Genomic DNA, 115,343 nt, shown 5'->3' with positions numbered 1-115,343 from the left:
AGCAAATCAAATTGCTATTGATTTCAAATTCAACATTAGGGGAAGAACAAGCGATCGCGCAATACTAAGGATTAAATTGAATTTCAAATCAGCCCCTCACAGTAAAATCCACAACCAAATATCAAAATCTCTCTCCCCTAGCCCCTAGCCTCTAGCCCCTAGCCCCTATTTTCAAGGTAGAAAACTCCCCATGAAAATTAATATTGTCAAAACTGTCAAAATTAACAAAATTTGAGTAGTGCGGTTACTTTTAGCCACAATTTCTGAGTAAGATAGTTCATGATTTTGAATCAGTACAAAAGAATGAGGATGAAATACAAAAGGTAACAACTTACTCAAAACTAAACGCAAAAATAAATTCAGACTCCATAAACGTTTTTGTAAAGGGTCTTGATTATATTGCCAAGGATAACTAATTTGTACTAACCGAATTAAAGCTTGCACATCCGGTTGGCGTATTTTTTGATATTGAGGAAGGGCTTGAGATAAATTATCTTGAGTATCAGCTAATATTTCCTGAAAAACATAAATATCTTCCAAAGCAGAATTTACTCCTTGTCCAATATCAGGGGGAAAACAATGAACCGCATCACCAAATAAAATTACGGCTGTGCCTTCATTGTTATCAGGGTTACCCAAAATTTTATACAATCCCTCACAATATTGCGGTATCGGAAACTTACCACCTTCACTAGATGTAAATCTATCTATTTCTTCAGGAGAAATAATTTTTTCTATAGGTATTTGAGGAAATGCTTGTTTAAAAAAATCTGCAACTTCTTCCTTAGTTTTTAACTGCCATATTTGATGATCTGGATAAGCAATAATATTTGCAGTTCTGGGAAAATCCTGATTTTTTAAGGGTAATAAACCAAGAGAAATTGCTTTTTTCAGCCCTTGAAAATTAGACCTAATGGCATAAGCCATTGTAGATTGCGATATATCTCCTGGTTGTTCTGATAAAGGAAATTGCGGCGGTAAACTGAGAACTTTGTATTTTAAACCAGCGCTAGGAGAAGGAAATTTCTGCATATCAAATAAATGCGATCGCTCTGACATTTGATGCAGAGTTTCACGCACAATAGAGTTTAATCCATCACAACCTAGTAACAGATTAGGAACAAAGATTAGTTGCTCCTGATTTTTACTTTGTGTAATAATCTCTAACCGATCTAAATTCTGTTTAATTTCTATACATTCAATATTAAATAAAACCTGAATTGCATCTTGCCAATGTTGTTGAATTTCTTGATAAAGTACTTGAACAAAAGACGCTCTTGGCAACCAATAAGCCATTTTACGTTTAGAATCGACAATAGGTAATTTTGTTGTTTTGCGTTTGCCGTCTTTTTGAATCAGAGTCAAGTAAAAGTCATTACTAGGCACGCTCAAATCGGCAATTTTGGTAGTTATGTCTAATAAATCGGTTAATTTCTGCCCTCTTCCATCAATTTGATAACTAAAAGATTTATCTGGTTCGTAGTAATCTGCTGATGGTCTTTTTTCAATAACTGTAATATCTTTCCAGCCTCTTTTGGCTAGCATTAAAGCGGCCCCTAATCCCGCAGGGCCTCCGCCAATAATGACAACATTTTTTCTGTAGGAGTGATTCATTGTTATAGCAATTAATTTTCACTCAAAGTTTAATTGTAGCTAGTTTTCATACCAAATTGAAAAAAGAATGCGACAGATGGTAGGGGCATGGCAATGCCATGCCCTCTATGATTGATCTGCTGCAAACACTACTTACAGCTATTTTCAGGTAAATAGACCACGCTGTAGGGGCACGGCATTAGTAAAATTATTGTATGTACCAACAGATTGTCGGTACCGTGCCCCTACGATAGATGTGGTTCAAATAGGTGAAAACTGCTGTAAATTGGTATCAGCACAAGCGATGTCTAACGACACGCTAACAACGCTTTGCGTCTACGCTAATCATCAATCTCAAACGAAAAAGCCTGCAGATTGAACACCTGCAGGCTTGACAAAAATTAAGCTGATGCGCATCTAAATTACATAACTATTTATATGGGCTGTTAACTGTTAACTGTTAACTGTCAACAGCCCTCACGATGGATTGTGCAACTTAAACGCAGAATAGCTTGTTTAAGCAACTTTTTTCCTCGCCGCCCAGAGATCCACAGGAATCTTGCGGATACCGGGACAATAAATAAATATTGCCCCATAACTAACAACCAGTAAGCCTACAGCCGCAATTGGCGGTAAGAAAACCCCTGCAAACATACAAATTGTCGATACTAAGGTGATCCAAAAAGAATCCCAATAATTAGGAGAACCGAACAACCTCACAATTGAGGTATGAAGCAAGTAAAAAGTAGGTAAAGCCAGAATTTCTGACAAACCGTATCCCCATAAACCCATCCAAGGTAGGAAAATTATAGTTGCTAACCAAAGAATACCTACATACCAGGCATTGCGTTGAGCAATTTCGTAGTTACGTCCCACAGCATACAAGCTAGATGTATGCAATTCAAAAATTGCTCCTACTAATACTCCGACAGCAATAAAAGGAAAGATTTGGGCACTGATTAACCATTCTTTGGAGAACATCAACGGAATTAACCAAGCAGAAGTACAAGAAAAAGCAGCACAAATTGGGCCAATTAAAAGTGCTTGGTATGTCATACCTTTACTAATAGCATTGCGTGTTTGCTCTGGCTTATCTACTAATTTTGCCATCACACTAATTGACATCCGACGTACCACCAACCGCAGGATTGCCAACTGTTCTGCCAATCGCATCGCAATACTGATATAACCAACGACTTCTGTACCTCCTAAACGACTTACCAGCAAAGGTAGCCTTAATCTGCGGAGATTTAAAATCGCATCCGAGCCAGAATAGGTAAGTCCATAATTTACAGCAGGTTTCACTACCTTCCATTGCCAGCGCCAGCGCCAAGGCACAGGATAGTAATAATATGCCATTATCAGCTGTACTAAATAACCTAAAACAGTGCCAATAATTGGGCCCCAATAACCCCAGCCGATTAATACTAAAGGTATTGCCGAAACATACAACACAACTTTAGAAACTGCCTCTAGCAATCCCACTTTGTCAAAACTCAGTTCTCGCTCCAACATACTAGTTGGCACCCGACTGACCATATCCATCCAGAGTGCAGGTAAGATGGCTTGTAATGCATAAGTTACTTCTTGCTCCTTCGTCCACCAACCAATAAGCGGAGCAATACAAAACAACGCCGCACAAATAACTATGCCAAGAAAGTTATAAAATGCTTGGATTTGTATCGGCTCTTCATCTGTAAGATTTGGCTGGCGTACCAAATAAACCTGCAATCCAAAGCGACAGACTTGGTTTAAGAAATAAAAAATACTTAAAACAATAGTGACAACACCGTATAATCCTGGGCCTAACATTCGGGCAATTACTAGCACATTCACCATTGAAAGTGCTGCGACTAGTAATTGCCTAAGTGTCATGGAGACACCACCCCGAATAATTTTTCCTTTAATATCTTTTGATTGGGACATTTATGATCGAAAATTTTGTTTACTTACAGAAGGAACATAGTGCTAATGGTTACAAATATAAAGCTAAAAACTGATAAATTTTTTGAAGATTTAACCTAATCTTCTGCGTGGTAATTGACGGCGAAATGAATTTTTTTGAGCAGTCAAATCTTTTGGCTTTGGATGATTGAATTTTGACTGGTTTTGTGCAGCAGAACTGGCATCATCTTCCACATTTACAGGTTTATCCCAATCCCAGCCAGCAACTGCTAATAAAGTCCACCAATAGAAGAACATAGTAGTGTGACTCCAAACATTTCCAGCTATCATCCCTACTAGCATGGATATGAAAAACGCTAGCATGGCAAAGCAGAGATTGCGTTTAGCAGAACCAGAAGGAACGGAGTAAGCTAGTTGAATTAGACGGAAAAATACTGCAAAAATAAAAATCAAAAATAGGCTAAATCCTAAAATTCCTTCTTCAGCTAAAAAGCGAATGTAGTCATTATGAGAATAGCTAGCCAGAGGAGTTAAAAACCGAGATGTGTCTAATCCATATCCTAAAAGTGGTGCATCTCGCCATCTGTTGATTAAAAACGTCCACTGAGCAACACGCCAATTAAAACTATTACCGTCAGTCCATTGTAATAATATTGCTCTAGATGTATCAATATTTGGATTTAAGAGTGGTGTACCATATAAGGATTGCAGCCGCTCTTGCCCCATTTCCGAGCCAGCAAATAAGTAAAAAACTATACCAAATAGCACAACAGCACTAATAATATTGGCTATATTTAGTTTAGGTGCCAAAAATGCTGGGATGAAAGCAACCAGCATTGTTAACCCAGTCAATGATTTACTACTAACTAAGAAAAAAGCCAGCGCTGTCACTAAAATCATCCAAGGTATACGTTGCTTGACCTCTCCCATTTTCCATAGCCCCAGGCCTAGAAAAAACAAGGTAAATGTCGCAAATGCATTTGGATGTCCGAGAGTTCCATTCATCCGCGATCCGGCTTCAATAGCATATCCGCTTTGAAATACTAAGAAAGAGGGTAACTTGGATGGGGGAACAGTAATTTGTAAGGTTGCTGCTGTTAATGGCGCTACTAAGCTCCAAAATAAGCTAGAAACTACCTTGATGGGAGGTACTTTTTCCTTCATCTGCATAACTAGGAGATAAACCATTAATCCAGAAAACATTCGCACCCATTCCCGTAATGCTCCTGGAAAGTATGAGGGCCCAAGACCTAGCCCGCCTAGTTTCTGTAAAACCACCCATACGGCTTGCAATGCAATCCATCCAGCAAGAAACCACCAGAATCCATCGGTTTGCACCTTTTTTCTGGCTATTAAGCAATTTCCTACATAAAGCAATGCCAAAATATTTAGACCTAGACCAAATACCGCAGGTACTTGTTGGTCAGAAAATGCATCTAAAGCACTACGAAGAATTAATAAACCTAAAAGGGTTTGCTCAAAATTTTTAAAGAAGTTAATAGTAACCGAAACGGCAACAATCAATACAACTAATAAAGCTATATATAAAGGTTGGAGATTTGCGACTACACCAAAAATAATACTTAACAAAATTCCTACAATACTCAGCAAAATTGTAGGAAAAGAAATCAGATTATTGCCTCGATCTATTGCCATCTTCTGTTAGTTTGATGTTTTTCTTAAAAGAAAAAGTAAATGCACCTTTGGCGATCTGGCGATCTCAGATAATGAAATTGAAAAAATTCACCATTAACTAGCGAAGACTGTTGCTAGTGTTTTTGACTATGGAACCAGAAAAGAAACTTTCAGCTGGTGGTAACTGCTGATGTTGATCAACTGGTGTGAGTACAGCTAGTTCTTTTTCAACTGGTAATACAGTTTCGTTGATCACTACACCCAGAATAGTTGAACCACTCTTTTGTAAATCAGAGATAGCTCTGAGGGCTGCATTTTTGGAGGTGGAGTTGGGTTTAACAACTAAAATCACTCCATCTGCCGACTGGCTTAAGGTTGCGGCATCAGCATTACTACTTATAGGTGAAGCATCAACAATTACATAATCAAAATGTTGCGCGGCTTCTTCTAAAATTCTATCCATCGACATTTTTTCAATAATTGTCGATGGACGGCTAGGAATTCTCCCTGAAGGTAGCACTGATAAATTAGGAATTGAGGTTGATTTAACTAAATCTAACAACGGTAAATTATCAGTCACAACCTCTGTTAATCCTGGGTAAGCAGGTACATCCAAAAGATTATGATATATGGGATGCTGCAGGTCTGCACTGACGATTAATGTACGTCTTGACAAAATGCCAGCAACAGCCGCTAAATGCAACGCTACTGAAGATTTTCCTTCACCAAAACCAACGCTACTGACAACGATGATTTTTGATTGCTCTTTACCTAAAGATTCTAAGGTTTTGAGCAACATGCGGTATGGCTCTACATACTCAGCATTATCTAATAAAGAGTCTAATGCTGCCAAATTGAAGGTTTTGGGATTCAGTTTGGGTAATACTCCAAGTACAGGAGTCTCTAGCCAAGCTTCTACCTCATCTGCATCGCGCAGCTTGGATTGCAATAGTTCTAGGAGTAAGACTAAAAGGGCAGAAGCAATGATCCCAACTACAGTACTGAGAATAACAATCACCAAAGGTTTTGGTGAAACGTGATCTGTAGGAATTTCTGCTTCGCCAACAATCCGGATATTGCTGAGAATTTGTCCTTCTGCAATCCGCGCTTCTTCTAGTTTGTCATCGAGTGTTTTCAAGGCTTTTTCAGCTTGTTCTCGTTCGCGAGTCAGTGCCACTAGTGACTGTTGCGATACGGGTATTTTAGCAACACGCGATCGCAAAGCTTCTACATCTCGCTGCACTACCTGGAGTTTATCTTCTAAGCCTTTACGTTCGCTTTCAACTAAGATATAGCGAGATATTAAATCTTGGCTTAACTGGTTAGCAGCTACTTCGTTAGAATTAACAGTTTGATTTGCGGGAACTATTTGTGATATTTGTTGATTATAAAGAGCGCGCAGTTCGTCTCGCTTTTGGATGAGTGTTAAGACTTCTGGATGTTCATCTGTCCAGCGAGTACGGGCGCTAGTAATTGCCACTTCGGTAGCAGTAATTTGTTTATTTAATTCTTTAAGCTGTTCATCCTGTCCAATTCTATTAACTATGTATGCCCCTGTGGGGTTGTTTGCACCCACGACTTGTTGCAATGATGCCTCTTGTTGTCTCGATTGCTGCAATTGAGCGCGGAGTTGTCTTTCTTGATTTTCTAAGGATGATAAGCTTTCAATTAAACTTTCAGTTTGAGTGTTAGAAGCAACAAAGCTATAGGCTTCCCGATATCTTCTTTCAGCTTGTTCTGCTTTTTGTAGTCTTTTCTGTTGTTCGGGAATTTGCCCTTCTAAAAAGTTGCGCAGGCTGGTAGCTTCTGCTCTAATTAATTTTGTATTTTCAGCAATAACTAATTTAGCAATTTGATTGAGGATAACTGCAGTAACTTTTGGGTCGGAATTAGTATAACTAATTTCTAAAATGCTAGTTGCAGGTACAATTTCTACCTTAATGCCTGCTTTTAATTCTTCTAATGTGGGTAGCTTTTCAATGGGGATTTTACCTTCACTTAAAGCTCTTTTTAAAGCACCACGAAGAATTTGCTGGGATTTAACTAGTTCAGCTTGAGTTGCTACTGGATCGGCTGCTTTACTAGGCGATTGGTTATTGATATTTGTTAGTTCTTGCCCTAAAGCTGAGATCCCTACTTCTTTTTGACCAACCATCAGTCTAGCTGAGGTTTCATACAATCGAGGTGAAATAGCTAAACTAATTGCTGTTACACCTATTAATACAGATACAAACGTTGATGAAGCTAACCAAGCATGTCGCTTCAGTGCGGTTATATAAGATAACGGAAGAACAGCTTTACCCATTAATTTACCTGCCAATGTTTTATATTCACCAACTTAACTAGATTATCTCTTTTCAATATTACAGATATATGACTATTAACTACCAATTATTTATAGTAGACTGGATGTCCGATGGCGTTTTGGTAATTATTTTTATTAATCCTCTTCACAATCTTCAGATGAGATCCAGTTAGACTAGTTATGACTCATCTTTGGCAAGGTCTGCAAATTGTATTTATTGTTTAGATTTCACCCTGATAACCAATCAGCCTTGCCACAAGAAGGTTGTATCTGGCTAACCTGACAGTTTGCCAAACTGAGTATTGAAGACCAGTTGAGGACAAGTAACTATCTTACTTAAGGAAAGTGTATAACATTTGAGTTGCCTTTTTAAACAAAATCTTGTAAAGACATATTGTGGATTTAAATAATGCTGATTTGCACTCTGAGCAATATTTATTCGACGATGAATAATGTAGTTTAGTTTCTCAAAGATGCTGAACTGCAGTTATTAGTAAGCTCCATCGCGATTTAATACTACTTGCAGCGTTTTGAGAATTAACAACAGGTCGTAAACTACAGACCATTTAGACTGATAAGCTAGATCTAGCTTGACTATATCTTCAAAGTCTTCTATTTTAGAACGCCCATTGACTTGCCATTCACCTGTGATTCCTGGTTTTACCAACAACCGCCGGAAGTGATGCGGCTCGTAATTTTCTACTTCATCTATTGTGGGCGGACGGGTACCAACCAGACTCATATCACCTTGCAAAACATTCCAAAATTGCGGTAACTCGTCCAAGCTGGTACGTCTGAGAAACGAGCCAACACGGGTAATGCGCGGATCTTGGTCATTCTTAAAAATGTTACCTTTAGCCTGATTTTGGACTAAATGCTTCATTTGGTCGGCATTCACTTTCATAGTGCGAAACTTCCAAATGCGGAAGGTTTTGCCGTTTAAGCCACAGCGAGTTTGACTGTAAAAAACCGGGCCGGGATTATCAAGTTTAATGGCGATCGCAATTGGGATAGCAATAACAGCTGTAATCGCTAAACCAATGAAAGCACCAACAATATCAATTAATCGCTTGAGTGAAGAGTTAGCTGAAGGATGTACCCGTTGTTGAAAATGAGGAAGATCTGTAAAGTTAATCTGCATTGATTTTTCCGGCAAGACAGTAACTAAGGGTTTGTTAGATATGAGCGCAATGGCTGAAGTTCTCCTAGAGGTAAAAAAACTTTGTCAACTCCTGACTTATAAGTTTGCACCCTGATGTGGCGTTTTTTTGCAGATATCAGCCTAGATGAACTATTGAAACTGAATAAGCTACCACGATGTCAAAAAGGCTGAGATTAGCTCTAGATTTATGCGTAAGCGTTTAACAACTCACCCTGTCCATCTTTCCAGTTTTCCAGCAACTCTGTATAAATACCATTAACAACATGACGGGCATCATAGGGTTTGACAACGCGCACACATGCTTCTGAAGGATAATTGCTGGGATTGATTAATACTTGTTTCCAGGCAGAGGCGATCGCTTCTGGGGTTTGTTCGTCCACCACAATGCCGCTATCAGCACTCAAAAAGTTGGGTGTTTCTCCAGCGCGAGTGGTGACTACAGGGGTGCCACAAGCCAATGCTTCAATGCTGGCGCGACATAAACCTTCATAGGCACTGGTTAACACAAACATCTGAGAAACTCGATATAAGTTCGCTAACTCTGTTTGTGCTAGTGGTGGGAAGATGGTTACGCGATCGGTTAAACCTAACCGAGCAATTTCCGCACGTACATCTTCTTCTAATTCGCCTTGTCCGACAATCAATAAGTGAGTATTTGGCTCATTCAGTTCTGCGAATGTGCGGACTAAGAGTAAGGGCTGCTTTTGTGGATGCAGACGACCAGCAAACAGGATGAAACGAGTATCTGTTGACAGTCCTAAGTCTTGTGTTAGCTTGATTCTGCCTAGTTCTTGTTCTTCGGCAGAGACAGAATAGAAGATATCGCTATCTACTGTATTCACCAAGTAAGATACTTTATCTGCAACATAGGGATAGCGTTCTTTATATTGCTTGGCAGCTTTGGTGTTGCAGGAAAAAATGCGATCAAACTTTCTGACTAATCTGCGTTCTAGTGCAAAATAAGCCCAAGGAATATGCCGCCAGAGAATACCGCCACCTTGGTTGGTGCCCTTCATTTCCTGGTCGATGTCATTGTGAATGTAGAATATCCGCTTACCAGACCAGCTAGAGCTAGCTAATGATGCTTCTATGCGATGGAATTGCAAAAAGTCAGAAGAAAAATCACGCCCCAAAAGTGCCATTGTATATTTAACAGTTGTGGGCACTAAACCACGAAAGTTGTCATTCTTCAGTTCAATCAAAGGCATGAACAAAAATTTTCTGCCAAATAATTCTGCTTCATGCCATTCACCTATAGGCATTTTTGGATCGCCATTACCAGTACCTACGAGGCGAATATTGATATCCTTAGGCGCATACTTGAGAATGTAGCGAATGCAAGTCTGAATACCGCCAATGGTGGGGTTCCAGGGATTAAATTGATAGAAAATCGTGAGAGTTGGCTGATGCATGATTCAATTCCTTGACTATAGTGGGTGATTTTAAGAAAGCTTCGTCGTCACGAGTTTGCCACCTGCGCGTTGACCGGGAGAACTTAATAAGTTCTCGTAAAGGCTCAGATTGTCAGCTGTAATTTTTTCCCAGCTATAGTTAACTTGCACGTTTCGTTGAGCATTCTCAGCCATCTGTTTCATTTCTTGGGGATGCTGAATTGCCCAATCCATTTGTTGTACTAAAGAGTCAATATTACCGGCGCGGAACATTACCCCTCTATTAGTACTGACCAATTGTTGATGTGGAGGAATATCGCTAGCAAGAACTGGGATTGCTTGTGACATAGCCTCTAACATCGCTAAAGGTAGACCTTCTAGGTCGGATGGTAAGGCAAATAAACCAGATCCACGGACGATTTCCCACAGACGCGCGCCTCTTAATTCACCAGCAAAGATGATATCGGGGTCATCTGCTACTTGCTGCAACATTTGGGCGGTAAATTCTTTGGTATCGCTGACTCCTCCAGCTAATACCAGTTTCCAGCCTGCAGGCTTGAGTTTTTTGAATGCTTCAATTAGTAAGTCGGGGCATTTTTCTGGAACTAGTCTGCCCAAGAATAAAACATAGCGCCCTGCGGTTAAGCCTAAAGACTTGCCATAAGCAAAGGTAGGATCGGATGCGCCGTAAGTTGCTGCGGCGTTGGGAATATATACAGATTGCTTACCGTAGGTTTGGCGGAAGTAAGAACGTAATTCTTCGGAAACGACAATCAGTCCATCAGCAAAACGGACAGCAGCTTTCTCTCCTTGCAGAATTAAGTTGCTAGATAACTTGCCCCATTTATTGCGTTGCCAATCTAATCCCTGACAGGTAACGACAACTTTAGTAGATAAGGAAAGCTTTGGTATCCAAGTAAATAAAGATGGGCCTAACGCATGAAAATGTACGATGTCATAGCGGTTGCCAACAGACATCATGGCTCCCAACATGGAACTAAAGAAAGCATCTAACCCTTTACCGCTTGGACAAGGTAATGAAATTACGCGCACGCCCTCATAGTCGTATTCTGAGAAGGGAGATGAATCTGTAGTTGAGGAACGAGCAAACAAATCAACAGAATGACCCTTGGCAACTATGCGTGGATATACTTCTGCGCAGTAATGTTCAATACCACCTTGTTTGGGAGGAAGACCTTTTGCACCTATGACAGCTATTTTCATGGTTTTTACTGAATTGAATGATGGATTGTTAAGCAAGAATAATGAAGCGGGTCATCTGGCAAATGCAGAGATTTGTTAGCATTTTTACCAGTTGGCGATCGCGCTTTTGGATCTTTTTTACAAATTGGGATGCTGGGCGTCTGAACTTGCCTGAATCATGCCACTTACTTATTTAAGTTGCAGAGGAATCATCTTCGGATCACAAGAAGCACCTATATCCTCAATTGATGACTTAATCCTGGATTGACAAACTTGGTAAATGCACTCAGATAAACCCACTTCGCCTCCTGAAATTGCCGACACTTTATTAATAGGGGTTACAAGACTGTGTTGTTGCCAATGGTAAGAGTAATGCTGAATACAAAAAATACGGGAACCAACATAAATCTCACCAGATGTTTTAGCATTAAGTTAAATAAAGGTTAACGAATGCTGGCTATTAGGTTAAATCTTGCTTAACCTCAGTATATCGGATCTACGGATAATTATTTGAAGTAAATGTTAAATGAACACTGTATGATTGCAAAATTTCCGTGAAGCCCAGTAATAGAAAAAAAATGGACAGTATAAACCCTAATTTGGCAATAGGTTATATTAATTTTCTGTAAAGAATTACGCTTAATTACAAGAGCGGACTTTATCTCTACTTCATCAAGAACGCGGTCAACATCAAATTTTGGACAGATGAAGATTCTAAGTTACCAGAAATTCTCCTTTATCGGTTTGTTATCCATAAAATCTCTAGATCGGTTTTTGTCATGTTTTGACAACTTGCTGCTAATTTTCATCAACTAGGGTAAATAAGGATATAGGCAGTGAAAGTAGCTGATGAGTAATTGCCAAAATTATATTGATATGCTATTAGTGCAGTGTAGGAGAATTTACTGAGCAAACAAAAACGCATCAAAAAAGTTGTTTAATTTCAAAGTATTTTGGAATTTCAATTCTGGGCTTTCACTGGATCTCAAAGGATAGGAGTAAATCGATTTCATCTATCTAGAGTGTGAAAGCAGTAGAAAAGAAACCGATAAAATTAACGACATAGTAATTTTGCGTAGTTAGCCAGTAACTTACCGAAATCAGCACATATACAGATATAGCGATCGCTCATTGAATTTTTTGTTTTTGGGTGCGCAAACAAGTAAGAACAATGGTTATACATAATTTTTCTGTAAAAACTTTTCAAAGATTCTTGATTTAGAGTTGAGAATAGGCGGCAATTCAAGTAAAACTGCTAACAGAGTCCTCATTGCAGTCTATTTACGGTGACTTGCACGGGTAAGCAATAACACATATACAAAACAGAGTAAATTCAGGGGAATTTAATAAGGAGCAGATGAAATAATGGCAGCACTTCAGATTGTTCAAAAGCTTAACTACTACCTAGATCAAAACAATATTCGCTACTGTCATTGGAAAAGTAACGAGCATGTTGATGCAGCTGTAGAAGGTAAAACAGATTTAGATGTTTTAGTAGATGAAAACGAGAAAGACAATTTACAGAGAGTATTAAATGAAGTTGGTTTCAAGTATTTTGAGGCAATTCCTTGCCGGAGATATAGAGATATTGATGATTATTTAGCGCTGGATGAAGAGACAGGAATCTTGGTACACCTGCATCTTCACTATCGTTTAGAGTTGGGAGAGAAATATCTTAAAGGTTACCGTCTGCCTTGGGAAGAATTATTATTATCCACAAGAATTTATAGCGAAGAATATCAGATTTATATTGCCGAGCCGAATATTGAAACAATTTTATTGGTGGTACGAGCAGCGCTGAAGGTGAGAACTCGCGATCGCCTCAACAATCTCCTGGGTAAAGACTATTTTAAAGGCGATTTTATCCGGGAATTTCGCTGGCTCAAAGAAAGACTCGATCGCCAAAAGGTACAAGAACTAAGCGAGCAGCTTTTAGGTAGCAAGGCGACTAAGTTAGTTTTAGATGTCATTGATAGCGAATCCAACCTCAAGCAATTATTAAAATCCGGGAATGCGATTCAAGTCGCTTTAAAGCAAAATCGGCGCTATCACCCATTAGTTTCTAAGGTTTTGCGCTGGAAACTAGAAATTCAGTATCTCTTCTTCAAGAGTTTGAGAAAGTTTTTCCAAGCTCCAGTCGCAGCCCACAGAACACCCACCACTGGTGGTTTAATGATTGCGGTTTTAGGTGCAGATGGCTCTGGTAAATCTACTGTCACCAAAGAAATTAGAAAATGTTTCTCTCATAAACTTGATGTCCAGCCAGTTTATCTAGGAAGTGGCGATGGCCCTGCCTCTTGGTACCGACTACCATTAGTGTTAGCCAGTAGAGCCGCTAAAATTTTACGTCCGGTGCGATCGCCAAATCAATCCCGTCAAAGACAAAGTTCTTCTGACTTGGTGGGAACTTCCCAGCCGAAATCTCCCTTAAAAAGAATTGCTAAAGCATTATGGGCGATTACTCTGGTTTATGAAAAACACCAAAAGCTGCAGCATTGTTCCGTAGCTAGACAACGGGGAATGATTGTCGTTTCCGATCGCTATCCCCAAACTCAAATTCTCGGCTTTAATGATGGCCCCCTACTCACAAATGGTAATGGTAAGTCATCCTCATACCCCGGCTTTCTCCAAGAATGGGAGTTACAAAATTACGAACAAATGGTGAATACTTTACTCCCAGATTTAGTAATTAAGTTGAACGTTACCCCAGAGATTGCTTTAGCGCGTAAATCAGATACGCCTACGGATATTGTCAAACAAAAAGTGGATGCGGTGAAGTCCTTGAAGTTTCCACCGCAAACCACAGTAGTCAACATCGATGCTACACAACCGCTTGAGCAAGTTTTATTACAGGCAAAACAGTCCGTATGGCAACATCTTTAAGTAATTTCAGTAAAACTCATCTACCACAGAGCGCAGTTAAGACTCCCATAGTCTTAGAGTTTATCGGACTGCCCGGCGCAGGTAAAACTACTGTGTTTCATCAAGTAGTTGCACAATTGAAACAGCAAGGCGTATCTGTAGCTGCTGGAGACGAAATTCTCCGCAATTGGAAGCGACAACCAATTTGGCAAAGGTTGTGGAAACTCATTCCCCAAAACCAAAATCAATGGCAGATTTTGCGCAAATCTCTGTCACTAGCGACGCAAGTCAAACCAACTAACTGGCTAAGTTTTTCTAAAGCGATCAAAACTTATGCAAATTTGAAACGCATTGATGCGATCGCGCAAACTCACAACGAGCAACTGCTCCTACTCGATCAGGGATTGTTACAAGAAATTTGGTCAATTGGTATTACAGGTACTACTCCGGCTCTAGCAGATATCAAAGAGGAATTAACACTAATTTTCTCCCAAAGATCAATTGCGATCGTTGATTTCCAAATCAATATCGAAACCGCAATTCACAGAATTAAAAATCGTCCCACCGAAGAAAGCCGATTTGACCTCATGTCCCAAGAAGCAGCACAGCTATTGCTTTCTCAATATGCTCCCTATCTTCAGGACATTATCAACTGCGCTCAAACATTTGATATTCCCGTTTTGGAAATTGATAGTACGCTGTCAGTAGATGAAAAAACACAACAGATTGTGTCTTGGATCGATAACAGCTTAATCAAGCATCCTGAACCGGCGAGGTTGTGATTTCTGATAACTTAAGCAAAAATAGCCTCTATCTTAGCTTTGTCGCCCGCCTTGGAATTAATTCCAAGACTAAGGCATCAAGTAAAAATAAGTAGTGCGAGCATCTTGCTCGCGCGGGCAAGATGCCCGCACTACAAATATTAAATTGTTCAACTTATTTTTACTCGACTCCTAATAGCCCAATTAGGGGCGAATTAAGCGAGATATTCGTGAATTATTGGAGCATATCTGTGAACCCGCCCCTACTGAAGTAGACTCAAGATTGTGAGGACATTTAGTCATCTTGAGATGACTTTGGCTATTAGCAAGGAACTGAAGTTCCTTGCGGTAGTTGACACCAATGGGCACTGCCATGCCCTCCATAATATATTGATGTACCGCAAACACTATTTAAAAGCTATAAGTACAGCAGATTGGCCGTTGCTGAGGTAAAGATTATCGTTGATTGTAGGGGCACTGGCACTGCCATGCCCCAAAGGGCGTATCTCATTTACCTGAAATATGCTGTACATTATTAATAATTACAAATTAAGATTACTATTTTTAAATTATTTACTTAGGGGAAACATTTTGATATATATTACTTTCTTAAAAGTAAATAACATTAAATAGAAATTCAGATTTAATTTTGGGCATAATTTCATAGTTTGGGCAATAAAATCTAGGCTGATCACAGATTGCTGTCACTCTAGTAACTAGGTAAGCCTTGAAATAATATTCCCTTAATTACAGTTGTGGCAAAAATTAAATAGGAATTTTTTATTTACACAAGTTGATAAATTTGTAGATTTGGTTGTCTCAAGTATGAGTCAGCCAAAAATCTAGATTACAAGCATTTTGTCAGCAAAATACCCATCTTTGTTTTCATTAATCTTAGTCAAGCAGAATTTTTTCTTCTTGGCTACCTAACTCATTAAGGCATCAAGTAAAAATAAGTAGTGCGAGCATCTTGCTCGCGCGGGCAAGATGCTCGCACTACAAATATTAAATTGTTCAACTTATTTTTACACGACTCCTAAGTGCAGGAATTATCAGAAATTTCTGTACTAATTATGCTTTTTGTATATGCATATAAAGTAACTAATTTTATAAATTTATGATGAAATATCCATAAATTTTCTTCTTAGTTAATGTAGTGTTCCATACAGTCGGTCTAATATTTGTACTGGTTATATCGGCAAACAAGAGTTTTGGCTCGATATATAACCATAAATCCCACTGAGCTTAAAAAAATAGATCGAAATCGCCAAAATTAGGAAATAAGATATATGGCAACTCAAACTAGTCCATCGGTTTTAAAACTGGTAAAAGTAACCGAAACTTCTAAATTTTCACCAGCTAGTCCAGACCCTTCAGGTCTTGCTTATCTTCAGCATTTGGATGCACTGGTGGTTGGTGATGGTGAAATCGAGGAGAACGATAGATTATATAAAGGCAAAAACCTGTTTCAAGTAAGTCTTACAGGTTCCTTACAGAATACTTTCACCACCGAAGACTTTTCTGATGAACCGACAGGGATAGCCTATAACCCAGCCAATCGGTTTCTTTATATCTCTGATGATGACAAGCGGAAAATTTTCCAACTCAATCCTGGAGGGGATGGACGATACAACACAAAAGATGATGTAGTTACCTCATTTAATACTACCGCCTTTGGTAGCGGCGATCCGGAGGATGTCACCTATTCACCCATAACAGGTAATTTATTTATTGTTGATGGGGTGAAGGCGCAAGTCTATGAAGTAACGACGAAAGGCGCTTTAGTTAGTCAATTTGATACTGAGAGATTGGGACTGAAAGATCCAGAAGGTATTTTTATCGATCCTGGTACCGGTCACTTGTTTATGGTTGGGTTCCCAGCTAACCGGGTGTTTGAACTAACAACTAAGGGTGAACTAGTTCGGACTTACGATATTTCAGCAGCCAAAGCCATCAAGCCTGCTGGGATCACGATCGCACCTACTAGTAACGATCGCACTAAGCAAAGTCTCTACATTGTCGATCGCGGTATTGATAACGATGGAAATTCTCGACAAAATGACGGTCGCATCTACGAATTTGCTCTAGGGACATCCGGTGGTGGTGGTGGTGGTAGTCCTACCAATCAAGCACCATCTGTAAATGCAGGTGAAGATTTAGTGATTTTTAAGCAGGCTAGTTTGGATGGTACTGTCATTGATGATGGCTTACCTAATCCACCTGGTTCCTTAACTACTACTTGGAGTAAAGTTAGCGGCCCTGGTAATGTGTCTTTTGCTAATGCAGGTAAAGAAGATACCACTGCTACCTTCTCGGCTCCTGGCTCTTATGTACTACAGCTACAAGCCAGCGATAGTAAATTAACCAGTAGCGATCGCGTATCTGTATTAGTATTAAATCCACAAACAACCTCATTTTTCAGCTTGAGTGGTAGCGGTACGGTTGGCGGAGTGGCTTACAGTGATGAAGACATTTTGGCCTATGATCGGTCTAATCGTAGTTGGTCAATGTATTTTGATGGCTCTGATGTGGGTTTATCCAGTCGCAATATCCGCGATTTCCACATCAATCAAGATGGCTCGATTTTGTTTAGTTTGAACAGTTCTCTCACCCTTGATGGTGTAGGTAGAGTTGAGAAACAAGATATTGTCAAGTTCACTCCCACTTCTACAGGAAATAACACAGCCGGTAGCTTCTCCTTATACTTTGATGGCTCAGATGTTGGCTTAACTAAGAGTGATGAGGCGATTGATGGCATTGCCTTTACAAAAGATGGCAAGTTAGTTATCAGTACCACGGGTAAATATGATGTTCCTAGTGCTTCAGGTAATATCACAGGTAATGATAAAGACCTGCTTGCCTTTAATGCCACTAGCTTAGGAGTAAATACAGCAGGGACATGGACTTTATTTTTCCAAGGTTCTGATGTTGGGTTAACAGAAAGTAGCGAAGATATAAATGGTGTTTGGATTGACAGCAATAACAAGCTGTATTTAACTACTAAGGGCGCATTCCAAGTACCTGGTGTTACAGGTAATGGTGCGGATATTGTGACTTTCACGCCTACTAGTCTCGGTGCGACTACAGCCGGGAACTATGCTTCATATTTGGATGGATCTGATATTGGGCTGGCTGGTGTTGTCGTAGATGGTTTTACTCAAGTAGCTTAAAATCACACACAAGCCCAGAATATAAGTCTGTTGACTGTTGACTGTTGACTGGGGTTGTAGTTGATTTTCTGCGGAGATACTTTTGGTTATTCAAGGGTTTTATCAGAAATTCCTAGCAAAAAGCGTTAATTTCACTCTGAGCGAGAAAATATTACCCTTGACTGACCAATAGTCTTTATTGATACAATTTAATTCCCACATTCACCAGAGCGATCGCTTGTTTGTCTAATCAAAAGTCTCTCAAGCTCCTCTGAACATCTATATATAGTACTCCTAAATGATTTGTGAAAAATTGTCAGTAGTCTAGGATGGGCAATGCCCACCGAAACCCGGATATGTTAGGCATTGCCCACCCTACAAGATGAAATTATGTGCAGTTGCGTAAGTCCTATATGTGAAGAATTCATAATTTTTTTATCACTGCATTATGAATTTTTAGATTGCATAATTAGATTGAATAAATATTTCATATCTCTAGAAGTTTACGAAAAAGCGTTGCATAAATCTTCTATACACATCATTAAAAATGAAGGCAGATTTCTGACTATAGGTTGATTGAGAATTAAGATATTTATTGTAAACTAACTAGGCTAAATAAAATAGAATAAATTTACTAATAACAATTAATTTTTCTCAAAATAGTCTATTTCATGTTAATGAACTACAAGCAGAGAATTTCCTCAAGTAATGACGCTCATGTGTAGTCTGTACAAGCAATTAAGTCATTCTAAAAAATAGACTATAGAGCCAAATTATGCTGTAATTTGCCAATATATGGCATCCGCATTTTGATAACGAATTTAAATATTAATTTAAAGATAATTGTCAACCTTAGCAGACAAGTTTGAACAGAGAGATCCGTAAAATTACTAACTTGTCATCAATTTTATATATTCATTATTTTTCATGACTTTGGTTTATGAAATTACGATGAATTATCTATGAAATTCCTGAATCAGGATTTATCAGGTTTTACAATTCAGTTAGTGTACTTAATTGTTTTACCGGACACTAACACTTTTTGCGTAAAACATAGCCGCAAAAACACCTAGTTTCAACGATTCAACTACTAAAGAATAATGACAACTTCTCAGCTTTCGCTCATCCGGATTGTTAAAACCTCTGAATTTGGGCCACCTAGTCCCGATCCCTCAGGGATTGTTTACATTAGCCATTTGGGTTCATTGTTGATGGTGGATGGTGAAGTAGATGAAATGCCTACCTACTTCACCGGTAGGAACATCTTTCAATCCAGCCTAACGGGTACTTATCAGCAGAGCTTCTCAACTATCACTTATTCCAACGAGCCAACAGGGATCGCCTACAATCCAGCAAATCGCTTCCTCTATATTACAGATGATAATAAGCGTCTAGTTTATCAAATAGATCCTGGCGCAGATGGTAACTATAACACTGCAGATGATAGAGTTACCTCTTTTAGTACTGCATCTTGGGGTACTGCAACAGATAATAGTGACGACCACGATCCAGAAGATATAGCATATTCAGCGAAGACAAATACTTTGTTTGTCGTTGATGGATTTGGTTCCCAAGTTTATGAAGTCACTACCAATGGGACTTTACTCAATACTTTCGATACTGAAAGAATTGGACTTCACGATCCAGAAGGGATTGCGATCGATCCTAGTAGTGGTAACTTATTCATGGTGGGATACCTATCCAAAACTTCGCCAGCTACCCCTGCATTATTTGAATTGACTACTAAAGGTGAATTTATTCGCCAATATGATATTTCTGCTGCTTTCCCAGATAAGCCAGCAGGTATTACCATTGCGCCGAGCAGTACAGATCCAACGAAACTCAGTCTATATATTGTCGATCGCGGCGTTGATAATGATGTCGATCCCAACGAAAATGACGGACGATTCTACGAATTTGCTTTAGGTAGAGATGTTCCTAACCAAGCACCAGCAGTAGATGCAGGACAAAATCAAGTAGTTTTGTACGGCACAAACCTCAGAGGTTCTGTGGTTGATGACAGTTTACCGTTGGGAAGAACTGTAACTAGTCAATGGAATGTAATTAGCGGATCTGGCAGTGTTAATTTTACCAATGTCTCTAACACAGAGACTGCTGTAACCTTTACGGCTCCGGGAGCGTACACCCTAGAGTTAACTGCGAGTGATAGCCAATTAACTGGAAGTAGTCGCACAAATATCCAAGTCTTAAATCCCCAATCCACCCTCTTTCTCAAGCTTGCTGGTAGCGGTACTGTTGGTGGTGTAGCTTTTAATCGGCAGGACATCTTGGCATACGATACCTCTAACAATAAGTGGTATATGTATTTTGATGGCTCTGATGTTTTAGGTGCTGGCAATACAAACATCAACTTACGCGATTTTCACATCAATAAAGATGGCTCGATTTTATTTACTGTGAATAACCCGACTGTCTTACCTGGTGAGATTGCAGTAGATGATTCGGATGTAATTAAGTTTACGCCTACTACCACAGGTGACTTTACCAGTGGGAAATTTGAAATGTATTTTGATGGTTCTGATGTTGGATTTGAAACTGACTCTCATGAGTTGGACGCGATCGCCCTTGATAAAAATGGTAATTTGATCGTTAGTATGAGAGGTTCTGCTAAGATCGCCGGAATTACCGAAACAGTAGCCGATGAAGACCTAATTAGATTCAATGCTACGAGTTTAGGAGCTACTACCACTGGTACTTGGGAAATGGTCTTTGATGGATCTGATGTAAATTTAACTGAATCTACAGAAGATGTGAATGGTGTTTGGTTCGACGCTAATAACAATATTTTCTTGACTATTGAAGGAGCTTATAGCGTTCCTGGCCTGAATGGTACTACTATTAGCGGCACTGGTAATAGCATCGTTCAATTTACCCCCACATCTCTTGGTGCTAATACGGTTGGTACTTTCACATCATTCTGGGATGGATTAGTTAATGGACTACCTGCGGGGGTTAATGTTGAGGGTATTAGTATTGCTCCACCTTCAGTTTAGTAACTCAATCAAAAAAATATTTTATTTGCATCTACCCAGCCTTAAAAGAATTCAAAATGTAGAATTCCTTATCTAATTAGTTTAGTTTTGTGCTTTAACTGTTGGATAAGTAAGAAAAAATATCGAGACTGCAATTGAGGCTAAAATCTAGTAATTTACCAGCCAAATTTCTGCTATCATAAATTAATCAAGCATTAAGTAACTGAATACCCAATACTGCAAATAGATATAGTTTGAAGTGATAATTATGGAAAAAATAGAGCTTCTATCACTATTGATTTTATTTAAATTTATTGGTTTTGAATAAACTGTGAAAATGGCAAGTTTCGCTTTTCTCAATATTTAAAATATACAGTTATATTAAATTTGCGTTGAATATTTTTCAAATACAAATATTTTTTTAATTTAAGATATGTTTACCTCATATCTTAGGGAAATTTTTTCCAATATTTAAAATATATACTTTTTTAATTTTTTTGAGAGCAACATATATTTGAATATTTGTTTAATGTAAAAAACACACGTTTCTCTGCAAAAACCGTAATTTTCAGATACTGGTGTCGCAATTTCCTGACTGTGAAAGCTTTGTTTTATTTAAAATAAATTCTTTGAAAACAGTATAGATATATACTATTCAATCATCTTTAAGAAAATTTTTTATTTATCTCAATAGTTTATTAAAATTACATGTTTTTTCTAAAAGTACGGTGTTAAAGTTTGGAAGGTATGAACATCTATACATTAGGTAAAATATGCTACAGATAAAAAGTAGTCTCAAGCAGTCTGTCAAAAGCCTGGTGCTTTCTTACGAGCAATTTACAAATTCTAGATTTTATAAATTACGAGAAGAAACAAATGGCATGTTACTGCCTATTGTTTATCGAAAAATGTACGATCTTTGTTCCCAGTTACCCGACCTTGATATTATCGAAGTTGGCGGAGCCACAGGTACAGGAAGCGTTGCACTCGCTTGGGCATTGAAAGATCGGCAAAAACAATCTAAATTAATTGTAGTGGAAAAATGCGAAGGCGGTACCCGTGTAGATGTGGGCGGATACGCTGAAAATTTGCAACTAATTAACAGTCATTTTAGCAAATTTGGCGTGAGCGAGCAAATACGTTTGTTTCCCAAAGAACTCACATTTGACAATGGTAATGAAGCCATTTCTTTGATTCAAACTCCTCAATTAGCAGCCTTTGTTCACGATGCAGATGGACGCATTGATCGAGACTTTTTCTTATTTTGGCCTCTGCTGTGCGAAGGTGGGTTAATTATTATCGATGACTATGCTAACGAAGCCAATTATCAACCTATTAGCGAGCGTCATCCTCTAGGCGGTGCAAAATTAATTCTTACCTATCGCTTACTGAATCAAATAATTGAATGGGGACTGTTTAAACCTACACATAAAATTGGCAAGACAATTTTTGGTATTAAGCCAAGTAATGCAGATTTTAGTCGCTTCAATTTAGCTACTTGCGCCAAGATTGTTGATGAAATTGAAGCTGAACGCAAAGCATATTTAGCAAGTCAAAAAATACCTGTAAGTGCAATTTAATTTTTGGCAGTGCTAATAAATTAGCAGACAGAAAACATCAAGCACAGTTACCAGCCAATTTGTCTAAATTCATAGCATTAAGTGCCAAGTTTTCCTGATTTAATTAGTTATTCATAGGTCAATGTATACCAGGATTCGGTAGATAAACAGGGCGCATCCCACCGGATAAACACAAAAGACATAAAGGTAAGAGAATTGAAACGGGTTTTTGCATCAGTCTTACCTATTTCTGCAAAATTACGATTCTCACCATATACAGAACTTAGTACAACATTTCATAAATTCGTAGCTCATTCTTTGCGTACCTCTGCGCTTACCTTCCCAAACCTTTGCGTTTAAATTTCAACCCTCATCACCAGCCAACAAATCTGATAACTATATTTCTTTTAATGTTAGATGCATTTAATGGTAGATGCACCTGTGGAATTGATGAAATGTTAGTTAGTAAGATGCTTAAATCAGCTTGACAGTAACGCTGTTCAATTGAATTAAGCTAGGAGATCCTTCAACTTTTTGTAAAATACCTCGGTGTTCTACAGTTCCTCCTTGAACTGTGATTTTGCCACTTTCTTGAGATTGGAATACATCGGTTGTAGGATTAGTTGATTTAAATGTGCAACGGTTAAGTTTAGCATCAGCTTTTTCTGTGACGTAAACTTGAGCTTGACAACTTCTACCACCACGACAACGAGGTTCTATACCTACACAATCTTGCACATTTGCTGTTGACCAAAATCTGTAGTTACGCTTGTTGTCTGCTGCTTGTGTGCGCACTAACACAGAGTTGCTGGCTTTAATATCATAACCTGCATCAGTATGGCCAGAAGCACTAGTATCTTCAAAGTAAATATCTGAGACATGTTCTTCAGCAACAAAGCCATCTCCATTCCAGTAATCACTGGGTTTACGAGTTTGATGACAGTTATTCATGGTGGTTTTGATTAGCTTAACGTGATGCACATCGCCTTGCAGGTGGACACCCATACAGAAGTTATCACCATCTTGGCGTTGAGAATCTGCAAAGACTTCTTGAATGAGAATGTCATGAGCATCAGGTGAGTTGTTGGCTTTTTCATCTGGTTTACCGAAACGGATAGCACCTTTAGAAAAGCCTTGAATTTCAGAATTTCTAATCACAACGTTGGCTACTTCCCAAGCACTGGATGCACTGGTTGATTCTGGCTTATGTTCAACAAATCTTTGCACGTTAGTAGCTTTGGTTTTTTCGATAGTTACGTTACCTTTGCTACCAGCAAATACAAAGCAACCATTACCGATATTCATGCAATGAATGTTACGGAAAGTCAGGTAACTAGCGCCGGGAAGCAGTTTAAACAGGTTGTCTCCGCTTTTTCCTATTGAAGGTGGTTGATAAGGACTGGTGCGACTACCCATAATTACAGGCATAGTTGTTTCTTGTCCCGATGCATCTGTACCTCTGATGGTTACAGGTTTTCCGGGTGCGCCGCCGCTAGCAATTGTCATGCTTTTGGGCTGGTTGTAGGTGCCATTGAGCAGTCTGATTTCACCGCCTGGCCCTACTTTGGTGATAAATGTCGGTAAATCTTTGAGTAATCCTGCATTGCTGGCGCTGCTACCATTACGGCTACCAGCACCTGTGGGTGAAATATACATAATCTGCGTTGGCGCAGTGGATTGTGCTTCGGCTGCACTATGACAGCTTCCCAAAAAGCAACCACCAGAAAATTTCAAGAGGAATTGAGTCAAAAGTAACGCCAACAAGAAACCGACAATAGAGAACACAAACATCAGTCCAGCTGTACCAAACTGTCGTCGCAAATTGCGCGAGAAAGTACTGATGGGACTCATCAGTGCAAAATATTTTTTCATGAAATCGCACTCAACTAAATTGACTAGCCGAAAATAAGGAAAATACTTGTACCACTACTCCAAAAAATGGCTACAGGTCGATTTTATTGCTTCCCTGTGTGATTTGTAGCCATATCGAAGGCACCCAGTATTACTACGTAATGGCGTTTGGTATTTGAAGTTATTGATAACATTAAATTCATCAATTAGTCAAATTTTTTGCAAAATCAACACACACTTTGCGATCTAAAACCGCTATAATTCGTCACCCAATCTCTTGGTAGGAGGAGGCGATTGCTAATTCTGCATGTTGTGTGAGTGTCTCTTGATCGAGAGTGCGCACAATGTATTGCGGAGTTACAGCCAACAGCTTTTCGATCCGCTGTTGCGCTGCTGCGACAACTGAGTCATTTAAGCTACCGTTAGCTAAAGAATCACCAAAATCTTGGGCGATATGATAGGTGCGTTCTAAGGAAGATGAATTTATGTTACGAGAAATAATGAACAAATCGCAACCAGCATTAATTGCTTGTGCTATGGTACCTTTTGTGGTAAATCGGTCAGCAATGGCTTTCATATCTAAGTCATCGGAGACAATTACCCCAGAAAAACCTAATTCTTCCCGGAGAATGTTGGTGAGAATAGTTCGGGAAAGAGTAGCGGGAACATCAGGATCGATTTTGGGAAACAGAATATGAGCAGTCATAATCAAGGGAATCTGTTCAGCGATCAGAGCGTTGAAAGGTATTAATTCGCGATCGCGCAGATCTTCCTTGGTAAGATCCAGTATGGGAAGTTCTAAATGGGAGTCTTGACTAGTATCACCATGACCGGGAAAATGTTTTGCACAGGCGAGAATTCCTGACTCTTGCAGCCCTAAATAATATTCTCGCGCCCATTTAGCAGCCGTTTCTGCTGTTGTGCCAAAAGCGCGAGAACCAATCACGGGATTTTCGGGATGAGAATAAATATCTGCAACCGGTGCCCAAGAGAGATTTATCCCTAAAGATTGTAGTTCTACAGCTGTGGCTTGAGCTACTTGACGCGATCGCGATTGCAATGACAATGCATAAGGAAAGCGCGTAATTGGTACAGGTGTACGCACAACTCGACCACCTTCATGATCTAAGCTAAAAAACATCGAATCGCGTTCAGCGTATTCGCGAATCTGATCGATCAATTCCCTAAAAGTTTGCAACCAAATTTCATAGGTAGCATCATCTAAGAAATTTTTAGCAAAAAATATTACGCCAACAGGTTGCAATTCACTGAGTGCGCGTTTGTCTTCGTCGCTTAATTGAGTTCCAGAAATGCCGAGAATTAAATGATTTCCAAATTTTTGGAGATGCTGCGCTACTGACATAATGTTTTACCTGTGGTTGTGAAATTAACAACATTACAGCAGAATTCATCAGTTAAACAGGCGATACAGTTTTTCTTGGTTCTAAATGCAGAAATTCGGACAGAATCTAGGTTTTTAGCTGTGAATCTGTTGCCGAATTTGACATGGGTATTTGGTATTTGACTTAGGTTTGCAACTTAAATTGCGTAGTTGATCAACTGCAAATCTGCTGTATGTTCTTATATCAAATGTATGGTAATTGCTAGTAGCTATTTATGCAATCAGTCATCAGTTATGAGGATTGTTCAAAAGGCAGTCTTGACGAAGAAATTTGCATTGCCATGTATGAAAGGGAAGGAGACAAGGGAAGGGAGACAAGGGAGAAAAAATTTTCTCAGTCAACAGTCAACAGTCAACAGTCAACAGTCAACAGTCAACAGTCAACAGTCAACAGTCAACAGTCAACAGTCAACAGTCAACCGTCAACCGTCAACAATCAACAGTTGGCTCAAAACTCTGGAATAAAAGCCAGTTGTTTGACAGGCTTGGGTTTCATGCTGTTGAAGGTGGTTAAGGTGGAAGGTTTTAAAGTAATTTTCGGTTCGCTGTTTTGCAAAATTACAGCTTTATATGGTACTACTCCAGCCATTTCACTACCGAGACAACGGGCAGCAGCTTGTGATAAATCTAGGCTTCTGGGTGGGATATAGGGGCCGCGATCGTTGACGCGCACAATTACTGATTGGTTATTTTGTAAATTTGTTACCTGCAAATAAGTATTAAAAGGCAGGGATTTGTGAGCTACAGTCAATTCATTTTTGTTATATATCTCGCCATTGGCTGTTAAACGTCCATGAAAATAGCCGCCATACCAAGAAGCCAAACCAGATAGTTTGGTGGAAGTTGGCGTGACACCATACATTTGTTTTTGTCCCTCCACCAGTGTCAGTGTAGAGGCTTTGAAAGCAGAACGCAGATTGTTAATCCATTCAATTGCTAATAAATCTGCATTCTGTTGGAATTGACGAGCAATTGAGTTTTCAATCCGCCATAAAAAGCGATTACCTGCCATTAAAGCAGGTAATCCATCAACTAAAGCAGGTCTGAGTTGATTAGCATCAAAATTTGTTGATTTAGCTAGCTTTGTCAATCGTTTTTGCAGAGATTTAGCTGCGGGTTCCGTGGGTAAAGTCGCCACGAGATGCTGATTTAGCCAAACTTCATAGTTATTTGGCTGTCGCTGCACAATCAAGACTGGTAGGGATGCAGACATGAAATTCTGTTCTACAGGATGTGCAAAGCGAAAGAAATCTTGGAGCGATCGCAAAAATTTATGGGGGAATAAATCTCGCTGTTCTGGATTCGCGTTAATGATGCTTCCCGAAAGAGAAAGACTAGCAGCACCAATACCAGATTGTTTAGCTACCAAATCTTCCCCAAAAGTGCAAAATTGGTTTTGGCTATTTTTAACCGCTCTTGCTTGTGAATTAAGCGGTTTATTCAAATTCCTTTTGGGTTTATTATTGCCCCAATCTATTTTTAAGAATCTTGATGGTAGTAATGTTGTACTCCACACTTTCATCGGTTGTTTAGGTCGCACAAACAATGGCCGATGTTTATTAACTAATTTCCCTATCTGTGTAGAAACTTTTGCAGGCCATACAGGCAATACATTTGCTGCCTTACTTGGTAGTAAGTTTTCGCTAGATGATAAAAAAGAACCAATCCAAGAGGTAATGCAAAGAAATTCAAACAATATCATGTCAGTTTAATGTCCAAGTCACTGCACAACTCATCTAGTGCAACCCTGGTTTTGGTAAACAACATTTTTGGCAATTAAATGCCAATTTTATTCTTGGAATGTAGAAAATTCCTCGCACTAAATTGACTGCAGGGTGAGCGATCCCCAGCAGGGATCATCATATCTTGTTGTCAGGAAATACACAAATAAAACTTTTAGATACTGTTTGCAAATATTCCCAGCTTTTAAATTTAAATTTTTTATAATTCCCATTCTTTGTATCTACAAAGGCAGATATAAAGAAAGCATATTTATTTAATTAGCAAGGATAAAATTACTGATTTTTGAATTACCCACGTATTAATTATTACAAAACATATTTATTTATCAAGGTAAAATCTGCCATCAGGTTTGTAATCATATCAATTCTCTATAAACTTGTTAGCCTAGAGAATTGCGATCGCTTTGTCAGTTTCTCCCTCATCTGCCATCAAAAGTATATGGGCACGGATAATGCTTCTGGCTTGACTTTTGTTGGCAATAAAAAAGAGGGGTAATTTACCCCCCTATTGATGTTAGTTACTTAACAGCAGTTAATGATGTCTAACTTTTAGATCAACAAGATATGAGAATCGACGGAGAAGTCAACAGGTTTGTTGTCAATCGTCGCAAATTGAGTCCCTTGGTAAAATAAGCCACCTGTGGTGTCGTTATAACTGAAATCATTGAGGCTTGCAGTTCCAAGTAAGATAGCGATGCTATCACCCTCTGTCACATTGAAGTCTTGAATGGTGTCAATGCCTTCAGATAAAGAGTTGAAGACAAAGAAATCTGCACCTAAACCACCAACGAGTAGGTCATTGCCATTCCCACCAACGAGTGTGTCATTGCCATCTTGACCAAATAAGCTATTATCACCACTATTACCGATGATAATGTTATCAGCACTATTACCTATACCGTTAATAGCAGTAGTACCAGTCAGAGTGAGATTTTCAACATTTTCTGTCAAGGTGTAGTCTACACTTGCTTCAACGCTATCTGTACCTTCACTAACATTTTCATTGACGAGATCACCAACGTTATTAACGTAATAAAAGTCATCACCAGACCCGCCAAACAAAGTGTCTGCACCATCCCCACCATTGAGTGTATCATCGCCATCCCCGCCATTGAGAATGTCATTGCCAGCTTCACCATTGAGGATATTGTCTGCAAAATTACCTGTAATGAAGTTATTGACACTGTTACCAGTACCGCTAATAGCAGAACCAGAAAGAGTCAGATTTTCAACGTTATCTGTCAAAGTGTAGTCAATGGTAGAGTAAACGCTGTCTATTCCTTCATTAACATTTTCGCTGACGACATCGCCGGGCTGATCGACATAGTAAATGTCATTCCCAGCATTACCAGACAGAGTATCTGCACCCAAACCACCATCTAGGATGTCATTTCCGCCACCACCACTGAGGTTATTATTGGCGCTATTACCTGTGATCAAGTTATTCAAATTATTACCAGTACCATTGAGACCAGTACCAATGATGGTGAGGTTTTCAACATTAGCTGTCAAAGTGTAGTTACTAGAAGAAGAATAGACAATGTCTGTTCCTTCAGCAAAATTTTCGCTGACAACATCACCTGCGTTATCAACGTAGTAACTGTCGTTACCAGCACCACCAAGCATGGTATCATTGCCTGCACCACCATTGAGAATGTTGTTACCGATATTACCCGTGATGATGTTATCAACACTGTTACCTGTACCAGTGATAGCCGTGCCAGTAAGGATGAGATTTTCTATGTTGTCTGTCAAAGTGTAATTGATATTAGCAAACACTGTATCTGATCCAGCATCCGCATTTTCATTGATCGCATCACTTGTATTATCAACATAGTAAATATCATCACCAGTTCCACCAGACATGGTATCTGCACCTAGACCACCATTAAGGGTGTCATTACCATCCTCACCATTGAGGATGTTATTGCCGCTAGTACCTGTGATGGAGTTATCAACGCTGTTGCCAGTACCACTGATAGCCGTGCCTGTGAGAATGAGATTTTCTACGTTAGCTGTCAAGATATAGCTGATGCTGGAAGTAACTGTATCTGTTCCTTCATTGAGATTTTCCTTGATGGTATCACCCGCATCATCGACTGTGTAACTATCATCACCAGCGCCACCATTGAGGTTATCATTGCCAGCGCCACCATTAAGGGTGTCATTGCCAGCGCCACCATTGAGGGTGTCATTGCCATCTCCACCATTGAGGATGTTATTGCCGCTGTTCCCTGTGATAGTGTTATCGCTGACGTTACCTGTACCGTTGATCGCAGCAGTACCAGTCAGGGTGAGGTTTTCAACATTGGCTGTCAAGGTGTAGTTGATGGTTGAAGAAACTGTATCTGTACCTTCATTGGCATTTTCGCTGACAACATCGCCTACATTATCAACATAGAAAAGATCATTACCAGTACCACCAGACATTGTATCTGCACCTGTACCACCGTTGAGGATGTCATTGCCATCCCCACCATTGAGGATGTTATTGCTGCTATTGCCTGTGATAGTATTATTCAAATTGTTGCCAGTACCAGTGATAGCAGTACCAGTCAAAGTGAGATTTTCAACATTAGCCGTCAGAATATAGTCGATGCTAGCAGAAACTGTATCTGTTCCTGAAAAAACATTTTCGTTGACAACATCACCTGCATTATCAACAGTGTAACTGTCGTTACCAGCACCACCAGACATCGTGTCTGCACCTGCACCACCATTGATAGCGTTATTGCCGCTATTACCAATGATGATGTTATCGCCACTGTTACCAGTAGCGTTTGTACTACCAGAACCAGTGAGGGTGAGATTTTCTAAGTTGGCTGCTAAGGTATAGTTGGTACTGGCAGCGACTGTATCTGTACCAGCGTTAGCAGCTTCGGTGACTACATCACCCGTGCTATCAACGATATAAGTATCATTACCAGCACCACCAACCATTGTGTCATTGCCAGCGCCACCATCGATAATATTGTCACCAGCATTACCAGTGATGCTGTTATTGAGGGTATTACCAGTGCCTGCGATCGCAGTGCCAGTGAGAATGAGATTTTCAACGTTGTCTGTCAGGCTGTAGCTAATGCTGGCAGATACAGTATCTGTTGTACCTTCACTAGCATTTTCTGTGACCACATCACCGATATGATCGACAATGTAAGTATCATTACCAGCACCACCAGACATGGTATCTGCCCCTTCTTTCCCGTCTAGGGTGTTGTTAGCAGCATTGCCTGTGAGATTGTTAGCGAGACTATTACCAGTGCCGTTGAGCGCAGTACCAGTGAGGATGAGATTTTCGACGTTATCTGTCAGGGTGTAGGTAATGGCGGCAGATACTGTATCTGTACCTTCATTGGCATTTTCTGTGACTACATCGCCTGCAATCTCAACATAGTACAAGTCATTGCCTGCACCACCAGACATGGTATCATTACCCGTACCGCCATTGAGAATATTGTCCGCACTATTACCGATAATACTGTTATTGAGAGTATTACCAGTGCCGGCGATCGCAGTGCCAGTAAGGATGAGATTTTCTAAGTTGGTTCCTAGTGTATAGTTGATACTGGCAGCGACTGTATCTGTACCAGCGTTAGCAGCTTCGGTGACTACATCACCCGTGCTATCAACGATATAAGTATCATTACCAGCACCACCAACCATTGTGTCATTGCCAACGCCACCATCGATAATATTGTCACCAGCATTACCAGTGATGCTGTTATTGAGGGTATTACCAGTGCCTGCGATCGCAGTGCCTGTTAAAGTTAGATTCTCAACATTAGCGCTGAGGGTGTAGCTAATAGCCGCAGATACTGTATCTGTACCTTCATTGGCATTTTCACTGATGACATCGCCGATATTATCGACAATGTAAGTATCGTTACCAGCGCCACCAGACATGGTATCTGCCCCTTCTTTACCGTCGAGGGTGTTGTTAGCAGCATTGCCTGTGAGACTGTTATCGAGACTGTTACCAGTACCGTTGATCGCCGCCGTACCAGTGAGGATCAGATTTTCGACGTTATCTGTCAGGGTGTAGGTAATGGCGGCAGATACTGTATCTGTACCTTCATTGGCATTTTCTGTGACCACATCACCTGCAATCTCAACATAGTACAAGTCATTGCCTGCACCACCTAACATCGTGTCTGCACCCGTACCACCATTGATAATATTGTCTGCACTATTACCGATAATGCTGTTATTGAGAGTATTACCAGTGCCGGCGATTGCAGTGCCAGTGAGGGTGAGATTTTCTAAAGTGGTTCCTAAGGTATAGTTGATACTAGCAGCGACTGTATCTGTACCAGCGTTAGCAGCTTCGGTGACTACATCACCCGTGCTATCAACGATATAAGTATCATTACCAGCACCACCAACCATTGTGTCATTGCCAGCGCCACCATCGATAATATTGTCGCCAGCATTACCAGTGATGCTGTTCTTGAGGGTATTACCAGTGCCTGCGATCGCACTACCTGTCAAAGTCAGATTCTCAACATTAGCGCTGAGGACGTAGCTACTGGCGGCTAATACTGTATCTGTACCTTCATTGGCATTTTCTGTGACCACATCACCGATGTTATCGACTGTGTAGCTATCATTGCCTACGCTACCTAACATGGTGTCTGCACCCACACCACCATTAAGGGTGTCGTTACCGGCACCACCATTCAGGTAATCATCACCACTACCACCAACTAAACTGTCATTACTTAGACCTGCCTTGATATAGTCATTACCTGTACCGCCAGTAAATTGGGTAATACCTGCAAAACTACTAAAGTCAAATTTCTCAAACGCTGATAATTTGGTTCCAGCGATGTTCTGAACTTGATTAGCATTATTCAAATTGATGTTGATTGTGTTTGATGAAATTCCACCTTGAAGAATCAGGGTATCAATGCCCAAACCTACATCGATTTGGTCGTTTTGCTGTAGTTGTTCAAAAGTAGCGTTGATAGTGTCGTTGCCGCTACCAATATTAATAGTATCTGTTGCTGTGGTAGTGCTTAAGCTTTGGTTAACGGCATTTACCTGAACTGCAATGGTCTTGGTATCAGTTAAAGCGCCACCACCTGTATTACCTTGGTCATTGACAGTGAGGGTAATGGTGTCTGCGCCACTATAGTTGAGGTTACTGCGATATACCAGGTTATTCAGGGCGTTAGTGATATCAGTGAGTGACCCGGTAAAGGTCATTGTGTTGCTGTTATTGCTACCACTGGTAAATGTGAGTCCGGTGGTGTTAGCAAAGGTGAGTTTACCGTTGTTAGTACTCAGGGTGACTTGTACGGGACTGCTAAGAGCATCGACATCGGCAATGCTGATCCCCGTAAGGGTGAAGTTGGTGTCTTCGTTGACATTAAAGTTGAGATTACCTTGACTGCTATTTAGCAAAATCGAAGCGCTGTTATTTAGGTTCGCTGTAGCCAAGTCTAACTTGCCGTCACTGTTAAAGTCTCCCACAGCAATTGAAGAAGAACTAGATCCAACACTAAAGTTAGTAGGTGTAGCAAAGCTGCCTGTACCATTGCCCAATAGTACAGAGACTGAGTTATTGGATGCGTTAGCGACGGCTAAATCTAGCTTGCCATCATTATTGAAGTCTCCCAGCTTTATAGATCGGGGATAAAGCGCAGCAAAGTTAGTGGGTGTGTCAAAACCTCCCGTACCATTTCCCAATAGAATTGAGATATTTGAGCTTAAATAGTTTGCTACAGCTAAGTCCAACTTACCGTCACTGTTAAAGTCCCCTACAACAACGGAAGATGGATTATCTCCTACAGCAAAGTTAGTGGGTGTACCAAAACCTCCCGTACCATTTCCCAATAGTACTGAGATATTGTCGGTTAATTCGTTTGCCACAACTACGTCTAGCTTGTTGTCACTGTTAAAATCGCCTACAGCTACCGCACGCGGGTAACTATTTAAAGTCAAGCTGACGTTAATTGCATTAGCAAAACCGCCTGCACCATTTCCTAATAGCAATGAAAGACTATTACCATTTATTTGGTTTGCAGTAATTAAGTCTAATTTGCCATCGTTGTTGAAGTCCCCCAAGGCAATGGAATAGGGACGACCAGCTACTGTATAGTAAGTAGGCGCAGAAAAGCCGCCTGCACCATTGCCTAATAATACTGAGACGGTATCGCTATTGGAAGCAGCAATAGCTAAATCCTGTTTGCCATCTCCATTGAAATCGGAAATAGCAAAATCTAGAGGAATACCGAAGGCGTTAAAGTAAATAGGAGCAGCAAAGTTGCTTCCACCTGTATTTAACAGTACTGAGAAACTACCCTGGTTGGTGTAAGATGTACCCACAACTAAGTCCGGCCGACTGTCGTTATTAAAATCCCCTACAGCAACAGACTGAGGGAGATCCGTTACAGGATAGTTGGTGGCAGTAAAAGTGCTAGTCATGGATGTCCCAGCAACTGAGATGACTGGGGCATCGTTAACTGCGCTTAAGGCAAAGCTGCGAGTTTGTCCGCTTAAAGTACTACCATTACCATCTGTGACTGAATAGGTGAAGGTGACATTACCGTTGTAATTGGCATTCGGTGTGAAGGTATATGTACCGTTGTTGTTATTGACTACAGTCCCATTGCTGGCTGTTAATCCTGTGACACTGAGAGTATTATTGCCATCTGCATCAGCAAAGCCTTGTAACAGAGAAGCGCCAGTAATTGTATATGCTGTGTCTTCTGTTCCGGCAACTAGGGTGGCGGTAGGACTGCCTGTGACTGGATCGTTAACAGCAGCTAGGGTAAAGCTGCGAGTTTGTCCGCTTAAAGTACTACCATTACCATCTGTGACTGAATAGGTGAAGGTGACAGTACCGTTGTAATTGGCATTCGGTGTGAAGGTATATGTACCGTTGTTGTTATTGACTACAGTCCCATTGCTAGCTGTTAATCCTGCAACACTTAATGTTTGACCATTGGTGGCTATATCAACATCAGCAAAGCCTTGTAACAAAGAAGTTGCCGTAATTGTATATGCTGTGTCTTCTGTTCCGGCAACTAGGGTGGCGGTAGGACTGCCTGTGACTGGATCGTTAACAGCAGCTAGGGTAAAGCTGCGAGTTTGTCCGCTTAAAGTACTACCATTACCATCTGTGACTGAATAGGTGAAGGTGACAGTACCGTTGTAATTGGCATTCGGTGTGAAGGTATATGTACCGTTGTTGTTATTGGCTACAGTCCCATTGCTGGCTGTTAATCCTGTGACACTTAATATTTGACCATTGGTGGCTATATCAACATCAGCAAAGCCTTGTAACAAAGAAGTTGCCGTAATTATATATGCTGTGTCTTCTGTTCCGGCAACTAGGGTGGCGGTAGGACTGCCTGTGACTGGATCGTTAACGGGTACACCTGTAATAGTTTTAGTCCCTGTAATGGCTGGGGCTTCACCATCAGAAATACTAGTAGCAATAGTGAAGTTGCTGTTGAAGTTGGCGGCGGGGGTGAAGGTTAATCCGGCTAGGAGGGCGTTGACATTTGCTGTTGCACCACTAGCTGTCCATACTCCTGTAGCAGCGTTATAGGTGGATGTGACTGTACCAGAAGTGGCAATATTGAAACTACCTGCGGCTGGGTTCGATAATTTCAGGGTAGCTGTGATGTTGGGACTGTCTACATCTGTGACAACAATATCCGTGAAATTAAGGGGTGTATCTTCGGTGTAGGTTTCGGCTGTACTTAAGTTGGTGGCTGTGGGAGCATCGTTGACATTAATGACAGTGATGTTAAAGTCATCCGTTGCGGTTGCTTGCCCATCACTGGCTGTGACTCTAACGCTGATTGTGGCAACATCGCTATTAGTAGGAGTGCCACTGAAGGTGCGAGTAGTAGAATTAAAAGTTAGCCAACTAGGTAAGGCAGAACCATTGCTCTGTGTGGCACTGTAGGTGAGGGAGTTGCCGTCAGCATCGGTGAAGGCATTGCTTGTAACTGTGAAACTGAAGGGAGTATCTTCTGTGGCAGCTGTATCTGGAATCGGGTTGGCTAGACTGGGGGGTGTGTTACTCGGGGGTGTATACGAAGAAACAGGCACGCCTGTTGAGCCTAAGAAAACTAAATTAGCCTCTGAAGTTGAAGTTTGGGTAACCTGAATGCTTTGTAAGGTTTTTGTCGAATCGGAAGTGAAGCGCAAACCAAATACAGCAGCACTATCAGTGTTTTCAAATGATGGGCTGCCACTGTAAAAATTAGCACGGTCTAATCCATCAATCAGATAGTATAAGTCTGGTGTTTGATTAATATTATCAAACCAGTCAGGAACGTTGGTGTTAACTTGGGTAGATGTGCCATCGCTATAATTAAGTTTGACATTGATGGAATTTGAATTGTTATATTCATTTGTGCTAAAAGCAAATAGGTGGACTTCGGAGTATTTAGTCTGCGGTACTGAGATTGTGAAACTCGGATTGGTCGAGTTGATAAGCCTGACATTATTACCGTCATTATTGTTGTTATAGTTAAGTTGTATATCTGGATGGTAAGCATTAGCAGCGAAAAAGCCATTATCAGGTAGACCATAGCCATTACTACCCCCTGCTGAAGTAGCATAGGATTGGGTGATCAGTGCAGTTGAGCCATCTAAAGCATCCTGGGAGGAGTCTGTGACACCGTTATTACGGTTGACAATTTTCCATCAGCGTTGAACAACGAGGAGACATTAAACTGAACAGGCTGAGGCTGGGCAGTTGTAATATCTAGACTCCACCCACTGCTAATGCTACCAATATCGCCGCTGGCGTCATCAACAACAAAAAGTTTCCAAGTTCCATTGGCAGTTATATTGTTGAAGGCAGAAAGGGAAGTCCCATAGGGGCCTGATGGTGCTGAGGCGGGAAAAGAATCAGTATCAGGTTGATAATCAGTTGGTTTATATGTACCAGACAATATTTGTGTGCTATCTGGTAAACTACTAATAGCAGAATCGGTAAAAGTCAAATTGATACCGTTAACATCATAGCCATAACCTGCATCTGACATCAACAAAACTTTTTCACCATTTGGACCAACCAGTAGGATATCAATATCGCCTGGGTACGTATGATTTAAACCGTTAATTGTTACCTGTATCCCAGTTATCAAACCTGTAGTACCTGAGACACTAATAGCAGCTGGGTAAGGTGAAGCTGCTGTAAGGTCGTTTATGGTGATGAGGCTTGTGTTACTGAAAGTGTAGTTTGCCATAGTTGAAGTACAATTGGGTTAAGTAAATTACGGTAATAGCCACAACAAAATGAGTCCCTACAGTGAAAATGAGTAGGGAGGCAAAATGGTACTGCTCAAATCCAGGAGCAATAACATTGATGAAAATGCTGATACAAATCAATACCTACGTCTTGAATGACATGTTTGTTAAGCCCAAGTCTTGTGTTGCCTTGTTCCCAGGCTAGAGACTGGAAACGCATTGCAAGAGGCTCTACCTGTAGTCAAGCCCTTGGAGGCAAAGCATCCTTTTCAGGGGTTATTAGTCTGGAGGCTGTGAACTATTGTGGACAAGGATTATGTCTTAACTTACTGCCATTAGCATATATCCCTAAGGTTACACTGCAACCCTTGCTTGCCATATGTATCAAAGTGCAAGCAAAAGGATAAATATGATATCTGCTGACAGATGATCGTTAGGTCTACAGGGATCAGAGGCGCAGAAGAGAGAGTTACTAGATTTCTGGACAAATCCAAGAATAATCACTGAGGTAACTGATAAGATACTAGCATGAATAAATACTGGTATTTTAGTCTACACTAGAATTAATTGTCTACATTGCTTCAATCCGTCGTTGAGCTTTGGTGAGTACAAGCGAGTTGGGTTTGCGTTGTGCCATCAACTTTTCCTGTTAACATTTTGATATTCAGAAATCTGAGACTGTCGCATTCTTGAATTTTTCTCTAGTTATATAATATGCCAACACTCTTAGATTCCTACAGTAAAAACACTTAATTTTGAGTGTCCTGATATACAATAGTTATAGACAAAACCTATATTGCTGAAGTTAGTTGAGAAAAACAGTTTGAAGCAATCGGATATTTTTTTATTTGGAAGTTCTTAACTCCGCAAATAATTTTTGTGAGATATATCCTTGGTCTCCAAAGAGTTTACCAATGACGTTCAAGATACTGAACCAAAAATTATTGATCTTAAGAAATTTTTAAGCATTAGCTAGTACAGCATGGAGTAAATAAACCACCCATTCTAAATCAACAAATGCCTACCTTGTATTCATTTTTAATTTCCCCTTGCAGTACCAATACCTGATTTGTTGTTAGTATTTAATGTTACTCCGATTCTACTCCTGTGCGCTAGTCGGAAAGTCGGATCTTAAGGTCGGATCAGTCGGATTCTGTGTAAAAAATTTAAAAAAAACTGCCAATGGTGTATAATCCACAGGATAAGGATAAAAAAGAATTGACCCTTCGACTGCGCTCAAGGTCAACTGTTCGGCTATGTTCAGCGTTAAATATTTACCGTGAGGTACAGGCAAAATTGCGATCGGGGAGTATTCCTGAAGTGGGGCGTATCGGCAGGTGTGTTTCGGATAAGAAGTGAAGCTGTAAGACCGAAGTGACCATTGTGCTTCAAAGGTAGAATTCAGTCCAAGAAACCTTTTACCTAGAGGTGCTAGGAGTTGTCAATCTCCTTCATGCAAAAGTTTGTAGGGGCAGGATTTCCGCCATAGGTGTCAACTTAAGCTAAAGTTCTTTCTCTGTCTTGTTTCGAGCCTCCGGCTGGAAATGCGTATTGGTTGGCTGCTGCCTCGTCCTATGATAAATTGAGGGGCAGCCCACTAGATCTAAGCTCCCATGCTCTGCATGGGAGCCAGGTAAGATGATGTTAGTCCTGGCTTCTAGCGATGCAAAAATTGGTAGGGGCAGGATTTCCCCCATTGGTGTCAACTTACGCTCAAAACCTTTCTCTATCTCGTTTCCAGCCGGAGGCTGGAAATGCGTATTGCGAGGCTCCGCCTCGAAAGCTGATGAATTGAGGCGGAGCCTCAGGATCATCGCTCCCACGCAGAGCATGGGAGCCAGTTAGGATGAGGGTTTCACGTTAAGTTGACACCAATGGATTTCCCCGCCCCTGTCAATGTATGTGTTAGATGATGTTTTTAAATTGGTATTATAGTGCTTGCAAATATATTTCTTTCATTTTATGTGCATAGTGGCTGAGAGAATGATTATTCTTAATTCCTTGAATTGAGCGATTGGATTTAGCAATTACAACTTCTCGATTGGCAAAGATTTCATGGACTACACGTTCAAGTCCCGATTTAATTGCAGAACTAATTTCTAATCTCTCTTCTTTCGTTGTGTATATAGCCTCGCCTAAATAATTTGTGGGAACTTCAATTATCCATCCTCTATCGTTGTCGTTTACTTCTGGTAAGGCTCTAATATTAGTTGTAATTACCGGACAGCCAGCCGCTTGAAATTCTAAAACAGAAAAACCATAGGTATCTGCATAGGTTGGTAACAATCCCACATGACATTGTTTGGTTAATTCTAAAACTTCTTTATTAGGAAGCTGCTCATAATATTTAATCCAATCCAGATTTTGTTGAATTAATATTTTCGCTTTTTGAATATCTGCTTCTGTTTCTTTCGTGGCATAATCATCTAAGCGTAGTGAAGAGATAAGAATTAATTCCAAATCATAGTTATATTCTCTCTTCAATTTGCTGAAAGTCTCGACTACTTCCATACCTCCTTTGCGGAAAAAGGAAGCGCCTACAAGAATAAATTTTATCTTGCCATCTAAATTAATATTTTTATCAGCGTAGGATGAAACGAGTAATTGCTGTGGCGGATGCAGAGTGGTAATTTTTGGTTCAATAGCTTGTTGATATTGGGGAAAATCTTTTAACAAAATTCTCTGCATATTGGCATTACAATCAGACATAGCAATTAGACGTTTGCAAGAGTCGCTAGCCATTGCTGCTAAAGCTTTTTTGACAGCTTTATAGTGAGTCAGTACAGAAAAATCAGGTCTAGCACCTTGATGGCAAGAAAGAGTGCAATCTAATCGCGGTAAAATTGTTTCAAATGTGGTTATCCAAGGTGTTTTACCGTAGCTGATGGTGTTGAAAAAATGAAGGATATCAACTTTATTGAGATTTAAATCTGTGAATTGATAAATTGAATCGTTAAATGGTATGACAGTTTTTTTGGCGATTTTGTTGATATATTTAACGCCAGGGTAAGTTAGGGCAAATAAATTATTTACTTTTTGATATTCTACGTCTTTGACAATATTAATGATATTGCGTTTGTAGAGATAATTTTCTGCAAGATAACCGACTTTCATTAAATACCTACCTTAAATTATTTAGAGATATAAACCGCAGAGACGCAGCGAAAAGTCTGATTGGAGGTTTCCTCCGCTCAGAAATTTTCAAAACAGAGGAGTTAGAAAGAGGACATTTATATTAAAAAATATGGCTAAATATGTGATAGCTTGGCTTCTTTATCTGCATCTTGATAGAGATGTTTGACAATTTGTTGGGGGTTACCAATTACTACAACACCAGGAGGAACTGATTTGCGAATTATACTTCCTAATCCGATAACACTATCTTGACCGATACGAACACCTTTCATAATGGTTGCTCTGGCTCCAACCCAAACGTTACGTTCAATGACTATAGGCGCTGATACTTTCGGGCCGGGTGGAGCAAACCGCAAATTTGGATCTATATTGTGATAGTCTGAATCTTGGAGGAAACAATCAGAAATTAAACATTCATCACCAATTTTAATTGATTTTACGCTACCAATCCAACAACCATTGAGTAGGGTATTTCTGCCAATTGTTACGTCCCCAGAACCGTAGATTTTAACGTGCATACAGATGCGAGTTCCCGCACCAATTTTAACTTTGACATCACCAGAGACAGTTAATTTCCCTTTAATTAAAACTCCTGGTTCTAAGGTTAAGTTACGATATCGCCATTGGTAATAAAGCTGTTTAATTGCAAAATAATATTTTGCCAATTTGATTAATAAAGGATGTTTATTTTGATGCATATAAGTACGTCGTAGTTGAGAATAATAATTAATGACTAATGACAGCTATCTTTAATTGCAATGCTTACTTATATAAGTTGATGCCATTGAGAAATGCGCGGACGTTTTAATTGATTTTCAAATAAAATTACTCCTAACCAAATAAAATAAAACCAAAAATAAATGCACATCCAACTTAAGGGCAACCCTTCAATTAATAGACATAATGCTAAGAAACTGGCAAAGGCTCCCTGAGCTAATTTATTTCCAGCTATGGCGATGTTCCAAAAGTTCCAAAGAGTTGTACTTAGGGCGGTAATTAAGCAGATAAAACCTAAAATTCCATGCAAATATAAAACACCTGCATAGGTAGAAAAGGAGCCAAGTACAACTTTATAGATGTACCAAGTAACTTCTCCTTGGGCGATTCCCCACCCAAGCCAGGGGCGTTGTTGCCATGCTTTGAGGGTTTCGCCAACTACAAGGCTACGATCTGCAGAGGATGCAGCCCGCGCACCTGTAAATACATCTAAAGACTGATGTATTACGTCTACTAATGTGACGCCGATGAATGCACAACTAAGAAATACAGCAGAGGTTATCCACAGAGAACTGTGACGGGCGGTACGATTGCGGAAGCTGAGGGAAATCCAAACGACAACGGGAAAGCATAGCCAAGCTACACGGCTTTGACTGACTAATAAAGCTAGTAGGCTACCTGCGATCGCTAAATAGCGCAAACGCCGATTTGATTCTCCAGAGCAAATAAAGAAGCATAGTAAGCCACATACCCCCGGAATTGGCGGATCGGCCATGTAAAGTGAAGTTCTAGGCAGAGGAATACCAAAAAAGGTTTGAATAATCGCTGGTTTTACCAGCAAGCTTAATTTATCACCCGGAATCAATCTCGCGAGGGGCGGATAAAAAGGCTGATCCCATATCCCAACAAACAGCAGGATAAATTGTAAGATAACTGTAATACCGTAACCTACAGCCATCCAAGCGATCGCTCTTGTTAAAACTTTAGAGCGAATGGGATTCCAAAACGGGAGAATCAGACAACTCAAAATGAGAAAGTAACCTTTAAAAAAGGTAACTAAAGTTGAGATCAGGCGAAAGGGTTCAAAATTAACATCTACCAAGCCTAGCGCCGCAGTCCACAGCATAGCAATCGCCATCGCCAACCAAGCCCAAATACAAGTTGGTAAGGCAATATTCAGCAATTTATCGAGACGAAAGGAACAGACTAACAGCCAAACTGCGATCGCAGGATACAACAAAGTTTGTATCCCCAACAACCACCAAACTGGAGTTAATACAATTGTCCAATACAAGACACGCTCGACAAAAGACAATTGTCCTAACTCATCTTCTTTGGTAAATTCCAGCGCCTTACTAATTGCTGTTAACATTCCCCTGGCATTTCTAAATAGTACTTAGTGGTTGCTCTAGATTTTGCTTTTCGCCTAACAATCCTTTTAACCAGCGTCGGGTATTTCTGGGAACTAACCAAAATCCCAAGCACAATAAAAAGTCAATTGGTTTTGGACTTCCATAGCGGATTGCTTCCCAAAGTAGTGGTAAAAATTCTTGCCATTTCCCTTGGGCAGAAGCTTGTGCGCCCACCTCTACCATAATGAAGGAAGCGTAGGCGCGACGAGTTACTAAGCTACGATTTTCTTTAATCCAATTTAGAGAATACTGCCAATCGTGGGTATTACTCACACTTTTTTGTGTTTTTGAATGATACCAAATTGCTAAGGGTTCAGTAACAAATTGCACTTCCACCCCTTCGAGATTAGCAACTCGCAGTAACCAATCCCAATCTTGATGCTTGCGTAAATCATCCCGGAATGGCACATTTCTTAATAATTCTCGTGATGTAAAAATTCCCGAAGTTTGAATTAAACCCTCACCAAATCCCGGAGAATTGCGAACGAGAATATATTCACTCAAAGGTTCTTTAACTTCGGGAAACCGTCGCGGATGGATAAATTCTCCGTGGGGTGTGTGGGCGATCACAGAACAAGCAATAATCGGAAATTTAGCTTGAGAACGATTAGCCGCATCTATCTGTAGTTGGATTTTTTGCGGTAACCACTCATCATCATCATCTAAAAATGCAATCCACTCACCCTCAGCCATTGCTACCCCAGCATTCCGCGCAGCAGCACCACCAATAGAATTAGGCAGTACAAGCACGCGCAACCGAGGATCGTCTATTTGCTGTAATGCTTTTGCAGTTGCCGGATCGGGGCCATCTACTACTACTACCACCTCCAGCCGCCAAAATGTTTGTTGTAAAACACTTTTAACAGCGCGGGTAACTACAGATGGGCGATTTTTCGTAGGAATGACAGCACTTACTAGCGGTTGAATTGGATGGTTCATTTTCACCTCATAATTAATTAAGTCATTGGTCATTGGTCATTTGTCATTGGCAAAAAGTTTATGCTTAATATCAATTATCTGTAAACTTGCACTTAATAATTTCTTCTTTTCTCTTGGCGTCTTGGCGTTCTTGGCGGTTCATTAATAACGCTGATCTAATTATTTAAGTGAGCTAACCACAAAAAACTCTCTTTTCTAGCTCCTATTTCCTAATATTTAACGGAAACTAAATTGCTTAACTTTACGCCCTAGTTTTTTAATTAAAGATAAATATGTGAAAAATTGATTTGGTACTAGCAGCCTTACCAACAATAAATATAAAACAATATATATGATTGGTGAAATAAATTTTGATGTAGGAATAATAAAATTTATGCCAAGAGCGAATAATGACATAAATAAAGCTTGAAAACAAGGAGTCAAATATTTAAAAAGCGACCAACCAAAAGTTCTACAAGCTGACCACCACCAAAAAATAGTCCAAGTAAAACCTAAGATTAAAACAACTGCGATCGCTACTCCTAAAATTCCCCCTTTCCAAGCTCCAATTAAAAAGCCAATAACAGCTAAAGGCGCTATCTGCAAATTAACTTTAGCATTAATATCCGGTCTACCTTTCGCAGCCATCATACTGGAAAGGGACGTATTAATTAACCGGAAATAAGCAAAAATTAATAACCAAGGAATGACGCTAGCAGAAGGGATAAATTTCTCGCCAAATACATAGATAATAAATGTTTTATCGACTATCAGGTAAATGACAGCAAATAATAAAGCCGCAAAATAAGACATCTGCTCAACAACTTTGACTAAAGCATCTTCTTGCTGGCGTTCGTCTTTCATTTGGGCAAAAACTGATATCCCAAGTTGGTTCATAACTTGAGACATAATTAAACTAAAAGCTGTAGTTACTTGATAAGCAAAGTTGTAATAGCCTAAGTTGGTAGTTCCTAATAATCTGCCGATGACAAAGTTATCAGAATTAGAATTAATATAAAATCCCAAACTAGAACCGACAGAAGCGATACAGTAAGATAAAGCCTCCGAGCGAATTTTGGGATCGATTTTTAAATAAAAATTAAAATTAGCCTGATAAGCGGTAATCCAAAATATGCTTAACCAAAAAATTGTATCGCCAATCGCAAAAGACCAGTAACTTAATCCTGCTAACGCACATCCGGCTGTAGTAAAGATGCGAATCATTGAAGAAATTAAAGCCGCATTTGCTAATTCTTGATACTGCATTCTTCTGCGCATAATCCCAGCATAAACAGCTTGGACAGAAGAAAGAAAGAAATTAAAAGCAAAAAATGCCAACAATCCAATTAAATCTGGGATATCAAAAAAATTAGCAGCAATTGGTGATAAAGCGATCATTGTTGCTGCTCCCACCATCCCAATACAAATACTTAAAGAGTAAGTAGTATCTATATAACGTCGGTCTTCCAGTCCTTTATAAACTAAAAAATCGCCAGTAGTACCTTGTACAAAAAGATTAATAAAAGACCAGAAAATATAAGCGACGCTGATAACTCCAAAATCTGATGGTAATAACAGCCGAGCTAATAATAAATTACTTAATAATGCAAATAAGCGGTTGACAATTGCTCCATAAGTTGTCCAAAAACCATTTTTAATAATAGAATTACTATTCATGATTGGTTAGCACACCTGAGAATTTATCAGAATAAGGCAGAGGGCAGAAGGGAAGAAATAAGTATAATTTTTTTGCTAATATTAGAGAATTCATGAATGATAAGTATTAGCTATTAATTCTTGATTTGGTGAATTATGTCGATCGATTAAATCAAAAATATCTGGGTCTAATGCTAAATCAAATTTTCTGGCAAAGTGAGCTTGACTTTTTGCTAGAGATTCATAATCTTTTTGAGTGAGAAAATTAGGGCTACCATTTTGGGAATTGGTAAAATCAAAGTAGCGTTTACAATCATTACAAAGGTTGAATAATTGGCTATTAATTAAGATGGTTTGCATGAAAAATTCAACAGATATGCTAGTACGGCGACAATATTCGATAAAATTGGGATTGTTATTTGCATAATTGTCAATATACTCGGCGCATTGTCGCGAAAGGGTGGTAAAAAATGAGCCGCCGTAACATTTAAATGCTGCATTAAAAGGAGTTTTGCCTTGAAAACCAATCCTGATATCGTAGGAACAATTAAAGCGAATCCAAGGTTGAATATAGTTGAGAATTTTTAAAGGCTTGAGGATTTTTTGCAGGCGATCGCTTACCGTGGGTGAGAGTTGTTGATATTGATAAAAGTAGCGACTATGCCCTTCATGTATACTCCATTGGCTGGCGGAGGACAAGACATCAAAATATTCTAAGAAACCATCATAATTAGTCGTTGCTAAAAAAGCTTCGATTTCTGGAATTGGTTTAATTGGGTAATCTTGTCCGCTAATATTAATCAACCAATCAAAATCAATTTGATTTTTCAACAGCCAATGCAATGCGTCCAGGTAACTCTGAACCATACTAAAATCGGCTCGTCCACCTTTAGCGAAAAATAAATGAATATTGTGATTTTTTGGGAAGATTGATAAGTCTAACTCGCAGAAAGTTGGATCGTGACTAATGACAATTTGGCATTCTGGGCTAGATGTTTGAATTAAGTTGATTAATCGATAAATTTGTTGGGGATTTTTATGGGTTTGAATTAAATAACAAACTCTCATCGCATTTTTCCGGGGAATTACCAAAAATTAGGGAGACGCGGCGAGTTTTCCGCGTCAGATCGTCTTTTACTAGGCTTTAATCAACCGAACCTAGTGCTTGTTGAAGTATGCGCTTTGTTAAGGGAGACAAGCGCACAGACACAAGTGTGACTAGCGATCGCATATCGCGCCAAAAAATTGAGCGATCGCTTTCCCAAGCTTGATGAATAAAATCTTCTGCTGGCGCTAAATCACCGGCTGTCAAAGCAATCCGCGCTAAGTAGCGATACATATAAGCATAGGCTGTAGGTAACATTGGTTCGACTAGTTCAGGCGATCGCCTATAAGCTGACTGAATTACTTGTTCATGCGATCGCTGCATTTGCGCCACATTGAAAGATAACCCCGATGGGCGTACTCGGTAGTAACACAAAATACGCGGTTCCCGATCAAACTCCCAGTTCTCCGTAGCCGCAATTCTTAACCAAAAATCAATATCTTCTGAACTACGGAGGGTTTCATCAAAGTCTCCAACTTCATCTATTAGACAACGACGAAAAACAGCGTTCGATCCATGTCCAATAAAGTTTTTATATAACAATGCTGACAATACATTTTTAACAACAGGTTTACCACTTAAAATCATGAATGTCTGTTGCCCATCATCCCGGATGGCGCGAGATGCGCTATATGCAACTCCCACCTTGGGAGAGTTGTCTAGTTTGGCGATATGAACCGCTAACTTATCCGGATGGTAAATATCATCTCCATCCAGCAACGCAATATATTCACCCTTCGCGTAGCGAATCCCGTGATTGCGAGCCGAAGAAAGTCCCCCGTTGGATTTTTGTAGCAGTTTAAACCGAGGATCTCGGCGACTAAATGTTAATGCTACCGCAGCCGTTTGATCTGTAGAACCGTCATCAACAATTAAAACTTCATAGTCGCTAAAAGATTGACATTCTACAGAAGATAATGCGGCTTCTAGATAAGCACTCACATTATATGCAGGCACTACAACACTAACTCTCGGAGTAGACACCATTTAATAACTCCTTAGCCATACTGTTACTTTGATTGCTGAGGACGATATTTTTGAGGATGAAATTAATAGTTTCTTGTTTAATCCATCCTTTATTGATCAAAATGTCACTCAAAGGAATACCAGTTTTTCTCTGTTCTGATAAAGCAATGTCAATATCGTTGTTACTCAATAAACCTGCTTCTACTAAGGAATCACTTAACTTCTTCGTTGGTGTTGTGTTTCCTTGCGCCAGCACCTTAACAAATCCATTAGACTTCCAGCTGTAGTAATTGCTGGATTCTACCTGGGTGACTCCCTCGCGTAATTGATAGAGTTTCGCTAACGCAATATGGCAAGCAAAAGCCGGATTACCCAGTAAATAACGCGCTCCTAATCGTTTGGGTTCGCGAATCAGCCGATACAGCCATTCCAAATTGTTCTTAGCTAGAAAATCAGGACAATCCGAAACAACTCCCGCCAAGCGATCGATAACTGCTCCGCCTAACAAAATGGCATTCACATCTAATCTATCTCTATATCTAGCTACCCAATTTTCTTGCAGTGGCATTCCCATACCCATCAGCAAAATATTTGGTTTTAGCTGATTAATACTGTTAATTATTGAATCATTGATTTCCGGATCGTCAATGGAAAAATAGCCATCATGGCCAGCTACTTTAATATTGGGATATTTCTCAGCTAGATTATTAATTGCGCTATCTAAATATTGAGGTTTTGAACCTAATAAGAATATTGAAAGTTCTTGTTGATGACAAAATTTCAATAACTCCGGCATCAGTTTTGTATAAGAAACTCGATATTCTAGGGGCAAGTCAAGTCCCATATAACTTAAGGCTTTGAGAATCCCAGAACCATCACAATGTACGATTTCTGAACTTTGGATAAATTCATAAAACCACGGTAACTGCATCGATAAATTGAATGCATGAACGTTGTAATTAGCTACCGTAATTTTTTGCTTTAACTGGCAAGCACTGTGAATTGCATCAATAATTCCCGTAACAGTTATAGGAGTTATTTTTCTTCCCAATAAATAGACAACTAAGCTGGGTAAATCTAATTTTAGATCAGTATTGTTGATTGTTTTCATATCTGTCACCAAGTGAAGAGGTAGATGAACGCAGGATGAACGTAGACAAAAATATAGGATTCTTAACTTGATTTTTGACAACCACGTAGGATGGCTATGGCTTACTAGAACATGGTGATAGTAAGCAATATCTGCCCACAAGAGAGTTTTTCAAACTACCCTCTTTTCCTACAAAAAATAGGGAACACCTGATATTTGAGGATGTGTCGGGATATGAACCAGCTATCAAAAAGCTACTTCAATACGCTAGTACAATGCGGTGTCAATAAATTAACAATTCTGTTGACTGTTGACTTCCGCAGTACTAGTTACCCTACATTTATGAAATTTTTTGATGAATCAAGACAGATTCCTATATTAGGAAGTGGTAAGCACAGAATTCCTGGTTGTATAGGATGACTCTGTAGGTGTCATCTCCATACCGTTGAGAATAATTCCCATTGGTCTAACTTTTTGTTGATTTAGTTGAGTCAGCGCCTTTTGGAATAAATATCTTTGACTTACTCCCGGACGAACAACAAACAACACGCTAGAGACGATAGAAGCCATCAAAGAAGTTTCAGTAGCTGAACAAATAGAGGCGCTATCTATCAAGATGTAGTCGTAATTGCCCTTTTCTTGTAAGCTTTGCAGAGAATGTTCAAATTCTCTGCTGACAATAAAATCAACTAATTGTCTCTCAGGGTGATATACCGTCATCAGATCGATATTCGGACGAATAGAAACCGGTTGCTCTGATGGGTGGGATAAAGGAAACTCTGAGTTTTCTAATGTGGCGCTGAGTCCCGATCGCTCTCGATCGGTATCAACAATTAAGATGCGTAAACCTAAACTAGCCAGTGCGATCGCTAAACCTAAGACAACAGTAGTTTTACCCTCTCCAGATGCGGGACTGCTCACCATAAACCGCCGATTTTCTAGGTTCATGGCGTTAATAGCTAAAGCCATTCTCTGGAATTCTAAATTTGTTTCTGTTTCTACAGCAGCGCGATTTTGTAAAACCTTGAACTGAGGAACAGCACCCAAAATGGGAATTTCTGTGAGGTGTAAATCTTCTGCGCTTAATAAAGGATTGCGACTTTCGAGGAATAACGCTAAAGCCGCACTACCAAAAATTCCCGCTAAAATTACACCAATAGCGATTTTTAGCTGACTGTTGCTAGAAGGTTGGACTTCAACTGTAGGTTGATCTAATACTTGAATACTCGGAAAAGCACTAAAAGAATTTAGTTTTGCTTCTTGTACTTTACCAACTAAACCGTTATATACCCCTTCAGCAATCTTATATTGATGTTGTAGTTCTAATAATTTTGCTTGAGCCGGCGGAAAAGTTTGCAGTTTTTGATTTAACTCATCAATTTGTTTTTGGAGTTGAATTTCTTGATTTTTTAAGGCGCTGGTATTTGCTTCTGCTAATACCAAATTCTGAATTAATTCTCCGTAGTTTTCACCAATCGAGGAATTCACACCCTCTGTATTCGCTGCTGCTTGCGAGATATATTCTGTTAACTGTTTCGATAATTGTTGGCGCTGATTGAGCAAATTTTGTACCGTCGGGTGATTGCGGGTAAATTTTGCTTCAGCTTCTAAAAGTGGTACCTCTAGCTCTACTAATTTCTGGCGGATAAATTGAAAATCGCGATTTTCTGCTAGGCTTAGGGAACGAACAGCGCGATCGGAGCTTAAGCCAATGCGCTGGGAAAGCTCTTTAACATGAGCTTGAGATGACTTATACTGAGCAATGACTTGGGAACGAGTCGTAGTTAATTGAGCAACAGCTGCAACAGTTTCGCGAATTTGATTGTCACTACTGACTAATCCAGAATTTTGTTGAAATTCTGTGAGTCTTGTTTGGGTTTGGCGTAAATTTCTCAAGGCTTGATTGACTTCTGCACGCATAAACTCAGAACGCTGCATAGCGTCATTTTGCCGCAGTTGGTTCATCCGTTGTTGAAATACATTCAACAATCTTCTCGCCCTTCCTTGAGCCATCTCTTCATCGGAACCATGTACGGTAATTGAGATAATGGTTGATTCACTTTGAGGCGCAACAGTAAAAAGTTGTCGATAACTACTGAGATTCGCAAACTGAGCTTTTTCTGGATCGGAATTCCAAAGTTGGCTCAAAGTTTGATCGCTCAAAAGGATTGATGAAAAGATATTCAGGGGATTAACCTGTTGAGAAAAAACTACGCCACCACTGTTGAGACTGCCGAGAGTCCCTAAATCTGCGGTTAAGCCGCTACTTGTAACTGGTAGAATCAGCTGAGTCTTGGCAATCCAAACCTGAGGGACTCTCAAGATCAGGACAGAGGCGATCGCAAATAAAACTGTATTAAAACTTGCGAGAAAGATCCAATGTCTCAACAAGATTGCAATAACTCTATTCATAACCATAACATTTTGAGGTAGCTTCTCCCTTTAGACCACAGCCGCGATCAACAGTGGTTTATCTCACTAATCGGGATTAAAACACATCTATAAGTAACTATGGTAGATGACTTTACGATATCTTTAACTTTTCTCTGTGATTCTACCATAAAGCGTTTTCTACCACAGTTAAACCGCTTGTCTGGTATAGCTTTCAACAGTCTCAGGGCTTTATGACCAATAAAAAATGTATCCGAGTTATCTTGCCATAACCTCATCTTAACTTTAAAGACACCTTTTCTTAATCGCCGACATAGTTAAAGTAAGGGTTTTTGATTCCAGATTTTTAGCGCCGGGAAATTTGTTTATTAAGTTTAAGTAAAAAAAATCCCTGGGTCTTGCTTAATCTAGGGCACTTCGTGTTTTCTAATACTTGTAGATGTATTTCTATGTGTTCTCGCTCGAAAAAAATTTCAGGTGTCAGTAGCCCCAAATCATGCTAATTTCTGCGACTAGCGGTTACATACATGGGTTAAACGAGCCAACCACTGGTATCAAAAAAGACTCATTACCTGTATAATTGCACATCAAAGCCTAAATTGAGGTTGTTGATAATTGCGATCGCCAAGATATTCTTGGTTATAAAAAGTGTGATGTAAATAATACAACACATCTATCAGTAGCAGCACCATTTGATACTTACTATCAAAGCAAACCACCAAATACCAGCATCATTAGCTCAATTACAAATTGGGTTAATGGAAATCAGCGCGAGTAAAAATACTCCTCTGGGAGGATGTCAAATTTTTGCCAGTTCTCCTGAATCGTACTACAAAAATATACAAGCATTCCCATATTTAAAGCTGTGAAACTCACATTTGTATTCATTACTACGCCGTAGTACAAGTCAAAATATCGGGTGTTTACTAGGTAAGTTAATAACTATTCAGAATATGGAATTATATCATTTCTTCCCACAATCTTTTAAGTTTTTTTTAAAGAAACTAATTCACTCCACATATTTGCAGAATCAGGATTCGCTACGACGGGAGATTGTCTTTGTTGATTCTGGCGTAGAAAGCTATGAAAGCCTGATCAATGGAGTGCGTTCTAACATCACAGATGTGTTTCGTCTCGATTCTACTCAGGATGGAGTATGGCAAATCAGTGAAAAGTTAAGCCAGCTAAATTCTGTAGCCGCAATTCACATTGTCTCTCATGGACAGCCAGGAAAGTTACTACTTGGCGCAACTGAACTAAGTTTAAACAGTCTCCAACGCGATCGCGATCGCCTGCAAGTTTGGTCTAAAGCATTACTACCCCAAGCCGACATTCTCCTGTATGGCTGTAACTTAGCTGCCACACCATCCGGATTGCAGTTGGTAGAACAAATTAGCAAAATTACAGGTGCTAATGTCGCTGCTGCTACAACAAATGTAGGTAATAGCGCTCTCGGTGGTAAGTGGGAATTAGATGCAGTCATTGGCAAAATAAAATCTGCATTAGCATTCCCAGAAGAGGTAATGGCGGCTTATGGCGGTGTATTGGAAGCCTCAGCATATTTAAAAGTCGATCAGTCTGGTAATGGGATTAACTCTAGTACCTTCAGCAGTGGTAGTTTCCAACTCACAAACAACTCCACCACCGGACAAAAAATCCGCCGCATCTTCATTGATACCAGCGCTGGCTTTCTCCCAGATATCATTTTTGACCCCAATGGCACAGGTGGTGATACCATCGCCAAAGCATTGACGCTTGATAGCAATCCAGGTGTTGGTAATGTGACAACCAATTACCTGTTAGCTAAAGATGGTGGTTTTCAGGGTCTAGAAATACTGTTTACAGACTTTGGCGCAGGTAAGACCTTAACCTTCTCCATTGACATGGACCCAACCAGCACCAAGGGAACTGCTGCACCAGGGCCGCAAGAGTCTGCCAGTGTTTCTGGTTTAGAAATGATTGGTTCAATCGTCACTGTAGAGTTTGACGACAACACCAGCATTACTGGAGAACTCTACCGCATTCCCGACAGTGTTGATGGTTCGCAAGTTTTCCTCAAGCTCAATCAACCCACTACACCAACTATTGAAATTTTAGGGGTTTCTGGATCTCAGGCGATCGTTGAATCTGCCAATCAAACAGTCCGGATTACAGGTACACCTGGCGCTCAAGTATCCTTGCTGAGTGTTGGGGGAGCCATGTTTACCAAAACCGATGGCACAGCCTTTGATATTGACCCCTTTGAAGCCAATAGTGTCACTGGGGTAAACGAGGTTACAGTCACAATAGGTGCCTCTGGAACAGTTGATGTTCCCATCACCCTATCCACACTCAGCACTCAGAACGGCTACAAAGGTTTCAACTACATCATGGCGGCCCAAAAATTAGCCGATGGCACTACCGGGCCAGTGTCAAATGTCAAAACCTTACAACTAAATCTTCCCTCCACACCCACAGAAGTCAAAATAGAAGCTGAAGCTTTTGTTTTAAACACCTTCAGAAAAGAAACCCTAACCGCAGCAGGGGCTTCAGGCGGGCAAGGAATCAGTTTTGTTGGTAGTGCAGGATCAGAAACTGGCACAGCCTACTTTGACTTTACAGGTGCTGCTGCCTTATATGACATTTACCTTTCCTACTGGGATGAAAATGATGGCGTTGGTAGCGTTAACCTCTCAGTCAACGGCACTCAATTAGGTACAGTTAACTTTAACCAAAGTACAAGTTCAGGTAGTCCGACTACTGGTAATAAGCGGGAAGCCAAAGTAGCTCAGGCTGTATCTTTACAGCAAGGTAGCCGCATCCAATTACAAGGCTTTGAAGAATCAAACGAAGCAACCCGCATCGACTTCATCCGCTTAGTTCCTGTTTCTGGTACGCCAACCAATACCGCACCTACCAGCACCGGGATTGCTAATGTCTCTGTTGTGCAAAATGCTCAGAATACAGTCATCAAATTATTTGATGTATTCGCAGATGCGCAAGATGCAGATACTGCCCTCACCTATAGCATCGTTAGCAATACCAATCCCAATCTATTTGAGGCAGCTCCTAGCATTAATTCCAGCACTGGGGAGTTGACCCTCAACTACTCACCTACAGCCACAGGTGGCGCTCAAATTACAGTTAGAGCTACGGACACAGCAGGTCTTTTTACTGATACTAGCTTCAATGTTAATGTCACTGAACCTGCTCCTGTAGGTGAAATTAAGATTGAAGCAGAAAATATGGTTCTCACAGGCTTCAAGAAAGAGAACCTTAGTGGCGGTGGAGCCTCCAACGGTCAAGGTATCAGCTTTGTAGGTGGCGCAAGTAATGAAACAGGAACCGCTTCTATAGGTTTTGCCGGGGCGACTGGAACCTATGACATCTATGTCTCTTTCTGGGATGAGAGTGATGGTAATTCCCGCCTAGAACTCTTGGCTGGTGGAACCTTATTAAATACCCTCACATTTAACCAAAGCCCAGGTGGTACCACAGCCACCACCACCAACAAGCGGGAAGTGATGCTCGCTCAAGCAGTATCTCTCCAACCCGGTACTCTGATTGAGCTACGGGGTTATGAAGATGCATCGGAACATGCCCGTACTGACTTTATTAGATTTGTTCCATCTTCTGGTACTCCCGCCAATACTGCTCCCACCAGCACAGGTATTGCTGATATCTCTGTAGTCAAAAATGCTGCAAATACAGTCATCAAATTGTTTGATGTCTTCAGCGATTTGCAAGATTCAGATACCACACTGAAATATAGCATTGTTAACAATACCAATGGCGCATTATTTGAAGTAGCTCCCAGCATTAACGCCACAACTGGGGAGTTAACTCTCAACTACTCGCCCACAGCAACAGGTACTGCACAACTAACAGTACGCGCCACTGACACAGGCGGCCTTTCCACAGACGTTAGCTTTGCAGTCAATGTGACTACACCTCCTCCTGTAGGTGAAATCAAGATTGAAGCTGAGAGTCTAGTTGTTATTGACGGCTTTAGGGTAGAGAACCTCTCTAGTGGTTCTGGGGGTAAAGGTCTTAGCTTGATCAATGGAGCCGCTAATGAAACAGGAACGGCATACTTTGACTTTGAGGGAGCAGCAGACGCATACGATATTTATGTTTCCTACTGGGATGAAACCGATGGAAATGCTCGTTTAGAAGTCTCTGCTGGTGGCTCGCTGCTGAATACTCTCACCTTCAACCAAAGCCCTGGTGGTAGTACTGCATCTGCTGCTAACAAGGTAGAAAAACTAGTTGCTCAGGCTGTTGCTTTGCAATCTGGTACTCGCATTCAACTCAAAGGTTTTGAGGATGCTGGCGAAGCCGTACGTACAGACTATATTCGCTTAGTACCTGCTTCTGGTACACCCATCAATACAGCACCCAGCACTACAGGTATTGCTAACGTATCTGTAACGCAAAATGCACCAAATACAGTTATTAACTTGTTTGATGCTTTCAGCGACCTGCAAGACCCAGACACCGCATTAAAATATGATGTAGTGAAGAATACCAATGCTGGGCTGTTTGAGGTTGCGCCTAGCATTAACTCAACAAATGGGCAATTAACCCTCAACTATTCGCCTACAGCGACGGGTAGCTCACAACTGACAGTACGCGCCACAGATACAGGTGGTCTGTTTACTGATACTACCTTCACCGTTAATGTAATTATTCCTGGTAATACAGCACCAACAACTTCGGGTATTGGTAATGTCACGGTTACCCAGAATGCATCGGATACTCTCATCAATCTGTGGAATGCTTTTGCTGATGCTCAAGATGCTGATTCTGCTTTGACTTATACCGTTACTGGTAATACCAATGCCGGGTTGTTTGAAGTAGCTCCTAGCATTAATCCCACCACTGGGCAATTAACGCTGAACTATTCGCCCACAGCAACAGGTAGCTCACAACTGACAGTCCAAGCCAAAGATACAGGTGGACTTTCTACCTCTACCAGTTTCACAGTTAATGTCACAGCCGCAAATGCGCCAATTCCTCCAGGAGATATTCTGGTTGAAGCAGAAGACATGGTGTTGAGTGGCTATCGCATAGAAACCTCATCTGGAATTGGAGCTTACGGTGGTAAGTTAATCACCTTTGTCAATGGGTCAGCCAATGAAACGGGGACAGCCAATTTTGTTTATAGCGGGGCTGCTGGGACTTATGACCTGAATTTGGCATTCTGGGATGAGAGTGATGGCAATGCGAATTTTGAAGTCTACGTTAACGACACCCTGAGGGGCACGGTTAACTCTAATCGCAATATAAATGGAGCTACCGCCACAATCAACAATAAGTGGGAAATCCGGGCTATAGAAAACCTCGCCGTCAAATCAGGCGATCGCATCCAAATCAAAGGCTTTGAAGAGTCAGGAGATGCAGCGCGGTTAGATTATGTCCGCTTGACCCAAGACAAGTCAATTCGGATTAATACGGGTACAGGTACATCTGCTCCCAATAATGCAGCCCTTTATACCGATACAACTGGGCGCGTCTGGAATCGGGATGTGTTTTCTGTTGGGGGAATTGTCAGCGCGGTTGCTAGTACCACGGAAATCTTTAAGACCAATGATGATGCACTTTATCAAAATGTGCGATCGGCTAAGGATTTATCTTACCAAATTCCAGTGGCTGAAGGTGCTTACACCCTGAAGCTGCATTTTGTGGAACCAACCAAGACAAACTATGCTCAACGGGTGTTTGATGTCAAGGTAGAAGGCGATTTGGTTCTGGATGACTTGGATATTTTTGAAGAATCTAAGAACGCTTTCTTCCCAGGACAAAACTCTGCTTTGGTGAAGACAATCGATCAGCCTTTCTTTATCAGTGATGGTTTCCTCAACTTAGATCTGAATGCTAGTGTGGATGTTGCCACAATTGCTGGTATTGAGGTGATTGCCCTCGAAGGGCCTGCGGTGATTATCAAGCAAACCAATGGTGACACCCAAGTCAATGAAGCGGCTGGTAATGATACTTATGAAGTCGTTTTAAATACGAAGCCGACAGCCAATGTCACCATCAACATCAACTCAGGTAATCAACTCAATACCAATAAAACCGCAGTCACCTTTACTCCCACTAACTGGGATACTCCTCAGACAGTTACAGTCACTGCGATTAATGACACAGCAGCAGAGGGGATTCATTACACTACCATTACTCACACAGCTAGCAGTACTGACAGTAATTACAACAATCTTACTGTGCGATCGCTGCCTGTAACCGTACTAGATGATGATGTGGTAGCAATCAGCTTTAACAAGAAGATTGTTGACATCACCAATGTTAACGATCCTAGTATCACCGCAGACGATAATATCGCCAATGTCGCCAACCCAACGGTGGGTGCATGGGGGCCAGATGGTAGGCTCTATGTGGGCTTCTATGATGGGTCAATTCGCGCTTACACCTTTGATGACAATTACAATGTCACCGCTATTCAGGCAATCAATACCATCAAAGGGCTGTACAATGCGCAAATTTTAGGTATTGCTTTCAACCCTTATGACACGGAACCTAAAATTTATGTCTCTCACAGCAAGTTATATGCTAACGGCGGTGGTGCATTCCCAGAAACACAACTTTCTCCTTACAGTGGTGAGGTGTCTGTCCTATCAGGGGCTAACTTCTCTAATCGCCAATCGCTAATCAGTGGAATTGGCGTATCCAACCACGATCATGGGGTCAATGGCTTAGAGTTTGATAACAAGGGCGACCTTTACATTGTCGTAGGTAGCAACACCAATGCGGGTATTACTGCTGATGAAATTGGTGGTGTACCAGAATCTTACTTTACAGCAGCAATGCTGAAGGCAGAAATTACTAAGGCTAATTTCAATGGCAAGATTGAATACACCGTACCTGCTGGCAGTATCGTGCCCACTTCTTTCCCCAGTGGTTATACTCCTCCTCCAGGAGAAACCATTGGTGCGGAAGACCATCAATTAAATGGTGGCGTTGCTAATGTTGTACCTGGGGTTGATGTTTCCGTTTATGCTAGCGGTCTGCGTAACTCTTTTGACTTGGTTTACACTACCAAAGGAAAAATTTATGCTACCGATAACGGTGCTAATGCTGGGTTTGGGGACTTCTCAACCTCAGCAACCACACAGCAACCAATGGTAAGTGGCTCACCTGATGAGTTAAATCTAATTACTCAAGGAGCCTACTACGGTAGCCCCAACCGTAACAGAGGACGCACTGACGATCGCCAAAACGTTTACTATAAAGCCTCAGATCCTAGTATTCCTGGGAAGTACACCGCTCCCATCGCGACGATGACGGCTTCCACCAATGGTATTGTCGAGTATCGCGCCACAGCCTTCAACGGACAACTACGAGGTAATTTACTTGCCCAAGACTGGAACGGCCCGATCTACCGATTCCAAATGAATGCTGATGGCACTCAGGTCAAACAAAAAGACACAATGACCGGGGTTTTAGATGGGTTAGATTTGCTGACTGGCCCTGGTGGTGCCTTGTTAGGTATTGATTTAAGTGACGATGCGATCGCCGTTGCCACTCCTTTGGATCCAGCCGCAATCAACATGACAGTGTACGATATCTTCCCCTGGCGCGCTCCGGCGATTGGTGGTCAATCTTTTGTCCTTGGTGGAGATAACTTTGGTACTCTCGCCGACACCACAGTAACCGTAGGTGGAGTAGCTGCAAAACTGTCTTATGTCTCTGACAACAGAATTAAGGGAACTTTACCCACATTAACCCCAACAGGTGGAGATCTCTTGGATATTACAGTTAAATCTGGTGGAGAAACCTATACACTCACAGATGCATATCTTCCCCTTGCTTGAAGCTAAATCTGTAGGTTTTTAAGTGGATTAGGCATTGATAATGTTGGTTTATCTAGCACTTAGATATGCCTACCACTCCCTAGATATTTTGTAGAAGTTTAGACGAGGGGAGAAGACGAAGAAAACTTGAACCTATGGTTTCTAAAAGTAGCTGTAAATTCTCTAATTTCGCTTTTTTGTATGGGAAAAAATTCAATGCCAATAAATCCAAATTTTATTGGTATTGAATGGGAACGATTTCCATAATTGCTACTTTTCCAGCAATTAGATTTGATATACAGATAATTACTTCTAGCTGCTGAAAAGTTATCTGACTGATGAAAAGTAGTATATAAATTGCCAGCGTATTAACAAACTCTTACTTACTATCTTTACCTAAAAACCAATGCAGGTTCATCTTCCAGAAATTTATAATTTTCAACAAAGGGTACATCCTTCCGCTACCTGTAACTTGAAGCGATTAATTGATATTGTTGGTGCTGTCATTGGCTTAACGATAACAGCAGTACTAACAATTCCCATAGCGATCGCCATTAAATTAGATAATCCCGGCCCGATTTTTTATAGTCAGCTACGTTGCGGTTTAAATGGTCAAACTTTCCGCATTTGGAAGTTCCGCACCATGCTAGTCAATGCGGAAAATATGAAGCATTTAGTCAAAAATCAGGCTAAAGGCAATATTTTTAAGAATCACAAAGACCCGCGAATTACTCGCATTGGTGCTTTTCTCCGCCGCACTAGCTTAGATGAATTACCACAATTTTGGAATGTGTTAATGGGTGATATGAGCTTAGTTGGTACTCGTCCACCCACCCTTGATGAAGTTGAAAATTATCAGCCGCATCACTTTAAACGCTTGCTGGTTAAACCGGGAATGACAGGCGAATGGCAAGTCAATGGCCGTTCTAAAATAGAGGATTTTGAAGATATAGTCAAATTGGATTTGGCTTATCAATTTAAATGGTCTAATATTTACGATCTACAGCTAATTATCAAAACTATTCTCGTAGTATTTAATCGCAATGGAGCTTACTGATCGCCATTCAAAATCTCCAGTTTCTCATTAAATACATAGGGTTTTTTGGGTTTGAGTGCTATTAAATAGTTGATTTACGGTTGACAAATGAATGATAAAGTGTGCAAAAAACACGCTTTATGGAAAATGGTGGTAATCTTTATAACTTGGATGAAGACCGTAGAACCCAGAAAAAGCCAAGAATTTTCGCCAGTCCTGGCAAAAGTCAGTCAAAAAAATTTCTGAGTCTGATTACCAGTAGTCGGAAAATCAAGGTTTAGCAATGCTAAACCTTGATTTTTGCTAGGTTGAACAGCGTTAGGGCAGGACATTTCAAAGTTTTTTTAGAAAAGCGATCGCACAAAAACTGCTAAATGTAACAGATTGCAACGTATAATGAGAACGGCAAAACGATTAAGAAATATTGAAAAGCAGTAGGGTTAAATGCGAGTAGCGATCGCGGGAGCGGGTCTAGCAGGACTTTCCTGCGCAAAATATCTCACAGACGCGGGTCACACCCCCATCGTCTTGGAACGCCGAGACGTATTAGGCGGGAAAGTGGCAGCGTGGCAAGACGCTGACGGAGACTGGTACGAAACAGGTCTGCACATATTTTTTGGGGCATACCCCAATATTTTGCAGCTATTCAAAGAACTGGGGATTGAAGATCGTTTGCAGTGGAAAGAACACACCATGATCTTCAACCAGCCCGAGGCCCCAGGTACATATAGCCGTTTTGACTTTCCAGATTTGCCAGCACCCTTAAATGGCATAGTGGCAATTTTGCGAAACAACGATATGCTCACCTGGCCAGAAAAAATTCGTTTTGGCCTTGGCTTATTACCAGCAATGGTACAAGGGCAAAAATACGTAGAAGAAATGGATAAATACTCCTGGACGGAATGGCTGCAAAAGCAAAACATTCCCCTAAGAGTAGAAAAAGAAGTTTTTATTGCTATGTCTAAAGCATTAAACTTCATTGGGCCAGAAGAAATTTCTGCGACTATTCTGCTGACAGCCCTCAATCGCTTTCTGCAAGAAAAGAAAGGCTCCACAATGGCTTTCTTAGATGGTTCACCAACTGAGCGATTGTGTCAGCCAATAGTAGATTACATCACCGAACGCGGTGGTGAAGTCAGATTAAATGCCCCTTTAAAAGAAATTTTGCTCAACGAAGATGGTACCGTCAGGGGATTCTTAATTCGGGGACTCGATGGGGCAGAAGATGAAGTATTAACGGCTGATTTGTATGTATCTGCCATGCCCGTTGACCCCTTCAAGGTCATGCTACCAGCACCCTGGAAGCAAATGGAGTTTTTCCAGCAGCTAGATGGCTTAGAAGGAGTACCAGTAATTAACCTCCATCTGTGGTTTGATCGCAAGTTAACAGAAATTGACCACTTACTATTTTCGCGATCGCCCCTCCTCAGCGTTTATGCTGATATGAGCAATACCTGCCGTGGATATGCTAATCCCGATCGCTCAATGCTGGAATTAGTTCTAGCACCGGCGAAAGATTGGATCGCCAAATCCGATGCGGAAATTGTCGATGCAACCCTTGCCGAACTAGAAAAACTCTTCCCCCAACACTTTGGTGGAGACAATCCAGCCCAGCTGCTGAAATATCATGTGGTGAAAACGCCGCGTTCAGTTTACAAAGCGACTCCCGGTCGTCAACAGCACCGTCCTTCGCAGAAAACCCCGATCGCTAACTTCTATCTCACTGGAGATTACACCATGCAACGCTATTTAGCCAGTATGGAAGGGGCCGTACTTTCTGGTAAGCTGACAGCGCAGGCGATCTCGCAAGCAGTCCCGGTGGCAAGTGCCTCAAACCCGCAAACGCTCACCCGATCGCCCGCAACGAATGCTGCAACTGCCTGATTCACCCCCGCGCATGAAAACGCTGGTCTCTGTAGACGATTCCTACAAACTTTGTCGGCAACTCATCGCCAAGTATTCCGCGACTTTTTACCTCAGCACTTTGCTGTTGAGTAAAGAAAAGCGTCCCGCCGTTTGGGCAATTTATGCTTGGTGTCGCCGGACAGATGAGCTGGTAGATGGCCCTGCATCTGCTATGACTACGCCAGAAACCCTAGATTTATGGGAGAAGCAGCTAGAAGCGATTTTTGCTGGACAGCCAGTAGAAAACTTTGATGTTGCTTTAGCAGATACCATTCAACGCTTTCCGGTAGACATTCAACCCTTTCGGGATATGATCGCCGGTCAGCGCATGGATTTATACCGCAGTCGCTACGAAACTTTTGAGGAATTATACCTCTACTGTTACCGCGTCGCTGGCACTGTAGGCTTGATGTCCACAGCGATCATGGGGCTGGATGATAATCGCAACACCGCACCTTGGTATCGCGAACAACAGCCTTACGTCCCTGTAAAAGAAGAAATTGCCTTGGGAATTGCCAAGCAACTTACCAATATCTTGAGAGACGTTGGCGAAGATGCGCGCCGAGGGCGAATTTACATTCCTTTAGAAGACTTAGCAAGATTTAACTATACCGAGGAAGAGCTATTTAAGGGTGTTGTAGACGATCGCTGGCGTGCCTTAATGGACTTCCAAATTACCCGCGCCAGAGACTTCTACACTAAAGCAGAAAGAGGAATTTCCTACCTCTGTGCCGATGCCCGGTTACCTGTGTGGGCAGCGTTGATGCATTACAGTCAAATTTTAAACGTCATTGAACGCAATGATTACGATGTGTTCGCTCAACGTGCCTACGTCCCCCAGTGGAAAAAATTGCGTACCTTACCCTTGGCTTGGATGCGATCGCAAGTCCTATGAAAATTAGTCAATAGTCAGTAGGGGCGGGTTTTACGAGATTTTTATGGAAACAAAGACATATCGCTTAAACCCGCCCGTACAAAAATTCATCGGCGCTCGGCAAGGTTCAATAGCCCCACCGCTTTTAACCAATGACAAATGACAAAGCGCAAAGTCTGATCGGAGGAAACCTCCGTAGACGCGGAGCGGCTTGCCGCAGGCATCAGAACTTTGTAAGAATGACAAATGACTAAAAAAAGTATTTGACTTTCCTCACAGTATCCGCTACTATTAATATTCGTGACAGCTTGGAGAGGTGGCTGAGTGGTCGAAAGCGGCAGATTGCTAATCTGTTGTACGGCAGGCAACTCCGTACCGAGGGTTCGAATCCCTCCCTCTCCGTTTTTCGACCTAGTGAAAAAGAGATGAAATTAAATTTTCATCTCTTTTTTGTTGTTAAGTGTCCCAGAATATCCTCAACAACATTAAAGCTAATACATACTAACTATAGTCTTTGTATTATGGAAGCATCCCAAATGTGCAAAAAAGCCCTCACCCTATAAGGGTGGGGCTAGAAATACGAAGCCTGCCTTCGCAGGCTATCAAACTTTTAGCCTGCGAAGGCAGGCTTTGTTGGTATAGCAATACCCTTCTAGGGTATTGCGTCAAAATTGGGATGCTCCCCGTATTATCGAGTCAGGCATTTTGTCTGCCCCACAAAAGATTGATAGAATTTAATACGCAAATTAAATATGTTATATCCTATACTAACTCAATATGAAGATGCATTTAATTTAGCCTGGGCAGACAGGCTACCCTGCAGGAAGCCGCTCCGCGTCTATGTTTGTTTAGCCTCAGGCTTCTAAGCTGCGGGCGTTAATGTGCAGCTTCATAAAGAATTAGTATTAGATTAAAACTACTATCAAAAATCCGACAATTCGCTTTTTAAGTGAAGATCGCTACTGTCCTAATTATTAATATTTAGATTTGTCTGTCTACTGAAGATGATACCTCGAAAGCAAGCCAAGAAACAGGCTATTGATTGATTGAATATGCCTTGACAGTCAGAGCAAAAACGCTAATTCTCTCAGTTTAGTATTTGAAAAAATTTTTGGCTTTCGATCCTGAAATAGCGTCAGGAAAATATTTTTTAATGCACAATCACAGATTTTTGTCAATATGAGATTGACAGTAAATCTACACAAAAAATTCCTAAAATAACTAGACATATTTTTATATTTTTTTTACAATTTATTTTAATGCCTAAACTTTTGTTACTTAAATTTAACTTAAAGACTACTTCTTTAAGAAATGGAGCTTCTTCAGCAATCAGAACAGCTTTTGCTAATGGATACTAGATGATTATCCGGCAATAGTAATAAAAAAATAGTTAACTCAAATCAACCACATAAAGGATTTTTATGTCTGATACTTTAACTAAATTTAGCTATCAAACATTCCAACAAGGCAAAGCTTTTTTTGGTCAAACTCACAAAATATTAGTTGAACAAATTAGTAATATATTGCTTCCAAAATTTAAACAGAGGATGGAAGAAATCCCAAACGAGTTATTATTGCAATTACAACAAAAATATAACAATTTACTAGAAATAGACTGGCAGGATGCTGAAGCAGGAGTTTATCCAAAAGCTTTACTGTTTGATAATCGCTGGGAAGATTTTTTCCTTATGTATCCCATGATATGGCTTGATATTACTCAAATATTAAATCGACTACAAAAAAGTAAATATCAAAACTTTTCGCCAGCAATCGAGACAGATGGATATCCTGGTTACTACTTGCAGAACTTCCATCATCAATCTGATGGCTATTTAAGTGATATGTCTGCTAATTTATATGACTTGCAAGTCGAACTTTTATTTAATGGAACATCTGATGCAATGCGTCGGCGTGTTCTTGCGCCTCTTAAGCAAGGTTTAAAGGTTTTTCAGTCAGTTAGAGCACACAAAATTCGGATTTTAGATGTAGCTTGTGGAACTGGCCATACTCTGAAGATGATTCGGTCTGCCCTGCCTAAAGCATCATTATATGGTACTGATTTATCCCCAGCTTATTTGCGTAAAGCAAATGAAATTTTATCGCAAATTCCTGGTGAATTACCACAACTCTTACAAGCCAATGCTGAAAAGCTACCTTATGTAGATAATTATTTTCATGCTGTCACTTCTGTTTTTCTTTTTCATGAGCTACCAGCAACAGTTCGTCAGACGGTCATAAACGAATGTTTTCGAGTGACAAAACCAGGTGGAATGTTTATTATCTGTGACTCAATCCAATTAGATGACTCTCCGGAAATGGGTGCGATCATGCACAACTTCCACACACAATACCATGAACCTTACTACAAGCATTACATTAATGATAATTTGGTAGCACGTTTAGAAAAAGCAGGATTTGCAAATATTGAGACACAAACCCATTTTTTAAGTAAATATTGGATTGCTCATAAGCCAGAATAAAGTTATTTAATGGCTTTTCAAGAAAAATAAAAACCAATTTTTACTATGTAGATGGTGCAACAATTTGAGGGTTGATTATCTCAGTAATAACCTGTTAAAAATTGGCTCACCATCTATTAAAATGCTTTGACTACTGAATTGGTATTCTCCAATCTGGGACTGGCAAAAAATAAATTATGCCCTTGGGAATCACGCTCATCATTTGTAGTAAATGTATATTTTATTTCTTTCAAGATTCGGAAATGTGAATACCCACCCACCTTTTTGATGACTTGCGGAAACTGTTAAAAAACTTAATATTATCAGATTATTCATCAAGTGGCGATCAAAGCTATTCACACTCTATCAAAATCTGTCTTCAGATATAGGTATTAATGTCGGCGTAACTACGTCTATATCTGCAGGAGGATGATATTATTTATGCTTTGGAGTCTGTTTAAAGCTATCTAACCTGAAAATATAGTTAGAATCTTACTTTCAGACTCCTAAAGAATAGAGGAGTGAAAGTATTTATGCACAGAATTCGTACTGCTTTAGCCTTGAGTGTGGCTACCCTAGCAACAGGCGTATTTTTAGGGGCTTGTAGTGAAACTGCGACAAACCCCAATACCACAGGTAGCACTGGAACTTCCGCTAGTCCAGCAGGTAACTCAACTACCGCACCAAGTAGCGCTAAGGGATTGAAAATAGGCTCTCTATTACCTACAACTGGTGACTTAGCATCTATCGGTCAGCAAATGGTGGGTTCGGTTCCTTTGCTGGTTGATACAGTTAATGCATGTGGTGGCGTTAATGGTGAACCTGTAACCTTAGTTCCAGTAGACGATCAAACCGATCCGAAAGCTGGTGCTGCGGGTATGACTAAACTGGCGACTTTAGATAAGGTTGCTGGTGTAGTGGGTTCTTTTGCTAGTAGCGTTTCTACTGCGGCTATCTCCGTAGCTACACCCAATAAAGTGATGCTGGTTTCTCCTGGTAGTACCAGCCCGGTATTTACAGAAAAGGCGAAAAAAGGTGACTTTCAAGGCTTTTGGGCGCGGACTGCTCCCCCAGATACCTATCAAGCACTAGCTTTAGCTCAACTTGCTAAGAAAAAAGGATTTAAGCGCGTTTCCACTGTAGTGATTAACAATGACTACGGTGTTGGTTTTGAAAAAGCATTTGTAGAAACTTTTGAAAAATTAGGCGGAACTGTAGTTAATAAAGATAAACCAGTCCGCTATGACCCGAAAGCCCAGACATTTGATACCGAAGCTGGTGCGGCTTTTGCGGGGAAACCGGATGCTGTATTAGCGGTACTTTATGCGGAGACAGGTAGTTTGTTCCTCAAAGCGGCTTATCAGCAAGGCTTGACGAAAGGTGTGCAAATTCTGCTCACAGATGGGGTAAAAGCACCTACTTTCCCAGAGCAAGTGGGTAAAGGTAGTGACGGTAAATACATATTAGCTGGCGCGATCGGTACAGTACCCGGTTCTGATGGTAAAGCTTTGGAAAGTTTTAACAAGCTGTGGAAAGAGAAAAAAGGCGGTACTCCTGGAGAATACGCACCTCAATCTTGGGACGCAGCTGCACTTTTAGCCTTAGCTGCGCAAGCTGCTAAGGAAAATACAGGTGTAGGTATCGCCAGTAAAATCCGAGAAGTTTCTGCTGGGCCTGGTACAGAAGTTACCGATGTTTGTGAGGGGTTAAAATTACTGAAAGAAGGTAAAACTATTAACTACCAAGGAGCCAGTGGTAACGTAGATATTGACGCTAATGGTGATGTGGTTGGTGTCTACGATGTTTGGACTGTTGGCGATGATGGACAAATTAAGGTGATTGACAAGGTTAGCCCGAAATAGGGTTTAGGGGCTAGGGCTTGTTTTTAAACTCTCAATATACAAGGTTAGGTTGAGGAACGTAGACCAGAAGAGGCTTTGTGCTGGGTAACCCAACATTTAGTCACTGGCGAATGGAATCATCCCTATTCTCGCGAACAAGCCGCCTACCCCGCACCTTGGACTCGCCAAAATAAATTCTGGCCGAGCGTCGGTAGAATTGATGCAGCTTTTGGCGATAGGAATTTTGTCTGTTCTTGTCTGCCAATGGAAGCTTATTCACAGCAGTAGTTATTGGTAATACATAACTATTAAAAATCACGCAAAGGTTTTGTCCTTGCGTGATTTTATTTATATAGTTTTTGCGGCACATCAATATATTCTAGAGGGCATGGCAGTGCCATGCCCCTACCATCTGTCGCATTCTTTTTACAAATTGCTATCAGTTAAGCATAGATTCCTTCTATTTCCTCTTCTCTCTGCGTCCTTGGCGTTTTGGCGTTGAATTCCTTCTTAGTTGTTGGTATTTCATTTTAATTAATTTGTATTTGAAAATAATTGCATTTTGTCGTCAGAGGTTCTTTATTCACGCTCTTCATGATTATTTCCTCAACTAAAATATGGTCTGGTAAATAATGCTGTTAATTCTTCTTTTATAGATAATGGTTGATATCCTAACGCAAAGGCTTTAGAACTATCTAAAGAAACATCTGCAGGTCTTGGTGCTGCCATTTTTACATCTTTTTGATAACAGCCTTTAATTTTCGCATCGCTAATTTGAAATACCTCTACTAATAACTGACCAAAATCATAACGCGAAATTCTTTCTTTACCGCCTAAGTGAATTAATCCTTGAACTTTTTCTAAAGCTAATAATAAGCCTTTAGCAGCAGTTGTACCACTTGCTGGTGTACGAAATTCATCTATAAATAAATTCAGTTCTTTACCTGATTTTAATGTATTTATAAAAGGTTGAATGAAGCTGTTTGCAGTTGGCGTAACTGTGCCAAACATTAATGGCATTCGACAGACTGCGGTTTTAGGATATCTTGCTAACATACCTAATTCAGCTTGAATTTTTTGCTCTCCATAAATATTTACAGGACATACTGTATCTGTTTCTTTATAGGGAGCATTTAAGCCATTGAAAACTAAATCTGTTGATGTAAATGCACAAGGAATTTGATAATCTGCACAAAGTCCAGCTATATTACATGATGCTGTGACATTAATTTGATAGGATTCTTCAGGATTATTTTGGCAAAAGTTGGGTTGAGAAAGTGCTGCAGTATGAATAACTGCGGTTGGATTAATATTATTAAATATATCTTTTAATTCTTGAAATTCTGTCAAGTTAACTTTTTGCATCTTGACATCAGGTATTTCTAGAGCATGGTAAAAATAAGTACCGTAAACTTCCCATTCTGTTTTAGCTAATTGACAAATATGCCATCCTAAAAAACCACTCGCGCCAGTAATCAATAATTTTTTCATATTTTTTGGAAAATAATCTAACTATAGATAAATCTAGTAGAGTAAATAGTTAAAGGTTTGTTGTGCGTACTTCAGTCCTTACTAGAAAATCAATGCCAATTTTTGGAAATTGCTAAATATAGTTCTGTTTATTCCTACTTTGTTACTTAGTTGAAACAATATCTTATTTTATATGCAACCGAACTAATATTTAAAAAATTCTCAGTAGGGTGTGTTGTCGCATAGCGCAAGGCACCACGGTTTACACCATTTCACAAAAAATACGATCCGAATGTAAATTGGCTTGAAGGAAGAAACCCAACATATTAAAGTATTATAATTGTTGGGTTTCACTTCGTTCAAACCAACCTAATACATACAATGATAAGGGTACAAAAATGTTGTACCCTTACTACTGATATAGGATTCATATTTGATTTTTTAACAAATACGTAGGGTGTGTTGTCGCGCAGCGCAACGCACCAAATCCCATAATACGGTGCGTTACACTTCGTGATAACGCACCCTACATATACTTAGATTTTTTCAGAAATCAAATCGGATTCCTATATATACAGTATATTGCAGGTAAATTAGGTACGCGCTTCGGGGCATGGCAGTGCCAGTGCCCCTACAATCAACGGTAATCTGTACTCAACTCTCAATTAAATTAATTTGGCAATCGCGCCACCGCCATTAGCTTGCAAAACTGGGGCAAATGCACGACACATATTTAGGGTACCAAAATAATTAACTTCTATTTCGGCTCTAGCACTTGTAAGATCTGTTGCAGAGATTAAAGTAGTTATCATTTTGTGTTGATTTTTAATCTGGATAAGCTAAACCAGTGCGAGGATCGCGGATATATAATCCCAGTGTTAAACTGCGAATTACTTCATCCCAAATTGGTGTTAATTCTTCTGCTTGATCCGCCCAATAATCGAATGTAATTAAACATTGAATATTTGAGCCTAAACCAATGCAAGTCCGGGAAAAAGCGTCTCTGGGTTCGGTTTGGGTATCAATAAATTTAATTTCTGTCCAGACAATTTTGGCTGTTTGGCGCTTGACGGTAATAATTTCTCCCCTTTCAATCACATTGCGGCTATCATCTTCCATGATTTTGCGCAAGGTGGCTTTGAGGGGAAACATACTCCAATCATTAGGCGGAAGTTGATTAAAAGATACTTCTAGACAGCAATCATCATTGGGTGGTTTTTTGTCCATGAACTTGAAAGATTTTTCTTGTGGCTCAAAAACCCAATTTTGGGGTACATTGAAGCGAACAGCGCCGCGATTGGCTACAAAGATTTTGTAGCCTGATGGCGATTCCCAACGATGATCGGGTTTGAGTTCAAGGGTTTGTTTAATCCACTGGAGATTGCTTTTCTTGCGCTTTGTCATAGGAAGTTTGCATATCTGCTCAAGACGGCGATCACTCATTTTGATTATGGTATCAAATCCTCAGCTATTCCGCTTTGAAACTAGCCAGAGGAAATTTAGCGGCTGAATTTCTTACTTTTGGATATATGACATCTCGAACTTCTGGATGAGACCAAGTGTTTTTGATTTGTGCGACCTTACATAGGTAAGCATAAAGACTCAAGATTAATAAACAAAGAACTATGCCCGATCAAACATTTAGAAAAAACATTCCAGAAGTTGACCCCACAGAGATTGAAGATGCTCGCACTGCGATCGCGGATGAAAATCGCTCTTTCCTAGAAAAAGTGATGGTGAGAAGCGGATTCGCGGATCTTTATGATGCTAGAGACTTTAGCGAAGTCGTATTTCGCGTGATGCGCGACTTGATGACAACCGATGCGATCGATCGCGTTGAATCAGAATTGCATCATCCAGCTTTAGAGACAGATGAAAAAGCGCTGCAAATGGAAGTTGCTGAACTCTGGAAAGATACTAACCCCATTGTGAGATTTTTAAGTCGCGTTCGTCAACCTTTGCGCGGCCCGGCTCCCATTGGCATTGATTCTAATCTGTTTCTTACCAGAGTTGCTAATGAAAGCGGAATTCCCGGAACAGTAGACAGAGATCGAGCGATTCAAGCGGTATTTGCTGCAACCAAAGACGAACTTTCTCCAGAACGGATTCAAGAAATTGCTGGCTGGCTTCCCGATGAAATCCGCGCACTTTGGGAACAAGCTTAATTCGCAGTAGGCAAAATTAAGTCTGTTTGTAGATGCGATCGCAAACATATTTGCACCGAGTAATACCAATTTACAAAAATCTCGAGCCAGATAGATTTTTCGTAGGGGTTTAGCATTGCTAAACCCTTACCCATATATAGGATTTAGTTTTTTATTTCTACTGAAGATGTTTGCGGAAAAACCCTGTCAACTCTCGCCAAGCATCTTCAGCCGCTACAGGATTGTAGGAAGAACGCTCATTACAGAAAAACCCATGATCGGCGTCAGGATAGACTTTAATACTGTATTCTTTACCGAGTTCTTGTAACCGAGACTCAACTTGCTTGATGCGATCGCTCGGAATAAATGGATCGACACCGCCAAAAAATAAGTAAATTGGCACTGTAATATTTTTTGCCTCAACCAACCACTCATCGAGAACCATGCCGTAAAAAGGAGCCGCCGCCGCAATCTCTGATGATAAATAGCAAGCGGTGAAAAAACTCAAACCCCCACCTAAGCAAAAACCAGTCACGCCTATTTTATCAGGATACACATCAGTGCGTGATTTTACATAAATTAACGCCGCCTGCATATCTTCTTTCATGGGTTTACCAAAATCGAGACGATACATCATCGCCATCGCTGACTCAACTTCATCGTAGCCAAATTTATTGTTAGGTAACTCGCGATAGTACAAATCTGGCGCGAGAACTACGTAACCTTCTTTGGCGATTCGTGCTGCAATATCGCGAATGTGCGATGTTAAACCAAATGCTTCCATTAATAAGATAACGGCTGGCTGGCGTTTACCTTCAGCATGGGTACATAACCAAGCCGGCATTTGTCCGCCGGGAGTAGGAATTATTACTTCGGTTTGTTCGATTTGCACCTGATTACCTCTGCTGTGACGAGAACAGTTAGGGAATGTATTTATTGTGACTGTTTTTCACCCAGAAGAGCAGCAGTTTACTTTCTTCGAGGACGCACCTCAAAAGCTAAATCAGCGCGGTAAAAACAAACATCAAACTCTGTAAAGAAATTCATGTGTCCGAGAATTAGAGGTGCTTCTGTTGATTTTGTCCAAGCAAATGCAAGTAAGACAGGAGGAAATTCTGCAACTTTAGCTGATAGCACTAAACCCCGTGCTTCCATACTCGCTAGATTCCCGCTTAACTGAATTGGGACTGTTTGCTCTTCCCAAATTGCTCCTAGTTGCAAACCAATTTCATAAGGTAATACGTTAACACTTGCACCTGTATCCAGCAAAGCCATGACTTCAATAGCTCTGTTTCTAAAACTTAAAGTCAATGGTAAATAGGGCATAGCGCTAGAAACACCAACAGTTATGCTACGCTCAATAAACGGAAATCTTTTACCCTCAAGCATCACCTTCTTTTTTCGCTGCTATCAACAGTTCAGATAATGTCTGAGCAGCTTCATACGCTTCATAAGGAGACCATACAACTGCTTCAGTTGATTCTAGTTGCTGTAAAAGCATATTTTCCTGGTTTTGATTATCAGGAGATTCTAAATTGCATCCTTCTTCCCTTGCTACTTCCAGCAAGAGAAAATGTATCAGGCGCAGTTTGTCTTGATGGGTTAGCTTACTAACAGCCGCTAGCAACTCATTTAGAGGCATATCACAGATTATTAATAGGTAAAAATTGAGGTATCTCTTGAATTTTTCTTATTTTAACCCATAAAATCAAAGCATTGGCAGCGAGTGAAGTGCGATCGCTCTTTTGTAAAAATGCGATCGCCTCAACAGTCCACAAGCATAATCTAGATTGCTATCTAACCTAACTTATTACCAGAATTTCCTCCCTTTCCTCAAAAGCAAGCTGCTCTGGACGTTCAAGTGGTTCACCTTCCCAACTACCTACTACTTCAGCAACAAACTTGTGCGAGTATCCTAATTCTTGGGGTGTTTTGCTTGCAGACTGTGAGGCTTCCTGAATCACAGGTTGAAAGACAATCACCACATCTAACTCTTGGTTAATAATTTCTGGCGGCAGCTGAACTTGTAGAATTCCGTCATTACCAATATATGTCCTAACCTTAATGCTTTCCATAATCCGATCTGCTAACCAGAACCTGATATTCCTATGATATCGAAGCATTGGCAGCGAGTGAAGTGCGATCGCATTTTTACAAAAGAGCGATTCGCACTCCTGATTATTGTAGAAATCAGTATCTATTCAGTAACCAACTCCGCAGACATCACCTTTTGTTTAGCCGTAGAGCGTGGTTTGCGTCGGATATTTGGGATGTTTGAGATAATGGGGTGGTGCGTTGTGCTACGCGACAACACACCCTACGTAAGAAATGCGATTATGCTAGACAGCCGCACCCTCCGTTAGTAGATGTGGTGAATAGCTAAAGGCTGCTTCCATCTGACGATTACCTAAAATCGTAATTCTACAGTATTCTAATGGACCTGCGGCAGCTATTCTTCCAACACTAGCCCCTACAACTGCGCCAATTGCTGTACCAGCAGGACCACCAACAACCGATCCTACATATGCACCAATAGCAGCACTACCCAAAGTTAGAGTAGCAGTAGGAATATCAATGGTTATTACTGATCCACCAAAATTGTCCACAAATCCTAAGTCTATTCTGAGCATTAAAATGCTTCCTTCATTAACAAGTAACTTCTTCTACTTTATTTCTTGCCTAAAAGCATTAACAAGTGGGTTATTACGCATAAAAACCACCAAGAGTTTATTTACCGTTATATTGCGACTCATTAGCAAAACGTTTTATTAGCAACTTCACAATAGTTGAGTTTTAACAAACAAACCAATCACATCATTATAATGATATGCCCGTAATTTTACTTATTGTTGCTAGTTATTAAATTGAGATTGAGTAACTACTAAGTAGGGTGTGTTGTCGCGCAACGCACCGCACCGCATTAACTATGGGTGATTATTAGGATTTTCAATCAATAATCCCTCACTTAACACTGCTGCATTCAACTCATTATCTGCGGAAATAAAAGTAATCGGAGGTAATCCATTAGCAATACACAGGCTATTAACTGCACAACCTGCTGCTAATTGAACAGCATCATAACCTCGTAAGCCGTAAGTTTCAGACAATACCATTCCTGAATTAATAATATTGTCTGTGATTTCAACAATTTGATAGTCTTTTTGTAAATCACTTTTGAACTGATTACGTATTATGGCTGCATCTGTAATGCTAATACTACCACTGCGCGAGCGTCTAGTAATTGCTGCTATAATTTCTACACCAGTTATTGCCGCAATAAATACTTCATTATTGAGAGATGGATCAAATAACCCCAATACCCAGTTCGATCCATTTTCCCTAATATAACGTTTCACTAATGCGCTACTATCTATAAAATAAATTGCCATCTAACGGCGTTCCTCAATGATAGTTTCAGAAATAGGTTTACCCTCAATCTGAATAAGTCTTCTCTCCGTTATTGGTTCATATATAGGATGCTTTATTTGCTTAACTAAACCACCATCAATTAAAGCCTTATGAAAAGCTGCTTGCTTAACATTTTCTTCTTTATTTGCAAGATATTTTGCTACCGTCTGATGCAGTTGCTCAAGTTCTTCTATTTCTAAACTTTCAAGCTGCTCAAGTATTTGATTTAGTATTAATCTTGCCATCTGATTTTATTTGCTTTACTATTAATAGCAATCATAACATATTATCAGAAACAAAGATTATTTGTTGAGATAGTTTAACTCCGCTTATAAACTAACTCCATTTTTAACTTCTCAATTTCCAACTTTAATTTTTCATTCTCCATCTTTAACTTTGCATTCTCTTCTCTAATCAATTCAACTTCATCCCGTTTACTCAAAGCTTGATTAATAGCCAACTTCCGCATATCCAGGGAAAACCAACGCTGATAAGTTTGGGTATGTACTTGTACGCTATGCCCTAAATTATCTGCCGCCGCTTTAATTGGTATGCCTAAAATATGCGCCCTAATTGCCCAAGCATGGCGTAAATCGTAAGGCTTAAAATCTAAGCCAATTTTCCGAAACCACCAACTAACTCTTTGGGTTAAAGCTGTGATTTCGGCATGATTATTTTTATCTTTTTTACTAATCGCTGTCACTAGCATTTCTAAATACTTGGGATTTCTTAAATCAAATTCTTCAATCCATTGTTTATGTAAAGGTAAGGCTTGCCTTTCCCCTGTTTTACAATCTTTATGAACTTTCCAGGTTAAATCTATATTTTCTTGACTCAACCACCAATCAATATCGGGATTAATAAATAATTCTCGCGGACGTAAACCAAAAACTGCTAACATGCCATAAGTCCAGCGCCAAAGCTGCCAGCTATCTTTCACTTCTTGATTTACTTGATTACCTCTAGTATGCAGATACTCTGCAAACTTGGCAATTCCGGTGGCTATTTCCCCATCTGTGGGTATGTTGCGAGAATTGCGATCGGGCATTTTAGAATATTTAGATAAATCAATTTCGATTTTAAATGTTTGGCAAAATGCCGCTATGGCTCTAGCTGCATTATATTTAGACCATTCTTTATCGATTTTTTCAATAGCATTTAGCAAATTTTCTGCCGTGGCGATATCTTGAGAATTAGTAAATCTCTGTGTTCTTGAGAAGTAATAAAAAAATGTATGCTCGCTTTTAGTAGTGCGTTTATGAGTTTTAAAATACTCATCTTCAAACTTGGCGAGTAATTCTCCTACAGTTTGAAAATCTTTTTTAATTGCCTCAGTACCTAAATATTTATCATTCCATTCAAAGGTATGCCGTGCAATTAACTTACCTAATTCATAAGCTTCTTCTTCCGCCGTTTTTAATCCATCTAAGTTGGCGGGAATATTTAAACTAATATTATATTGCTTTCTCCCAGTCCCATTTTTATCTGTATCCCCCGGTTTAATTGGTAACGTCGCCCGTAATTGCAGACTTCCGTTAGATTCGCGAATTGTTACCTTTGTCTTTGCAGACTTCAAACGCAGATTTACTTTCTCTAACTCTTGCAGGACTTTTGTTCTCATGTGTTCTCTTTGCTGCTGTGCTTGCAGACTTGAGCCGAAAAAACTGCCATCGGTAGACGAAACTGGCTCTAAGTCAGCAAAAGCTTGTTGATATTTGTCTTGACCCTGGTTATGCATTGCGGTATCTTTAGCCTAGATTTAGCCTAAAAATAAATGTGTTCTGGGCGAACAATGTTTGAAACTGACATTGATTGCGGCGAACATTAGGCTACTGAAAGTCATTGAAGCATAAAAAGGATTACTCCGGCCCTTATCACGGTTATGACGGATTTGCTATCTTCGCTCGTGATATGGATTTGGCACTCAACAGCCCAACCTGGGGTTTAATTGGTGCTCCTTGGAGCAAGAAAGCTGGAGCTAAGGCTAAAGCTACCGTTTAAGGACATGGAATCGAGAGATTAGAAGGGGCCTGGGGCTTAAAACCCCAGGGGGGAATTGGGAATCCAAGATTCAAAATTAAAAATTAAAATGGGAATTTTGGTTTTGCATTTTGAATTTTGATTAATATTCCCGCTCCCCACCTGCAACTCTCGTGACTCAATCCGCTAGAAATCCTCATCTTTGACCAGTCAGTCACGAATTCAGTCAGCTTGGAGATCCAGAAATGCCTCAGAATCCAGATAAAATTCAAGACCACGTAGAGCTATTCCACCAACCGGAGTACAAACAACTTTTCCAAAACAAGAAAGAGTTTGAAAACGGTCACGACCCCGCAGAAGTAGAAAGAGTTGCGGAATGGACAAAAAGCTGGGATTATCGTGAAAAGAACTTCGCTCGTGAAGCTTTAACAGTTAACCCTGCTAAAGGTTGCCAACCTTTAGGCGCTATGTTCGCTGCGGTTGGTTTTGAAGGTACTTTACCTTTCGTTCAAGGTTCTCAAGGTTGCGTGGCTTACTTCCGTACCCACTTAACCCGTCACTACAAAGAACCATTCTCTGGTGTGTCTTCTTCCATGACTGAAGATGCAGCCGTGTTCGGTGGTTTGCAAAACATGATTGATGGCTTGGCAAACTCTTACACTCTGTACAAGCCCAAGATGATTGCAGTTTGCACCACCTGTATGGCTGAGGTTATCGGGGATGACTTACAAGCGTTTATTACTAACGCTAAGAACGCTGGTTCTGTTCCTCAAGATTTCCCAGTTCCTTACGCTCACACTCCTAGCTTTGTTGGTTCCCACATCACTGGTTACGACAACATGATGAAGGGAATTCTCTCTACCTTAACCGCAGGTAAGAAGAAATCCACCAGCAATGGCAAAATTAACTTCATCTCTGGTTTTGACACCTACGTTGGTAACCTCCGGGAAGTAAAACGTATTGCTTCTCTGTTCGGTATCGACTACACCATTCTTTCTGACAACAGCGATTATTTGGATGCACCTAACACTGGTGAATTCGATATGTACCCAGGTGGTACTAAGTTAGAAGATGCAGCAGATGCAATTAATGCTAAGGCTACAGTTGTACTGCAAGCTCATTCTACTCCTAAGACCCGTGAGTACATCGCTAAAGAATGGAAGCAAGATGTAGTAGTTTCTCGTCCTTGGGGCATTAAAGCTACTGATGAGTTCCTAGTTAAACTCAGCGAACTGACTGGTAAACCCATTCCTGAAGAGCTAGAAATCGAACGCGGTCGTGCAGTTGATGCTATGACTGACTCCCATGCTTGGGTTCACGGTAAGCGCTTCGCTATCTACGGCGATCCTGATTTGGTTTACAGTGTTGTTGGCTTCATGTTGGAATTGGGTGCTGAACCCGTTCACATTTTGGTTCACAACTCCAACGAAGTATTTGAAAAAGAACTTCAAGCATTGCTAGATTCTAGCCCCTTCGGTAAGGAAGCTAAAATCTGGGCAGGTAAAGACTTGTGGCACTTACGTTCCCTAATGCGTTTGCTATCAGGCTAATTATAAGTTATGAGGAGCGATCGCAATTAGCGCCACAAAATTTAGTGGCAAGTATTATTTATAACATTTTCACTTCCGCTTTAACCTAAGCAACTTGCATATCTTCTTGAATCAGCATATCTTCAAAGGCGCTCATAACTCTGGTATGAAACCGTTGACGGTGTTTGAGTTTCCATACAGGTTGGATAATTTCTAATTTGTTATGGCATTTTTTTTGTCTGTTAATAATTTGCACGGCGTGTAAGGTTCCTAATTGTAATTCTTTTTTCACCATTGATTCGGGAATTGCTGCTGCACCTACGCCGCTTTCGACGACGGATTTTACCATTTCGCTGGTAGTCAGGTTAAGGACAACATCTAAGTTACTGGGTTCAATTCCCCAACTTTGTAAGGCGTGATGAAATATTTGCTGTGCGCCGGAACCAGACTCGCGCATTACCCAACTTGTATTAAATAATTCCTCTAGATAAACTTCATTACGCCCATACCAAGGGTGAGATTTACCGATAACAATTTGCAGGCGATCGCGTCCTATTTCTGCTTTCTCTAAAGATTGCTGTAATGATGGTTTAATATCTCCTGTGACTAAACCCAAATCATAGATACCTACAGCAGTTCCTTCACAAATTTCTTCTGCATTACCTAACTTACAATTAATAAAAATACCAGGATATAATTGCTTAAATTGACTTATTTTTTCTGGTAGCCAATAGTTACCGACGGTGAGGCTTGCACCTATTTTTAGCTCTCCACGTTGTAAATTATTTAACTCTTTTAAGCCGCGTTTGGTTAACTCTACATGGTCAAGAATCTTTTGCGCTTCACGCTGTAATAATTTACCCGCATCTGTGATTTCTATATGACGGCCAATGCGATGAAATAACCGCACACCATATTCTGTCTCTAAGCTTTGAATCGCCGCACTCACTGCTGGCTGAGTAATATAAAGTGTTTCGGCTGCACGAGTAAAGTGCAACATTTCCGCTACGGCTAAAAAAATTCGCAACTGTTCCAGCGTCATTGGGACTATGTGCAGCTTGGTTAGTTTTTTAATTACCTGAAAAGCATTATACGCTAAATTTAGCGGATAACTGTAGTTAGTTGTATATGTTCGTGATATGGTTATTATGGTTATATGTATGAGCTGCACAACCATAAATTCAGTCTATGAATTTAACAAAAAAGACTGTTTGCTTTGATTTGGAAGGAGTTATAGACTGAAACTATGCTTATACACAAGATTTAAACACAATTTTAAATGTGAGGTGTTATACAGCGAGTAGGGTAACTCCGAAAAATAAATTATTCCGCTTCAAGTTGTTGACTGTTAACTGTTGACTGTTATCAGGGAATATTTTTTACTGGGAAGTCTGTAGGCGCATTTTAGCCAGTTAGTTGAAGATTTAAATGTAATGAAGACAGAAGCAAAAGAATTGGCAGAAAAGATTGTAGAAAAAAAGAAATATAGATCGGACAGAGTGCGGGATCATTTGGCAAATGAGCGTACTTATTTAGCTTGGATGCGAAGTGGGATTGCGCTCATGGGTTTTGGGGTGTTAATTGTCCGCTTGCGAATTATTCGTCCGCCTTTAGCACCGCAACCGCCTGGTAGTGGTTGGAAGTTGGGTTTAGCATTTGCGTTAGTTGGCGTGTTAACAGTGTTACTTTCTACTCAGCATTATTTCGCAGTTCGTCGCGATATTGACGAGGATACTTATCAACCTCCAGACCGTTGGATATTGCTTGCTAGCTTGGCTGTAGTTCTTCTCGGTGGTCGTGTACTTTATTATGTGTTTACTGTGCCTCTAGATTATTTGAATAGTTTTATACTGGAGTGATGGATTTTATTGATCGTCAACTCTACAGTCAATTTATGCTTTTACTTTTTTTTGCTCCCTGCGACTGCGCTTAGGGAGCAAATTTTGCTTTTGGCGAGACATCAATATATTCTATCTAGAGGGCAAGGCAATGCCCATTGGTGTCAACTTCAGCTAAAAATAGCCTCACTCTTAGCTTTGCCGCCCGCCTGAGAATGAATTCTCAGGCTAATAGCCCAAGTCTACTGAAGTAGACTCAAGATTTTGAGGATATTTAGTCATCTTGAGATGACTTTGGCTATGAGCAAGGAACTTCAGTTCCTTGCGGTAAACGGGGTTCACGCTAAGTTTATCGCATTCTTTTTTCCAAATCGACAAAAATACTATTTGTCTATCGAATTACAGTAGTTAATACTTGCAGTTTTGCGATATATGTGACATACTCAAAAAAATAAGCACATTACTCGACCGATTTACCGTATTTTAAAATCAAGTTTTTAGTTAGAGATGCTATTAGCACCTCTACAGATTGTGGTGTAAGGAATTAATTATGCTCAAAGATGCACAAGGACTGATTGTCACGACAGATTCAGCCAAAGCGATCGCGGCTATTAATAATTTTATCGAGCAAGCGCTTGGCTATGGCAGAGATGCAGAAACAGCGATTTTGCAAGCTATTGCAGCCGATCCCACTTGTGCATTAGCTCATGGTTATGCAGCAGCTTATTATTTGAGTCAAGAAAATAGTCAAGCTTGGAAGCAAGCACAACCATATCTGCAAGCTGCACAAAAATATTTAGCTCAGACAACGACGAGAGAACGCTTATATGTGCAGGCTATTTTAGCATGGGCAAATCAGCAGATTGATGTGGCGATCGCACTTCATGAAGAAATCACCGATAAATTTCCCCATGATTTAATCTCGGTACAGCAGGGACAATATCATTATTTTTACATAGGCGATAAAGATAAATTATTACAAATTGCCGAGAAAGTTTTACCAAGTAATTTAGAACAGCATTATTTATATGGGATGGTGGCGTTTGGTTTAGAACAATGTCACCAACTGGATGCAGCAGAAAAAATAGCGCGTCAAGCGATCGCTCTCAATAAATACGATCCTTGGGCGCATCATGCGATCGCTCACGTAATGGAAACTCAGGGAAGAGTTAGTGAGGGTATAGCTTGGATGGAGGCTTTTGCAGATACTTGGGAAAACAGCAATTCAATGCTCTACACTCATAACTGGTGGCATATTGCACTGTATTATTTAGAGCAAAAAAACTACCAAAAAGTACTGCAACTTTACGATACTCACGTTTGGGAACGTGCAAACAAACAATCGCCTAAAGACCAAGTAGGGGCAATTTCGTTGTTATTGCGTTTAGAATTACGCAGGGTAAATGTAGGCGATCGCTGGCAAGATATGAGTAATTATCTTGACAGCCGCATTGGCGAACATGCATTACCATTTCAAGATTTGCATTATGTCTACGCCTTTGCCAAAGCTGGATATCATCAACGAGCAAATCAGATGTTAGAGAGTATGCAACATCATGCTTTGACTATCAATCCTTTCCTCCGAAGAGGTTGGTTAGAGGTAGCAATCCCCGCAGCTAGAGGAATGCTAGCTCATGCTCAAGGTGATTTTTATAGGACAGTTGCAGAACTCAAACCTGTTTTGTCGCGCCTCCAGGAAATTGGCGGTAGTCATGCACAGCGAGTATTGTTTGAGCAAGTTTATCAAGATGCTCTGTTTTTGGCACAACAGCAGAATCGGATTTATGGGATTACAGCTTAGTGTCAAGGTACCGAGTTGATAGTAGGGGCGGGGTAACCCCGCCCCTACGAGTTGCGGGTTTGGTAAGTTAATGATTGGAATATTTTTTTAGGCGTTGCATATTTGCGAGATGAATTCAGACTTCTGGAAAAAGCTGAAAGTCAATTCTTTGCGCCTTTGCAACGGCAGTCGCTACAACGGGGGGAACCCCCGCAACGCGCTGCCTCGCCTTTGCGTGAGACAAAAATCATCCCATAAATCAGCAACACCTTTTTTTATTTGGAAGTCCCTTATTTCTTCTCTCTGTGCTCTCCGCGTCTCTGCGGTTCAAGAAAGAATTTTTAAACCGCAGAGGACGCAGAGGACACAGAGGAGAAAGAATCTGTCGCTATGAAAATAGGATAATTTATTTTCTGGAATTCCCTGATATTGAAGACAAGCTCACACAAGCGCGGGTGCGATAAATTTGATTAAGTATTTGATAATCTTCTAATTCAACTGCAGCAAAACGCTTAACTCCAAATTCTGCCATCACTGCTTGCAACTCTGCATCGGGTTGCAGTAATGCTAACCGCATTTGTTCAATTAAAGCTATACCTAAACGCTGTGCTACTACTAACGGTGGCATAGGAGAAGGGCCTAAAGCATCCACCACACGCAAATGCTGTGATAATTCGGGAGAGTTTTCTAATTCCTGTTCCAATACCACGCTGTCAATGGCTGCACAATCTGCTAATCCCTCCACTACCCAGCGAATTGAACGCTGATGAAAGCCAGATTGTATAGTCTTACCAAAGAAATTTTGCGGATCTGTTTCTTGAAGTAACCGATGACAGAGTAAATTGTAACCACTGTTAGAACCTGCATCGTTATAGCAAAATGTTTTACCCGATAAATCTGCAAACCTCTGGATACGACTACGAGCATTGACGATGACATCTGCATAGTAAATCGGCAAGTTGTGATAGCGTGATGATGCCATCACAGGTGCAACTAATGTCTGCAATTGGTGATAGACTATTTGACTATAGCGAATTAGTGGTAAGCCACAAATAAAAGCTAGGTCTATTTGGTCTTGAAATAACTGTGGATCTTCTAAGGGATCGATTTCGCTTTGCTGTAGTTGGGTTTCTAGTGGTAAAATCCGACTTAAATAAGCTGCGATCGCTTGATAAAATCCGAACCAATTAGGCGCTAGATAAGATACAATTCTTAACCTTTTATCTATATTCATTTTTTTCTACAACAGGATGATGCTGAGATAGTTGGGTTAACTTCTTAGCGGAAACATAGATGTATAAAAAACCCAAACTGCCAAAGGTTAGCACCATCATACCCAAAACTGTTGTATACCCTTTAGTATGCCACCATAGCTTCTGTAACAAGGCTGCGATCGCTAGTGGTTTCTTTGAGAATAAAGGGCGATTTACTGTTTGATTGTCTGGGATACTGATGTTTTGGGCTAATGCCATTTCGCTGTCTTCCTTCAATGCAAAAAATAAAATACTCTAAGTCGATAGATTTAATGTACATTATAAACTATATCAGCCCAATGCCAGAATTTAAAATTCCCTAATTCGACTAAGCTAAGGCTGAAAATTGCCTGTAACAATCCCAAAAGCCCTATGACTCGTAGTAAAACGCTGCATCTATCTAACGAACTTTATGAGTATCTGTTGTCTATTTCTTTGCGCGAACCAGAATTACTCTTTAAACTGCGGGAAGAGACAGCGCGTCATCCCAGAGCAAATATGCAGGTAGCGCCGGAACAAGGACAGTTTCTCGGTTTTTTAGTTAAGCTGATTGGCGCAAAGAAGACTCTGGAGTTAGGAGTTTTCACAGGTTATAGTTCTTTAAGCGTTGCTTTATCGTTACCAGCTGACGGTAAAATCATTGCTTGTGATGTGAGTGAAGAATTTACCGATATTGCTCGGCGTTATTGGCAAGCAGCTGGTGTAGCAGATAAAATCGACCTGCGATTAGCTCCAGCGACGGAGACTTTAGATAAATTATTATCAGCAGGTGAAGCAGGAAGCTTTGATTTTGCCTTTATTGATGCCGATAAGGAAAACTATTATGCTTATTACGAAAGAGTGTTACAGTTAATTAGACCAGGTGGATTGATTGCTGTTGATAACGTACTCTGGTCTGGACGAGCAGCAAACGCAGATGTGCAAGACTCTGCTACTAATGCGATTCGAGAGTTTAATCACAAGCTGCATCAAGATGAGCGGATAGATTTAAGCTTGATTTCCATAGCCGATGGATTGACTTTAGCAATTAAGCGTTAATTAATCATGACAAATAAATTAGACGGCAAAGTTGCAATTATTACCGGGGCTTCTTCTGGTATTGGCGAAGCTACAGCCATAGCTCTAGCAAATGAAGGTGCAACAGTGGTATTGGCTGCGCGCAGAGGCGATCGCTTAAATGCCCTGGCAGAAAAAATTGCTACCACTGGTGGTAAAGCTCTACCCATTATTACTGATGTTACAGATGAAGCTCAAGTACAGAATTTAGTCCACAAGACAAAAACAGAATTTGGGCGGATAGATATCCTGGTGAATAATGCAGGGATTGCAGCTATCGGTGCTATTGATGGGGGAAATACCGCCGATTGGAAGGATATGATTAATCTCAATTTGTTGGGATTGCTTTATGTTACCCATGCGGTCTTACCAATTTTAAAAGCTCAAGGTGCAGGGCATATCGTGAATATTTCATCGGTAGCTGGGCGCACGGCAAGGCCAGGAATTGGTGTATATAACGCTACTAAATGGGGCGTGAACGGTTTTTCAGAAGCCTTGCGGCAAGAAGTTTGCCAGGATCATATCCGCGTAACTATTATTGAACCAGGCTTAGTGAATACAGAGATTAACGATCGCATTTCCGATCCTGTAGCTAAACAAAACATGGAAGAACGCCGTCGTTCCCTGACGCCTTTAGAAAGTGAAGATATTGCTGCCGCGATCGCTTATGCTGTGACACAACCGCCACGTGTCAACGTGAATGAGATTCTCATTCGCCCAACATTGCAATATTGGTAAGTAGGTCGGCGTAATTAAATATAACTGGCAAGGGCTGTCATTAGTCATTAGTCATTTGTCAATGGTAAGGAGTTCAAGTCTATTTACTTTTTGTAATATAGTTTGGTTTGTTGACGCTGACTTACTTAAATTGTTCAGTAATCGAGGGAAATAGGAAATTTTACTTACTTGTAATTCCTAATTCCTTTTTGGATTTTTTTAACTGCTTCCACACTGTTTTAATCTGCTCGTAAGCTTCCTCTGGTGAAAGCTTACCGTTGGTTTCGAGGCTGGAAATATAACCAACTTTGTGTGAAAATTCTTGGAGATTGGCATTAAATACTAAATTCTCTGGTTTTACTTGCCCATAGTAACGGCTACGAGGATAGGTAAATTTATCTTTGTTGATGCGGTTTGATTCTGTCATGGTATGTACCTGGTATTAATCTCGACGGAAAAATAGTAGCAAGTCTTCAATTTCCTGACATTGCTACTTTCACTAAATGAGGTAGTACAGTTGAGTATTGAGTAATCAGTGAATTTGCCGACAATCAAAGATGAAATTGTCGGGGAGCTAATAGCAATTTGAAACAAGAATGCGACAGATTGTATGGGCAAGGCATTGCCCATTGGTGTCAACTTACAGCAGTTTTCACCTATTTGAACCACATCTGTCGTAGGGGCACGGCAACAGTAAAATTATTGTATGTACCAAAAGATTGTCGGTGCCGTGCCCCTACAGCGTGGTTTATTTACCTGAAAATAGCTGTAAGTTAAAAATACCTCTGTACAAGCGTCGCCCGCCTGAGAATGAATTCTCAGGGCCAAAGTCCAAGTAGGGGCGGGTTAAGCGAGATAGTCGTGAATTATTGGAGCATATCTGTGAACCCGCCCCTACTGAAGTAGACTCAAGATTTTGAGGATATTTAGTCATCTTGAGATGACTTTGGCTATTAGCAAGGAACTTCAGTTCCTTGCGGTAAGATGGTTTTGCGTTAAGTTGACACCTATGGGCAAGGCATTGCCCTTTAGAATAGATAGATGTGTCGCTTTAGTCCGCAAATCAGGACTGAAATCCTGACTCCAAAATTGCGTGAAGTGCGATCGCCTGAGGTGGTTTGTAGCTGAATATGGAATCCTGAAATTCTTCTCTACTGATGGCTGATTGCTCTTGCATTTGTCTGGCTGCTGCTTCGCTTTCTGTTTCGTAATAGCGCATCTCACCTATGGCGCTGCGGGTTTGAATGCTTTGGGTACGGGGAATGCGGCGCTGTTCGTAGTTAGCTAGGGCTGTTTGCCAACTCGATGCTTGAGATAAGGAATATGCTAGTTCATAAGCATCTTCAAAAGTGCTATTTGCGCCTTGTCCTAAAGCTGGAGCCATTGGATGAGCTGCATCACCTAACAAGGTGACTCTTCCTTGACTCCAAGAATTTACTGGTAAGCGATCGCAAATTGGCCCTTCTAAAATTCGCTCGGCTGGTGTTGCTTCGACTAATGCACGTAATGATTCTCCCCAATCGGTTATGTAAGAGAGAATCCGCGATTTTACAGCAGCTGGATTTTCCGAAAGACTATTATCTAATGATAAGCGACGATACAACCAAGCAAAATGACCGTCGCCAACATTTAGCAGGTACATAAAATCTCGATTCCCTTTAACAAAACCGAGTTCGCCGGGATTTAGCACCTGTTGATTGCATTTAATCACAGCACGCCAAGACATGCTTTCTAAATAGCGTGGTTTGCCATCTTGAATTAAAACTTCGCGAATGACAGAATTAATGCCATCAGCACCAATCAATAAGTCTGCACTTACCACAGAACCATTATCAAAATATATTTCTACGCCAGTATCATCTTGTTGAAAACCAAGACAACGATGATGAAGATGAATAATATCAGCTGGTAATTGAGAAGCAAGCACTTGCTGTAAATGCCACCACCACACAGTTACTAATGGCTGACCGTATTTATCCTGATACCTGCTGGCAGGATTAGTGCGAATTGTTTCTCCTTGGTTGTTTTTCAAAACGGTTGTAATTACTTCACAACCTGAATTTTTAATTAATGTAACGAGTTCAGGCGCGATCGCTTGGAGAAAATTCAAGCCATTGGGAAGTAAACCCAATCCACCACCGACAGGACGGAAATCTTGTGCTTTTTCGTATACTTGGACGTTGTACCCTAATTTGCGGAGTGCTACAGCTACAGCCAAACCCCCAAGCCCAGCACCAATAATTGCAACTTTTTGCACCAGTGGTTTTGATGTTTGCTCAAGCTGAGTTTTTTCTTGTGCGCTTGCAGGTGGATTCATCATTTATTTCCGTACCTTTGCTAAAACAAGATATTTCTCTGACTTTAGGGAACTCCAAAAAATAAATTATTCCGTTAAACGTTGACTGTTGACAGTTGACGGTTCACAGTTAACAGTCAACCGTCAACAGTGAACAATAGTAATGGAATATTTTTTTACTTGGAAGTCCCTTAATCATTTGTTGTATTCTAGAGCAACTGACAACTGTAAAGATGCGAATAACTGACATAATCTGCATGAGTGGGTGCTATACATATCTACTGTCGTTTAATTCCACCGTTAACGTCATGATATGGGGGTTTGTATGCGAGTAAATGCGATCGCTATGACTTTGGTAATGTCACTGGCTGGAGTGCAGGTTGTCTATGGGCAAAATCCTGACATCACAAGTGAAGCCTTCATGAAGGCGGCGCTAGTAGTGAGAGCATTCGATTACTTTGCTACCCAATGTCAGCAAGGTAGCGGCTTTAATGCTGGGGATGCGGCTAAAGTTCAAGCTTGGGAAAAAGCCAATGGTGTCGCCCAAATCCGCGCGCGTTTACCGGAATTTGATAAATACCCTACTCAAAAACGACAACTAGACACAGCTTTAGAAGCAATTATTAAACCAGTTACCAGTCAACGCGCCAATGTTGATGTTTGTACTATAGCTGTATCCCTGTCACAATTACCCGATGCTCAATTTGCTAAAGTATCGCCGCAAATCATTTCATCAGGAAGTCAACCACCGAAAACGCCGAAAAAAGCTCCGCAACAGGCTGCTAAAAAACCTGAAGCTGTTACTTCCCCAGGAAATAACGAAATTGCCAAGCAGATTGATAGCTTTGGCTTCAATTCCCGGACAAAAATGGGTATTGGTGGCTTTTTAACTACTGATATTTATCCTGTAGTACTGTTTCGTAACGGTGAGGCTTTAACTAATGTGGAAGGGCTAGCTTTTAAGGGTGGAATTGCAGCCCACAAACGCGCTAACCCAGATGAATGGACTCGTTGGCGGCGTCAAGGTGGCAAAATAGAACTAGCAAACAAAGGCGAGTGGAAAGCCTTACCTTTCTCCAAGACATATCCTAAATTACCAGATAATTTCAAACTTAACGGCTTATTTCGCTCAATCTCCGGTACAGGAAACGTAGCGATTGGCGGTAGTGATTCCGTGGTAGCATGGCAACAATATCGCTTTTTCCCCGATGGACGAGTTCTACGCGGTCAAGGTGCAGGTGCAAGTAACGAATCAGTTGCTATCAACAGCGTCGCACCCAATCAGCGCGGTACCTATCGCGTTCAGGGGTTAACACTGTACATTACTTACGATGATAAATCTAGCGAGCGGCGCATTCTGATTACAGATCCGCAAGATCCCAAGAGTGTGATTTGGCTGGATGGGGTTAGCTATGTACAACGCAAGCGGTGATGCAATTTTGGATTTTAGATTTTAGATTTTAGATTTTGGATTTTATCCCAATTTGAAAAAAGAAGGTGACAGATTGTAGGGGCATGGCATTGCGATGCCCTCTAGAATATATTGATGTGTCGCCAACACTATTTGAATTCTAGAAGCGATCGCTCTAATGATTGAATGTGCGATCGCCTATTTCATCGTCAAGAATTCTTAGTGCTATTTACCTGAAAATAGCTGTAAGAATAACGTGATATAAACTGTTCTCTCGCTTACCCGACACACCGCCCGCAGGCTGGAAGCCACTGGCTCACGCTGCGAAGCCCACGAAGGTGGGCTTTGTAGGATTAGCCGTCACCCTAGAAGGGTGACGGCGAGATTTCGGGATAAGCGACGGATCTTACCCCGACTTCGCCAGATGCATCCGAAAGGGGATGGAAAATGGCGATCGCATCTTCTCTCTCGCAAATGAATACTTGTATTGAATTTCTTACCCCTCACGGGGATGGAAAATTGACTATATAGGTAGGGGCACAACATATTGTGCCCTTAATGTACTCAGCAGTTTTTACAACCCATGCTGCTTAAACCAAGCTTGCAGGCGGTTCCAACCGTCTTTTGCTTCTTTTTCCCGGTAGGAAGGGCGATAATCTGCATAAAAGGCATGGGGTGCATCAGGGTAGACGATAATTTGCGATTTGCTACTGCTAGACTTTAAGCGATCGCGCATTTGCTCTACTGTATCTAAAGTAATGCCTGTATCCTTACCGCCATACAATCCAAGTACGGGAACTTTGAGCTTTGCAGCAATATCTACAGGATGCGTGGGTTGCAGTTCTGTTGCATTACCTACTAGTCTGCCATACCAAGCTACACCAGCTTTTACTTGAGGATTATGTGCTGCATATAACCAAGTAATTCGCCCACCCCAGCAAAAACCCGTAATTCCAACTCTCTGGGCGTTTCCCTGGGCAGATTTTGCCGCCCAAGCTACAGTGGCATCTAAGTCAGATAATACCTGAGCATCGGGGACTTTAGCTACTATCGGGCGAATTTCGTCAATATTGCTTAATTTTGACACATCACCCTGACGGACAAATAATTCCGGTGCGATCGCTAAATATCCCAACTTAGCAAAGCGGCGGGTAATATCTTGAATATGCTCGTGTACGCCAAAGATTTCTTGAATCACCAGCACAATCGGGAAATTCTCACCCCTTGCTGGTTGCGCTCTATAAGCGGGAATTTCTCCATCTGCTACAGGAATTTTCACCGCACCTGCGACTAATCCTTGAGAATCGGTGGTGATGACTTTCGCTGTCACAGGCTGTACTGCTAAAGCAAAGCCTGTAGCAAGGCTAGCAGTTGCGATAAAGTTGCGACGAGTTATTTCTTTAATCATCTTTATGCCTTCAGCTATCCAGGTTTGATTTTATGATGTCAGGGGTAGAAACTAGGGCTAAGTGTTAGGGATGAGCAGCTAGTCAAGGTGATGTTTCACAGTTTTTTGCTGTTGAAACAAATACAACCTTGCTTAGTTACACTAACTATTAGTTTTACATAAATTTACATATTCAGATCTAGCTCAGATATACGTCAAAATTTTGAATATATTAAAGTAGACTTGAGCTTTGGCTCTGAAAATTCATTCTCAGGGGTTTCTAAGCTACAAAATTTTAATTATTGTGGTAATAATATTGAGAAGCGCTTTGTTGCGGCGATAAAAGTTTATATAAAAATTATTCCGTCAGATAAAAATACCAGAGCGAAGCAGAATCTTGTAGCGCGATCGCTTTTCCACAAACCGCACGGCGTAGATACTTACGGGTATACCCCCACCCACTGTGAAGGCGACAAATAATAAAAGCTATTAAATGGACAAGTCTAATCGCGCTTAAACTAATTTAAATTAGAAATTTCCTGTTGTCTTTGAATGCGTAACATTTGCAGGTTGTAGATATAATCATCAACTAGCCTGTCATCATGCAAATTTTCGGCAATTTTGTTTAAATAATATTCAATTTCTAAAATATATAAGCCATTCGTCGAATATTTCAGCCTCTCACGCATCAAATCTACCCATAATACTGTTTCTTGTTGTTTTTTACTCATAAAATGTTTCTCGTTTATTTAGCCGATAGATAATTGATTACTTATTTTATAGATTAAATAATATTCGATGCTTCAATAAAAAGTGTACGTATTTTTACCATAAAAAATTATTAAAGTATATAATCTATTTAAACATATCTTGACTAAAAGTGCTTTTACATTAGTAATTTGTTTTTCTTATTAAAATATTTGTGAAAAAAAATTAAAATATAAAAAAGATATGTGATTGATTTTAAAAATTTAAAAAATCATGAGTAACGCAGAGCATAACCCTGCTATATCCATAGGAATTGTCATATTTACTAATATAACGCAGTTAGATTTTACCGGGCCTTATGAAGTTTTTGCTAAATTACCAAATACAAAGTTATACCTACTAGCAGAAACTCTAGAACCAATCCAAAGCGATCGCGGTTTGAGGTTTTTACCTGACACCCCCTTTGCACAATCCCCACCTGTGGATGTGTTATTTGTCCCTGGCGGGCCGGGTATTGATGCCAAACTAGAAGATAGGAATTTTCTCGACTTTCTCAAAACTCAAGCGCAAACAGCCCGCTATGTCACATCTGTTTGTACGGGTTCTTTACTATTAGCTGCTGCTGGGTTACTCCAAGGTTATCGCGCCACTACTCACTGGCTATCTCTAGATTTGTTGGCGTTGTTTGGCGTTGAGGTAGTACCGCAAAGAGTAGTCATAGATCGCGATCGCATTACAGGCGGTGGTGTGACATCAGGAATTGACTTTGCATTAGTCATCGCTGCGGAATTATACGGTGAAGCTACTGCGCAATCAATTCAACTAGGAATAGAATACAATCCTCAACCGCCTTTTAACAGTGGTTCTCCCCAAACTGCAACGGATAATGTCATCGATAGCGTCAAGACTGCTAGCCAAAATCGTCAAGATAGACGCAGACAAATCATCCAAAAGATAGTTGCTCAACAGTAAGCTTTTCTATCTTTTATTAGGAGATAATTTACCAACTTATTTGTTACCAACATCAACTAATTCTTACTAAGAATATTGGTATAAAATATTGCTATTTTTAAGAATTAATAAGTAAGTAAATAATTAAGAAATCAACTCATAGAATACTAAATACAAGTTTTTGGAAAATTAAATTGTGGATATTTTGCAGATAATTCTTCTGGGTGGGATATTTTTCTCAGCCAGCATTGTTAGCGTCATTGCTGGTAGCACATCCTTGATTACTGTACCCGTCATGCTAGAATTTGGCGTAGAACCGCGAACTGCGATCGCTACCAACATGTTCGCACTAACTTTGATGAGTATTGGCGGAACCTTACCTTTTATTGGTAAAAAAGTAATTAATCCTCAACGCTTACCCTTACTCACCTTATTAACAATAGTCGGCTCATGTTTAGGCGCATTATTGGTACTGATTTTACCTAGTAAATCAATGCCATTAATCATTTCTCTTTCCATGATCATAGTAGCGATATTATCAGTAATTAATCGTCATGCTGGAGTTACCCCATCTACTGCTATTCCGCCACGAATTGCCGAAATTGCTGGCTATGTAGTCACATTTATATTGGGTATTTATGGAGGTTTTTTTAGTGGTGGTTATGTCACCCTACTTACTGCTGCATATATAATGCTATTTCGCATGTCATTTGTAGAAGCGATCGCTACTACTAAATTTATCAATATATTTTCCTCATTGATAGCCACCATAATTTTTTTACAGCAAGGAATAGTTGATTACAACTTAGGCATAATTCTCGGAACTACCATGTTTATCGGTGGCATAATTGGCGGCAGTTTAACTCTTAAATTGAGCAATGTTTGGTTACAACGTATTTATCTTACAGTAGTAGCTATCCTGGCGTTTATTACATTACGAAAATCTCAAACGCAAAATCAGTCAACTAGTGCAATTGAGTTATTCACACCTTCAGCTTAAAAAATCAAAATATCAAAATGTAGGGTGTGTTGTCGCGTAGCGCAACGCACCACAAAGTTTTTCACAACTACGTTTTCATAATTAAATTTGTAGTGATGGCTAAAGTCCTCACGACAGAATTAATATAATATAGCAATTGCATCAGCCAAGCTATTCAATCGTCGCTTTCAAAAAACGATATCCTAAATCAATCTCATTTAACTGACGAATTTCTCCATACTTTACATCCCATTCTCCACTACTTAAATCTGCTGCGAGAGATTTCACCCCAGATGCAATCAAATCAGGATTACCCAAAGCAAAAGAAGAAATTCCTGCACGCACTTCCGGCTGAAGATATAACTCAGGACGCCGCCAAGCTGCTGCGGCAAATAAATCAGATAAATCATAGGGTAAAATCAAAGGTATGGCTTCAACTACCCTGTGAGTATTCTGCTCAATTAAACTTGTAAGTTCGTGAAGTGGGAGAAATTTTATTGCATCTTCCCACATCCAAGGAAAGTAATCATACAGCCAAATTTTTGTCGCAAATCTAATATCAAAACTTAACAATACTATTGGCCCTTTCTGAATAATTCGGTGCATTTCTTGAAATGATTTCTCTAAATTCGCGAAATGATGAATTGTCAGAATACTAATTACCCCATCAACAGATTTATCGGGTAAAGGTAAAGCTTCTGCATATCCAGCAAACCATTTAATTTGTGGATGTTCTGAACCTTGTTGACGCATTACTGATGATGGTTCAACCGCATAAACAGAAAATCCTTGATTTGCTAAAGCTTGCGAGTAACCACCAGTTCCCGCACCAATATCAGCGATAATACTACCAGGAGGTAAATTGAGTAAATCAATTATCTTTTGAACAATCCGATAGTCAGGAACGCGAGTTTTTGTATATTGTTTGCCAATTGAATCATAAAGAGGCATATCTAACACTCTAGTGATAGTTAAAAATATAGAAAATCTTACTTGCAAAAGCAACTAAGCGGATTATTTTAGTATAATACGGTATATTTACAGAAATACAGTAATTTAGCATCAAATTTAATGAGTGATTCTTCTTCTAAAACGCTTAGTGAAAGCATTCTGCAACAACAAATAGCCTATTATAGTGCCAGAGCTAGTGAATATGATGAATGGTTCTACCGTCTGAATCGTTACAATCGCGGTGAGGAGCTAAACCAGCGTTGGTTTAGAGAAGTTGAGATTGTTAAACAAGCTTTACAACAAATTGGACAACCAGAGAAAATATTAGAGTTAGCTTGTGGAACTGGCATTTGGACGCAAGAACTGTTAAAAATTGGTAATAGAATTACTGCTATTGATGCTTCAGCCGAAGTAATTGCCATTAATCGCAGCAAATTAAACTCACCCCATGTAGAATATCAGCAAGTTGATTTATTTACTTGGGAACCTGATACTGAATATGATTTAGTATTTTTCTCTTTCTGGTTAATCCAAAATCGTAAATCCAAAATCTAAAATTGATTGACGGACAAGAATTTCAAATCGTGAAAATCTTTTATCAGCCAGATGAACTGCAAAATTATCTGTCACAAGTTGGTTTTATTGCTGATGTCAAAGTGACTGAAAACTATTTTATTTATGCTCATGCTAGGAAGGGTAATAATTAATTCGGTGCGTTGCGCTGCGCGACAACACAACGCCAGTTGCTATAACGGAGGGAACCTCCGCAACGCACTGGCTTCCCTACATATAAAGTGAGTTAATTTTCAAATTATTATATTCATTTTAGTTTTAAAATTTCGCTAGGATTTAACAATTTTGGTGTATCCTTAGTCATAATCAAAGGTAATTTACCATCCCACTTTTGAATTGCTTGTCTTTCAATAATTTCCGGCGTTAAACTATCATGTAATAATCTATTAATTTCTGCTTCTCCCTTAGCTAAATTTACCTTGGCTTCAGCTTCTTTAACTGCTTTTAAAGCGAGAAAATCTGCTCTTTTTGCATCTTGTTCAGCAATTTGTTTCGCTTCAACAGCTTCACTAAAGCGATCGGAAAAATTCACATGAACTAGTGAAATGTCATCAACTGCAATATGGTAACCATGCAATCTTGCAGTTAATGCATCGTCAACACTCGATTTGACTTCACCTCTTTTGGTAACTACTTCTTCTGCTGTATACTTGGCGACAACTGCTTTTAAAACTTCTTCGACTGCGGGATTAATAATTTTCTCCACTACATCTTTTTCATCACCAATTTCCTGAAAAATCAGATTCGCCTCATCAGGAATAATGTGCCAGTTCAAAGCTACATCAGTAAAAATATCTTGTAAATCTTTAGAAGAAGCTTCCGCAGATATTTCTTGTTTTTGAATTCTCACGTTAATTTTTTGGACTGTATTCACCAAAGGAATTATTGCATGTATACCCTCTGGTAAAATTGTCTGTTGAACTCGGCCAAATTCCATTAATACGCCGCGTTCCCCTGGATTGACTATGACAAAAGGCGTGATTATAATTGTAAGTAGAACTAAAAATGCAGTTAATTTACCAGCATTATTTGTTAATTTAGTCTTTTTCATATTATCTACAATAAAGACAGCAGATTCCAAGTTGCTGAGGTACAGATCATTGTAAGGTCATGGTGAGGTACAGATAACTATAAGGGCATGGCAGTGCCATACCCCTATGTGTGTACCTCATTTACCTGAAATATGCTGTATCATCCCAGTTTGTCATTGGTAAATCAAAATACCATTCCAAATGGCACAAAAGCCTAGAAAATAAGTCTTTTGACTGTTGACTGTTGACTGTTGACTGTTGACTGTTGACTGTTGACTGTTGGCTTTTAACTTACTCAGTAGCGTTACTATTGGTTTTCCGGTTCGGGTAATTGTCCATAATCTGGCATATTATCGCCTAGTTGGCGGATGGCTGGGTATTGGTATGCAATTATTGCTGCTAAAAAGACAAAAAACCCAACTATGACAAATAGTAGCCCAATACCGCGACCAGGCCCAGAACCAATTAACTGTCCCACTAATTGTCTAGACCAAGGGCCATTGAAAGCCATCAATGGCTCCAATACATAGTCAGCCAGAGGGCCTGCAAAAATCGCCGCTAGGGGAACAGCAGCGCCGGATATAGCACCTATCAATGCAAAGACTCTTCCTTGGACATGTTCGGCCACTTTTGTCTGGAAGATAACTTGTATACTCGCACTAATAAAAGGTGAAGTTAAGAAGAACAATAAAGTAGCGATCGCCATTTGGATGATGGAGGGACGCAACCCAGCCAGCGCAATCCACACCCCACTCAAGGACATCGCAATCAAAATTGGGTTAATTAAATTCTGCCAATTATGCTTCCAACTGCTGATCGCAATACCTCCCACAATCATACCAATACCGCTCATAAAGGTGATTTTTCCTAAGTCGGCTGGCGTAGACACACAAAGTATCAGGGGATAAACCAATACACTCACGAAGCCAACTAAGAATTGGTAAATAGTAAAGAGAATCAAAAAGCTTGATAGTCCGGGACGCTCTAGCAAATAAGTCCAACCATAGACCATTTTTTGCCAAAATGAGACAGCAGGAGCATCTCGATCGACATCAACAGTCTGACTAATTTCACCAAATCGCACCAATAGCAGGGTAATAATAGCAACCAATAATGTTGACAAGTTGATCGAGAGAATCCCTTTGATTCCCACAATTTCTAACATAGTTCCAGCAATTAACGGTGAGATGATTTGCTGAATACCAATGCCTAGTTGCAGCATACCACTGACTCGTGGTAAATCTTCTGATGCGACTAAAGAGGTTATCGAAGCCTTATAGGCAGGTGCATGGAAAGTACTAATAATAGATATCAAGATATTGTTGAGGTAGATTTGCCAAATTTCCAGCTTCCCCATGCTGACTAGCACTATCAAAGTTAGGGTACACAGTCCTGTACAAATATGACTAATAATCATTGTCCAGCGACGATCCCAAAGATCTACCAATGTTCCGGCTATGGGGGAAATCAAGATTGTGGGAATTGTCAAACTAATTGTCAGGAAAGCGAATTGGGTAGCAGAGCCAGTTTGCTTAAAGACTGAGATATCTAAAGCAAACCCAGTCATCCATAACCCAATCATTGCAAATAGTTGTCCTAACCAAATAAATGAAAAAATACGCATTTTTTCTCTAAATTTAGAATTTTAACGTCAACTTGTATTATATTGATACTTGCTTAGTCAAGCCTAGTATTACTACTTAATTTATAGCAATGCAGATAACTCAAATAATCATACCTTGGTCAGTATTTAAGAATGAAGCGGGCGATCGCCTATTTAGGATAATCGAGTATTCTTAAATACAATTATCACTTCGATTATAGGTTACATAGCAGCATTCATGGGGCTAGAGTTTGAGGCTTTGACTTTTTCATGAGGCAATCTCCACAGCAGGATATATAGAAAAAAGTTATATAAATCCTGCAAATTAGACAAATCTAGACAATATTCAAATGAATCGATTCAACTGCACAGCAGTCCAACAGTTTTGGGCGATCGCTAAACTTTATTGGTTAAGTAGCGAAAAATTTAATGTATTAGCTCTGTTCACAATACTGGGAGTACTATTATTCGCTAATACCCAGGTTAAGGTGTTATTAAATACTATCCAGGGAGATTTAATTTCTGCCCTGGCTGCTCAAGATCGTACTAGATTCTGGCAAGGAATACTAATGGCCTTTGGAGGGATTATCTTCTTTGGCTTCCTGAACTCTGGTTATAGCTATTTGCGGGAGAGAATAGGACTTTATTGGCGAAAATGGCTCACCCATTATTTACTCAATCAATATTTCCGCGATCGCAATTTTTACGACCTCAGTAACTTCCACAAAGATATCGATAACCCAGACCAACGGATTGCTGAAGATGTCGCTAATTTCTGCCAACAATCTATGCAGTTTTTAGTGAATATTATTGAATCTATATTTGTGGTTTTGGCTTTTAGTATAATTCTTTGGTCTATTTCAGCCAATCTAGTTATAGCGCTGGTAATTTATTCTTTATTAGCCTACACAATTACTATTGTTCTTTATGGCAGAAAATTAACCCAATTAAATATTGAACAGCTAAAAAAAGAAGCTAACTTTCGTTTTGGTTTAATCCGCATCAGAGAAAATGCCGAATCTATCGCATTTTATAATGGCATCTCCCAAGAATCTCATAAAGTTAAATTTCTCTTTGCCCATGTATATAAAAATTTTCAGCGATTAATATTATGGTCAGAAATCTACTTAAATATCTTTAAAAATCAATTTGGTTATCTGACTTTAATTATTCCCGCCTTGATTTTAGGCAACCAAATTATCTCTGGAGAAATTGAAGTAGGAAAAGTTACAGAAGCAAGCGGTGCTTTTGGACAAGTAGCTTTTTCTGTCAATTTGATTATGTATCAGTTTGAAAAATTTACCAAATTTGCTGCTTCCATTAACCGCCTCTATGTATTTTCGGAATATTTCAATCAGCCCAGAAAACAAATAGATAGTACCAGAAATATTGATATAGTCAATGACAGTCGTTTAGCTTTTGACAACCTGACAGTCCAGACACCTAATTATCAAAAAAATCTGGTAAAAAATCTCTCTTTATCCCTAGAACCAGGACAGGGATTATTAATTATGGGAGATAGCGGTTGTGGAAAAAGTTCTTTATTGCGTGCTTTAGCTGGTTTATGGAATTCGGGAACTGGTGTAATTGTCCGTCCTAAATTAGAAGAAATGCTATTTTTACCCCAGCGTCCTTACATGATTTTAGGGACTTTACGGGAGCAGTTAATTTATCCTAATGACCAGGTTGATATCAGCGATCAAGAATTGGAGAAAGTTCTTTATCTAGTCAATTTATCAGATTTAGGAACCAGATTTGGTGGTTTGGATGTAGAGCAAGATTGGAGTGATATTTTATCTTTGGGAGAACAACAAAGGCTAGCCTTTGCGCGGTTGTTAGTTACCAAACCTAAATATGCTATTTTAGACGAAGCTACGAGTGCTTTAGATGTCAACAACGAAGAACATCTTTATAGTCTTTTAGTAGATACAGGCACAACTTTTATTAGTGTTGGTCATCGTCCTAGTCTTCAGAAATATCATCAAGTAATTCTCAATCTTTAATTACTCAAAATAGCGGGGTATGTTTTATGGGTCGCGTAATTTTTATGAACGTTTCAGCAGCAGGACATGTGATTCCTACCTTGGGATTGATGACTGAATTGATTAATCGAGGCGAAGAAGTAATTTATTATGAAGCTCCGCCTTTTCAGCAAGAAATAGAGAATTTGGGAGCCGCTTTTCGTTGCTATCCGCCTATAAATCCGGAAACCGCACCACCAGTTGAAAATGAAATGTCTTTAGTACCTTCCCTGACTTGGTGCGCTTACCAAATGCTCCCAGCACTTTTAGAATCAGTGCGTGCAGAAAAGCCAGATTACATTATTCATGACTCCCTCTGTCTTTGGGGAAGATTGGTGGCGCAATTACTGCATATTCCTGCTGTTAATTCTATTGCTACGGCTGCTTTTACTCCCCAAACTTTCTATGAATGTCCTTGGTTAAGAAAGAAACTACCAGTGTTTTTAAAACAGGCGGCTGCGGGGATGAAACACTATCGTCAATATCAAAGAAAACTTCGAGAAACTTATGGTGTCGCGCCAATAAAATTTGTGGATACATTTACGAATATTGAACCGCTCAACATTTGTTATTTACCGCCAGAATTACAACCTTATAGCCATAAATTTGACGAACGGTTTCATTTTGTCGGCCCTTGTAATCCGGTACGCGCTAGGGAATATGATTTCCCCTTAGAGAAATTGCAAAAAGATAAGCTAATCTTGATTTCCTTTGGCAATATTCATGACCCTGGTTTACCATTTTACCGCAGTTGTATTCAGGCTTTTGGTAACACCGATGCTCAGGTAATTATGGTATTAAGTCCGGCTATGGATATCACGCTTTTAGGCGATATTCCCGACAACTTTATTATTCGACCTACAGGTACTGTTCCGCAATTACAAATTTTAGAGCGTGCTAGTTTATTTATTATGCATGGAGCCGGCGGTGGAACTAGGGAAGCTGTTTGGTATTCAGTACCAATGATTGCAGTTCCACAAACTTACGAGCAAGAAATAATTTCCCGGCGGATTGAAGAGCAGGGTGCAGGAATTATGATGATGTTAGAAGATGTAACTGTGGAAAATTTACAACAGACAGCACAGCGAATTTTTGATAATAATTCTTTCTGCGTCAATAGTGGTCGTTTGGGTGATGCTTGTCGTGCTGCGGGTGGAGTTAAACGCGCAGTGGATGAGATTTGGCGATATGCGTATGAAAAGAACTCTTCACAGTAATTAGAATATCTGTGTTAGAGGGTGCTTTAAAACATTTTAAAGGATTAATTTGATCTGAGATATGGAAGTTTTACTTATGACTGCAACCATTGATGCTGGAACTACTCGTTTTGTAGAAATAAAGAGTCAACAGGAAAGGCTTTTTGAATATTTATGCAGTTTAATTGCCTGGATAAAATTAACAAATATCAAGACAATTATTTTTTGTGAAAATAGTAATACTTCTTATGACTTTGGACTAATAACCGAGTTTGCTAAAAATGAAGGTAAAGTTTTGGAGGTGTTAGTCTTCGATGGCAATCAGGAAGCACATCAATATGGCAAGGGATACGGGGAAGGAAAAATAATAGAATATGCTATCAATCATAGTAAAAATCTCAACAATGATGTTGATTTTTATAAAATAACTGGAAGAATTTTTGTGCAAAACTTTAATATGGTAAGACAGGCTCACGCTGGCATTCCTAATGTTTTCCAGAAACCACTTTCGGCTATAAAAATTGAGAATGTAAATCTTTTTAAAGGTTTCATTTTCAGTATACAGTACTTTATCGGATATTTACTTTTTATCAAAGCCAGAGGTTGGAGAGGCCCCTATAACCCATTTGCTAATGTTTCTACGGTCTTTTATAAATCAAATGTGGGTTTTTTCAAAAAACACCTGATAAATTCATATAAAAAGGTGAATGACAAAAAGCTTTATACTCTTGAATGTGCATATTACTATGATTTATTGCCAACTAATTTTAGCTCATTTTTAAATGATTATCAGCTTGTAGGTAGAAGTGGTGCTAGTGGCATGTTAATTAATGGTTTAGATTATACAGATGATATTAAAAGTTTGGCTCAAAGTTTTATTTAAGAGGGAACAGGTAACGGGCAACAGGCAACAGGGAAATCCCCATAATTAAAAATTCCCTGTTAAGACTTCCCTATTAAGAGTTCTCTCCCTAAGCAAATAATTTCACCGAATCAAAGCGAATTCCTATGTAATTAAACCGCACCTTTTAGCAAAGAGCGAAAGAACCAGTAGGGTTCGACAATTACACCGAATAAAACTCTAATTATCTGGTCTTTTTTTGGTAACCAAGAAGTAGTCATGTGGTGTATGGTATGAGTCTCTGAGGTAGGCTGACTTTTGAATATTTTACCGTTAAGTTCCATTGGTGCGCCTGGTTCAAAAATGTATCCTGGACACACAAGTACAGTAGAATTTTGATCAAATTTACCAGCGACTACGCAATCATTTAACATAATTGGCCCGGTGCTGTAGCCGACATACAAGGGCATGGTTTTATTATCTGAATTATGTTGACGTTTTTCTAATTCTGCAAATACTGTCAGCCATAGAGGATGGTTGGGAATACTACCCATAATCGCATTACTAAACCCCACCAATTTTGATAATACTAATTCAAAATCTACTAATAAATCATCCAGGGGTTTGAGACATTCAACATCCATATCAAGATAAAATCCGCCATAGCGATCAAGGATAAAATAACGGATAGCATCACGACGTTGAATATCATGGGGATAAGAATCAAATATAGGGAGAAACCAGGAATAATTTGATTCCATAAATTTTCTGGCTTTGGCTTCATCCCAAAATTGATATTCCCAATGGGGATGATTTTGCAAAACTGTTTGCTGATAACGACGGTAATTTTTGGGGATTGCGGCTTCTCCTAGAAAAAAAATCTGATGGATGATTTTGGGAATTTTGCTCATAGTTTGGGGATGGGGGATGGGGAATTGGGGATGGGGAATTGGGGTATTTCCTATTCCCTATTCCCTGGTTAGCAGTTGTTTATTTGGATGATTCTTGCATTGCTTGGCGGAGGCTTAAAGGACGCATATCAGTCCATACTTCTTCGATATAGGCTAAACATTCGGTTTTATTACCTTCTTTGCCTACAGCTTTCCATCCTAATGGTAATTCTTGTTTCCATTGCGGCCAAATTGAATATTGTTCTTCATGATTGACGACTACAAGATATATAGTTTCGTCGTTTTGTTCGTTGTTAGCCATGATTTTTTAGTCTCCTTTATAGGTTTACAAACGGTAATTTTAATTAACTAAAATGCCGTCATCACTTAAGTTTACAGAACGGCGTTGACGAGTTGCTTTGCGGATTTCGCTGGTGGTTTGCACCTTTGGCGAACTGCCTAGTAAAAGCGCGATCGCTTCTGGGGTACGATGGGTGAATAGTTGCGGTAGGGGAAATTCGCTGTCATAGGTTTGACGCAGACGGATGGCTAGTTGTGTGACTAACAGGGAATCTCCGCCAATTTCAAAGAAGTCATCGTTGACTCCTACCCGTTCTAAGTTTAATAAACTCGCCATTAATCCACAAATAGTGGCTTCTTGCTCGGTTCTGGGTGCAATGTAAGGTTTACTGCTTGCATTCCCATTGGGTAATGGTAAGGCTTTTTGGTCTAGTTTACCGTTTACCGTTAAGGGAATGGTTGCTAGTGGCACAAAGGCCGAGGGAATCATATAATCTGGAAGTTTGCTTTTTAAATACTCTGGTAATACCATTGTCAAATCTGACTCTGTATTAGAAGTAAAATAAGCAACTAATTTTTTATCTCCATTAGGAAATTTACGTAAAAGTACAAAGCCTTCTTTGACTTGGGGATGAGTGTTGATAACAGCGCTGATTTCCCCAGTTTCTATGCGGAAACCGCGTATTTTCACTTGTCGGTCGGCGCGTCCGAGATATTCTAGTTCACCGTCTGGTAACCGCCGCCCTATGTCACCACTGCGGTATAGACGGCTACCTAAAGTTTTAGCAAAGGGGTCAGGAATAAATCTTTCTGCACTCAGACGAGGTTGATGGAGATAACCCCGCGTCACTCCCGCACCACCAATATAGATTTCCCCAGGAGTTCCCACGGGGGTTGGTTCTAGATTCTCATCTAATATATATAGATGTAAATCGGGGATGGGTTGACCGATAACGCTTCCGCGATTGGCGCTGATATCTGTCTGGGTAATCGGTCTATAGGTTACATGAACGGTGGTTTCGGTGATACCGTACATATTAATCAATTTTGGTTGTGCGTCGCCATATAACTCAAACCAAGGTTGTAGGCTTGATAGTTCTAAGGCTTCTCCTCCAAAGATTACGTAGCGTAAAGGTAGCTTTGATTGCTCTTGACTCGCTGCTTGGATTAATTGTCGAAAGGCTGAGGGGGTTTGATTTAATACTGTGACTTGCTGATTTTGCAGTAGTTGTAAAAAGTCTTTTGGCGAGCGACTTGTCCAGTAGGGGACTACAACTACTCGACCACCATATAATAAAGCTCCCCAGAGTTCCCACACAGAAAAGTCAAAGGCGTAGGAGTGGAATAAAGTCCAAACATCTTCGCTGTTAAATGCAAACCAAGATTCGGTGGCTTTGAGTAGGCGCATCACATTGGCGTGGGTGACAATACAGCCTTTGGGTTTGCCTGTGGAACCACTTGTATAAATTACATAAGCTGGATGTTCTGGTAATATCTGCACTGCTAAAGCATCGGCGCTGTAATTTTCTAACTGAGTGGCGATATTTTCCAGAATGATGATTTTGGTATCAGATTGGGGAATCTGGGATATTACTGATTGCTCGGTTAAGAGTAAAACAACGCCGCTATCTTGTAAGAGAAATTCTATGCGATCGCTTGGATAACTGGGATCAATGGGAACGTAAGCACCGCCAGCTTTGAGGATGGCTAAAATGGCAACGATTAATTGTTCGGAACGCTCCAAACACAGCCCTACCAAGCTTTCCGTTCCTACACCTTGACTTTGGAGGTAATGGGCGAGACGATTGGCGCGGGTTTCTAATTCGCCAAAGGTAAGGGTGGTTTCTTGCCAAACCAGGGCGATTTTATCGGTATATTCTGCTACTACTTTGCTAAAGGCAGAGATGAGGGTATCACCAGAGGGGAAGTTAGCAGGATTGCTGTTAGCAGCTTGGAGTAAGTTCTGCCGTTCTGTGGGTGAAAGGAGCGATCGCCTGTGGTAATGTGTGTGGGTATTGGTGGCAATATCTGTCAAAGCGGCTTGATAATATTGGCTATATTGCTCAACCTGTGCAGCCGTAAACTGCTCTACATCATAGATTAAATTCAATTGCAAAGCGCTGCTTCCGGGAACTAAACAAAATTCTACCAAGAAGGGAAAGTCTGTTTCTTCAAAAATATCAATGTTCTGGACTGATATTTGCGGTAAATTCAGCAACCCTTCGTATACGTGGAAATGCACATAGTTAAATCCGACTTCAAACAAGGGACGCTGATCAATCAAGCGTTGCATTTCGGCGAGGGGAAAGTTGCGATGAGGAAGTATGTCACTTTCCGCACGGAAGACTGATTGAATTAATTCCAACCAGGTTCCCGATGTTAAATCCATGCGGAAGGGAATGGTATTGACGAACAAACCTAACAAGTTTTGGCTGTCGAGGGTTTCTAATCTTCCATTGCTGACGTTACCAGTAACAACTTCTTTTTGTCCAGTTATAAAGGAGATAACGCGCAAATGCACAGCTAAAAGTGCAGTTTTGAGGGGAACGCCAGCTTTTTTGGCTAATTGGCGAATTTTATCGCTTAATTGTGCATCAATATTAATAGATAAGCGCTTTAGTTGACGTTGTAGGGAGGTTGTCTGGGATTTCTGGATATTCAGACGGGGGAGGGTGGTAACTTCTAAATTACTCAGATATTGTTGCCAAAATTCTCGCATTTGTCCAGATGCGATCGCTTGTTGTTCTTGGGCGATAAAATCTTTGTAATTAATCTCCGGTATTGTCAAAGCTGGAAGGGTTTCTGATGCTAAATACTGCACATAACGCTGTAACAGTTGCGTTAACAACGTCGCTACACTCCAACCATCGAGAATGACATGGTGAAAACTAAAGCTAAAGCTGAGTTCAGTATCAGCGAGTCGGTGAATTTGGAACCGGAATAAGGGGGGTTTGGTGATATCAAAGGCGCGATTTTTTTCTGATTCAATCCATTCTGCCACTTTTTGCTGGGCGTTTGCTCCCAAATTCCGCAAATCGACAATCGTTAAAGGTAATTCTACTTGGGTGTGAACAATTTGGATGGGAGTGCTGTATCCTGTCCAATGGAAGGAAGTCCGCAATACTGGATGAGCATCACAAATATCCGCGATCGCTTTTTTCCAGGCTACTTCAGAATAGCTCAGATGTAAATCAAAGGTAAAAATTTGATGGAAAATTGCCGATTCGGGATGCATTTCTGTGTGATAAAGCATTCCCGCCTGTAAACTCGAAAGGGGATAAGCATCGGCTGCATCTTTTGGTAAGCTTTGTCTATCTGCTGCTGATAGTAAGTTAACTGTCTGATTGTCACTAATATTAGTATTAGATACAGCAACTGCTGCTTTTTTCGTAGCTAATTGACGCACCGTCGCCGATTCATAAAGTTCTCGCGCGGAAATTGCAAAACCGGCTTTTTTGGCTTTGGCGATGACTTGTAAAGCTAAAATAGAATCGCCACCAATATCAAAGAAATTATCGTCAATTCCGACTTTTTCTATTCCTAAAGTAGAAGCGACAATTGCACATAAAGTTTCTTCATCGGCGTTACGCGCGGCTATATAATTTTCTTCTACCCTTAACAAATTCCAATCTGGAGCGGGTAAAGCTTTATTGTCAATTTTCCCGTTAACATTCAGGGGGAAAGCATCTAAACTCACATAAGCTGCGGGTATCATGTAATCAGGTAGCTTAGTTTTTAAATGCTGACGCAATTCATTAGCTGTGGGGTTAGTTTCTCCAGGAACATAGTAAGCAACTAAGCGATTTTCGGCTTCCCATTCATCAGTGACAATCACCGCTTCCCGCACTTGAGAATGAGATGTTAGCGCCGCTTGAATTTCTCCTAATTCAATCCGAAAACCGCGAATTTTAACTTGTTGATCTATCCTTCCTAAATATTCTAAATCCCCGTTGGCTAATCTCCGCCCTAAATCACCACTGCGGTAAATTTTTCCACTACCAAAAGGATTAGCTAAAAACCTTTCTGCTGTCAATGCGGGACGATTTAAATAACCGCTAGTCACCCCAGCACCAGCTACGTAAATTTCTCCTGGTAAACCATCAGTAACTGGTTGTAATTTGTCATCAAGTAAATATATTTGTAAGTCAGGAATTTCTCTACCGATAACACTAGCATTTCCTGTCAAATCTTGGAGAGAAATCGGGCGATAAGTTACATGAACGGTAGTTTCTGTAATCCCGTACATATTAATTAAACGCGGGTTTTTATCGCCGTACTTTTCTAACCAAGGACGTAAAGTGGGAAAATCTAAAGCTTCACCACCAAAGATGACATAACGTAACGCCAATTTTCCTACACTCGCTTCATCCGCGCGAATTAGTTGATAGAAAGCGGAAGGAGTTTGATTGAGAACAGTTACCCGTTCTGTGGTGAGGAATTCGCGGAAACTTTCTGGCGTTCTGCTTAACCAGAAAGGTACAATAATTACCTTACCGCCGTAAAGCAAAGCACCCCACAATTCCCACACAGAAAAGTCAAAAGCAAAGGAGTGAAACAGCGTCCAAATATCTTTGTCGTTAAAGCCAAACCAAGGTTCTGTGGAACGCATTAACCGGATGGCGTTTCTATGGGTGACGATACAACCTTTAGGCGTACCAGTGGAACCGCTAGTGTAAATAATATAAGCAGGAAATTCCGGTTTAATGACAACTTCTGGCGCTGTATCTGGTTGATTAATTAGTTCATCTTCTAGAGATGGGAGAGTGAAACCTAAAATTTCTTTGTTAGTTAATGCTGATAAAATTCCTGGTTCAGCAATCAATGCACAAATTCCGCTATCTTCGAGAATTAATTGCAGACGGGTAGCGGGAGATTGAGGATCTATAGGTACATAAGCCGCACCTATTTTCAGGATTCCTAAAATAGCAATAACTATATTTTCTGAACGTTCTAAACATATCCCCACGCGCGTTCCCGGTTTAACTCCTTGACTAATTAAATAATTCGCCAAGCGGTTGGCTTTGCTATTTAATTCAGCGTAGGTGAGGGTATTTTTATTAAATTTAACTGCGGTATTTTCTGGATATGTAGCGGCGGTAGTTGCAAAGGCTGAAACTAATGTTTCATCGCTGGAAATATCCAGAGAAATTTCTGGTTGAATAATGTTATAATTATTGTTTTCTTGCGATTTAGCAACCAGACTAGAAATCGGCTTTTCTAATCTTTCTATAGCAGTAGTAAACAAATTTTGAAAATCTGTCACTATCTGCCTGACTGTTTCAGCATCTAAATAGGAAAGATTATAATCAAAATCGATTTTAATATCGCTGTGTTCGGCGTATTCCCGAACATAAATAATCAGTGGTACTTTTTGTTGTCCACTGTACAAAGGTACGCAGCTTGTTTCACTATTAGCAAAACATTCGTTGTAATCGTGTCTTTCGTAGGATAAATAAACTTCAAATAAATGTTCTTTACTATTTAATTGTAAGCCAGCTAGCCGCTTCATTTCTCCTAAAGGAAAGCGTTGGTGGCGATAATCTTGGCGCAATAAAGAACGGATATTATCTAATAGTTTGTGAACTGTTTCATGGCTATTTATTGGGACGCGGAAAGGAATCGTACTCACAAATAAGCCAATAGCATCCTTAAAGCTTTTCTTATTGCGATTGAGTAGGGATAAACCCACCGTTAAATCTGGCTTGTTGTAGCGATTAGTTAAACAAACGGCGATTAAGCCTAAGATAAAATGAAACGCATTCGATTGGATTTCTTGACATAAAGTATTTACCCGATTATATTGCTCGCGGGGAATATAAATTGCTTGGCGATCGCCTGTTAAACCTGCAGCTTTAATTTGGGGGAAAACTTGGGGAGAAATACCTGCTAGACGCTGTTTCCAATAATCGCGATCGCGCGGATAATTTCGTGACTCTAAATATTCTGCTTCTTCCTCAAGATATTCAATTAAATACAAATCTTTTTCTGTTTGATTGTCAGTACCATCTTGAATAATTTGGTTGTAAATCCTAATTAGTTCCCGAAAGAAGATGGCAATTCCCCAACCATCGGTAATTGCATGATGATATTTAGCATAAAATATATGTCTTTGGTTACTGGTGCGAAGTACCTGAAAATTCACAAGTGAGGCATTTTCCCCAAAGCTAAAAGGCTGAGTAAATTCCTGATTGATATATTCATCAGCCAATTTTTCACTATTGTCATAACTAGAGAAATCAATTAGTTCTACTGCTGCGTCTTTGTGCGGTGAAATGGTTTGGAAAAGCTTTCCTTCTAATTCATAAATTCGCGTCCTTAAACTTGGATGAGTGCGAATTACTTGATTAATCGCATCATTGAAAATTTCAATATCAAAAGCACCCTGCACTGTCACAGTACCACCGATATTCAGATGGGAACCTTCTAACCACATCATTTGGTCAATATAGATTTCCCGTTGGTTGATAGATAAAGGTAATATACTATTCACTTGTGAAAAATTCCTTAAATAAATTAACCTTCTTCAGGAGAAAAATTAGGTAAATTACTAGCTTTCACCACAATCGATATTTGGCACTGACTGCCGCAAACTTATAACCGATAGACTCGATAAGTATTATCTGTTTAATATTTGACTATTTATACTTAACGAGCAGCTTTTGCTGAGTGTGATTGTAACATATTACAGTCGAGACATAAACTTAAGGAAAATAGTTTTTTCTAATTAAACCCTTGGCATTTGTCAGGTTTGCCCATGTTAAAAAATATTGCGCCAACAGCAACCATTGCTACTCAGACCCCAATCTTCCACAGATTATATGACCAGGCAAGGCAAAAGTAAAAAGTTAAAAGGCACTCATAAAGAATAAGAAAAAAATGGTTACAGAGCAACTAAATTTAGTTATAGAACAAAATAAAAACATTCCCAATCGAGATGCATGGCATGATAAATAATATGTCCTTATTAAATCTCCTAAATTTATTTATGGGGATTATCTTTTTACTTTTTACTTTTTAACTTGCTCAAAAAACCTTGGGTAGTTGAGCGGACTTTTGGTTGGTTAATGGGATGTCGGTGATTGGTTCGAGACTAGGAATTACTACCTGAAACGTCAAAGACTTTTATTTATCTTGCCATGCTCCGCATTATGATTAGACGTTAGCATAATTTGTGGACAATCAAAACTTTTGAAACATCCTCTTAAGCTGTCAAAAATCTTTTTTCTTTTTGTTACTATTTATTGTGGGATGCTAATATCTCTTTAACGTTTAGTTTCAGCCATTATGGGATTATACTTTAATATTTATGCTTAAGCAACCCTCAAGTGTTACACAAACTCCTGCTTTGAGTGAAATGAAAGTTTTTATTATGATTTGGCTAGGTCAAATCATCTCTAGGATAGGTTCTGGTATGACTAGCTTTGCATTTGATGTCTGGGTTTACCAGCATACTAGTTCTATCACTCAATTTGCTTTTCTAACCCTTGCTATTACTCTTCCCGGTTTTTGCATTTTTCCGATTGCTGGTAGTGTTGTTGATCGTTGGAATCGTCGCTGGATAATGTTGATTAGTACAATCTGTTCTAGCTTATGTATTCTAACTGTTGGTATTCTCTTGATGCTGGAACGTCTAGAAGTTTGGCATATTTATCTTGCAGTCGCTGGAAAGTCAATTTTCTCAACATTTAGCTCAACAGCTTTTCGTGCATCTATTGTGTTAATGGTTCCCAAAAACAAACTAGGGCGTGCTAGTGGATTCACTCAAGCTACAGATTCAATAGCCCGCTTAGTGTGTCCAGCTTTAGGGGGTATTATCTTAGGAATTTTGAAATTGAAAGGTGTAGTTTTACTGGATTTTATTACTTTTATCCTGGCTATTATTCCTCTTTTGATTGTAGATATACCGGAACTTTCACACAAGGATGATTTGCTAATTGATGCCCAGAATACATCTATTTTTTCAGGAATATTACAGGGATGGGATTATTTAATCAATCGACCAGGAATACTAACGTTGATACTTATCCGCACCATTTATAATGCAGCTATAGGGGCAGCACTAATTCTAGCCACACCACTTTTATTGAGCTTAACCACACCGGGAAGTTTAGGTTTTCTTCTTTCCCTGGCAGGAAGTGGTATGCTTGTAGGAATTATCTATTTAGGGATTGTAGGCGATCGCCAAGAAGAAAATTTAGTAAGAGTGATATTTATATCGATACTCATCAGTTCTAGTGCTTTAGTTACAGGGGGTTTGCGTCCTTCTTTGATATTATTTACCATTTCTGGTTTCTTTTTTGCTTTAGGCATTCCCTTGGTTAACGGATGTGTTCAAATCATATTGCAAAAAAAAGTTGCCCCTCACATTCAAGGTAGAATTTTATCACTTAATCAGACAATCTCTATGCTCTTTCCACCATTGGTAGCAATTGCCATTGGACCTATTGCAGATAAAATTTTAGAACCTTTAATGGACTTTAATGGACTTTGGTCTCAAGGAATTGGTCAAATTATCGGCTCTGGCCCTGGTCGAGGAATTGGTCTTTTGTTCATTTTAATAGGATTACTTACATTGTTTTCCAATTTAATAGCATACCAATATGAACCGTTAAGAAAACTAGAAAGCGAATTGCCGGATGAAATAGAGTTTATAAGTTCATAAATTCATAAGTTCAGGGAAAGGTGGTGATGAAGATGTAGTGATGAGAAATCTAGACAGCAATACAAGAATTATAATGATGAATAAAGCACTTCTAACTAGACGGGAAATTCTTTGGCACCATTTCTAGCATATATGCTTGCTCTTGCATGAAATGTTCAATCAAGTTTTTAATATTACCAACAGCACTTTTATCTAACGGTTCTAAAACTACGTTCTGTTTGAGGTATAGCTTATCACCTGACTTTCTCTCCCAGAATTTATTTATTTATAAGTAGCCCTGTAAATGTGCTGCTAATTCTTTGACATAAGGGTTAGCCATAATAGAATAATGGCTACCTGGAATTACATGGCAGGTAACAGGTTGTGTTGAAACTCGATCCCAACCCAGTTTCGGATCATTCAGTAATGAGTTACTTTCAAACATGATTGAATTGGTTTTTTCAGCCGATTTGAAGAGTGTAATTGGCAATGCTAATTGTTCACAACATTGATAATTAACTGCACTTGTATGCTGAATTTTTGTCAATTGAATTAGTTTCTTTAACTGGGTTTCACTGTCTTGGGAAGCTAAGATGCCATTTTGCACAAATTGATTTTGCAAGTAGCTAAACTGTTCTTCTGTTGATAAGCTCTGCAATATTTCCTGGGAAATGTCCAAGGTAATGCCTAGCGCCTCACCTGCTCCCTTGGCGATCGCATATAACCATTGGGCATTACTCCAAGTTGAGGGTGAGGAAACTTGCTGGACTGGTAGGGGTGCTGTAGCATCAACTATGGCTAGAAGGCTAATTTCTTGTCCTTGTTTGAGCAGTTGTCTAGCCATTTCAAAGGCCACTTTACCCCCTAAAGAGTGACCACCTAAAAGGTAGGGACCTTGGGGCTGGAAGGTTTGAATCGCGGCCAAGTACTGAGTTGCCATGTCTTCAACCCGATCTAAAGGTTGAGATTCACGATCCCATTCTTGGGGTTGTAAACCATAGAAGGGTTGATCTAATCCTAAACAACGTGAAAGTTCATAGAATTGAATCACGTTACCTCCCGATCCGGGAATGAAAAACAGCGGCAGTTTTGAGCCTTGGGGTTGAATCGGTACTAAACAGGATGAATGCTGTTTACTGTCTGCATTAACTATTTGCCGAGCTAAATTTTCAATGGTTGGGGCTTGGAAAAGACTAGCTAGGGGTAATTGTTGACCAAAAAGTTTTTGAATGCGTGATATTAATTGTACTGCTAGTAGAGAGCGTCCACCCAGTTCAAAGAAATTATCACGAATGCCTATCCAATCTAAATTTAAAACCTCAGACCAAATTTGAGTTAGTTGACGTTCTACAGGAGTGCGAGGGGGGAGATATTTGGGTGAGGGGCTTTGCTGTGAGGGGGTTGGCAGTGCGCGACGGTTAATTTTGCCGTTGGGAGTTAATGGCATTTGCTCAAGCTGGACAAAAATGCTCGGCACCATGTAATCTGGCAACTTCTTCAACAAAAACTGATTTAACTCAGTGGGAGTGGGTACAGACACTGGGGAATGGGGGACAATGTAAGCGACAAGGCGCTGATTTTCTTGTGTTCCGTCTAGAATTACCACAGCTTGTTGAATTTGAGGATGTTGACTAAGTGCTGTTTCAATTTCTCCCAGTTCAATGCGGAATCCTCGCATTTTGACTTGATAGTCAACGCGACCCAGAAATTCGATATTTCCATCAGGTAAGTAGCGAGCTAAATCACCGGTTTTGTAGAGGCGATCGCCTTTTCTAAAAGAACTCTGTATAAATCTTTCTGCTGTCAACTCAGGACGCTGGAAATATCCTCTAGCTAAACCCATACCCCCAATATACAGTTCCCCTGGCACTCCCACAGGTACAGGATTTAACTGTTGATCTAAAATATAAAACTGGGTGTTAGCTATAGGTTTACCGATGGTAATCGTTGTTTCACTATCTTTACCATCCACAATGGCTGTAGATGACCAGATTGTGGCTTCAGTTGGTCCATACATATTGTAAATATGGGCATCAATGGATGTTCCCAACTGTTGAACTAAATTTAGTGGTAATGCTTCTCCACCCAACATTAAATATCGTAAACAATTCAAGCTCTCAATGCCATGAGGCATTAATGTCAGCATTCTGGCTAAAGAAGGCGTACATTGCAGATGAGATACTTGATGCCGCTGTATTTGGCTCAAAATAGTGTAATCTTCAGCATTAATATTATTACTCAGTTCTCTAACTTGATTGAGTTTCTCCAAACTAGATAATACAGCGTCAACATCTACCCCAAAATCAATTAAACATCCTACTTCATCAACACCAATCGCTTTCAGGTCGTCAATCATCTGTAAACATTTGGCAGGAGTTCCCAATAAGCCACTAGTGTTAAAGTAACGCTCAAAGGCAAAGGACAGCAGGGTATTTTGATCTTCTTGGGCAAATTCATTCACTTGGCTTTCAAATTTCGTCCCTTTGAGCATCTTTTGAATCAGCCCTATTGATTGCTCTAAGTAACTATACAGAGGTAAGCGCACCTGCTCCCGCACTGTCTCTTCGTCATCCCCGACAAAAGTATGCAACATCAAAGTAATATGACCATAACCCGGATGTCCTTGTTGTTGCCAAGCCTGACGATAAATTTTAATTTTCTCTGCCAGTTCTTCTACACCTTGTCCCAAAAGATGGGTAAGCACATTTAAACCCAACTCTCCTGCTAACCGGAAAGTTTCGGGACTACCTGCGGCGGTTAACCAAGTTGGTAATTCTGCTTGAATTGGTTTAGGGAATGTTCTAATTTCTGTGGGAATGCCATTACCATTTTTCAGGGTGATAGATTCTCCGCGCCAAAGTTTGCGGACGGTTTCTATTTGTTCCACCAGTAGGGATTTACGACGGTGATAATTTTCGGGAGATAGGACAAAATCATTAGGTTGCCAACCACTGGCAAAAGAAATTCCTACGCGACCATTTGATAAATTATCTACAAAAGCCCATTCTTCAGCAACGCGAATTTCTTGATGTAGTGGTAAAACCACGCTACCAGCCCGAATTTTCACCTGTTTAGTGACTGCGGCGATCGCTGCACTGGCTACGGCAGGATTAGGATAAATGCCCCCAAATTCATGAAAATGTCGTTCTGGAGTCCAAACTGCTGTAAATCCATTTTTGTCAGCAAATTTAGCCCCTTCAATCAACAATTTATACAGGTTTTCCCCTTGATGATTACCAGTGTTGTTCTCATTGGCAAAATAGAACAGACTAAACTGCATTTGTTTTTCTGGCATCCGGGAAGTTGGCACTGTAGCAGCAATGGTTTTCTCTTGTTCCTGCTGAATAATTACTTTAAATCCCCGTGCCAGAGTCCAGAATAATTCCAGAATCGAAATATCAAAGGAAATAGTTGTGACAGCTAACCATGTTTTTGTGGTAGCAGAATCACTTTCTACGTTAAGACGCCGATCCATCCCCACAAAGAAGTTAGCCACTTGTCTATGTTCAATCATCACCCCTTTGGGTTGACCTGTAGAACCAGAGGTATAGATAATGTAAGCTAAATTTTCCCCTTTCACTGATGTACTCAGATTGGCTTGATTTTCCTGAGCAATATCAGTCCAATTAGTATCTAAACAGATGACCTTAGCACTATGAGAGGGTAACTTGGTTTGTAACCTTTCCTGGGTTAATAAAATGGGCATTTGGGTATCTGATAAGATAAAAGCCAATCGTTCTTGGGGGTGATAGGGGTCTAAAGGAACATAAGCAGCACCGGCTTTAAGGATACCCAATAACCCGATCATCATTTCTAGCGATCGCTCTACACAAATACCCACTAAAGTTTCTGAACTGACACCTTGACGCTGTAAATAATTTGCTAACTGATTTGCTCGTTGATTTAATTCTTGGTAAGTTAATTGCTGGTTTTGGAAAACAAGAGCGATCGCATCGGGTGTTTTTTCTACCTGCTGTTCAAACTGTTGATGCAGACAAATATCCGGGGAATAACTCACCTGTGTATCATTCCAGGCTACCAATAACTGCTTCTCTTCCTCTGGTGTCAGTAGGGGCAATTTGCTGATACGCTCTTGCACATTAGTCACAATCCCTGCCAGCAACACTTGGTAATGTGCAATCATGCGAGTAATGGTTTCTGCCTTAAACAAATCAGTGTTGTATTCCCAAAAACCCGACATTCCCGCTTCAGTTTCTGTCAGCGACAAGGTTAAATCAAATTTAGCGGTGAGAACTTCTGGCTTCAGGGGTGTAGAGCTGACATCTGGTAGACTTAAAGAAGCACTGGAGGCATTTTGCAACGAAAACATCACCTGGAACAAAGGAGAATGACTCAGATTCCGTTCTGGCTGCAATACCTCAACAATTTTTTCAAACGGTACATCTTGATTAGCATATCCCCCAAGTGTTCCTTGTTGTACTTGCTTGAGAATATCTATAAAAGTGGAATCTGCCTCAAACTGAGTTCGCAGCACCAAAGTATTGACAAATAAACCAATCAAAGGCTCAATCTCAGTTCGATTGCGATTAGCCATGACAGTACCCAAAACTATATCATCGTGACTACTGTAGCGATGGAGTAACACCAAGAACCCGCTACACAGCACCATAAACAAAGTTGTATCTGTGGACTGAGTAAGCTGTTGCAATTGGGAAATCAACTCAGCAGACAGAGTAAAAGATTGCTGTGCGCCTCTAAGGGTTTGTACAATAGGACGAGGATAGTCAGTAGGTAACTCTAATAACGGTGGTGCATCCAGTAAGTATGTTTTCCAGTAGTTTAGCTGTTGTTCTAGAATATGGCCTTGTGACCATTGGCGTTGCCATTGCACAAAGTCTGCATACTGAATAGTTAGCGGTGGTAAAGGAGAAGGCAAACCTTGAACAAAGGCATCATAAAGGATAGACAACTCTTTTACCATGACTCTCACAGACCAACCATCAGCAATGATATGGTGCATGGTAACAAGGAGAATATAGTCATTATCGGCGATTTGTAGCAGTGTCGCCCGAATTAAAGGTGATTGATTTAAATCAAGAGGTTTTTGAGTTTCTTGGGTAAGTTTTTGTTTAACTTCCACCTCTAATTTATCAGTAGAAATTAATTGCAGGTTATCCAGCAATAAATTAAATTTTGATTCTGTGTCAATTATTTGTACAGGATGACCATCAACAGTATCAAAACGAGTTCTTAGGACTTCATGACGTTGGACAATTTCTCTAAATGCCTGTTCTAAAGCATCAACATTCAGCTTTCCTTGTAGCTGAACTGCCATAGAAATATTATAAGCGGCACTGCTTCCTTCTAACTGATTTAAAAACCATAATCTTTCCTGTCCCCAACTCAAAGGTAAAACAGTATTATCTTCTCTTGGGATGGCAACTACAGCAGGTAAAGGACGAGTTACAGGCGAATCTGTGGCAGAATTATTTTCTAACCATTGCTGAATAATTACATCTAACTCAGCAACAGTTGGTGATTTAAATAGGGTTTCTAAAGGTAGTTCAATGGCAAAAGCTTCTCTAAATCGAGAAATAACTTGTGTTGCTAAAAGAGAATGTCCCCCCAGTTCAAAGAAATTATTGTAAATACCCACCTGTTCTATTTTCAAAACAGCCGCAAATATATCAGCAATTTTTTGTTCTGTAGGTGTTCGGGGAGCAACAAAATTATTTTCTTCTGTTAAATCTTGTTCAGGATCGGGCAGATTGCGATGGTCAATTTTACCATTTGGTGTTAATGGCATCGCCTCCAACATCACAAAGATACTGGGAACCATGTAATCTGGTAGTCTTTGTTTGAGAAACTGCCGCAGTTCTGATGGTGTTAAGTCTTGATTTTTAGATACTAGATAAGCTACTAATCTTTGATTGCCAGAGGGGTCTTCACGAGTGATAACTGTGGCTTCTTGTATTTGAAAATGTTGACTTAGCTGTGCTTCTATTTCTCCTAGTTCAATTCTAAAGCCGCGAATTTTTACTTGACGATCAATGCGACCTAAAAATTCTATGTTGCCATCTGGTAAATATCTGGCTAAGTCGCCGGTTTTATATAATCTGCCTTCTTTAAAGGGATTGTCGATGAACTTGGCTGCTGTTAGTTGTGGTTGGTTTAAATATCCCCTAGCTAAACCCACACTACTAATATATATTTCTCCTGGGATTCCTACAGGTACAGGTTGAATAGAGTTGTCAAGAATATAAATTTGTGTATTAGCAATGGGGCGACCAATGGGAACTATAGTTTTAGTATTTGTTTCTGAGTACAAACAAACTTCAGCAACGGTGGCGCAAACTGTGGCTTCACTCGGACCATAGGCGTTGAAAAAGTGCCTTCCTTGACTCCAA

General features: G+C 40.1%; 78 protein-coding genes, 1 tRNA gene and 1 pseudogene (1 of these 80 only partly in view). 34 read left to right on the top strand and 46 right to left on the bottom strand.

The window, feature by feature from the left end:
• Positions 1–171 precede the first annotated feature (171 nt).
• The 7 genes from H6G08_RS01530 to H6G08_RS01500 all read right to left on the bottom strand — a co-directional run bounded on the left by H6G08_RS01530 (position 172) and on the right by H6G08_RS01500 (position 11,215).
• The gene (locus H6G08_RS01530; protein ID WP_190538538.1) at positions 172–1,614 is read right to left on the bottom strand and encodes an FAD-dependent oxidoreductase; all 1,443 of its coding nucleotides are present in this window, start codon (positions 1,612–1,614) and stop codon (positions 172–174) included.
• A 495-nt stretch (positions 1,615–2,109) separates the two neighbouring features.
• Entirely contained in the window at positions 2,110–3,519 is a 1,410-nt protein-coding gene (locus tag H6G08_RS01525; protein WP_190538537.1) for an oligosaccharide flippase family protein, read from the bottom strand.
• Between the two features lie 90 nt (positions 3,520–3,609).
• On the bottom strand, positions 3,610–5,154 hold the full coding sequence (locus H6G08_RS01520) for an O-antigen ligase family protein (protein WP_190538536.1): 1,545 nt from the start codon (positions 5,152–5,154) through the stop codon (positions 3,610–3,612).
• A 97-nt stretch (positions 5,155–5,251) separates the two neighbouring features.
• Positions 5,252–7,438, bottom strand: coding sequence for a GumC family protein (locus H6G08_RS01515; protein ID WP_206758291.1), 2,187 nt, complete (start codon positions 7,436–7,438; stop codon positions 5,252–5,254).
• 490 nt (positions 7,439–7,928) lie between these two features.
• Positions 7,929–8,594 (bottom strand): exopolysaccharide biosynthesis polyprenyl glycosylphosphotransferase, encoded by a 666-nt coding sequence (locus H6G08_RS01510; RefSeq protein ID WP_277877786.1) that lies wholly within the window; start codon positions 8,592–8,594, stop codon positions 7,929–7,931.
• Between the two features lie 191 nt (positions 8,595–8,785).
• Positions 8,786–10,012 (bottom strand): glycosyltransferase, encoded by a 1,227-nt coding sequence (locus H6G08_RS01505; protein ID WP_190538533.1) that lies wholly within the window; start codon positions 10,010–10,012, stop codon positions 8,786–8,788.
• 30 nt (positions 10,013–10,042) lie between these two features.
• Positions 10,043–11,215, bottom strand: coding sequence for a glycosyltransferase family 4 protein (locus H6G08_RS01500; protein ID WP_190538532.1), 1,173 nt, complete (start codon positions 11,213–11,215; stop codon positions 10,043–10,045).
• 1,344 nt (positions 11,216–12,559) lie between these two features.
• Here H6G08_RS01500 and H6G08_RS01495 point away from each other — a divergent pair.
• The 5 genes from H6G08_RS01495 (at position 12,560) to H6G08_RS01475 (ending at position 22,539) form a co-directional block, all read left to right on the top strand.
• Positions 12,560–14,077, top strand: coding sequence for a nucleoside/nucleotide kinase family protein (locus H6G08_RS01495; RefSeq protein WP_190538531.1), 1,518 nt, complete (start codon positions 12,560–12,562; stop codon positions 14,075–14,077).
• Complete coding sequence (locus H6G08_RS01490; RefSeq protein WP_190538530.1) at positions 14,062–14,838, top strand: AAA family ATPase; 777 nt, start codon at positions 14,062–14,064, stop codon at positions 14,836–14,838. Before H6G08_RS01495 ends, H6G08_RS01490 begins: the two co-directional genes overlap by 16 nt.
• A 1,268-nt stretch (positions 14,839–16,106) precedes the next feature.
• A complete protein-coding gene (locus tag H6G08_RS01485; RefSeq protein WP_190538529.1) occupies positions 16,107–17,987 on the top strand; it encodes a PKD domain-containing protein in 1,881 nt (626 codons plus the stop codon).
• Positions 17,988–19,066: 1,079 nt separating this feature from the next.
• Positions 19,067–20,980, top strand: coding sequence for a PKD domain-containing protein (locus H6G08_RS01480; RefSeq protein WP_190538528.1), 1,914 nt, complete (start codon positions 19,067–19,069; stop codon positions 20,978–20,980).
• 752 nt (positions 20,981–21,732) lie between these two features.
• On the top strand, positions 21,733–22,539 hold the full coding sequence (locus H6G08_RS01475; RefSeq protein WP_190538527.1) for a class I SAM-dependent methyltransferase: 807 nt from the start codon (positions 21,733–21,735) through the stop codon (positions 22,537–22,539).
• A gap of 453 nt (positions 22,540–22,992) precedes the next feature.
• Here H6G08_RS01475 and H6G08_RS01470 read toward each other — a convergent pair whose 3' ends face one another.
• Together H6G08_RS01470 and nagZ are read right to left on the bottom strand one after the other, a co-directional pair.
• Positions 22,993–24,390, bottom strand: a complete 1,398-nt coding sequence (locus H6G08_RS01470) for a hypothetical protein (RefSeq protein WP_190538526.1) — start codon at positions 24,388–24,390, stop codon at positions 22,993–22,995.
• A gap of 244 nt (positions 24,391–24,634) precedes the next feature.
• On the bottom strand, positions 24,635–25,732 hold the full coding sequence (gene nagZ / locus H6G08_RS01465) for a beta-N-acetylhexosaminidase (RefSeq protein WP_190538525.1): 1,098 nt from the start codon (positions 25,730–25,732) through the stop codon (positions 24,635–24,637).
• Positions 25,733–26,056: 324 nt separating this feature from the next.
• On the opposite strand from nagZ, the gene H6G08_RS01460 reads away from it, so the two are divergent.
• Positions 26,057–26,236, top strand: a complete 180-nt coding sequence (locus H6G08_RS01460) for a hypothetical protein (protein WP_190538524.1) — start codon at positions 26,057–26,059, stop codon at positions 26,234–26,236.
• Here H6G08_RS01460 and H6G08_RS01455 read toward each other — a convergent pair.
• Positions 26,220–27,140, bottom strand: coding sequence for a septal ring lytic transglycosylase RlpA family protein (locus H6G08_RS01455; RefSeq protein WP_242046040.1), 921 nt, complete (start codon positions 27,138–27,140; stop codon positions 26,220–26,222). The genes H6G08_RS01460 and H6G08_RS01455 overlap by 17 nt on opposite strands.
• A gap of 13 nt (positions 27,141–27,153) precedes the next feature.
• On the opposite strand from H6G08_RS01455, the gene H6G08_RS37300 reads away from it, so the two are divergent.
• Entirely contained in the window at positions 27,154–27,483 is a 330-nt protein-coding gene (locus tag H6G08_RS37300; protein WP_242046039.1) for a hypothetical protein, read from the top strand.
• 579 nt (positions 27,484–28,062) lie between these two features.
• Here H6G08_RS37300 and H6G08_RS37295 read toward each other — a convergent pair.
• The 11 genes from H6G08_RS37295 to H6G08_RS01400 all read right to left on the bottom strand — a co-directional run bounded on the left by H6G08_RS37295 (position 28,063) and on the right by H6G08_RS01400 (position 50,137).
• Positions 28,063–35,577, bottom strand: coding sequence for a cadherin-like domain-containing protein (locus tag H6G08_RS37295; protein WP_313940850.1), 7,515 nt, complete (start codon positions 35,575–35,577; stop codon positions 28,063–28,065).
• Between the two features lie 545 nt (positions 35,578–36,122).
• Positions 36,123–36,725 carry a proprotein convertase P-domain-containing protein gene (locus H6G08_RS01445; protein WP_190538521.1) on the bottom strand — a complete coding sequence of 201 codons (603 nt, stop codon included), beginning with the start codon at positions 36,723–36,725 and terminating at the stop codon, positions 36,123–36,125.
• Between the two features lie 1,930 nt (positions 36,726–38,655).
• The gene (locus tag H6G08_RS01440) at positions 38,656–39,840 is read right to left on the bottom strand and encodes a glycosyltransferase family 4 protein (protein WP_190538520.1); all 1,185 of its coding nucleotides are present in this window, start codon (positions 39,838–39,840) and stop codon (positions 38,656–38,658) included.
• A gap of 134 nt (positions 39,841–39,974) precedes the next feature.
• Positions 39,975–40,559: an acyltransferase gene (locus H6G08_RS01435; protein WP_190538519.1), complete on the bottom strand. Its 585-nt coding sequence runs from the start codon at positions 40,557–40,559 to the stop codon at positions 39,975–39,977.
• 68 nt (positions 40,560–40,627) lie between these two features.
• Positions 40,628–41,950: an O-antigen ligase family protein gene (locus H6G08_RS01430; RefSeq protein ID WP_190538518.1), complete on the bottom strand. Its 1,323-nt coding sequence runs from the start codon at positions 41,948–41,950 to the stop codon at positions 40,628–40,630.
• 13 nt (positions 41,951–41,963) lie between these two features.
• Positions 41,964–42,962 (bottom strand): glycosyltransferase family 2 protein, encoded by a 999-nt coding sequence (locus H6G08_RS01425; RefSeq protein ID WP_199322311.1) that lies wholly within the window; start codon positions 42,960–42,962, stop codon positions 41,964–41,966.
• A gap of 183 nt (positions 42,963–43,145) precedes the next feature.
• Positions 43,146–44,585: an oligosaccharide flippase family protein gene (locus tag H6G08_RS01420; RefSeq protein ID WP_190538517.1), complete on the bottom strand. Its 1,440-nt coding sequence runs from the start codon at positions 44,583–44,585 to the stop codon at positions 43,146–43,148.
• Between the two features lie 90 nt (positions 44,586–44,675).
• Positions 44,676–45,632, bottom strand: coding sequence for a beta-1,6-N-acetylglucosaminyltransferase (locus H6G08_RS01415; protein ID WP_190538516.1), 957 nt, complete (start codon positions 45,630–45,632; stop codon positions 44,676–44,678).
• 76 nt (positions 45,633–45,708) lie between these two features.
• Positions 45,709–46,656, bottom strand: a complete 948-nt coding sequence (locus tag H6G08_RS01410; protein WP_190538515.1) for a glycosyltransferase family 2 protein — start codon at positions 46,654–46,656, stop codon at positions 45,709–45,711.
• Positions 46,634–47,746 (bottom strand): WecB/TagA/CpsF family glycosyltransferase, encoded by a 1,113-nt coding sequence (locus H6G08_RS01405; protein ID WP_190538514.1) that lies wholly within the window; start codon positions 47,744–47,746, stop codon positions 46,634–46,636. The genes H6G08_RS01410 and H6G08_RS01405 overlap by 23 nt, the downstream gene beginning before the upstream one ends.
• A gap of 357 nt (positions 47,747–48,103) precedes the next feature.
• The gene (locus tag H6G08_RS01400; RefSeq protein WP_190538513.1) at positions 48,104–50,137 is read right to left on the bottom strand and encodes a GumC family protein; all 2,034 of its coding nucleotides are present in this window, start codon (positions 50,135–50,137) and stop codon (positions 48,104–48,106) included.
• Positions 50,138–51,138: 1,001 nt separating this feature from the next.
• Between H6G08_RS01400 and H6G08_RS01395 the strand changes: the two genes are divergently transcribed.
• The 9 genes from H6G08_RS01395 (at position 51,139) to H6G08_RS01355 (ending at position 66,309) form a co-directional block, all read left to right on the top strand.
• Positions 51,139–57,927: a DUF4347 domain-containing protein gene (locus H6G08_RS01395; protein WP_190538512.1), complete on the top strand. Its 6,789-nt coding sequence runs from the start codon at positions 51,139–51,141 to the stop codon at positions 57,925–57,927.
• A gap of 385 nt (positions 57,928–58,312) precedes the next feature.
• Positions 58,313–58,963 carry a sugar transferase gene (locus H6G08_RS01390; protein WP_190538511.1) on the top strand — a complete coding sequence of 217 codons (651 nt, stop codon included), beginning with the start codon at positions 58,313–58,315 and terminating at the stop codon, positions 58,961–58,963.
• Positions 58,964–59,064: 101 nt separating this feature from the next.
• Positions 59,065–59,223 carry a hypothetical protein gene (locus tag H6G08_RS01385; protein ID WP_190538510.1) on the top strand — a complete coding sequence of 53 codons (159 nt, stop codon included), beginning with the start codon at positions 59,065–59,067 and terminating at the stop codon, positions 59,221–59,223.
• A gap of 163 nt (positions 59,224–59,386) precedes the next feature.
• Entirely contained in the window at positions 59,387–60,826 is a 1,440-nt protein-coding gene (pds, locus tag H6G08_RS01380; protein ID WP_190538509.1) for a 15-cis-phytoene desaturase, read from the top strand.
• Positions 60,810–61,742, top strand: a complete 933-nt coding sequence (gene crtB, locus H6G08_RS01375) for a 15-cis-phytoene synthase CrtB (RefSeq protein ID WP_096642945.1) — start codon at positions 60,810–60,812, stop codon at positions 61,740–61,742. Before pds ends, crtB begins: the two co-directional genes overlap by 17 nt.
• A gap of 289 nt (positions 61,743–62,031) precedes the next feature.
• A tRNA-Ser gene (locus tag H6G08_RS01370) sits at positions 62,032–62,123 on the top strand.
• Between the two features lie 1,019 nt (positions 62,124–63,142).
• Positions 63,143–64,201: a class I SAM-dependent methyltransferase gene (locus tag H6G08_RS01365; RefSeq protein WP_190538508.1), complete on the top strand. Its 1,059-nt coding sequence runs from the start codon at positions 63,143–63,145 to the stop codon at positions 64,199–64,201.
• A gap of 512 nt (positions 64,202–64,713) precedes the next feature.
• The gene (locus tag H6G08_RS01360) at positions 64,714–66,042 is read left to right on the top strand and encodes an ABC transporter substrate-binding protein (RefSeq protein WP_190538507.1); all 1,329 of its coding nucleotides are present in this window, start codon (positions 64,714–64,716) and stop codon (positions 66,040–66,042) included.
• A 75-nt stretch (positions 66,043–66,117) separates the two neighbouring features.
• Positions 66,118–66,309, top strand: coding sequence for a hypothetical protein (locus H6G08_RS01355; protein WP_190538598.1), 192 nt, complete (start codon positions 66,118–66,120; stop codon positions 66,307–66,309).
• A gap of 318 nt (positions 66,310–66,627) precedes the next feature.
• On the opposite strand, the gene H6G08_RS01350 is transcribed toward H6G08_RS01355, so the two are convergent.
• The 3 genes from H6G08_RS01350 to H6G08_RS01340 form a co-directional block, all read right to left on the bottom strand.
• Positions 66,628–67,512 (bottom strand): SDR family oxidoreductase, encoded by an 885-nt coding sequence (locus tag H6G08_RS01350; protein WP_190538506.1) that lies wholly within the window; start codon positions 67,510–67,512, stop codon positions 66,628–66,630.
• A gap of 644 nt (positions 67,513–68,156) precedes the next feature.
• Positions 68,157–68,303: a hypothetical protein gene (locus H6G08_RS01345; protein ID WP_242046038.1), complete on the bottom strand. Its 147-nt coding sequence runs from the start codon at positions 68,301–68,303 to the stop codon at positions 68,157–68,159.
• Positions 68,304–68,316: 13 nt separating this feature from the next.
• Positions 68,317–68,895, bottom strand: coding sequence for an Alr1449 family protein (locus tag H6G08_RS01340; protein ID WP_190538505.1), 579 nt, complete (start codon positions 68,893–68,895; stop codon positions 68,317–68,319).
• Between the two features lie 221 nt (positions 68,896–69,116).
• Between H6G08_RS01340 and H6G08_RS01335 the strand changes: the two genes are divergently transcribed.
• Positions 69,117–69,656 (top strand): DUF2267 domain-containing protein, encoded by a 540-nt coding sequence (locus H6G08_RS01335; protein WP_190538504.1) that lies wholly within the window; start codon positions 69,117–69,119, stop codon positions 69,654–69,656.
• Between the two features lie 157 nt (positions 69,657–69,813).
• Here H6G08_RS01335 and H6G08_RS01330 read toward each other — a convergent pair whose 3' ends face one another.
• From H6G08_RS01330 to H6G08_RS01315, 4 genes are all read right to left on the bottom strand, one after another.
• A complete protein-coding gene (locus H6G08_RS01330; RefSeq protein WP_190538503.1) occupies positions 69,814–70,527 on the bottom strand; it encodes a dienelactone hydrolase family protein in 714 nt (237 codons plus the stop codon).
• Positions 70,528–70,604: 77 nt separating this feature from the next.
• Positions 70,605–71,024, bottom strand: coding sequence for a pepsin/retropepsin-like aspartic protease family protein (locus tag H6G08_RS01325; RefSeq protein WP_190538502.1), 420 nt, complete (start codon positions 71,022–71,024; stop codon positions 70,605–70,607).
• Entirely contained in the window at positions 71,017–71,277 is a 261-nt protein-coding gene (locus tag H6G08_RS01320) for a hypothetical protein (RefSeq protein WP_190538501.1), read from the bottom strand. Before H6G08_RS01320 ends, H6G08_RS01325 begins: the two co-directional genes overlap by 8 nt.
• 160 nt (positions 71,278–71,437) lie before the next feature.
• Positions 71,438–71,710 carry a hypothetical protein gene (locus H6G08_RS01315; RefSeq protein ID WP_190538500.1) on the bottom strand — a complete coding sequence of 91 codons (273 nt, stop codon included), beginning with the start codon at positions 71,708–71,710 and terminating at the stop codon, positions 71,438–71,440.
• Between the two features lie 33 nt (positions 71,711–71,743).
• Here H6G08_RS01315 and H6G08_RS01310 point away from each other — a divergent pair, with 33 nt between their 5' ends.
• Entirely contained in the window at positions 71,744–71,998 is a 255-nt protein-coding gene (locus tag H6G08_RS01310) for a hypothetical protein (protein ID WP_190538499.1), read from the top strand.
• Here the strand turns inward: H6G08_RS01310 and H6G08_RS01305 are convergent.
• The 4 genes from H6G08_RS01305 to H6G08_RS01290 form a co-directional block, all read right to left on the bottom strand.
• Positions 71,975–72,265, bottom strand: coding sequence for a hypothetical protein (locus H6G08_RS01305; RefSeq protein ID WP_190538498.1), 291 nt, complete (start codon positions 72,263–72,265; stop codon positions 71,975–71,977). The genes H6G08_RS01310 and H6G08_RS01305 overlap by 24 nt on opposite strands.
• 294 nt (positions 72,266–72,559) lie before the next feature.
• The gene (locus tag H6G08_RS01300) at positions 72,560–73,024 is read right to left on the bottom strand and encodes a type II toxin-antitoxin system VapC family toxin (protein ID WP_190538497.1); all 465 of its coding nucleotides are present in this window, start codon (positions 73,022–73,024) and stop codon (positions 72,560–72,562) included.
• Positions 73,025–73,288, bottom strand: a complete 264-nt coding sequence (locus H6G08_RS01295; protein ID WP_190538496.1) for a hypothetical protein — start codon at positions 73,286–73,288, stop codon at positions 73,025–73,027.
• A 74-nt stretch (positions 73,289–73,362) separates the two neighbouring features.
• Complete coding sequence (locus tag H6G08_RS01290; RefSeq protein WP_190538495.1) at positions 73,363–74,781, bottom strand: site-specific integrase; 1,419 nt, start codon at positions 74,779–74,781, stop codon at positions 73,363–73,365.
• Between the two features lie 104 nt (positions 74,782–74,885).
• Here H6G08_RS01290 and H6G08_RS01285 point away from each other — a divergent pair, with 104 nt between their 5' ends.
• Together H6G08_RS01285 and nifK are read left to right on the top strand one after the other, a co-directional pair.
• Positions 74,886–75,044, top strand: a complete 159-nt coding sequence (locus tag H6G08_RS01285; RefSeq protein ID WP_190538597.1) for a hypothetical protein — start codon at positions 74,886–74,888, stop codon at positions 75,042–75,044.
• Between the two features lie 224 nt (positions 75,045–75,268).
• Entirely contained in the window at positions 75,269–76,573 is a 1,305-nt protein-coding gene (nifK, locus tag H6G08_RS01280) for a nitrogenase molybdenum-iron protein subunit beta (protein ID WP_190538494.1), read from the top strand.
• An 85-nt stretch (positions 76,574–76,658) separates the two neighbouring features.
• On the opposite strand, the gene H6G08_RS01275 is transcribed toward nifK, so the two are convergent.
• Complete coding sequence (locus H6G08_RS01275) at positions 76,659–77,594, bottom strand: LysR family transcriptional regulator (protein WP_190538493.1); 936 nt, start codon at positions 77,592–77,594, stop codon at positions 76,659–76,661.
• A 391-nt stretch (positions 77,595–77,985) separates the two neighbouring features.
• Here H6G08_RS01275 and H6G08_RS01270 point away from each other — a divergent pair, with 391 nt between their 5' ends.
• Positions 77,986–78,411 carry a YidH family protein gene (locus H6G08_RS01270; protein ID WP_190538492.1) on the top strand — a complete coding sequence of 142 codons (426 nt, stop codon included), beginning with the start codon at positions 77,986–77,988 and terminating at the stop codon, positions 78,409–78,411.
• Between the two features lie 529 nt (positions 78,412–78,940).
• Positions 78,941–80,191 (top strand): tetratricopeptide repeat protein, encoded by a 1,251-nt coding sequence (locus H6G08_RS01265; protein WP_190538491.1) that lies wholly within the window; start codon positions 78,941–78,943, stop codon positions 80,189–80,191.
• Positions 80,192–80,576: 385 nt separating this feature from the next.
• On the opposite strand, the gene H6G08_RS01260 is transcribed toward H6G08_RS01265, so the two are convergent.
• Both H6G08_RS01260 and H6G08_RS01255 read right to left on the bottom strand, forming a co-directional pair.
• The gene (locus H6G08_RS01260) at positions 80,577–81,404 is read right to left on the bottom strand and encodes a phosphate/phosphite/phosphonate ABC transporter substrate-binding protein (RefSeq protein ID WP_190538490.1); all 828 of its coding nucleotides are present in this window, start codon (positions 81,402–81,404) and stop codon (positions 80,577–80,579) included.
• Positions 81,391–81,642 carry a hypothetical protein gene (locus tag H6G08_RS01255; RefSeq protein ID WP_190538489.1) on the bottom strand — a complete coding sequence of 84 codons (252 nt, stop codon included), beginning with the start codon at positions 81,640–81,642 and terminating at the stop codon, positions 81,391–81,393. The genes H6G08_RS01260 and H6G08_RS01255 overlap by 14 nt, the downstream gene beginning before the upstream one ends.
• A 153-nt stretch (positions 81,643–81,795) precedes the next feature.
• Between H6G08_RS01255 and H6G08_RS01250 the strand changes: the two genes are divergently transcribed.
• Positions 81,796–82,461 carry a class I SAM-dependent methyltransferase gene (locus tag H6G08_RS01250; protein ID WP_190538488.1) on the top strand — a complete coding sequence of 222 codons (666 nt, stop codon included), beginning with the start codon at positions 81,796–81,798 and terminating at the stop codon, positions 82,459–82,461.
• A 6-nt stretch (positions 82,462–82,467) separates the two neighbouring features.
• Positions 82,468–83,217, top strand: a complete 750-nt coding sequence (locus tag H6G08_RS01245; RefSeq protein WP_190538487.1) for an SDR family oxidoreductase — start codon at positions 82,468–82,470, stop codon at positions 83,215–83,217.
• 160 nt (positions 83,218–83,377) lie between these two features.
• Here H6G08_RS01245 and H6G08_RS01240 read toward each other — a convergent pair whose 3' ends face one another.
• On the bottom strand, positions 83,378–83,623 hold the full coding sequence (locus H6G08_RS01240; protein WP_190538486.1) for a DUF7219 family protein: 246 nt from the start codon (positions 83,621–83,623) through the stop codon (positions 83,378–83,380).
• 636 nt (positions 83,624–84,259) lie between these two features.
• Positions 84,260–85,516 (bottom strand): FAD-dependent oxidoreductase, encoded by a 1,257-nt coding sequence (locus H6G08_RS01235; RefSeq protein WP_313940833.1) that lies wholly within the window; start codon positions 85,514–85,516, stop codon positions 84,260–84,262.
• A 289-nt stretch (positions 85,517–85,805) separates the two neighbouring features.
• Between H6G08_RS01235 and H6G08_RS01230 the strand changes: the two genes are divergently transcribed.
• Positions 85,806–86,924 carry a hypothetical protein gene (locus H6G08_RS01230; protein WP_242046037.1) on the top strand — a complete coding sequence of 373 codons (1,119 nt, stop codon included), beginning with the start codon at positions 85,806–85,808 and terminating at the stop codon, positions 86,922–86,924.
• A gap of 553 nt (positions 86,925–87,477) precedes the next feature.
• On the opposite strand, the gene H6G08_RS01225 is transcribed toward H6G08_RS01230, so the two are convergent.
• Together H6G08_RS01225 and H6G08_RS01220 are read right to left on the bottom strand one after the other, a co-directional pair.
• Positions 87,478–88,308: a dienelactone hydrolase family protein gene (locus H6G08_RS01225; RefSeq protein WP_190538587.1), complete on the bottom strand. Its 831-nt coding sequence runs from the start codon at positions 88,306–88,308 to the stop codon at positions 87,478–87,480.
• A 500-nt stretch (positions 88,309–88,808) separates the two neighbouring features.
• A complete protein-coding gene (locus H6G08_RS01220) occupies positions 88,809–89,021 on the bottom strand; it encodes a hypothetical protein (RefSeq protein ID WP_190538485.1) in 213 nt (70 codons plus the stop codon).
• A gap of 250 nt (positions 89,022–89,271) precedes the next feature.
• On the opposite strand from H6G08_RS01220, the gene H6G08_RS01215 reads away from it, so the two are divergent.
• Positions 89,272–89,970 carry a DJ-1/PfpI family protein gene (locus H6G08_RS01215; RefSeq protein WP_190538484.1) on the top strand — a complete coding sequence of 233 codons (699 nt, stop codon included), beginning with the start codon at positions 89,272–89,274 and terminating at the stop codon, positions 89,968–89,970.
• Between the two features lie 175 nt (positions 89,971–90,145).
• Positions 90,146–90,949: a sulfite exporter TauE/SafE family protein gene (locus H6G08_RS01210; RefSeq protein WP_190538483.1), complete on the top strand. Its 804-nt coding sequence runs from the start codon at positions 90,146–90,148 to the stop codon at positions 90,947–90,949.
• 150 nt (positions 90,950–91,099) lie between these two features.
• Here the strand turns inward: H6G08_RS01210 and H6G08_RS01205 are convergent, their stop codons facing one another.
• Positions 91,100–91,879, bottom strand: a complete 780-nt coding sequence (locus H6G08_RS01205; RefSeq protein ID WP_190538482.1) for a class I SAM-dependent methyltransferase — start codon at positions 91,877–91,879, stop codon at positions 91,100–91,102.
• 120 nt (positions 91,880–91,999) lie between these two features.
• Between H6G08_RS01205 and H6G08_RS01200 the strand changes: the two genes are divergently transcribed.
• On the top strand, positions 92,000–92,434 hold the full coding sequence (locus H6G08_RS01200) for a class I SAM-dependent methyltransferase (protein ID WP_242046036.1): 435 nt from the start codon (positions 92,000–92,002) through the stop codon (positions 92,432–92,434).
• Between the two features lie 2 nt (positions 92,435–92,436).
• Positions 92,437–92,586, top strand: coding sequence for a hypothetical protein (locus tag H6G08_RS37290; RefSeq protein WP_242046035.1), 150 nt, complete (start codon positions 92,437–92,439; stop codon positions 92,584–92,586).
• 113 nt (positions 92,587–92,699) lie between these two features.
• Here the strand turns inward: H6G08_RS37290 and H6G08_RS01195 are convergent, their stop codons facing one another.
• Together H6G08_RS01195 and H6G08_RS01190 are read right to left on the bottom strand one after the other, a co-directional pair.
• Positions 92,700–93,503: a prohibitin family protein gene (locus H6G08_RS01195; RefSeq protein WP_190538481.1), complete on the bottom strand. Its 804-nt coding sequence runs from the start codon at positions 93,501–93,503 to the stop codon at positions 92,700–92,702.
• A 287-nt stretch (positions 93,504–93,790) separates the two neighbouring features.
• Positions 93,791–95,107, bottom strand: a complete 1,317-nt coding sequence (locus tag H6G08_RS01190; protein WP_190538480.1) for an MFS transporter — start codon at positions 95,105–95,107, stop codon at positions 93,791–93,793.
• Positions 95,108–95,436: 329 nt separating this feature from the next.
• Between H6G08_RS01190 and H6G08_RS01185 the strand changes: the two genes are divergently transcribed.
• The 3 genes from H6G08_RS01185 to H6G08_RS01175 all read left to right on the top strand — a co-directional run bounded on the left by H6G08_RS01185 (position 95,437) and on the right by H6G08_RS01175 (position 99,186).
• Positions 95,437–97,089 carry an ABC transporter ATP-binding protein/permease gene (locus tag H6G08_RS01185; protein ID WP_190538479.1) on the top strand — a complete coding sequence of 551 codons (1,653 nt, stop codon included), beginning with the start codon at positions 95,437–95,439 and terminating at the stop codon, positions 97,087–97,089.
• A 26-nt stretch (positions 97,090–97,115) separates the two neighbouring features.
• Entirely contained in the window at positions 97,116–98,324 is a 1,209-nt protein-coding gene (locus H6G08_RS01180) for a macrolide family glycosyltransferase (RefSeq protein WP_190538478.1), read from the top strand.
• A 61-nt stretch (positions 98,325–98,385) separates the two neighbouring features.
• Positions 98,386–99,186: a hypothetical protein gene (locus tag H6G08_RS01175; protein WP_190538477.1), complete on the top strand. Its 801-nt coding sequence runs from the start codon at positions 98,386–98,388 to the stop codon at positions 99,184–99,186.
• 131 nt (positions 99,187–99,317) lie between these two features.
• On the opposite strand, the gene H6G08_RS01170 is transcribed toward H6G08_RS01175, so the two are convergent.
• The 3 genes from H6G08_RS01170 to H6G08_RS38470 all read right to left on the bottom strand — a co-directional run bounded on the left by H6G08_RS01170 (position 99,318) and on the right by H6G08_RS38470 (position 106,824).
• Positions 99,318–100,055, bottom strand: a complete 738-nt coding sequence (locus H6G08_RS01170) for a glycosyltransferase family 32 protein (RefSeq protein WP_190538476.1) — start codon at positions 100,053–100,055, stop codon at positions 99,318–99,320.
• Between the two features lie 79 nt (positions 100,056–100,134).
• Positions 100,135–100,356 (bottom strand): MbtH family protein, encoded by a 222-nt coding sequence (locus tag H6G08_RS01165; RefSeq protein ID WP_096584899.1) that lies wholly within the window; start codon positions 100,354–100,356, stop codon positions 100,135–100,137.
• Positions 100,357–100,395: 39 nt separating this feature from the next.
• Positions 100,396–106,824: a non-ribosomal peptide synthetase gene (locus H6G08_RS38470; RefSeq protein WP_190538475.1), complete on the bottom strand. Its 6,429-nt coding sequence runs from the start codon at positions 106,822–106,824 to the stop codon at positions 100,396–100,398.
• A gap of 523 nt (positions 106,825–107,347) precedes the next feature.
• On the opposite strand from H6G08_RS38470, the pseudogene H6G08_RS38790 reads away from it, so the two are divergent.
• A pseudogene (locus tag H6G08_RS38790) lies at positions 107,348–107,497 on the top strand (transposase); the annotation flags it as partial.
• A 143-nt stretch (positions 107,498–107,640) separates the two neighbouring features.
• Positions 107,641–108,996, top strand: a complete 1,356-nt coding sequence (locus H6G08_RS01155) for an MFS transporter (RefSeq protein ID WP_190538474.1) — start codon at positions 107,641–107,643, stop codon at positions 108,994–108,996.
• Positions 108,997–109,261: 265 nt separating this feature from the next.
• Here H6G08_RS01155 and H6G08_RS01150 read toward each other — a convergent pair whose 3' ends face one another.
• On the bottom strand, positions 109,262–115,343 hold the 3' portion of the coding sequence (locus tag H6G08_RS01150) for a non-ribosomal peptide synthetase (RefSeq protein WP_190538473.1). Its footprint extends 2,240 nt past the window's final position; only the last 6,082 of its 8,322 coding nucleotides appear in the window; its start codon lies off the right edge, out of view — the gene reads right to left on this strand; its stop codon occupies positions 109,262–109,264.

The sequence above is a fragment of the Calothrix anomala FACHB-343 genome (assembly GCF_014696435.1).
Lineage (GTDB): Bacteria > Cyanobacteriota > Cyanobacteriia > Cyanobacteriales > Nostocaceae > Aulosira > Aulosira anomala_A.
This window is presented reverse-complemented; position numbering and strand designations above follow the sequence as displayed.

What these genes read in the sequence shown, in the direction of transcription:
- H6G08_RS01155 (WP_190538474.1), top strand. Translation starts at nt 107,641, where the DNA reads ATGCTTAAGCAACCCTCAAGTGTTACACAAACTCCTGCTTTGAGTGAA.
- H6G08_RS01530 (WP_190538538.1), bottom strand. Translation starts at nt 1,614, where the DNA reads ATGAATCACTCCTACAGAAAAAATGTTGTCATTATTGGCGGAGGCCCT.
- H6G08_RS01485 (WP_190538529.1), top strand. Translation starts at nt 16,107, where the DNA reads ATGGCAACTCAAACTAGTCCATCGGTTTTAAAACTGGTAAAAGTAACC.
- H6G08_RS01190 (WP_190538480.1), bottom strand. Translation starts at nt 95,107, where the DNA reads ATGCGTATTTTTTCATTTATTTGGTTAGGACAACTATTTGCAATGATT.
- H6G08_RS01245 (WP_190538487.1), top strand. Translation starts at nt 82,468, where the DNA reads ATGACAAATAAATTAGACGGCAAAGTTGCAATTATTACCGGGGCTTCT.
- H6G08_RS01205 (WP_190538482.1), bottom strand. Translation starts at nt 91,879, where the DNA reads ATGCCTCTTTATGATTCAATTGGCAAACAATATACAAAAACTCGCGTT.
- H6G08_RS01310 (WP_190538499.1), top strand. Translation starts at nt 71,744, where the DNA reads ATGATATCGAAGCATTGGCAGCGAGTGAAGTGCGATCGCATTTTTACA.
- nifK (WP_190538494.1), top strand. Translation starts at nt 75,269, where the DNA reads ATGCCTCAGAATCCAGATAAAATTCAAGACCACGTAGAGCTATTCCAC.
- H6G08_RS01170 (WP_190538476.1), bottom strand. Translation starts at nt 100,055, where the DNA reads ATGAGCAAAATTCCCAAAATCATCCATCAGATTTTTTTTCTAGGAGAA.
- H6G08_RS01475 (WP_190538527.1), top strand. Translation starts at nt 21,733, where the DNA reads ATGCTACAGATAAAAAGTAGTCTCAAGCAGTCTGTCAAAAGCCTGGTG.
- H6G08_RS01495 (WP_190538531.1), top strand. Translation starts at nt 12,560, where the DNA reads ATGGCAGCACTTCAGATTGTTCAAAAGCTTAACTACTACCTAGATCAA.
- H6G08_RS01270 (WP_190538492.1), top strand. Translation starts at nt 77,986, where the DNA reads ATGAAGACAGAAGCAAAAGAATTGGCAGAAAAGATTGTAGAAAAAAAG.
- H6G08_RS01515 (WP_206758291.1), bottom strand. Translation starts at nt 7,438, where the DNA reads ATGGGTAAAGCTGTTCTTCCGTTATCTTATATAACCGCACTGAAGCGA.
- H6G08_RS01200 (WP_242046036.1), top strand. Translation starts at nt 92,000, where the DNA reads ATGAGTGATTCTTCTTCTAAAACGCTTAGTGAAAGCATTCTGCAACAA.
- H6G08_RS01445 (WP_190538521.1), bottom strand. Translation starts at nt 36,725, where the DNA reads ATGGCAAACTACACTTTCAGTAACACAAGCCTCATCACCATAAACGAC.
- H6G08_RS01405 (WP_190538514.1), bottom strand. Translation starts at nt 47,746, where the DNA reads ATGAAAACAATCAACAATACTGATCTAAAATTAGATTTACCCAGCTTA.
- H6G08_RS01490 (WP_190538530.1), top strand. Translation starts at nt 14,062, where the DNA reads ATGGCAACATCTTTAAGTAATTTCAGTAAAACTCATCTACCACAGAGC.
- nagZ (WP_190538525.1), bottom strand. Translation starts at nt 25,732, where the DNA reads ATGTCAGTAGCGCAGCATCTCCAAAAATTTGGAAATCATTTAATTCTC.
- H6G08_RS01525 (WP_190538537.1), bottom strand. Translation starts at nt 3,519, where the DNA reads ATGTCCCAATCAAAAGATATTAAAGGAAAAATTATTCGGGGTGGTGTC.
- H6G08_RS01345 (WP_242046038.1), bottom strand. Translation starts at nt 68,303, where the DNA reads ATGATAACTACTTTAATCTCTGCAACAGATCTTACAAGTGCTAGAGCC.
- H6G08_RS01410 (WP_190538515.1), bottom strand. Translation starts at nt 46,656, where the DNA reads ATGGTGTCTACTCCGAGAGTTAGTGTTGTAGTGCCTGCATATAATGTG.
- H6G08_RS01290 (WP_190538495.1), bottom strand. Translation starts at nt 74,781, where the DNA reads ATGCATAACCAGGGTCAAGACAAATATCAACAAGCTTTTGCTGACTTA.
- H6G08_RS01295 (WP_190538496.1), bottom strand. Translation starts at nt 73,288, where the DNA reads ATGGCAAGATTAATACTAAATCAAATACTTGAGCAGCTTGAAAGTTTA.
- H6G08_RS01220 (WP_190538485.1), bottom strand. Translation starts at nt 89,021, where the DNA reads ATGAGTAAAAAACAACAAGAAACAGTATTATGGGTAGATTTGATGCGT.
- H6G08_RS01340 (WP_190538505.1), bottom strand. Translation starts at nt 68,895, where the DNA reads ATGACAAAGCGCAAGAAAAGCAATCTCCAGTGGATTAAACAAACCCTT.
- H6G08_RS01265 (WP_190538491.1), top strand. Translation starts at nt 78,941, where the DNA reads ATGCTCAAAGATGCACAAGGACTGATTGTCACGACAGATTCAGCCAAA.
- H6G08_RS01235 (WP_313940833.1), bottom strand. Translation starts at nt 85,516, where the DNA reads ATGATGAATCCACCTGCAAGCGCACAAGAAAAAACTCAGCTTGAGCAA.
- H6G08_RS01400 (WP_190538513.1), bottom strand. Translation starts at nt 50,137, where the DNA reads ATGAATAGAGTTATTGCAATCTTGTTGAGACATTGGATCTTTCTCGCA.
- H6G08_RS01360 (WP_190538507.1), top strand. Translation starts at nt 64,714, where the DNA reads ATGCACAGAATTCGTACTGCTTTAGCCTTGAGTGTGGCTACCCTAGCA.
- H6G08_RS01300 (WP_190538497.1), bottom strand. Translation starts at nt 73,024, where the DNA reads ATGGCAATTTATTTTATAGATAGTAGCGCATTAGTGAAACGTTATATT.
- H6G08_RS01500 (WP_190538532.1), bottom strand. Translation starts at nt 11,215, where the DNA reads ATGAAAATAGCTGTCATAGGTGCAAAAGGTCTTCCTCCCAAACAAGGT.
- H6G08_RS01215 (WP_190538484.1), top strand. Translation starts at nt 89,272, where the DNA reads ATGAGTAACGCAGAGCATAACCCTGCTATATCCATAGGAATTGTCATA.
- H6G08_RS01420 (WP_190538517.1), bottom strand. Translation starts at nt 44,585, where the DNA reads ATGAATAGTAATTCTATTATTAAAAATGGTTTTTGGACAACTTATGGA.
- H6G08_RS01180 (WP_190538478.1), top strand. Translation starts at nt 97,116, where the DNA reads ATGGGTCGCGTAATTTTTATGAACGTTTCAGCAGCAGGACATGTGATT.
- H6G08_RS01175 (WP_190538477.1), top strand. Translation starts at nt 98,386, where the DNA reads ATGGAAGTTTTACTTATGACTGCAACCATTGATGCTGGAACTACTCGT.
- H6G08_RS01470 (WP_190538526.1), bottom strand. Translation starts at nt 24,390, where the DNA reads ATGAAAAAATATTTTGCACTGATGAGTCCCATCAGTACTTTCTCGCGC.
- H6G08_RS01165 (WP_096584899.1), bottom strand. Translation starts at nt 100,356, where the DNA reads ATGGCTAACAACGAACAAAACGACGAAACTATATATCTTGTAGTCGTC.
- H6G08_RS01425 (WP_199322311.1), bottom strand. Translation starts at nt 42,962, where the DNA reads ATGACCAATGACTTAATTAATTATGAGGTGAAAATGAACCATCCAATT.
- H6G08_RS01325 (WP_190538502.1), bottom strand. Translation starts at nt 71,024, where the DNA reads ATGCTTGAGGGTAAAAGATTTCCGTTTATTGAGCGTAGCATAACTGTT.
- H6G08_RS01230 (WP_242046037.1), top strand. Translation starts at nt 85,806, where the DNA reads ATGGGGGTTTGTATGCGAGTAAATGCGATCGCTATGACTTTGGTAATG.
- H6G08_RS01435 (WP_190538519.1), bottom strand. Translation starts at nt 40,559, where the DNA reads ATGCATCAAAATAAACATCCTTTATTAATCAAATTGGCAAAATATTAT.
- H6G08_RS01480 (WP_190538528.1), top strand. Translation starts at nt 19,067, where the DNA reads ATGACAACTTCTCAGCTTTCGCTCATCCGGATTGTTAAAACCTCTGAA.
- H6G08_RS01390 (WP_190538511.1), top strand. Translation starts at nt 58,313, where the DNA reads ATGCAGGTTCATCTTCCAGAAATTTATAATTTTCAACAAAGGGTACAT.
- H6G08_RS01275 (WP_190538493.1), bottom strand. Translation starts at nt 77,594, where the DNA reads ATGACGCTGGAACAGTTGCGAATTTTTTTAGCCGTAGCGGAAATGTTG.
- H6G08_RS01505 (WP_190538533.1), bottom strand. Translation starts at nt 10,012, where the DNA reads ATGCATCAGCCAACTCTCACGATTTTCTATCAATTTAATCCCTGGAAC.
- H6G08_RS01350 (WP_190538506.1), bottom strand. Translation starts at nt 67,512, where the DNA reads ATGAAAAAATTATTGATTACTGGCGCGAGTGGTTTTTTAGGATGGCAT.
- H6G08_RS01440 (WP_190538520.1), bottom strand. Translation starts at nt 39,840, where the DNA reads ATGAAAGTCGGTTATCTTGCAGAAAATTATCTCTACAAACGCAATATC.
- H6G08_RS01255 (WP_190538489.1), bottom strand. Translation starts at nt 81,642, where the DNA reads ATGGCATTAGCCCAAAACATCAGTATCCCAGACAATCAAACAGTAAAT.
- H6G08_RS01430 (WP_190538518.1), bottom strand. Translation starts at nt 41,950, where the DNA reads ATGTTAACAGCAATTAGTAAGGCGCTGGAATTTACCAAAGAAGATGAG.
- H6G08_RS01305 (WP_190538498.1), bottom strand. Translation starts at nt 72,265, where the DNA reads ATGCTCAGAATAGACTTAGGATTTGTGGACAATTTTGGTGGATCAGTA.
- pds (WP_190538509.1), top strand. Translation starts at nt 59,387, where the DNA reads ATGCGAGTAGCGATCGCGGGAGCGGGTCTAGCAGGACTTTCCTGCGCA.
- H6G08_RS01415 (WP_190538516.1), bottom strand. Translation starts at nt 45,632, where the DNA reads ATGAGAGTTTGTTATTTAATTCAAACCCATAAAAATCCCCAACAAATT.
- H6G08_RS01520 (WP_190538536.1), bottom strand. Translation starts at nt 5,154, where the DNA reads ATGGCAATAGATCGAGGCAATAATCTGATTTCTTTTCCTACAATTTTG.
- H6G08_RS01260 (WP_190538490.1), bottom strand. Translation starts at nt 81,404, where the DNA reads ATGAATATAGATAAAAGGTTAAGAATTGTATCTTATCTAGCGCCTAAT.
- H6G08_RS01185 (WP_190538479.1), top strand. Translation starts at nt 95,437, where the DNA reads ATGAATCGATTCAACTGCACAGCAGTCCAACAGTTTTGGGCGATCGCT.
- H6G08_RS01250 (WP_190538488.1), top strand. Translation starts at nt 81,796, where the DNA reads ATGACTCGTAGTAAAACGCTGCATCTATCTAACGAACTTTATGAGTAT.
- H6G08_RS01320 (WP_190538501.1), bottom strand. Translation starts at nt 71,277, where the DNA reads ATGCCTCTAAATGAGTTGCTAGCGGCTGTTAGTAAGCTAACCCATCAA.
- H6G08_RS01240 (WP_190538486.1), bottom strand. Translation starts at nt 83,623, where the DNA reads ATGACAGAATCAAACCGCATCAACAAAGATAAATTTACCTATCCTCGT.
- H6G08_RS01315 (WP_190538500.1), bottom strand. Translation starts at nt 71,710, where the DNA reads ATGGAAAGCATTAAGGTTAGGACATATATTGGTAATGACGGAATTCTA.
- crtB (WP_096642945.1), top strand. Translation starts at nt 60,810, where the DNA reads ATGCTGCAACTGCCTGATTCACCCCCGCGCATGAAAACGCTGGTCTCT.
- H6G08_RS01365 (WP_190538508.1), top strand. Translation starts at nt 63,143, where the DNA reads ATGTCTGATACTTTAACTAAATTTAGCTATCAAACATTCCAACAAGGC.
- H6G08_RS01335 (WP_190538504.1), top strand. Translation starts at nt 69,117, where the DNA reads ATGCCCGATCAAACATTTAGAAAAAACATTCCAGAAGTTGACCCCACA.
- H6G08_RS01460 (WP_190538524.1), top strand. Translation starts at nt 26,057, where the DNA reads ATGAAAGGGAAGGAGACAAGGGAAGGGAGACAAGGGAGAAAAAATTTT.
- H6G08_RS01195 (WP_190538481.1), bottom strand. Translation starts at nt 93,503, where the DNA reads ATGAAAAAGACTAAATTAACAAATAATGCTGGTAAATTAACTGCATTT.